Source organism: Martelella sp. FLE1502, from assembly GCF_053484255.1.
In genome coordinates this window covers 1-113,965 of the sequence record NZ_JBAKFQ010000011.1, presented here as the reverse complement: position 1 = coordinate 113,965, position 113,965 = coordinate 1, and the positions used below count along the sequence as shown (strand labels likewise).

Annotated in this window: 102 protein-coding genes, 3 tRNA genes and 1 riboswitch (1 of these 106 cut by a window edge); of the genes, 43 read left to right on the top strand and 62 right to left on the bottom strand. The window is 62.6% G+C overall.

All coding sequences use genetic code 11. The features are described 5' to 3' along the window. The 5 genes in view from V6767_RS11720 to hemP are tightly spaced (at most 8 nt apart) and all read right to left on the bottom strand, a layout consistent with a single transcriptional unit that may run on beyond the window. Window positions 1-241: the 5' end (the start) of a heme ABC transporter ATP-binding protein gene (locus tag V6767_RS11720; protein ID WP_448473664.1), read on the bottom strand. Its footprint begins 542 nt before the window's first position; the window shows 241 of its 783 coding nt (coding positions 1-241); its start codon is at window positions 239-241; the stop codon falls past the left edge of the window. A gap of 2 nt (window positions 242-243) precedes the next feature. Further along, entirely contained in the window at window positions 244-1,329 is a 1,086-nt protein-coding gene (locus V6767_RS11715; protein WP_448473663.1) for a FecCD family ABC transporter permease, read from the bottom strand. Window positions 1,330-1,335: 6 nt separating this feature from the next. Further along, a complete protein-coding gene (locus V6767_RS11710) occupies window positions 1,336-2,208 on the bottom strand; it encodes a heme/hemin ABC transporter substrate-binding protein (RefSeq protein WP_448473662.1) in 873 nt (290 codons plus the stop codon). An 8-nt stretch (window positions 2,209-2,216) separates the two neighbouring features. After that, the gene (locus tag V6767_RS11705; protein ID WP_448473661.1) at window positions 2,217-3,287 is read right to left on the bottom strand and encodes a hemin-degrading factor; all 1,071 of its coding nucleotides are present in this window, start codon (window positions 3,285-3,287) and stop codon (window positions 2,217-2,219) included. 2 nt (window positions 3,288-3,289) lie between these two features. Beyond that, entirely contained in the window at window positions 3,290-3,463 is a 174-nt protein-coding gene (gene hemP / locus V6767_RS11700) for a hemin uptake protein HemP (protein WP_448473660.1), read from the bottom strand. 175 nt (window positions 3,464-3,638) lie between these two features. Here hemP and V6767_RS11695 point away from each other — a divergent pair, with 175 nt between their 5' ends. Continuing rightward, window positions 3,639-4,082 carry a hypothetical protein gene (locus tag V6767_RS11695; protein ID WP_448473659.1) on the top strand — a complete coding sequence of 148 codons (444 nt, stop codon included), beginning with the start codon at window positions 3,639-3,641 and terminating at the stop codon, window positions 4,080-4,082. Window positions 4,083-4,120: 38 nt separating this feature from the next. After that, complete coding sequence (locus tag V6767_RS11690) at window positions 4,121-5,650, top strand: TonB family protein (protein WP_448473658.1); 1,530 nt, start codon at window positions 4,121-4,123, stop codon at window positions 5,648-5,650. Between the two features lie 15 nt (window positions 5,651-5,665). Here the strand turns inward: V6767_RS11690 and V6767_RS11685 are convergent, their stop codons facing one another. Both V6767_RS11685 and rpsU read right to left on the bottom strand, forming a co-directional pair. After that, window positions 5,666-6,541 (bottom strand): tetratricopeptide repeat protein, encoded by an 876-nt coding sequence (locus tag V6767_RS11685; RefSeq protein WP_448473657.1) that lies wholly within the window; start codon window positions 6,539-6,541, stop codon window positions 5,666-5,668. A 176-nt stretch (window positions 6,542-6,717) separates the two neighbouring features. Beyond that, on the bottom strand, window positions 6,718-6,930 hold the full coding sequence (gene rpsU, locus V6767_RS11680; protein ID WP_026173590.1) for a 30S ribosomal protein S21: 213 nt from the start codon (window positions 6,928-6,930) through the stop codon (window positions 6,718-6,720). Window positions 6,931-7,280: 350 nt separating this feature from the next. On the opposite strand from rpsU, the gene V6767_RS11675 reads away from it, so the two are divergent. Genes V6767_RS11675 through V6767_RS11655 form a run of 5 tightly spaced genes read left to right on the top strand, consistent with a single transcriptional unit; the run spans window position 7,281 to window position 13,180 of the window. Further along, window positions 7,281-8,534, top strand: coding sequence for a sarcosine oxidase subunit beta family protein (locus V6767_RS11675; protein ID WP_448473656.1), 1,254 nt, complete (start codon window positions 7,281-7,283; stop codon window positions 8,532-8,534). Window positions 8,535-8,542: 8 nt separating this feature from the next. After that, window positions 8,543-9,379 (top strand): alpha/beta fold hydrolase, encoded by an 837-nt coding sequence (locus V6767_RS11670; protein ID WP_448473655.1) that lies wholly within the window; start codon window positions 8,543-8,545, stop codon window positions 9,377-9,379. Beyond that, window positions 9,380-9,685: a sarcosine oxidase subunit delta gene (locus tag V6767_RS11665; protein ID WP_448473654.1), complete on the top strand. Its 306-nt coding sequence runs from the start codon at window positions 9,380-9,382 to the stop codon at window positions 9,683-9,685. It abuts the gene before it with no gap. After that, window positions 9,682-12,633, top strand: a complete 2,952-nt coding sequence (locus V6767_RS11660; RefSeq protein WP_448473653.1) for a sarcosine oxidase subunit alpha — start codon at window positions 9,682-9,684, stop codon at window positions 12,631-12,633. Before V6767_RS11665 ends, V6767_RS11660 begins: the two co-directional genes overlap by 4 nt. Next, window positions 12,626-13,180 carry a sarcosine oxidase subunit gamma gene (locus V6767_RS11655; RefSeq protein WP_448427502.1) on the top strand — a complete coding sequence of 185 codons (555 nt, stop codon included), beginning with the start codon at window positions 12,626-12,628 and terminating at the stop codon, window positions 13,178-13,180. Before V6767_RS11660 ends, V6767_RS11655 begins: the two co-directional genes overlap by 8 nt. Before the next feature lie 38 nt (window positions 13,181-13,218). Here V6767_RS11655 and V6767_RS11650 read toward each other — a convergent pair whose 3' ends face one another. From V6767_RS11650 to V6767_RS11580, 15 genes are all read right to left on the bottom strand, one after another. Further along, on the bottom strand, window positions 13,219-13,707 hold the full coding sequence (locus V6767_RS11650; protein ID WP_448473652.1) for a MaoC family dehydratase: 489 nt from the start codon (window positions 13,705-13,707) through the stop codon (window positions 13,219-13,221). A gap of 29 nt (window positions 13,708-13,736) precedes the next feature. Continuing rightward, entirely contained in the window at window positions 13,737-15,719 is a 1,983-nt protein-coding gene (glgX, locus tag V6767_RS11645; protein WP_448473651.1) for a glycogen debranching protein GlgX, read from the bottom strand. A gap of 5 nt (window positions 15,720-15,724) precedes the next feature. After that, complete coding sequence (locus tag V6767_RS11640) at window positions 15,725-17,353, bottom strand: alpha-D-glucose phosphate-specific phosphoglucomutase (RefSeq protein WP_448473650.1); 1,629 nt, start codon at window positions 17,351-17,353, stop codon at window positions 15,725-15,727. Further along, window positions 17,350-18,801, bottom strand: coding sequence for a glycogen synthase GlgA (gene glgA, locus V6767_RS11635; protein ID WP_448473649.1), 1,452 nt, complete (start codon window positions 18,799-18,801; stop codon window positions 17,350-17,352). Before glgA ends, V6767_RS11640 begins: the two co-directional genes overlap by 4 nt. A gap of 3 nt (window positions 18,802-18,804) precedes the next feature. Beyond that, on the bottom strand, window positions 18,805-20,067 hold the full coding sequence (gene glgC, locus V6767_RS11630) for a glucose-1-phosphate adenylyltransferase (RefSeq protein ID WP_448473648.1): 1,263 nt from the start codon (window positions 20,065-20,067) through the stop codon (window positions 18,805-18,807). A gap of 17 nt (window positions 20,068-20,084) precedes the next feature. Beyond that, the gene (glgB, locus tag V6767_RS11625) at window positions 20,085-22,298 is read right to left on the bottom strand and encodes a 1,4-alpha-glucan branching protein GlgB (protein ID WP_448473647.1); all 2,214 of its coding nucleotides are present in this window, start codon (window positions 22,296-22,298) and stop codon (window positions 20,085-20,087) included. Continuing rightward, a complete protein-coding gene (locus V6767_RS11620) occupies window positions 22,295-24,757 on the bottom strand; it encodes a glycogen/starch/alpha-glucan phosphorylase (protein ID WP_448473646.1) in 2,463 nt (820 codons plus the stop codon). Before V6767_RS11620 ends, glgB begins: the two co-directional genes overlap by 4 nt. Window positions 24,758-25,040: 283 nt before the next feature. Next, on the bottom strand, window positions 25,041-25,931 hold the full coding sequence (locus V6767_RS11615) for a transglutaminase family protein (RefSeq protein ID WP_448473645.1): 891 nt from the start codon (window positions 25,929-25,931) through the stop codon (window positions 25,041-25,043). 6 nt (window positions 25,932-25,937) lie between these two features. After that, window positions 25,938-28,373 (bottom strand): circularly permuted type 2 ATP-grasp protein, encoded by a 2,436-nt coding sequence (locus V6767_RS11610; protein ID WP_448473644.1) that lies wholly within the window; start codon window positions 28,371-28,373, stop codon window positions 25,938-25,940. A 165-nt stretch (window positions 28,374-28,538) separates the two neighbouring features. Next, window positions 28,539-31,868: a transglutaminase family protein gene (locus tag V6767_RS11605; protein WP_448473643.1), complete on the bottom strand. Its 3,330-nt coding sequence runs from the start codon at window positions 31,866-31,868 to the stop codon at window positions 28,539-28,541. Between the two features lie 143 nt (window positions 31,869-32,011). Continuing rightward, the gene (locus V6767_RS11600) at window positions 32,012-33,157 is read right to left on the bottom strand and encodes an ABC transporter permease (protein WP_448473642.1); all 1,146 of its coding nucleotides are present in this window, start codon (window positions 33,155-33,157) and stop codon (window positions 32,012-32,014) included. After that, on the bottom strand, window positions 33,147-34,082 hold the full coding sequence (locus V6767_RS11595) for an ABC transporter ATP-binding protein (protein ID WP_448473641.1): 936 nt from the start codon (window positions 34,080-34,082) through the stop codon (window positions 33,147-33,149). The genes V6767_RS11600 and V6767_RS11595 overlap by 11 nt, the downstream gene beginning before the upstream one ends. Continuing rightward, window positions 34,079-35,044 (bottom strand): HlyD family secretion protein, encoded by a 966-nt coding sequence (locus V6767_RS11590; protein ID WP_448473640.1) that lies wholly within the window; start codon window positions 35,042-35,044, stop codon window positions 34,079-34,081. The genes V6767_RS11595 and V6767_RS11590 overlap by 4 nt, the downstream gene beginning before the upstream one ends. Beyond that, complete coding sequence (locus V6767_RS11585) at window positions 35,041-35,706, bottom strand: TetR/AcrR family transcriptional regulator (RefSeq protein WP_448473639.1); 666 nt, start codon at window positions 35,704-35,706, stop codon at window positions 35,041-35,043. The genes V6767_RS11590 and V6767_RS11585 overlap by 4 nt, the downstream gene beginning before the upstream one ends. Before the next feature lie 124 nt (window positions 35,707-35,830). Beyond that, on the bottom strand, window positions 35,831-36,445 hold the full coding sequence (locus V6767_RS11580; protein WP_448473638.1) for an adenine deaminase C-terminal domain-containing protein: 615 nt from the start codon (window positions 36,443-36,445) through the stop codon (window positions 35,831-35,833). A gap of 264 nt (window positions 36,446-36,709) precedes the next feature. On the opposite strand from V6767_RS11580, the gene V6767_RS11575 reads away from it, so the two are divergent. The 3 genes from V6767_RS11575 (at window position 36,710) to V6767_RS11565 (ending at window position 40,347) form a co-directional block, all read left to right on the top strand. After that, window positions 36,710-37,816 (top strand): TRAP transporter substrate-binding protein, encoded by a 1,107-nt coding sequence (locus tag V6767_RS11575; RefSeq protein WP_448473637.1) that lies wholly within the window; start codon window positions 36,710-36,712, stop codon window positions 37,814-37,816. A 133-nt stretch (window positions 37,817-37,949) separates the two neighbouring features. Further along, complete coding sequence (locus tag V6767_RS11570) at window positions 37,950-39,170, top strand: NAD(P)/FAD-dependent oxidoreductase (protein ID WP_448473636.1); 1,221 nt, start codon at window positions 37,950-37,952, stop codon at window positions 39,168-39,170. A gap of 190 nt (window positions 39,171-39,360) precedes the next feature. Further along, the gene (locus V6767_RS11565; RefSeq protein WP_448427519.1) at window positions 39,361-40,347 is read left to right on the top strand and encodes a LacI family DNA-binding transcriptional regulator; all 987 of its coding nucleotides are present in this window, start codon (window positions 39,361-39,363) and stop codon (window positions 40,345-40,347) included. Window positions 40,348-40,368: 21 nt separating this feature from the next. On the opposite strand, the gene V6767_RS11560 is transcribed toward V6767_RS11565, so the two are convergent. Beyond that, window positions 40,369-41,130 (bottom strand): phosphoadenylyl-sulfate reductase, encoded by a 762-nt coding sequence (locus tag V6767_RS11560; RefSeq protein WP_448473635.1) that lies wholly within the window; start codon window positions 41,128-41,130, stop codon window positions 40,369-40,371. 99 nt (window positions 41,131-41,229) lie between these two features. Then, the gene (locus tag V6767_RS11555; protein WP_448427521.1) at window positions 41,230-42,642 is read right to left on the bottom strand and encodes a chloride channel protein; all 1,413 of its coding nucleotides are present in this window, start codon (window positions 42,640-42,642) and stop codon (window positions 41,230-41,232) included. A 355-nt stretch (window positions 42,643-42,997) separates the two neighbouring features. Between V6767_RS11555 and V6767_RS11550 the strand changes: the two genes are divergently transcribed. From V6767_RS11550 to V6767_RS11540, 3 genes are read left to right on the top strand one after another with little or no spacing between them, the layout of a single operon-like run. Next, on the top strand, window positions 42,998-43,561 hold the full coding sequence (locus V6767_RS11550) for an HdeD family acid-resistance protein (RefSeq protein ID WP_448427522.1): 564 nt from the start codon (window positions 42,998-43,000) through the stop codon (window positions 43,559-43,561). Continuing rightward, on the top strand, window positions 43,561-44,559 hold the full coding sequence (locus V6767_RS11545) for an NAD(P)H-quinone oxidoreductase (RefSeq protein ID WP_448473634.1): 999 nt from the start codon (window positions 43,561-43,563) through the stop codon (window positions 44,557-44,559). The genes V6767_RS11550 and V6767_RS11545 overlap by 1 nt, the downstream gene beginning before the upstream one ends. A gap of 12 nt (window positions 44,560-44,571) precedes the next feature. Next, window positions 44,572-45,570 (top strand): asparaginase, encoded by a 999-nt coding sequence (locus V6767_RS11540; RefSeq protein WP_448473633.1) that lies wholly within the window; start codon window positions 44,572-44,574, stop codon window positions 45,568-45,570. Here V6767_RS11540 and V6767_RS11535 read toward each other — a convergent pair. Further along, on the bottom strand, window positions 45,567-46,034 hold the full coding sequence (locus tag V6767_RS11535; protein ID WP_448473632.1) for a MarR family winged helix-turn-helix transcriptional regulator: 468 nt from the start codon (window positions 46,032-46,034) through the stop codon (window positions 45,567-45,569). The genes V6767_RS11540 and V6767_RS11535 overlap by 4 nt on opposite strands. A 169-nt stretch (window positions 46,035-46,203) precedes the next feature. Here V6767_RS11535 and V6767_RS11530 point away from each other — a divergent pair, with 169 nt between their 5' ends. From V6767_RS11530 to V6767_RS11520, 3 genes are all read left to right on the top strand, one after another. Further along, a complete protein-coding gene (locus tag V6767_RS11530) occupies window positions 46,204-46,629 on the top strand; it encodes an organic hydroperoxide resistance protein (protein ID WP_292057529.1) in 426 nt (141 codons plus the stop codon). A 177-nt stretch (window positions 46,630-46,806) separates the two neighbouring features. Then, complete coding sequence (locus tag V6767_RS11525; protein ID WP_448473631.1) at window positions 46,807-47,685, top strand: branched-chain amino acid aminotransferase; 879 nt, start codon at window positions 46,807-46,809, stop codon at window positions 47,683-47,685. A 213-nt stretch (window positions 47,686-47,898) separates the two neighbouring features. Beyond that, entirely contained in the window at window positions 47,899-48,393 is a 495-nt protein-coding gene (locus tag V6767_RS11520; protein WP_448473630.1) for an N-acetyltransferase family protein, read from the top strand. Window positions 48,394-48,459: 66 nt separating this feature from the next. Here the strand turns inward: V6767_RS11520 and V6767_RS11515 are convergent, their stop codons facing one another. From V6767_RS11515 to V6767_RS11485, 7 genes are all read right to left on the bottom strand, one after another. Beyond that, window positions 48,460-49,320 (bottom strand): c-type cytochrome, encoded by an 861-nt coding sequence (locus V6767_RS11515; RefSeq protein WP_448473682.1) that lies wholly within the window; start codon window positions 49,318-49,320, stop codon window positions 48,460-48,462. A gap of 146 nt (window positions 49,321-49,466) precedes the next feature. Continuing rightward, the gene (locus tag V6767_RS11510) at window positions 49,467-49,910 is read right to left on the bottom strand and encodes a c-type cytochrome (protein ID WP_448473629.1); all 444 of its coding nucleotides are present in this window, start codon (window positions 49,908-49,910) and stop codon (window positions 49,467-49,469) included. Window positions 49,911-50,021: 111 nt separating this feature from the next. After that, window positions 50,022-50,837, bottom strand: a complete 816-nt coding sequence (thiD, locus tag V6767_RS11505) for a bifunctional hydroxymethylpyrimidine kinase/phosphomethylpyrimidine kinase (RefSeq protein WP_448473628.1) — start codon at window positions 50,835-50,837, stop codon at window positions 50,022-50,024. After that, a complete protein-coding gene (thiE, locus tag V6767_RS11500; RefSeq protein ID WP_448473627.1) occupies window positions 50,834-51,472 on the bottom strand; it encodes a thiamine phosphate synthase in 639 nt (212 codons plus the stop codon). The genes thiD and thiE overlap by 4 nt, the downstream gene beginning before the upstream one ends. Next, entirely contained in the window at window positions 51,463-52,257 is a 795-nt protein-coding gene (thiM, locus tag V6767_RS11495) for a hydroxyethylthiazole kinase (protein WP_448473626.1), read from the bottom strand. Before thiM ends, thiE begins: the two co-directional genes overlap by 10 nt. A gap of 42 nt (window positions 52,258-52,299) precedes the next feature. Beyond that, a riboswitch (TPP riboswitch) is annotated at window positions 52,300-52,394 on the bottom strand. Window positions 52,395-52,532: 138 nt separating this feature from the next. Further along, on the bottom strand, window positions 52,533-53,312 hold the full coding sequence (locus V6767_RS11490) for a hypothetical protein (protein WP_448473625.1): 780 nt from the start codon (window positions 53,310-53,312) through the stop codon (window positions 52,533-52,535). Window positions 53,313-53,446: 134 nt separating this feature from the next. Beyond that, window positions 53,447-54,943, bottom strand: a complete 1,497-nt coding sequence (locus tag V6767_RS11485) for a CoA-acylating methylmalonate-semialdehyde dehydrogenase (protein ID WP_448473624.1) — start codon at window positions 54,941-54,943, stop codon at window positions 53,447-53,449. Between the two features lie 394 nt (window positions 54,944-55,337). On the opposite strand from V6767_RS11485, the gene V6767_RS11480 reads away from it, so the two are divergent. Further along, the gene (locus V6767_RS11480) at window positions 55,338-56,222 is read left to right on the top strand and encodes a LysR family transcriptional regulator (protein ID WP_448473623.1); all 885 of its coding nucleotides are present in this window, start codon (window positions 55,338-55,340) and stop codon (window positions 56,220-56,222) included. Window positions 56,223-56,228: 6 nt separating this feature from the next. Here V6767_RS11480 and V6767_RS11475 read toward each other — a convergent pair whose 3' ends face one another. Further along, the gene (locus V6767_RS11475; protein WP_448473622.1) at window positions 56,229-56,795 is read right to left on the bottom strand and encodes a tyrosine-protein phosphatase; all 567 of its coding nucleotides are present in this window, start codon (window positions 56,793-56,795) and stop codon (window positions 56,229-56,231) included. Window positions 56,796-57,042: 247 nt separating this feature from the next. On the opposite strand from V6767_RS11475, the gene V6767_RS11470 reads away from it, so the two are divergent. After that, complete coding sequence (locus V6767_RS11470; protein ID WP_448473621.1) at window positions 57,043-59,250, top strand: TonB-dependent hemoglobin/transferrin/lactoferrin family receptor; 2,208 nt, start codon at window positions 57,043-57,045, stop codon at window positions 59,248-59,250. 326 nt (window positions 59,251-59,576) lie between these two features. Here V6767_RS11470 and V6767_RS11465 read toward each other — a convergent pair whose 3' ends face one another. Together V6767_RS11465 and V6767_RS11460 are read right to left on the bottom strand one after the other, a co-directional pair. Beyond that, window positions 59,577-60,773: a phosphoglycerate kinase gene (locus V6767_RS11465; protein WP_448473620.1), complete on the bottom strand. Its 1,197-nt coding sequence runs from the start codon at window positions 60,771-60,773 to the stop codon at window positions 59,577-59,579. A gap of 151 nt (window positions 60,774-60,924) precedes the next feature. Then, window positions 60,925-62,715: a potassium/proton antiporter gene (locus tag V6767_RS11460; RefSeq protein WP_448473619.1), complete on the bottom strand. Its 1,791-nt coding sequence runs from the start codon at window positions 62,713-62,715 to the stop codon at window positions 60,925-60,927. A gap of 487 nt (window positions 62,716-63,202) precedes the next feature. Between V6767_RS11460 and V6767_RS11455 the strand changes: the two genes are divergently transcribed. Continuing rightward, entirely contained in the window at window positions 63,203-64,681 is a 1,479-nt protein-coding gene (locus tag V6767_RS11455; protein WP_448473618.1) for an MFS transporter, read from the top strand. A 45-nt stretch (window positions 64,682-64,726) separates the two neighbouring features. Here the strand turns inward: V6767_RS11455 and argB are convergent, their stop codons facing one another. After that, window positions 64,727-65,614 carry an acetylglutamate kinase gene (gene argB, locus V6767_RS11450; RefSeq protein ID WP_448473617.1) on the bottom strand — a complete coding sequence of 296 codons (888 nt, stop codon included), beginning with the start codon at window positions 65,612-65,614 and terminating at the stop codon, window positions 64,727-64,729. A 169-nt stretch (window positions 65,615-65,783) separates the two neighbouring features. Here argB and V6767_RS11445 point away from each other — a divergent pair, with 169 nt between their 5' ends. The 3 genes from V6767_RS11445 to V6767_RS11435 all read left to right on the top strand — a co-directional run bounded on the left by V6767_RS11445 (window position 65,784) and on the right by V6767_RS11435 (window position 67,727). Next, window positions 65,784-66,323: a sigma-70 family RNA polymerase sigma factor gene (locus tag V6767_RS11445; RefSeq protein ID WP_448473616.1), complete on the top strand. Its 540-nt coding sequence runs from the start codon at window positions 65,784-65,786 to the stop codon at window positions 66,321-66,323. After that, window positions 66,320-67,030, top strand: a complete 711-nt coding sequence (locus V6767_RS11440) for an anti-sigma factor (protein ID WP_448473615.1) — start codon at window positions 66,320-66,322, stop codon at window positions 67,028-67,030. The genes V6767_RS11445 and V6767_RS11440 overlap by 4 nt, the downstream gene beginning before the upstream one ends. A 139-nt stretch (window positions 67,031-67,169) precedes the next feature. Next, the gene (locus V6767_RS11435) at window positions 67,170-67,727 is read left to right on the top strand and encodes a fasciclin domain-containing protein (RefSeq protein ID WP_448427544.1); all 558 of its coding nucleotides are present in this window, start codon (window positions 67,170-67,172) and stop codon (window positions 67,725-67,727) included. 373 nt (window positions 67,728-68,100) lie between these two features. Here the strand turns inward: V6767_RS11435 and yihA are convergent, their stop codons facing one another. The 4 genes from yihA to rpmH form a co-directional block, all read right to left on the bottom strand. Then, complete coding sequence (yihA, locus tag V6767_RS11430) at window positions 68,101-68,751, bottom strand: ribosome biogenesis GTP-binding protein YihA/YsxC (RefSeq protein ID WP_448473614.1); 651 nt, start codon at window positions 68,749-68,751, stop codon at window positions 68,101-68,103. Window positions 68,752-68,859: 108 nt separating this feature from the next. Continuing rightward, window positions 68,860-70,659, bottom strand: coding sequence for a membrane protein insertase YidC (gene yidC / locus V6767_RS11425; protein WP_448473613.1), 1,800 nt, complete (start codon window positions 70,657-70,659; stop codon window positions 68,860-68,862). Continuing rightward, complete coding sequence (gene rnpA, locus V6767_RS11420; protein WP_448464052.1) at window positions 70,649-71,050, bottom strand: ribonuclease P protein component; 402 nt, start codon at window positions 71,048-71,050, stop codon at window positions 70,649-70,651. The genes yidC and rnpA overlap by 11 nt, the downstream gene beginning before the upstream one ends. A 15-nt stretch (window positions 71,051-71,065) precedes the next feature. Then, entirely contained in the window at window positions 71,066-71,206 is a 141-nt protein-coding gene (gene rpmH, locus V6767_RS11415; RefSeq protein WP_079920770.1) for a 50S ribosomal protein L34, read from the bottom strand. Between the two features lie 238 nt (window positions 71,207-71,444). Between rpmH and V6767_RS11410 the strand changes: the two genes are divergently transcribed. Both V6767_RS11410 and V6767_RS11405 read left to right on the top strand, forming a co-directional pair. Further along, window positions 71,445-72,950: a sensor histidine kinase gene (locus tag V6767_RS11410; protein WP_448473612.1), complete on the top strand. Its 1,506-nt coding sequence runs from the start codon at window positions 71,445-71,447 to the stop codon at window positions 72,948-72,950. 137 nt (window positions 72,951-73,087) lie between these two features. Further along, window positions 73,088-73,164: transfer RNA gene (locus tag V6767_RS11405), tRNA-Arg, on the top strand. A 91-nt stretch (window positions 73,165-73,255) separates the two neighbouring features. Here the strand turns inward: V6767_RS11405 and V6767_RS11400 are convergent. The 5 genes from V6767_RS11400 to V6767_RS11380 form a co-directional block, all read right to left on the bottom strand. Beyond that, entirely contained in the window at window positions 73,256-73,681 is a 426-nt protein-coding gene (locus V6767_RS11400) for a PACE efflux transporter (RefSeq protein WP_448463928.1), read from the bottom strand. A 174-nt stretch (window positions 73,682-73,855) separates the two neighbouring features. Continuing rightward, a complete protein-coding gene (locus V6767_RS11395) occupies window positions 73,856-75,016 on the bottom strand; it encodes a GGDEF domain-containing protein (protein WP_448473611.1) in 1,161 nt (386 codons plus the stop codon). Window positions 75,017-75,452: 436 nt separating this feature from the next. Further along, complete coding sequence (locus tag V6767_RS11390; RefSeq protein ID WP_448473610.1) at window positions 75,453-76,673, bottom strand: glycosyl transferase; 1,221 nt, start codon at window positions 76,671-76,673, stop codon at window positions 75,453-75,455. A 182-nt stretch (window positions 76,674-76,855) separates the two neighbouring features. Beyond that, window positions 76,856-77,623, bottom strand: coding sequence for an HAD-IIB family hydrolase (locus V6767_RS11385; RefSeq protein ID WP_448473609.1), 768 nt, complete (start codon window positions 77,621-77,623; stop codon window positions 76,856-76,858). A 13-nt stretch (window positions 77,624-77,636) separates the two neighbouring features. Further along, a complete protein-coding gene (locus tag V6767_RS11380) occupies window positions 77,637-78,515 on the bottom strand; it encodes a TrmH family RNA methyltransferase (protein WP_448473608.1) in 879 nt (292 codons plus the stop codon). A 222-nt stretch (window positions 78,516-78,737) separates the two neighbouring features. Between V6767_RS11380 and V6767_RS11375 the strand changes: the two genes are divergently transcribed. The 4 genes from V6767_RS11375 to tuf all read left to right on the top strand — a co-directional run bounded on the left by V6767_RS11375 (window position 78,738) and on the right by tuf (window position 81,863). After that, window positions 78,738-78,822 (top strand) — tRNA-Tyr (locus tag V6767_RS11375). Window positions 78,823-78,934: 112 nt separating this feature from the next. Beyond that, a tRNA-Gly gene (locus V6767_RS11370) sits at window positions 78,935-79,008 on the top strand. Between the two features lie 372 nt (window positions 79,009-79,380). Next, the gene (locus tag V6767_RS11365) at window positions 79,381-80,571 is read left to right on the top strand and encodes a diguanylate cyclase (protein ID WP_448473607.1); all 1,191 of its coding nucleotides are present in this window, start codon (window positions 79,381-79,383) and stop codon (window positions 80,569-80,571) included. 116 nt (window positions 80,572-80,687) lie between these two features. Continuing rightward, window positions 80,688-81,863, top strand: coding sequence for an elongation factor Tu (gene tuf / locus V6767_RS11360; protein ID WP_448427397.1), 1,176 nt, complete (start codon window positions 80,688-80,690; stop codon window positions 81,861-81,863). A 524-nt stretch (window positions 81,864-82,387) separates the two neighbouring features. Here the strand turns inward: tuf and V6767_RS11355 are convergent. Further along, complete coding sequence (locus V6767_RS11355) at window positions 82,388-83,314, bottom strand: AEC family transporter (protein WP_448473606.1); 927 nt, start codon at window positions 83,312-83,314, stop codon at window positions 82,388-82,390. Window positions 83,315-83,419: 105 nt separating this feature from the next. Between V6767_RS11355 and V6767_RS11350 the strand changes: the two genes are divergently transcribed. Beyond that, entirely contained in the window at window positions 83,420-83,593 is a 174-nt protein-coding gene (locus V6767_RS11350) for a hypothetical protein (RefSeq protein ID WP_448473605.1), read from the top strand. 4 nt (window positions 83,594-83,597) lie between these two features. Here V6767_RS11350 and ruvX read toward each other — a convergent pair whose 3' ends face one another. Next, a complete protein-coding gene (ruvX, locus tag V6767_RS11345) occupies window positions 83,598-84,074 on the bottom strand; it encodes a Holliday junction resolvase RuvX (RefSeq protein ID WP_448473604.1) in 477 nt (158 codons plus the stop codon). A gap of 112 nt (window positions 84,075-84,186) precedes the next feature. On the opposite strand from ruvX, the gene V6767_RS11340 reads away from it, so the two are divergent. From V6767_RS11340 to V6767_RS11325, 4 genes are all read left to right on the top strand, one after another. Continuing rightward, entirely contained in the window at window positions 84,187-84,891 is a 705-nt protein-coding gene (locus V6767_RS11340; RefSeq protein WP_448473603.1) for a metal-dependent hydrolase, read from the top strand. Window positions 84,892-84,963: 72 nt separating this feature from the next. Further along, entirely contained in the window at window positions 84,964-85,251 is a 288-nt protein-coding gene (gene gatC / locus V6767_RS11335) for an Asp-tRNA(Asn)/Glu-tRNA(Gln) amidotransferase subunit GatC (protein WP_448427572.1), read from the top strand. 42 nt (window positions 85,252-85,293) lie between these two features. After that, window positions 85,294-86,775, top strand: a complete 1,482-nt coding sequence (gatA, locus tag V6767_RS11330; protein ID WP_448473602.1) for an Asp-tRNA(Asn)/Glu-tRNA(Gln) amidotransferase subunit GatA — start codon at window positions 85,294-85,296, stop codon at window positions 86,773-86,775. Window positions 86,776-86,791: 16 nt separating this feature from the next. Further along, entirely contained in the window at window positions 86,792-87,163 is a 372-nt protein-coding gene (locus V6767_RS11325; RefSeq protein WP_448473601.1) for a hypothetical protein, read from the top strand. A 21-nt stretch (window positions 87,164-87,184) separates the two neighbouring features. Here the strand turns inward: V6767_RS11325 and V6767_RS11320 are convergent, their stop codons facing one another. Together V6767_RS11320 and V6767_RS11315 are read right to left on the bottom strand one after the other, a co-directional pair. Beyond that, a complete protein-coding gene (locus V6767_RS11320; protein ID WP_448473600.1) occupies window positions 87,185-87,433 on the bottom strand; it encodes a BrnA antitoxin family protein in 249 nt (82 codons plus the stop codon). Next, window positions 87,408-87,791 (bottom strand): BrnT family toxin, encoded by a 384-nt coding sequence (locus tag V6767_RS11315; RefSeq protein WP_448473599.1) that lies wholly within the window; start codon window positions 87,789-87,791, stop codon window positions 87,408-87,410. Before V6767_RS11315 ends, V6767_RS11320 begins: the two co-directional genes overlap by 26 nt. A 45-nt stretch (window positions 87,792-87,836) precedes the next feature. Here V6767_RS11315 and V6767_RS11310 point away from each other — a divergent pair, with 45 nt between their 5' ends. Continuing rightward, on the top strand, window positions 87,837-88,631 hold the full coding sequence (locus V6767_RS11310; protein ID WP_448473598.1) for a M23 family metallopeptidase: 795 nt from the start codon (window positions 87,837-87,839) through the stop codon (window positions 88,629-88,631). Between the two features lie 54 nt (window positions 88,632-88,685). Here V6767_RS11310 and V6767_RS11305 read toward each other — a convergent pair whose 3' ends face one another. The 4 genes from V6767_RS11305 to V6767_RS11290 form a co-directional block, all read right to left on the bottom strand. Beyond that, the gene (locus V6767_RS11305; RefSeq protein ID WP_448473597.1) at window positions 88,686-89,459 is read right to left on the bottom strand and encodes an IclR family transcriptional regulator; all 774 of its coding nucleotides are present in this window, start codon (window positions 89,457-89,459) and stop codon (window positions 88,686-88,688) included. A 66-nt stretch (window positions 89,460-89,525) separates the two neighbouring features. After that, window positions 89,526-90,887 carry a TRAP transporter large permease gene (locus tag V6767_RS11300; RefSeq protein WP_448473596.1) on the bottom strand — a complete coding sequence of 454 codons (1,362 nt, stop codon included), beginning with the start codon at window positions 90,885-90,887 and terminating at the stop codon, window positions 89,526-89,528. 10 nt (window positions 90,888-90,897) lie between these two features. After that, on the bottom strand, window positions 90,898-91,572 hold the full coding sequence (locus V6767_RS11295) for a TRAP transporter small permease (protein ID WP_448473595.1): 675 nt from the start codon (window positions 91,570-91,572) through the stop codon (window positions 90,898-90,900). An 85-nt stretch (window positions 91,573-91,657) separates the two neighbouring features. Beyond that, on the bottom strand, window positions 91,658-92,893 hold the full coding sequence (locus tag V6767_RS11290) for a TRAP transporter substrate-binding protein (RefSeq protein WP_448473594.1): 1,236 nt from the start codon (window positions 92,891-92,893) through the stop codon (window positions 91,658-91,660). A gap of 117 nt (window positions 92,894-93,010) precedes the next feature. Here V6767_RS11290 and V6767_RS11285 point away from each other — a divergent pair, with 117 nt between their 5' ends. The 4 genes from V6767_RS11285 (at window position 93,011) to V6767_RS11270 (ending at window position 98,401) form a co-directional block, all read left to right on the top strand. Continuing rightward, window positions 93,011-94,627 carry a GMC family oxidoreductase gene (locus tag V6767_RS11285; RefSeq protein WP_448473593.1) on the top strand — a complete coding sequence of 539 codons (1,617 nt, stop codon included), beginning with the start codon at window positions 93,011-93,013 and terminating at the stop codon, window positions 94,625-94,627. Between the two features lie 32 nt (window positions 94,628-94,659). Next, a complete protein-coding gene (gene xsc, locus V6767_RS11280; RefSeq protein ID WP_448473592.1) occupies window positions 94,660-96,435 on the top strand; it encodes a sulfoacetaldehyde acetyltransferase in 1,776 nt (591 codons plus the stop codon). A gap of 146 nt (window positions 96,436-96,581) precedes the next feature. Further along, on the top strand, window positions 96,582-97,586 hold the full coding sequence (gene pta, locus V6767_RS11275; RefSeq protein WP_448473591.1) for a phosphate acetyltransferase: 1,005 nt from the start codon (window positions 96,582-96,584) through the stop codon (window positions 97,584-97,586). A gap of 53 nt (window positions 97,587-97,639) precedes the next feature. After that, window positions 97,640-98,401 (top strand): sulfite exporter TauE/SafE family protein, encoded by a 762-nt coding sequence (locus V6767_RS11270; RefSeq protein ID WP_448473590.1) that lies wholly within the window; start codon window positions 97,640-97,642, stop codon window positions 98,399-98,401. Window positions 98,402-98,426: 25 nt separating this feature from the next. Here V6767_RS11270 and V6767_RS11265 read toward each other — a convergent pair whose 3' ends face one another. The 4 genes from V6767_RS11265 to V6767_RS11250 form a co-directional block, all read right to left on the bottom strand. Then, complete coding sequence (locus tag V6767_RS11265; protein ID WP_448473589.1) at window positions 98,427-99,098, bottom strand: hypothetical protein; 672 nt, start codon at window positions 99,096-99,098, stop codon at window positions 98,427-98,429. Between the two features lie 279 nt (window positions 99,099-99,377). Beyond that, the gene (greA, locus tag V6767_RS11260; protein ID WP_448473588.1) at window positions 99,378-99,854 is read right to left on the bottom strand and encodes a transcription elongation factor GreA; all 477 of its coding nucleotides are present in this window, start codon (window positions 99,852-99,854) and stop codon (window positions 99,378-99,380) included. 278 nt (window positions 99,855-100,132) lie between these two features. Next, window positions 100,133-101,656, bottom strand: coding sequence for an MFS transporter (locus tag V6767_RS11255; protein ID WP_448473587.1), 1,524 nt, complete (start codon window positions 101,654-101,656; stop codon window positions 100,133-100,135). A 180-nt stretch (window positions 101,657-101,836) separates the two neighbouring features. Further along, window positions 101,837-102,613, bottom strand: coding sequence for a VOC family protein (locus V6767_RS11250; RefSeq protein WP_448473586.1), 777 nt, complete (start codon window positions 102,611-102,613; stop codon window positions 101,837-101,839). A gap of 342 nt (window positions 102,614-102,955) precedes the next feature. On the opposite strand from V6767_RS11250, the gene V6767_RS11245 reads away from it, so the two are divergent. Then, complete coding sequence (locus V6767_RS11245) at window positions 102,956-104,176, top strand: aminopeptidase P family protein (protein WP_448473585.1); 1,221 nt, start codon at window positions 102,956-102,958, stop codon at window positions 104,174-104,176. A 15-nt stretch (window positions 104,177-104,191) separates the two neighbouring features. Here the strand turns inward: V6767_RS11245 and V6767_RS11240 are convergent, their stop codons facing one another. From V6767_RS11240 to carB, 4 genes are all read right to left on the bottom strand, one after another. Further along, window positions 104,192-104,656 carry an SRPBCC family protein gene (locus V6767_RS11240; RefSeq protein ID WP_448473584.1) on the bottom strand — a complete coding sequence of 155 codons (465 nt, stop codon included), beginning with the start codon at window positions 104,654-104,656 and terminating at the stop codon, window positions 104,192-104,194. Then, entirely contained in the window at window positions 104,646-105,107 is a 462-nt protein-coding gene (locus V6767_RS11235; RefSeq protein WP_448473583.1) for an SRPBCC domain-containing protein, read from the bottom strand. The genes V6767_RS11240 and V6767_RS11235 overlap by 11 nt, the downstream gene beginning before the upstream one ends. Next, the gene (locus V6767_RS11230) at window positions 105,104-105,439 is read right to left on the bottom strand and encodes an ArsR/SmtB family transcription factor (RefSeq protein WP_448473582.1); all 336 of its coding nucleotides are present in this window, start codon (window positions 105,437-105,439) and stop codon (window positions 105,104-105,106) included. Before V6767_RS11230 ends, V6767_RS11235 begins: the two co-directional genes overlap by 4 nt. Before the next feature lie 124 nt (window positions 105,440-105,563). Further along, window positions 105,564-109,046: a carbamoyl-phosphate synthase large subunit gene (gene carB / locus V6767_RS11225; protein ID WP_448473581.1), complete on the bottom strand. Its 3,483-nt coding sequence runs from the start codon at window positions 109,044-109,046 to the stop codon at window positions 105,564-105,566. A gap of 243 nt (window positions 109,047-109,289) precedes the next feature. Here carB and V6767_RS11220 point away from each other — a divergent pair, with 243 nt between their 5' ends. Further along, entirely contained in the window at window positions 109,290-109,457 is a 168-nt protein-coding gene (locus tag V6767_RS11220; RefSeq protein ID WP_448428100.1) for a hypothetical protein, read from the top strand. Between the two features lie 34 nt (window positions 109,458-109,491). Here V6767_RS11220 and V6767_RS11215 read toward each other — a convergent pair whose 3' ends face one another. Next, the gene (locus V6767_RS11215) at window positions 109,492-110,316 is read right to left on the bottom strand and encodes an isocitrate lyase/PEP mutase family protein (protein WP_448473580.1); all 825 of its coding nucleotides are present in this window, start codon (window positions 110,314-110,316) and stop codon (window positions 109,492-109,494) included. 143 nt (window positions 110,317-110,459) lie between these two features. Between V6767_RS11215 and V6767_RS11210 the strand changes: the two genes are divergently transcribed. From V6767_RS11210 to V6767_RS11200, 3 genes are all read left to right on the top strand, one after another. After that, the gene (locus tag V6767_RS11210; protein ID WP_448473579.1) at window positions 110,460-111,488 is read left to right on the top strand and encodes a sodium:calcium antiporter; all 1,029 of its coding nucleotides are present in this window, start codon (window positions 110,460-110,462) and stop codon (window positions 111,486-111,488) included. Window positions 111,489-111,566: 78 nt separating this feature from the next. Beyond that, complete coding sequence (locus tag V6767_RS11205) at window positions 111,567-112,244, top strand: glutathione S-transferase (protein WP_448473578.1); 678 nt, start codon at window positions 111,567-111,569, stop codon at window positions 112,242-112,244. Between the two features lie 239 nt (window positions 112,245-112,483). Beyond that, window positions 112,484-113,872, top strand: a complete 1,389-nt coding sequence (locus tag V6767_RS11200) for an MATE family efflux transporter (RefSeq protein WP_448473577.1) — start codon at window positions 112,484-112,486, stop codon at window positions 113,870-113,872. Window positions 113,873-113,965 lie beyond the last annotated feature (93 nt).

The window sequence follows — 113,965 nt, the reverse complement described above, 5'->3', positions numbered from 1 at the left end:
GCAAGACGCCGCGCATCTGCGCCAGTCGCCAGGGCGCAAGCTCTGCCACCGTTTCGCCGTTGATTTCAACCACGCCCTGATCGGGCGCGAGGTCGCCGGCGATCGCCTTCAGCGTTGTCGTCTTGCCGCAGCCGTTCGGGCCGCAGATCGCGGTAAGCGCGCCGGGAACGGCCTGCAGCGCGATATCCTTCAGCACCGGGCGGCCTGAAAGCGTGACGCTCATATTCCGGATTTCGATCATGGTTACAAATTGAGCCGCGAGCGGTTTTTCAGGAGGATCCACAGGAAGAACGGCCCGCCGGCAATTGCCGTGATGATGCCGATCGGCAGTTCCGCGGGGGCGACAACGGTGCGGGCGAAGAGATCGGCGAGCACCAGCAGCGCGCCGCCGAGCAGGGCCGAGGCCGGCAGCAGATAGCGGTGGTCGGGGCCGATGACCAGCCGCAAGAGATGCGGCACGACGATGCCGACGAAGCCGATCCCGCCGGAGACCGCGACGCCCGCGCCGGTCGCGGCGGCGACGGCGATGATGGTGATGTTCTTCAGCCGCTGCACCGGGATGCCGATGTGATAGGCCGTCGCCTCGCCGAGCGTGATGGCGTTCAGCCCCTTGGCCATGAACGGAAGCACGGCGAAGGCCGCCAGCATGATCGGGCTGATCGCCGCAAGCTTCGTCCATGTCGCGCCGGCAAGGGAGCCCATCGACCAGAAGGTGAGGTCGCGCAATTGCTGGTCATTGGCGAGATAGACCAGAAAGCCGGTGGCCGCGCCCGCCAGCGCCGACAGCGCGATGCCGGCAAGCAGCATGGTCGCGACGGAGGTCTGGCCGTGGCTCGTGGAAATCCGGTAGAGCAGAAGCGTGGTGACGAGCCCGCCGAGAAAGGCTGCGGCGGGCAGGGCATAGAAGCCGAGCAGGCCGTAGACCGGAGCGGCGATGGTGCTTCCGAGCACGATCATGATCACCGCGCCAAGCCCCGCGCCCGCCGAAACGCCGACCAAGCCGGGATCCGCCAGCGGATTGCGGAACAAGCCCTGCATCGCCGCGCCGCAAACGGCCAGCGATGCGCCCACCAGAAAGCCCATGATCGCGCGCGGCAGGCGGATGTCGAAGATGATGATCCTGTCGCGCGCCGCGAGCGCTGCGCTGTCGCCTGTGGCGATGGCGCGCGCGACATCGAAGAGCGAGGCGTCCGATGCGCCGTTGGCGACCGAGATCAGGATCGCCAGCCCGGAGGCGACGACGAGCGCCGCGATCATGACTACGGCGAGATCGGAGCGGTCTCCGCTATCGCGCCAGCGCGCGCCCGACAAGGCTTCGATCACCGTCATGGCCGCCTAGTCTCCGTAGATTTCCGCGGTCAGCGCGGCGAGATTTTCTGCAAAGCGCGGACCGAAATTCAGCATGCCGACCGGATCGATCCGGTAGATCGCCATGGCCTCGCCGGCCGGCGTCAGCGACAGGGCCGGGATCGCTGCGATATCATCATTGGTCGGCGCGCGGCTGCCGGCGCTCTCGTCCATCATGATGATGACATCAGGCGCCGCCTTGATGATCGCCTCGTCTGACAACGCCTTGTAGCCCGGAAAATCGTCGACGGCGTTGTCCAGACCGGCGGCCTCTATCATGCCGTTGGCGGCCGTGCCGGTGCCCGACGCCATGACCTTGCCGCCGTTGAGGCTGAGGATGAACAGCGCGCTCTTGCGCTCCTCTTCAGGGCGGGCGTCGTTTGCCGCCAGAAGCGGATCGAGGTTGGCCTTGATATCGGTCGCCAGCGCTTCCGCCTCGGCCTCTTTACCGATCAGCGCGCCCACCATCTCGACCTTCTCGATGATACCGTCGCGGCTGTAATCCTCCGGCACCACCGCCATTTCGACGTCGGCCTGTTTCAGCACATCCATCGTTTCCGGCGGTCCCGCGCCCTCGATGGTGATGATGGCGCTGGGGTCGATCGACAGCACGCCTTCTGGCGACAACTGCCGCATATAGCCGATATCGGGCTTCGCGGCCGCTTCAGGCGGATAGGTGCTGGTAGTGTCGCGACCGACGATCTCGTTGCCGGCGCCAAGCGCGTAGACGATCTCCGTTATCGAGCCGCCAATGGTGACGAGGCGCGAGGGATCCGCAAGCGGCTCGGCTGCGCCGGCGGACGTTGCGCCGGCGATAAGCAGGAGGGCGGCCAGCGGCCGGGTCAGAAAAGCTCTGGTCATCGGTTCCCTCATGCCGCTGCCGTTTCCGCATGGCGCGGCAGGCCTTCGGCGAGCGCGCGCCAGACCGGACGCTCTGCATAGCCTTCCAGCCGTTTGCCGAAGAACTGGATGATCAGCTCTCCATCCGCATTGAAGGCCTCGACCGAAGTCACATGGCCGTCGCTGGTGGGCTTGCGCACCAGCCAGGTCTCGGCGATCTGGTCGCGGCGCAGATGCAGGTGGAAGGTCGGGTCCATCACGTTGATCCAGGGACCCATCTCAATGATGTTGGAGACAGGGCCGGAGTGGATCTGCACGATGCCGTTGTTTGCGACGAACACCATCAGCGGCAGGTCGGGCGTCTCGGCCGCGGCATGGAACATGGTCGCGACGGCGTCATCGGCAAGGCGGTAGGCATAGTCATCGCCCACGGTCGCGATCGCGGTCTGGCGGTGGACCTTCAGATCGTTCAGCATGCCGAAGAACTGGTGCGTGTCGGTCAGCGCCGTCCAGCGGTCACGCAAGAGCTCGACATCGACGGCATTGGCATCGCGGGCGTGGTCGGCGTCATGCGGCGCGAAGGCCTCCGTCAGGACGGTCTGGCTCTGGTCTTCCAGCCGGTATTTCTCGACGAAATCGCGATAGGCCTCGACATTGGAGGCGGGCCGCAGGTGCAGCTTGAACACCGCAGTGCCGGTCATGTCGAAATATTGCAGGCTCAGCTTTTCCGCGCCGTTGTCATCCGTCTTGGTCACGGCGAAAGCGTGGACCCAGCGGCTGGGGAAAATCCTGAGATCGATGTTTTCGCCAAGAACGATCGCGGCCTTCTTGCCGTTCTTGATATTCTCGAAGACGCCGATCTTCTCGTGAACCGCGCTTTCATTGCGCGACAGCGCCATGATTTCCCCGAAGCTCTCGGCGTGGTCGAGCAGGTGGGACGGCTCCGGCGCGATCCGGGTCGCGGTCAGGCCGACTTCTGCGGCCACAAGCGCCGCTTCGCTGATACCAAGTCGGGTCGCGATATCGCGCTCGCGCATTTTCGGGTTCTGGCTGCGGAATTCACGAATCTGTTCTGGTGTCGTCTCAGTCATGTCTCTCATGCCTACTTGTTCAGAATGAGTTTGCCTTGGCGGGTGATCTTCATGCGGTACTCGGCGCCCTGATGGCGGATGACGATCTCGTTTTGCCCCTGAAAGAGCGTCTCGCTTTCCAGAATCGGCAAGCCGCGCACTCCGGCTTTCGTGCCGGTCTTTGCTGGTTCCTTGTCGTGATTCATTGGTAAGCTGCCTGCGTCCGTCTATACTTGATTCTGAAAATCATGTTTTATAAGTTGACTCTATTAATCACCTTTGTCTATCCACGCAATAGACGTTTTGCCTGTTGAGGGATAGGATTGTGGCCGATCGCGATATGCCCCTGAGGGCCTTTTCAAATTCCGGAGATTCCTGACGATGAGATTATCGATTTGCGCAACCGCCCTCGTTTTCGCCCTGTCGCAGCCGGTCCTGGCGCAGGAAGCGGCCAGTGACGCGCCGGCGAGCGAACCGGCCGAAGCGACGGGACTTTCGATTTCGCTGAATACGCTCGAGACCACCGACAATGGCTGCAAGCTGACATTCCTGGTGGAAAACGACTTGCCCGAGACGATCGAAAGCCTTCAGGCCGAGGTCGCGCTGTTCGACAGCGAAGGCATCGTCGACCGGCTGACCATGCTCGATTTCCTGACCCTTCCGGCTGGCAAGAAGCGCGTGCGCCAGTTCGAGTTGCCCGGCGAAAGCTGTGACGCGCTCGGCGGCCTGCTGTTGAACGACATCAAGGTCTGCGATGCCGAGGGCGTGGATTGCATGGGCGCGCTCGAAACCGGTTCGAAGGCGGGTATTCCCTTCGACGGCTGAGGCCGGCCAGCGCATAATTGAGTGGACAATAGCTCCCGATGATGAATGACCAGGCCATGTTTGCGATGGGCTTGCCGGGCGGCACGCGCGAGCGTCTTGACGATGACGCGCTCGATGATGCTGTCGTGCGGGAAGATAGCCCCTTTGGCGCGGCGGCACCTGAGATCGCCCCCGAAATCGGCATTGCGCCTGCGTCGGACGTCGACCTTGACAAGGTGGTGTTCGAACTGAAGGCGGCGGCAAGCGCGGTCGGTTACGCACGGAAAGTGGAGTCCGCCGACGGGTCTGGCGAGACCGATGCCGTAGAATTGCCCCTGGAAGATGCCGAGCTCGGCGTTGTTCCTCAGGCAGGGTTTCTCGACAGGGGCACTGTGCGGGCGGGCAAGCGCCTTTCCGCTGCAACGCTGGCGTCTCTGTTAATCCATTCCGCCGCCTTTGCGTTCGCGCTGCATGTTGCCCGCGTCCTGCCGGAAGCGCCCATGGAAGAAGGCAGCACCGTCGTCAGCGTGATCATGGTCGGGAACGGCGATGTGGATGCCGCTGCAAGCGGCGCGGAGCCGACGATGGTTGAGGCCGAACCGGTGCCGGTGGAAACCGCGACGGCGGTCGAGGCCGAGCCGCTGGAGACCACTGCGGCCGAGCCGCTTGTGCCGCAGCCACCCGCCCCCGTTGAACAGGCCGCGCCGACGCCCGTCGAGACGCTGGCACCGCCGCAGACCGAGACCGCAGCGCCGGTGATCGCCGAACCGGTCGTCGCCCAACCAAGCACCCCGGCGGTGCTCGCCGCAGCGCCAAGCACGGCGCTTGCGCCCTCGACGGATCCGCCCGCGCCGCCGGTTGTCGAACAGGCGGTCTCACCCGCAGCAACGCCCGCGACCGCGCCCGTCGTCGCCGAAGCCCTGCCGCCGCAGGAGACGCCGGCCAACCCGCCGGCTGAAACGGCCGAGCCGCTGACGGCGCAAAGCGAACCGGTCGAAACCATCAAGGCGCAGGAGGACGATCCGGAGCTGGCCTACGATATCGATGCGCCCGTTCCCGCGCCGTCGCCGTGGAAGACGGAGCCGGTGCCCGCAGATCAGGTGGCCACCCGCAAGGCTGAGGAGCGCGCCAAACCGAAGCCCGTTGAACAGCGGCAGGTCGTCAAGCGGTCTTCGACCGGTTCCTCCGGCCAGTCAAACCGCGATGCGCGCAAGGGCGTCGCTTCGGGCACGGCCAACACCGGCGCGAGCCAGGCGGCCAAGGCGCGGGCTGGCAACAGCGGAAACGGCGAGGCGGAGATGGCCAATTATGCCGGCAGACTCAGGGCGAAGCTGCGCCGCTCCGTGGCCTCGGAACGCTATTATCGCGGCGTGGGAAGGCTGCAGTCGACCGTTGTCGTCAATGTGAGATTGAACCGCTCCGGCGCCATTGCCGGATTGTCTCTGGGCAAGTCATCCGGCAACAGCAAGGTCGATGCGATCGTGCTGCAGCGCGCCCGCGCCGCCGGTCCCTTCGGCGCGTTCCCGGCGAGCTATCGCGGCGCAAGCCACAATTTCTCCCTGCCGATTCAGCTCAATCTCGGCCGCTGAGGCAAGGATACCGTCTTACGATCCGATGGTGCGCTGAAGGCCCTGGATGGCCGGCTGGTAAGTGGGGTCGAGCTGCTTGGCCTTCTGATAGTAGGAGGCCGCCTTGGTGAAATCGCCCTGGCGTTCCAGTACAAGCCCGATATTGGCCCAGCTTTCGGCGACCGATTGATCCAGCGCCAGCGCCTTGTCGAAATCGGCGCGGGCGTTCTGGTCGTCGTTCAGCGCCAGATAGGAGACGCCGCGGCCATTATAGGGCTGCGGCGATTTCGGCGACAGCGAGATCGCCTTGGAGAAGTCGGCGATCGCCAGTTCCTGCTGACCGCGCTTCTGGTAGATCAGGCCGCGACTGTGATAGGCGCGCGGATCGGTGGTGTTGAGCTGGATGGCGCGGGTGTAATCGTTGAACGCGTCGTCAAGCTGGCCCGATTCGCGGTAGAGATTGCCGCGGCCGATATAGGCGACATCGTAATTGCTGTTGATCTGCAGCGCGCGGTTATAGTCGTTGAGCGCGTCCATCTGCCGGCCGAGGCTGCGTTCGATCAGCGCGCGGTTGGCATAGGCCTGGTAATAATTCGGATTGAGCGCGATCGCCTGGTTGAAATCCTCGATCGCCTTCCGGTCGTCGCCGGCGCGGCCATAGGCGGCGCCGCGCACATTGTAGGCGCCGGGATCGTTGGGGTTGGATGCGATCACGTTCGAAAGCGAGGCGATGTTCTGCTCGGAGCCCTGCGCGGCATCGATGGCGAGCACGTTCTGGTTCATGACCTGGCCGGTCTGGCAACCGGCGAGCAGGCCCACCGTGCCTGCCAACACGATATACCGGGCAAATCGCAGCTTGCCTGCCGTGAACGAGCCGCCCGAAAGCGCGCTGGTGATCTTCGTCATATCCATCCCCAATAATTGCATGCCTTTTGCGACAACAGCCGGCGGGAAGTTTTTGTTCCCCCTCCGGTTTCGAAAGAGGCTCCCCACAATCTACATGATCGAGGTTAAAATTCTGCCAAATAAAAAGGCGGGAACATGTGCTCCCGCCCTAAGAACGCATCAATGTGCTGAAAAAGCGACAATCAGCGAGAAACCAGACCTTCGCGAACGGCGCGCTTGCGAGCCAGCTTGCGAACGCGGCGGATGGCTTCCGCCTTTTCGCGCGCACGCTTCTGCGAGGGCTTTTCGTAATGGTCGCGCATCTTCATTTCGCGGAAGATGCCTTCGCGCTGCATTTTCTTCTTCAGAGCGCGGAGGGCCTGGTCAACATTGTTGTCGCGGACAAGTACTTGCACGTGTATCCCGTTCCTTGGTCGTTGGTGTCTGAGCCTGGCAAATACTTGCACGTTCAGGCATTGATTGGTCTTAAGGCGGTACAATCCGCCCATATCTGGCGTCGCGATTAACAGATCGCGGCCGATAAGTCCAGCCCTTACCGTAAGACAAGGGCTGGCAGAGCGAAAAATCCGGGCTTCGATTGACAGGATTCGCCGCCAAAGGCAATCCTTTTTGAAAGACCACGCCACGGAAATCGCGATGTCGAAGGCGGATCGAAAAAGCGTCGCAAAAAGGACGTTGCCTCGTATTCCGATTTGCGATTGGTATAGTGGCAACGACGCCGGCGAACCCCCGATGGAGCCCCATTATGCGCAAATATTCCGTTTTCGCTCTCGCGCGCGAGGCCATGCGCCATCACAAGGGCTGGGAGAAGCACTGGACCTCGCCGGAGCCGAAAAGCGAGTATGATGTCATCATCATCGGCGGCGGCGGCCATGGCATGGGCGCGGCCTACTACCTCGCCAAGGAACACGGCATCACCAATATCGCCGTGATCGAAAAGGGCTGGGTCGGCGGCGGCAATACCGGCCGCAACACCACGATCGTGCGGTCCAACTATCTCTATGACGAGAGCATGGATATCTACGAGCATTCGCTCAAGATGTGGGAGGGCCTGTCGCTCGATCTGAACTACAACGTCATGTTCTCGCCGCGCGGCGTAATGATGCTGTCGCATAATGAACATGACCGCCAGTCGTTCAAGCGTCATGTCCACGCCAATCGGCTCTACGGCATCGACAATGAATGGCTGACGCCGGTGCAGGCCAAGGACTACTGCCCGCCGCTCGATATCTCGGCCTCCGCACGCTATCCGGTCAACGGCGCCGCCCTGCAGCGCCGCGCCGGCACGGCCCGCCATGATGCGGTGGTCTGGGGCTATGGCCGCGCGGCGTCGGATCGCGGCGTCCACATCATCCAGAACTGCGAGGTCAAGGCGATCCGAAGGGGCGCGGATGGCGCGGTGACGGGGGTGGAGACTAATCGCGGCTTCATCGGCGCGAAGAAGATCGGCGTCTCCGCCTCGGGCCACAATTCGGTGGTGATGGCGATGGCGGATGTCCGCCTGCCGCTCGAAAGCCAGCCGCTGCAGGCGCTGGTTTCGGAACCGCTGAAGCCGATCTTCCCCTGCGTGGTGATGTCGAATTCGGTCCACGCCTATATCTCCCAGTCCGACAAGGGCGAACTTGTGATCGGTGCGGGCACCGACCAGTATAATTCCTATTCCCAGACCGGGGGGCTGCAGATCATCACCCATACGCTCGACGCCATCTGCGAGCTGTTTCCGATCTTTCGCCGGGTCAAGATGATGCGCCAGTGGGGCGGCATCACCGACAACACCCCGGACCGCTCGCCGATCCAGAGCGTGACACCGGTGCCGAACCTGTTCGTCAATTGCGGCTGGGGCACGGGCGGCTTCAAGGCAACGCCCGGTTCGGCGCATCTCTTCGCCCATCTCATCGCCAAGGGCGAGCCGCACAGGCTTGCCGCCGGCCTCACGCTCGAGCGCTACAATACCGGCCGGCTGATCGATGAAGCCGCCGCCGCCGCCGTTGCGCACTAGGAAAAGCCATGCTCTGGAACGTCAACAGGAAATGCGAGACCAGCGCCGGCATGGTGGCCTGGGGCAGCGCCGGCAAGGGGCCGCCGCTGGTGCTTGCCCATGGCTGGCCGTGGTCGTCGTTTTCCTGGCACCGCATTCTGCTGACGCTGTCGCATGCCTATACCGTCTACTGGTACGACATGCCCGGCTTCGGCCGCTCCGCCAAGGAGGCCGGGCAGGCGACGGGGCTTGATGTTCAGGGCCGGGTGTTCAAGGAGATGGTTCACTACTGGATGCTCGATGCGCCGCATGTTCTGGCCCATGATTTCGGCGGCGCCGTGACGCTGCGCGCGCATCTGCTCCACGATGTTCGCTATTCCAGCCTTACCTTGATGAATGTCGTTGCGCTGAGCCCATGGGGCTCCGAATTCTTCGATCATGTCGGCCGTCACGTCGATGCCTTCCAGCCGCTGCCGCCGCACATTCACGCGGCAATCGTCGAGGCCTATATCAAGGGTGCGCTGGTCAACGAGATCGATGCCACCGACCTGCGCGAACTGGTCAGCCCTTGGCTCACGCCCGAAGGCCACCAGAGCTTCTACCGTCAGTTCGCCCAGGCCGACGACGCCTTTACCGATGAATTCGCCGAGAAGCTGAAGCAGATCGCCTGCCCGGTCACCATCATCTGGGGCGAACGCGATCCCTGGATCCCGATCGAGCGCGGCCATCTTCTGGCGGGCCGGATCGGCGTGCCGCTTCATCCGCTTGCGGGCGCAGGGCACCTGCCGCAGCTGGAAGTCCCGCGCGGTCTCATCGACCTGATTATCTCTATTCCCGACGCCTTGCCCGAACTGGAGGGAAACTGAATGTTGCTGATTTACTGTCCCTATTGCGAGGAAGCGCGCAGCGAACTGGAGTTTACCGGCGCGGGCGAGGCGCATATCGCCCGGCCTGAAAACATGGTCGAACTCTCCGACGCGGACTTCGCCAATTATTTCTTCATGCGCACCAATCCCAAGGGGCTGCATTTCGAGCGCTGGCGCCATTCCCATGGCTGCGGCCGGTTCTTCAACGCCGCCCGCGACACCGTTTCCGACCGGTTCCTGAAAACCTACAAGACCGGCGAGCCGAAACCCGATCCGGCCGAGCTCGGCATGGGAGACGGCCAATGAGCGGCGCATTCCGGATTGCCGACAAGGGCCGGCTGACGCCCGCGAAAACCGTACGCTTCACTTTCGACGGCAAGACCTACACGGCGCTGGAGGGCGATACGCTGGCCTCGGCGCTGCTGGCCCACGGCGTCCATCTGGTGGGACGGTCGTACAAATACCACCGTCCGCGCGGCTTCCTGACGGCGGGTTCCGAGGAGCCCAACGCGCTGTTCGATATCGCCCGCGACAGCGCCCGCCGCCAGCCCAATGTGCGTGGGCCGGTGCAGGAAGTGTTCGACGGCATGAAAGCGGGCTCGCAGAACCGCTGGCCGTCGCTTTCCTTCGATGTCGGCGCGATCAACGATCTCGTCTCGCCGATGCTGATCGCCGGCTTCTACTACAAGACCTTCATGTGGCCGTTCAGCGCCTGGCACAAGGTCTATGAGCCTGCGATCCGCAAGGCCGCCGGCCTCGGCGTGGCACCGACGGAAGAAGATCCCGACAGCTATGCCAGCCGCTACGTTCATTGCGACGTTCTTGTGGTCGGCGCGGGGCTTGCCGGGCTTACGGCGGCGCTTTCGGCCGCGCGGGCCGGCAAAGACGTCATCATCTGCGACGAGAAGCCGGAGCCCGGCGGCGCGCTGCAATATGAGAGCGGCACCAAAATCGATGGCAAATCGGGCTATGACTGGGCGGTTGAAACCGCTGCCGAGCTCGCTGCCATGGACAATGTCCGCTACCTGCCGCGCACCACGGCTTTCGGCTACTACAACCATAATTTCCTCGGCCTGTGCGAGCGACTGACCGATCACCTGCCGAATGCGAAGGCCGACGGCCCGCGCGAGCGGCTGTGGCAGGTGCGGGCGGAAAAGGTGGTGCTGGCCACCGGTGCGATCGAACGCCCGATGGTGTTTCCCGACAATGACCGTCCGGGCATCATGCTGGCTTCGGCCGCGCGCAGCTATCTCAATCATTACGGCGTCGCGGTCGGCTCCAAGATCGGGGTCCACTGCGCCCATGATTCGGCCTATGAGGCCGCCTTTGATCTCGCCCGCGCGGGCGTGAAGGTGGTTGCCATCATCGATAGCCGCGCCGAGCCCGGCCCAGGCCTTGCCGAGGAGGCGAAGGCGCTCGGGATCACGCTCCATACCGGCCACAGGGTGGTCGGCACCAAGGGCCGGCTCAGGGTCAAATCCATGCGGGTCAAGGGCGGCGGCAAGCCGCGGGACTACGATATCGACGCGCTGATCACATCGGCAGGCTGGACGCCGTCCGTGCATCTGTTCTCACAATCGCGCGGCAAGCTCGCCTTCGATGCGGAAAACGAACGGTTCCTGCCGAGCGTCTATGCCCAGAACGCGGTCTCGGTCGGCGCCTGCAATGGCACCGATGCCGTGGCCGATCTGGTTGCGGAGGCTGCAGCGGCGGGCGGCGGCTTTGCCGAAATCGCGGCTGCGACCGAACACGCATGGACCGGCGGCATGCTGGGCGAATGCGATGATGCCGAGCCCTACGCCAAGGCTTTCATCGATTATCAGCACGATGTCTGCGCCAAGGATATCCGTCAGGCCGTGCATGAGGGCATGGCCTCGATCGAGCATATCAAGCGCTTCACTACCAACGGCATGGCGTCCGACCAGGGCAAGCTTTCCAACATGCACGGGCTGGCGATCGCCGCCGAAATGCTGGATCGGCCGATCCCGCAGGTGGGGCTCACCACCTTCCGCCAGCCGTTCACGCCGGTCACCTTCGGCACCCTGATCAACCATTCGCGCGACGCCCTGTTCGATCCGGCGCGCAAGACGCCGATCAACGCCTGGGCGGAGGCTGAGGGCGCGCCGTTCGAGGATGTCGGCAACTGGAAGCGCGCCTGGTATTTCCCGCACGCGGGCGAAACCATGCATGACGCGGTCAACCGCGAATGCCGCACGGTGCGGGAGGCGGCGGGCGTTTTCGATGCCTCCACCCTCGGCAAGATCGAGGTTGTCGGCCCGGATGCCGAAGCCTTCATGAACCTGATGTATTCCAATGCCTGGTCGACGCTGAAGCCCGGCAAATGCCGCTACGGTCTGATGCTGCGCGAGGATGGCTATATCTACGATGACGGCGTCGTCGGCAGGCTGGCCCACGACCGCTTCCACGTGACCACCACGACCGGGGGCGCGCCGCGGGTGCTGAACCTGATGGAGGATTATCTTCAGACCGAGTTCCCGCATCTGAAGGTCTGGCTCACCTCCACCACCGAACAATGGGCGGTGATCGCGGTGCAGGGGCCGAAGGCGCGCGAGATCATCGCGCCATTCGTTGAGGGTGTGGATATTTCCAACGAGGCCTTTCCGCATATGAGCCTTGCCGAATGCACGGTCTGCGGCGTTCCCGCGCGGCTGTTCCGGGTGTCGTTTACCGGCGAGCTTGGCTACGAGATCAACGTGCCCGCCGATTTCGGGCTCAAGGTCTGGGAAGCGGTGTTTGAACGTGCTGAAACCTTCGGGGCCTGCGCTTATGGCACCGAGACCATGCATGTGCTGCGCGCCGAGAAGGGCTATATCGTCGTCGGTCAGGATACCGACGGCACGGTGACGCCCTATGATGTCGGCATGGGCTGGGCGGTTTCGAAGAAGAAACCGGATTTCGTCGGCATGCGCGGCCTCAAACGGCCGGATCTCGTTGCCCAGGGGCGCAAGCAGCTCGTCGGCCTGATGGTCAAGAACAATCCCCGGCTGGTGCTGGAGGAGGGCGCGCATGTGGTGGCCGATCCTAATGCCGCAAAGCCGGTGCCGATGCTTGGCCATGTCACCTCGGCCTACTGGTCGGAGGCGCTGCAGAGTGGCATCGCCATGGCCGTGGTCAAGAACGGCCACGCCCTGAAGGGCCAGACGCTCTACGTGCCGATGCCGGAGCGCACGATCGCCGTCGAGGTGGTCGACACAGTTTTCTATGATCCTGAAGGAGCGCGCATCAATGGCTGAGCAATTCACAGCGGAACGCGACCTGCCGCTTGCCGGCGCCTATGGCGGCTCGGGCCTTGCCCGGCTGGTGGTGGCGCGCCCTGCCACCCGGCTTTCGCTCAGGGCCGGCGAGGACGCAATCCCCGGCCTCAACGGCATGCTGGAACTCGATCTGCCGGTGAAGCCGCTGACCTCCTCGGGCGGGGAGGGGCGCTATGCCTTCTGGCTTGGGCCCGACGAGTGGCTGGTGATTGACGAATACGAGGACGACCTCGCCGGTCGGCTCGGCCCGGCGGCAGGGCCCTATTCGGCGGTCGATGTCTCGCACCGCAATATCGCGATCATGGTCGACGGACCGGGCGCTGCCGCAACGCTGAACGCGGCCTGCCCGCTTGATCTGAGGCTCGAAAGCTTCCCGGTCGGAAAGGTCGCGCGCACGGTGCTCGGCAAGGCGGAGATCATCCTCTATCGCAAGGAAGAACAGACCTTCCGCGTCGAATGCTGGCGCTCGTTCGCGCCTTACGTCTTCGGTCTGCTCGATCAGGGGGCGAAGGACGCGGCCTATTGAGATCGCCTTTCAGCGATTAAAAGGCGCGCCGACATCGCTCACACCGTTTCCGGCCGATCCGCGGCGGCGAACTGGACCAGCGTGATCCATTCGGCCGACAGCGCCGGCTTGCGTTCGCCCTCGATCTCGACGGTGACGGCGTAGTTGATTGCGAGCAGTTCCGCGCCCCGGAAACGGGCATCCTTCAGCACGAACCGGCCGCGGACCTTTGCGCCGCTTTTCACCGGGGCCATGAAGCGCACCTTGTCGAAGCCGAAATTGATGCCCATGGTCTGCTCGCGAATGCGCGGGGCGCAATCGTAATTCATGGCGGAAAGCAGCGACAGCGTCAGAAATCCGTGCGCGATCGTGCCGCCGAAGGCAGTCTCCTTGCGAGCCCGTTCGGGGTCGGTATGGATGAACTGGTGGTCGAGCGTTGCATCGGCGAAGGTGTCGATCATCGATTGATCGACCGTGAACCAGCGCGACAGGCCGACTTCCTGTCCGATCAGTCCCTTGACGTCACCCAGAGAAATTTCGAGAACCATCGGGCCTTCTTTCGTCGCCTGAGGAGCGGTCAATGCGTCTCTCCTTCGTTAAGTCTCTCGGCATAGAGCGATACCGAGCGGGGTGCAAGCGCGATCTCGACGGCGCCTTCGCTTTGGCCGGCAAGGCTGTGCCAGCCGTCTTCGTGGGTCTCGGGCAGCAGGAACACGGCTTCCTCATGGCCACGATTGATGAGCACGGCAAGGCGCGTGGGATGGCCGGTCGTGGTCTCGGTGGTTGAAAGCACCATGCTGAGGCACTGGCATTCCGGGCACTCCCAGTCGGCCACATCCATGACCTTGCCATCGGGCCTGAGCCACAAAACGTCGTCGTCTGTGAAGAAATCCGTTTGCGAGAACACGGCGAAGCGCTTGCGCAACGCTGAGAGCTCGGCGGTGTGGGCCACCAGTTTCTCGTCCATATGCGCCCAGTCGATCCAGGTGATCTCGTTGTCCTGGCAATAGGCGTTGTTGTTGCCCTTCTGGCTGCAGCCACCCTCATCGCCGGCCTTCAGCATGATCGCGCCGCGGCTGACGAACAGCGTGGCGAGAAGGGCGCGCAGGTCCTGCCGGCGCCGGTTGTTGACCAGTTCGTTGTCGGTCTCGCCCTCGACGCCGTTGTTCCAGGAATAGTTCTCGTCGTGACCATCGCGGTTGTGCTCGCCGTTTTCGGCATTGTGCTTGTGCACATAGGCCGTCAGGTCATAAAGCGAGAAGCCGTCATGGGCGGCGATGAAATTCACCGAGCGCGTGCTGTTCTGGCCGTTTGTCGAAAAGATGTGCGAGGAGCCGGACAGTGCGTCGGCGAGCAGGCCGGTCATGGATGGATCGCCACGCCAGAATTTGCGGATGTCGTCGCGCGTGTTGTCGTTCCATTCCAGAAAGGGCGGCGGAAACTTGCCGAGCTGGTAGCCGCCGGGGCCGATATCCCAGGGCTCCGCGATCATCGTCCGGTCTTTCAGGACCGGGTCGTTGAGGATGGCGTGAAGCGTCTCGGAATCGGTATCGAAGCCCTCATACCGGCGGCCCAGCACCGGCGCCAGATCGAAGCGGAAGCCGTCGATCCCGGCCTGGGTCACGAAATGGCGCAGACTGTCGACGATATACTGGCGCACCATCGGATGGTCGCAGGCAATGGTATTGCCACAGCCGGTGTCGTTGATCAGCACGGAAGGGTCGTCATGGGCGAGACGGTAGTAGGTCGCGTTGTCGAGCCCGCGAAAGCTCACAATCCCACCGAATGGGTCGCTTTCGCCGCTGTGGTTGAAGACCAGATCGAGAATGACGCCGATGCCGGCCTGATGGAGGGCCTTCACCGCTTCCCGGAGTTCCGCGATGCCGCCCGGGCAGATGCGCGGCTCCAGCGCCATGAAGGTGACGGGATTGTAGCCCCAGGCATTGGTGAGGCCGAGCGGCTGCAGGTGGCGCTCGTCCATCCAGGCTGTCACCGGCAGAAGCTCGATCGCGTCGACGCCGAGTTTCTTCAGGTGATCGATTACGGCCGGGTGGCCAAGCGCTGCCACCGTGCCCCGTATTGGCTTCGGCACGTCGGGATGGAGCATGGTGAGCGCGCGCACGCCCGCCTCGTAGATCAGTCCGCCATCGGGAAAATCGACATGACCGATCTCCTCCGCGCTGTCGGCGACGACGATGCTCTTCGGCACCATGTCGGCGGTGTCGACGCCGAATTCGCTGAGATCGGGATCGAACCGGTAGGACCGGTCGACCTCGCGGGCATAGGGGTCGGTGAGCAATTTCGACGGGTCGGACCACAGCCCGTTCATCGGATCCCATTCGCCGAAAGCGCGGTAGCCGTAGCGCTGTCCGGGTTTGATCCCGTCCACCATCAGGCGGAACAGATTGCCGCCGGCATGCGCCATCGGCAGCTTCGCGGTTTGAGCGCCGGCCTTGTCGAACAGGCATAATTCCATGCCGGTGGCGGCTTCCGAATAGACGGAAAATTCCACGCCCCGGTCCAGAATGCGGACGCCGGGCTTTTTCGAAGGCTCGGACATCGCGCTCAGGTAATCACGGTCGGGGCGGTGCGGCCCGTTCGCTTGGCAATCTCGGCGACATGCTCGGCATAGGCGATCAGGTCGGCAAGCGTTTCCTGGGTGTCCTGTTCATGCTTGGCCGGGTCGGGCTCGTAGTGTTCGAGATAGACCCTGAGCGTGGCGCCGGAAGTGCCGGTGCCGGAGAGGCGGAAGACCACGCGCGAGCCGTTTTCGAACAGGATGCGGATGCCCTGGTGCCGGCTGACGGAGCCATCAACCGGGTCGTGATAGGCAAAGTCGTCGGCTTCAGTCACGGTGAGGTCGCGGAATGTGGTGCCGGCAAGCGTATCGAGCCGGGCCCTAAGCGTATCCATCAGCCCGTTGGCCGCTTCGGTTTCGATGCCCTCGTAGTCGTGGCGGGAATAATAGTTGCGGCCATATTCCGCCCAGTGCTTCTTGACCACATCGAGCGCGGGCTCGCCGCGCACCGCCAGAATATTGAGCCACAGCAGCACCGCCCAGAGCCCGTCCTTCTCGCGCACATGGTTGGAGCCGGTGCCGAAGCTCTCCTCGCCGCACAGCGTCGCCTTGCCGGCGTCGAGCAGGTTGCCGAAGAATTTCCAGCCGGTCGGGGTCTCGTAGCAGCCGATGCCGAGTTTTTCCGCCACGCGGTCGGCGGCCTGGCTGGTCGGCATCGAACGGGCGATGCCGGCGAGGCCGCCCTTGTAGGCCGGGGCCAGATGGGCATTGGCCGCGAGGATCGCGAGACTGTCGGAGGGCGTGATAAACACGCCGTGGCCGACCACCATGTTGCGATCGCCATCGCCATCCGATGCCGCGCCGAAATCCGGCCCGCCTTCGCCCATCACGGCGTCATAAAGCGCCTTGGCGTGGACAAGATTGGGATCGGGATGGTGGCCGCCGAAATCTTCTTTCGGCTCGAAATTCATCACCGAGCCTTCCGGCGCGCCGAGGCGGTTTTCCAGGATTTCCTTGGCATAGGGGCCGGTCACGGCGCTCATTGCATCAAACGAAATCCGGAAGCCCGCGGCGATATGAGAGCGGATCGCATCGAAATCGAAAAGCTGTTCCATCAGTTCGGCATAGTCGGTGACGGGATCGAAAACCTCGACCTCCATGTCATCGACCTTCGAGGTGCCGATCGCGTCGAGCGAAACGTCGGGAGCCTCGGAAATCCGGTAGCGGTCGATCAGCTTGGTGCGTTCATAGATCGCGTCGGTGATCTTTTCCGGCGCGGGGCCGCCATTGGCGGTGTTGTACTTGATGCCGAAATCCTCGTTCGGCCCGCCGGGATTGTGGCTCGCCGAAAGAATGATGCCGCCGAAGGCCTGATATTTGCGGATCATGTTGGAAGCCGCCGGCGTCGACAGGATGCCGCCTTGGCCGACCATCACCTTGCCGAAGCCGTTGGCGGCGGCCATCTTGATCGCGGTCTGGATCACTTCGCGGTTGAGATAACGTCCGTCGCCGCCGATCACCAGGGTCTTGCCCTTGAAGTCGCCGATGGAATCGAAGATCGCCTGAATGAAGTTCTCGGCGTAATGCGGCTGGGAGAAGACCGGCACCTTTTTCCGAAGGCCGGATGTGCCGGGCTTCTGGTCGGTGAAGGGTGTAGTCGGAATTGTCACGCTCATGGTTTCGACACCATCAAATCGAGTTGCTTGTAAAGATCGGCGTAGAGACCGGCGCTGGCCTTCCACGACACGTCGCTCTTCATGCCCTGCTTTTGCATGGTGAGCCAGGTTTTCTTGTCGTTATAGAGGCCGATCGTGCGGCGTATGGCGTGCGACAGCGACCACGGTTCGACCGGCGAGAACTGGACGCCGGTGGCGGCGTTGACGGCAAGGGCGGCCGGGTTGGCGTCGATCACGGTATCGGCAAGGCCACCGGTGCGCGCAACAACGGGAATGCAGCCATAGCGCAGCGCATAGAGCTGGGTCAGGCCGCAGGGCTCGAACCGCGAGGGCACGAGAATGGCGTCGGCGCCGGCCTGCACCATATGCGACAGCTTCTCGTCATAGCCGATAATGGTGCCGACCCGGCCTGGGTAATAGCGCGCGGCATTGCGGAAGGCTTCCTCAAGCCCCGGTTCGCCGGAGCCGAGCACGGCGAGCTTTCCGCCCATGGCCACCAGATCGCCGACGACGGAGGCGAGGATATCCATGCCCTTTTGCCATGTCAGGCGCGATACGACGGAGAAGATCGGGGAATCGTCATTGTCGAGGCCGAAGGTCTCGCTCACGGCCTCGCGGTTGGCAAGCCGCCCCCTGGGCTTGTGGGCGGAATAGCGACTTGCAATGGTGTCGTCGCTCGCCGGGTCCCAGACATCGGTGTCGATGCCGTTGACGATGCCGTGCACGGTATGGGCGCGGGCCGAGATCAGTCCTTCCAGACCCATGCCATATTGCGGGGTCTGGATCTCGCGGGCATAAGTGGGACTGACGGTGGTCACCATCCAGGCGGTCTGCAAGCCGCCCTTCAGGTAGCTCACCCTGCCGTAATATTCGACGCCGTCAACGGCCAGAGCGTGGTCGGGAAGGCCGAGCCAGGGGAAGATGCCGGTATCAAAATTTCCCTGGAAGGCGATGTTGTGAATGGTCAGCATCGAAGGCTTTTCCGGCGTCGGGCCGAACCGCATATAGACCGGCGTCATGGCCGCCTGCCAGTCATGAGCATGCACCAGATCGGGCTCCCAGCCGGGTATGGCGCCGGCGGCGATATCGGCCGCGGCCTTGGAAAGCGCGCCGAAGCGCCGCCAGTTGTCGGAATAGCCCTCGCCATGGGGCGCGTTGTAGGGATTGCCGAAACGGCTGAACAGGGCAGGGGCGTCGAGGATGAGAAGGTCCAGGCCGTCATGGCGGGCTTCAAGCACGTTCGCCTGCTCGCCGAACAGATCATAGAGCGTGATCACCTTTTCGGCCTTGTCGCCGACCGCCTTCATCACCGCCGGATAGCCCGGGATCAGCGTGCGGGTGTGGATCCCGTAGGAGGCCAGCGCAAGCGGCAGCGCGCCCGCGACATCTGCAAGCCCTCCCGTCTTGATCAGCGGGTAGATTTCCGAGGCGACGGAAAGAACCTTCATGTTTTATGTGTCCAGTTTATCAATCATTGACTGCGTAATGAGGCAGATGCCGCTTTCGGTGCGGCGGAAACGACGGGCGTCGAGCTCGGGATCTTCGCCGACGATGAGGCCTTCGGGAATATGAACGCCGTGGTCGATGATCACGTTCCTGAGCTGGGCATAGCGGCCGACGTGAACCCGAGGCAGAACGACCGCGCCTTCGAGGCGGGAATAGGAATTGGCGCGCACGCCGGTGAAAAGCAGGCTCTTGTAGAGCTGCGAACCGGAAATGATGCAATCGCCGGACACCACCGACGAGATCGCCGACCCGCGGCGGTTCTCATCGTCATGCACGAATTTCGCCGGCGGGGTGACCTCGGAATAGGACCAGATCGGCCAGGACTTGTCGTAGATATCGAGTTCGGGCACCACGCCGGTCAGGTCGATATTGGCCTGCCAGTAGGCGTCGAGCGTTCCGACATCGCGCCAATAGGCCTGCTCCTCGTAGCTGGAGCGGATGCAGCTCTTCGAGAAGCGATGCGCCAGCGCCTTGCCGTTCTTTACGATGTAGGGGACGATATCCTTGCCGAAATCGCGGCTGGAGGTCGGGTCAGCGGCATCGCGGTAGAGGCAATCGAACAGAAACTTGGTCTTGAAGACGTAAATGCCCATCGAGGCGAGCGCCATCGTCTCATTGCCGGGAATGCCGGGCGGATTGGCGGGCTTTTCGACGAAATCGACGATCCGGTCGTTCTCATCGACATGCATGACGCCGAAGCCCTTGGCCTCCTCCACCGGCACTTCCAGGCAGCCGATCGTGATGTCGGCGCCGTCGTTGACGTGCTGGCGCAGCATCATCTCATAGTCCATTTTGTAAATATGGTCGCCGGCCAGAATGATCATGTATTCCGGACCGTAGGAATCGATGATGTCGATGTTCTGGTAGACCGCGTCGGCGGTGCCCTCATACCACTGCGTTTCGGAAACGCGCTGGGAGGCGGGGAGCACGTCGAAGCTCTCGTTCCTTTCCGGGCGGAAGAAGTTCCAGCCCTGATGAAGATGGCGGATGAGCGAGTGGGCCTTGTACTGGGTCGCGACCCCGATGCGGCGGATGCCGGAATTGAGCGCATTCGACAGCGCGAAATCGATGATCCGGGTCTTGCCGCCGAAATAGACGGCGGGCTTGGCGCGGGTATCCGTCAGCTCTTTCAGCCGGCTCCCTCGACCGCCGGCCAGAACATAGGCCATGGCGTCACGCGCCAGCGGCTGTCCCATGCGATTGTTCATCCTTCCCTCCCCAAAAATTACTCTTCCGGTTCCAGCATGATCGTGGCGAGCGGCGGCAGCATCAGGCCGGCGGAGATGCCGCCATTGGCGTGGCTTTCGGCGCGCACGCGCCCGCCATTGCCCAGCCCGCTGCCGCCGTAGATTTCAGCGTCTGTATTCAGGATTTCCCGCCAGATGCCTGCCTTGGGCAGCGGCACGTGATAGCCGTCGCGCGGCACGGGGGTCAGGTTGCTGACGACCACGATCGGCTTTTCGCCGGGCGCCTTGCGCTGCCAGGCGAAGACGGAGTTGTCGTGATCGTCGACGATGGTCCACTCGAAGCCTTCCGGCTCGCAGTCGCGGGCGTGAAGCGCGGGTTTGGCGCGGTAGGTGAAGTTCAGATCGCGCACCAGCCGGCGCACACCCTCATGGGTATTGTAGTCGAGAAGGTTCCAGTCGAGCGCGCGCGCCTCGCTCCACTCGCTCCACTGCGCGAATTCCTGGCCCATGAACAAGAGTTTCTTGCCGGGATAGGCCCACATGAAGGCGTAGTAGGCGCGCAGATTAGCGAATTTCTGCCAGTCGTCGCCGGACATCTTGGCGATCAGCGATCCCTTGCCGTGCACCACTTCGTCATGGGAGAGCGGCAGCACGAAGTTTTCGGTAAAGGCATAGGTCAGGCCGAAGGTGATTTCCTGGTGGTGGTGCTTGCGGTGCACGGGCTCGCGGCCGAAATAGGTCAGCGTGTCGTGCATGAAGCCCATATTCCACTTGAAGCCGAAGCCAAGGCCGCCCTCATGGACCGGCTGCGAGACTTTCGGCCATGTGGTCGATTCCTCGGCGATGGTCATCATCTCGGGATGCTGCCCGTAAACCGCCTTGTTGGTCTCCTGGATGAACCGCACCGCGCCGAGATTGGCGTTGCCGCCATATTCATTCGGGATCCATTCGCCGTAGTTGCGGGAGTAATCGAGATAGAGCATCGACGCCACCGCATCGACGCGCAGACCGTCGACATGGAACTTCTCGCCCCAGTAAAGCGCGTTGTTGAGCAGATAGGACGCCACCTCGGTGCGATCGAAATTGTAGATCGCGGTGTTCCAGTCGGGATGAAAGCCCTTGCGCGGGTCGGCATGTTCGTAAAGCGCCGTGCCGTCAAAATTGCGCAGACCATGCTCGTCGGTCGGAAAATGCGCCGGGACCCAGTCGAGCAGCACGCCGATGCCGACCTTGTGGCAGCCATTGACGAAGCGGGCGAAGCCCTCCGGCTCGCCGAAGCGGGCGGTCGGCGCGTAAAGCCCGGTGGTCTGGTAGCCCCAGGACGGGTCGAAGGGATATTCGGACACTGGAAGGAATTCGATATGGGTGAAGCCCATGTCGGCGCAATAGGGGATCAGCCGGTCGGCGAGTTCGTCCCACGACAGAAACGACCCGTCATCCCGACGCTGCCATGAACCCGGATGGACCTCGTAGATCGAGATCGGTTCGCGGCGCTTGTCGCTTGAGGTCCAGTGTTCGCGATGCTCCTCGTCGTCCCATTCCTGCTCAAGTTCGGCCGCCGTCAGCGATGCCGTCTGCGGGCGCAATTCGCTGCGGCGGGCAAAGGGATCGGCCTTCAGCGGCAGGAGAGTGCCGTTGGAGCCGATGATTTCGTATTTATAAGGCGTGCCGGGCTCGACTTCGGGCGCGAAGATTTCCCACACGCCGGAATCGGAACGGAACCGCATCATGTGGCGCCGGCCATCCCAGTTGTTGAAGCTGCCGACCACGGAGACGCGGCGCGCATTCGGCGCCCACACGGCAAAATGAAAGCCCTTCACCCCCTGATGGGTCATGGGATGGGCGCCGAGCTTGTCGAACAGGCGGAGATGGGAGCCCTCGCGGACGAAATAATCGTCCATCGGCCCCAGAACCGGCCAGAAACTGTAGGGATCGGTTACCGTCCACGTCACGTCGCCGCGCCTTGCGCGATAACGGATCGGGACGAAGCTTGTGAGCGCCAGTTTCCCTGAGAAGAAGCCGGATGGATCCACCTGCGTCAACACGCCGAGAGGCTCGCCCTCAAGGTCGAAGGCCTCGACGCTCTCCGCCCCCGGCAGGAAACACCGGGCGACGAGATGACCGTTGATTTTCTGAATGCCAAGCACGGAAAACGCGTTCCCATGCGTGGCGTTCAAAATGGCTTCGATATCTCCTCTCGGCGGGGCGAAATCCCCGCCTTTATCCGGATCGACTGGCTCCGGTTGTCTCATAAGGCACCCCAAATGTCGCGAGCATACTCCCTGATGGTTCTGTCGGAGGAGAACCACCCCATTCGCGCAGTATTCCTTATTGCTTTAACGTTCCATGACGTCCGATCGTTCCATATCGCGTCGACTTCACGCTGAGCGGCGGCGTAGGCGTCGAAATCGGCGGCGACCATGAACCAGTCATGATCGTAGATGCCGCCGATGAGATCGGCATAGCGGCCGGGATCGTCGTGGGAGAACACGCCGGACGAGATCGCCGACAGCGCCTGCGACAGCTCCTTGGAGCCCTCGATCAGCTCGCGCGGATTATAGCCGTCGGCGCGGGTCGCCTCGACCTCCTCGGCGGTCATGCCGAAGATCACCATGTTCTCCGCGCCGATCCAGTCGCGCATTTCGACGTTTGCGCCGTCCAGCGTGCCGATCGTCAGCGCGCCGTTGATCGCGAACTTCATGTTGCCGGTGCCCGACGCTTCCATGCCGGCCGTCGAGATCTGCTCGGAAAGGTCGGCTGCCGGGATCATCACCTCGGCGGTGGAGACGTTGTAGTTCGGGATGAACACGATCTTCAGCAGGCCGCGCACCGCCGGGTCGTTGTTGATCACACGGGCGACGTCGTTGGCGAGCTTGATGATCAGCTTGGCGTTGTGATAGCTCGGCGCCGCCTTGCCGGCGAACAGCTTCACGCGTGGCACCCAGTCCATTTCCGGATGCGAGCGGATCTGGTCGTAGAGCGCCACTGCCTCGATGATGTTGAGAAGCTGGCGCTTATATTCATGGATGCGCTTGATCTGGATATCGAACATCGCCGACGGGTCGATGCGGGTGCCGAGCCGTTCGCCGATCAGGTTCGAAAGCCGAACCTTGTTCTCGCGCTTGACCGCGTCGAATTTCTCCTGAAAGGCGGCATCCTCGGCGAAGGCGTCGAGCGCCTTCAGCTTTTCGGCATCGTCGAGGAACTCGTCGCCGATGGAATCGCGGATCAGCCGGGTGAGCTTCGGGTTGCATTCCTTCAGCCAGCGTCGTGGCGTGATGCCATTGGTCTTGTTGTTGATCCTGTCGGGGTGGAGACGGTGGAGATTGTAGAACACCGTTTCCTTCATCAGCTCTGTATGAAGCGCCGAGACGCCGTTGATCGAATGCGAGCCGAGGAAGGCGATATTGCCCATGCGCACGCGGCGTTCGCCGCCCTCGTCAATCAGCGAGATCTGGCGGATTGCATCGTCGCTGGCGCCCTTCTGCTTGCGGGCATCAATGAGAACCTTGGCGTTGATCTGGTAGATCAGCTGCATGTGGCGCGGGAACAGCCGCTCGAACAGCGGAACCGGCCAGCTTTCCAGCGCTTCGGGCAGCAGCGTGTGGTTGGTGTAGGCGAAGGTCTTGACCGTGATGTCCCAGGCATCGTCGAACGCCATGTCGTGAATGTCGATCAGAAGCCGCATCATCTCGATCACGGCAATTGCCGGATGCGTGTCGTTGAGATGGATCGCGACCTTGTCGGGAAGGTTGGTGAACTCTCCGAACTGCTGCTTGTGTCGGCGCAGAATGTCCTGCAGCGATGCGGAGGAGAAGAAATATTCCTGCCGCAGCCTGAGCTCCTGTCCCGCCGGGTTGGCGTCGGCGGGGTAGAGAACACGGGTGAGCGTCTCCGCCTTGGTGCTTTCCTGCAGCGCGCCGATATGGTCGCCGGCATTGAACTTGTCGAGCAGGATCGGGTCGATCGCATCCGCCGACCACAGCCGGAGCGTGTTGACGCGCTTGGCGCGCCAGCCGACGACCGGGGTGTCGTAGGCCTCGGCCATCATCCGCTCGGCCGGCTTCCAGACATAGCGCGGCTCTGCGCCGCCTTCCTCGATGATGTCGACCTTGCCGCCGAAATTGATCTCGTAGGTGCTTTCGCGGCGATGGAATTCCCAGGGGTTGCCGTGGGCGAGCCAGGTTTCCGGCAGTTCCACCTGCCAGCCATCGGCGATCTCCTGGCGGAACAGGCCGTTGACGTAGCGGATGCCGTAGCCATAGGCCGGCACGTCGACGGTCGCCATGGATTCCATGAAGCAGGCCGCAAGCCGCCCGAGGCCGCCATTGCCGAGTGCCGCGTCCGGCTCAAGCCCGGCGATCTCCACCAGATCCACGTCGAGCTTGGCAAGCGCCTGGTTGACGGCGTCGATCATCTCCAGATTGGATATTGCATCGCGCAAAAGCCGGCCGATCAGGAATTCCAGCGACAGGTAGTAGACCCGTTTGGAGCCGGCGGCATAGGTCTGCCTCGTGGATTCCATCCATTCGTCGGTAATCCGGTCGCGGATCGCCAGAATGACGGCGCGCAGCCAGTCATGCGGCTTGGCGACGATTGTGTCCTTGCCGACCTGATAGATCAGCTTTTCCAGGATGCTGGCGGCCAGTTCGTCAGCATCGTGAGAGCGCGGGGTGGGCAGCGGGAGATCGGAGGTGGTCACTTTGTTCATCGTTTTTTCCGTCAATAAAAGGCTGGAAAATTGGGAGCTTCGACCGTCTGAAATTTGGACCCTCCAGCTCTGAAGAACCTGATGGGCATATTCTTTCGTGCAATTTATGCACTGATATGACGCACTTGCAACAAAGCGATAGCGGCAGGCGGGTTTTTCTTTCAGAGCTTGAAGACGCCGCCCTTCAGCTTGTCCCGCAAAGCGGCAGGAAAATGGCCTGGGCGCATTTCGGGCACAGGCGGGTCACCGGCCCCTTGCGTTCTCCGGTGCGGACCTGGTCGGTTCAGCGCACCGTCTCGGGCACCGGCACGACGTCGACCGCCTGGGTCGCCTTGTGCTCGCCATAGGTCTTCATGACGCCGAGAACCGGCACGACATCGGCATAATCGCGGCCATAGGCGACCACGATATGATCCGAGCCCGCCTCGATATTGTTTGTCGGGTCAAGCTCGATCCAGCCAAGCGCGCCGCCGCACCAGACCCGGACCCATGCATGCATCGCATCCGCGCCTTCGAGCCGCGGCTTGCCGGGCGGGGGAATGGTGCGCAGATAACCGCTGACATAGCCGGCCGGAATGCCGATCGCGCGCAGCGCCGAAATCATCACATGCGAGAAGTCCTGGCAGACGCCGCGGCGGAGGTGAAAGGCCTCCATCGGCGTGCTGTCGACCGTCGTCGCCTCGCCGTCATAGGCGAAATCGTCATGAATGCGCGCGCAGATCGCCTTGGCGATCTGGTGAACGCTCATGCCGGCTCCCGCACTTTCCCGGCCATAGGCGCCGATAGCGGGGTCGTGGGGAATGCGCGGGCTGGCGCTCAGGAAATGATGCGGGGAATCCCGGCCGAGATCGAGAATGCGGGCATATTCTTCGCGAAGGCGCGGCAGTTCCGGCGAAAAGGCGAGCGTGGTGCGAGGCGGCTCGACATTGACGCGCGCCTTCATCGTGACCGCGAAGCTCTGATGCGGCGGGTCGATCAGCGTCGCGATTGCCGGATGACCGAAGAAATCGGTGAAGCCGCGCTGCTCGCTCGGCGGTGGGTCAAACTTCACGTGACCGGCAATCAGGCGCTGGCTCTGTGTGGAGGCCAGCGGCAGCACGCGGGTGATGTGACGCGCGAGTGAGGCGGGCGTGTCGTAGTGATATTCCATCTTCAGCGAGAGATCGTAGAGCATCATCCCTCACAGATAGCTTTGGGCGAGACAGTCGGAGAGCGTCTCGAAATCGCGCTCCAGCGTCGCATAATAATCGATCGAGATGGAATTGGCGGTCATCACCGCAAGGCCGGACTGGACGCGCATGGTTTCGCGGTGAAGCGGGGACATCTGGGTCATGTGGCCCTGGCTCGGCAGTTTCTCCACTTCGGCCAGCATCTGATTGAGCTGGAACAGCACCGAGCGCGGGTTCTGCGGGTCGAGCGCCAGGAGGTCGGTGATCGTCAGCCGGTCGGTGTTGACGTTGTAGTGACGCCGGTGGGTCATGACGTTGTCGCCGATCTCCAGCAGGATATCAAAGGCGCCGTCGGGCGCGTCCTCGCCGGAAAGCTCGCCCAGAAGCCGGGTCATATGCAGGCCGCGTTCTAGATAGCGGCCGATCGACAGGAACCGCCACCCGGTGGAACGATACATGTTTTCGTGGACGAGACCGGCAAAGCCCGCGAGCTTGCGCAGCAGGATCGTGATCGCGTGGGCGGCGTCATCGCCGGGATTGACCCGGTCCACGAAGCGGCCGGCGGTCTTGGAAAGGTCGTTCAGCGCCAGCCAGCCATCGGGCGAGAACCGGTCGCGGATATTGCCGGCCGAATAGACCGCGCTGTCGATATCGCGCATCAGGCTCTTGGGCAGCGCGGCCTCCGTCAGATCGATGCCCGCATGGTCGAGATAGGCTTCCACCCGCGTCAGCAGCGCCTGACCGCGGTCGTCGACCTCGGCGAAGCGGCCGTGCCAGGCCCTGAGAATGCGCAGATTGCCTTCGGCGCGCTCAATGTAGCGACCGAGCCAGAACAGATTGTCGGCGGCGCGGCTCGGCAGGTTTGCAGGATGGTTGCGCGGCACCCTGCTTTCGCGGGTCAGAAGCGTCGGACGGGCGACCGGAGTCTTGCTTACTACCCAGACGTCGGCGGCCCTGCCGCCGGCCTGCATGGCGATCGCGGCGACATCGTCGGAGGAGCCGATGCGGGCGAAACCGCCCGGCATCAGCTTCCAGCCGTCATCGGTGCGGGCGGCGAAGACGCGCAGCGAGAACGGGTGCGGCTCCAGCTTGCCGTTGATGAAGGCGGGCGCGGTCGAGAGCTTCACCGCTTCCTGACCGACAAGCCAAGGCCCGCGTTTTTCAAGCCAGCGCGACACCGCGCCCGGCCGCCGTTCGCCAAGCCGCCTGCCGGAAAACGACAGGCCGGAATCGTCAAAGAAAGGCTGGCGGGAATAGGCGGGGCCGATCAACATCTGATCGAGATTGGCGGCGACATGGGCGCGCTCGTTCTCCTGGCCGCACCACCATGTCGCAATCGACGGGATCTTCAGATCCTCGTTCAGAAGCCGCCGCGACAGGGCCGGCAGGAAGGCGAGCAGCGCGCGGGTTTCGACGATGCCCGACCCCAGCGCATTGACCATGGTGAGGTTGCCGGCGCGGATGGCGCTGACCATGCCGGGCGTGCCGATGCGCGACTGCTGGTTAAGCTCCAGCGGGTCGGTGAAATCGGCATCGAGACGCCGCCAGAGCACGCTGACCGGCATCGGCCCGGCGACGGTGCGCACCATCAGCCGGTCGTTGACGACGATCAGGTCCTCGCCCTCCAGCAGCGAAATGCCGAGATAGCGGGCGATATAGGCGTGTTCGTAATAGGTCTCGTTGGCGGGGCCGGGGGTCAGCACGCCGAAACGGCCTTCGCCGCCATAGGTTCCCGATTGCAGCGCATCGCGAAACGCGCCGAAGAAGGAGGCGACGCGGCGCACATGCATGTCGCCGTAAATGCCGGAAAAGGCGCGCGAGGCGGCGACCCGGTTTTCAAGCGCGAAGCCCGCGCCGGAGGGGGCTTGAGCCCGGTCGGACAGCACCCACCATTTGCCTTCGGGGCCGCGACCCACTTCGAAGGAAATGAAATGCAGGAAGTGGCCGCCGGCGGGCGTGACGCCGACGAGCGGGCGCAGGAATTCGCTGTTGGAGGCAACGAGCGCCGGCGGAATGAAGCCTTCCGCGACCAGCCGGTTGTCGCCGTAAAAATCGGCCATCATCGCTTCCAGCAGATCGGCGCGCTGCTTCAGGCCCTCGGCCAGCTCCTGCCATTCATCGTCGTCGATGATGACGGGGATGTGGGAGAACGGCCATGCACGGGCGTCGTCCTGGCCGTCATAGGCGCGGTAGAACACGCCGGCGTCGCGCAGATAGCGGTCGGCGCGCGAGAACCGCTCGGCGAGTTCGTCGGTGGTCATGCCGGAGAGCGCGTTGACGAAGGGCTGCCAGACCGGGCGCACCTTTCCCTCGGCGTCGACCATCTCGTCGGGAATGCCGGGGAGGGGGGCATAATTGCCGGCGTTCCAGGCGATCGCGGGCTCTGCCTCGCTATCCTGTTCGACCCTGTGCCGTTCAGCGGAATTCTCCGCTTTCGCCTCTGCCATCTGGCGCGTCCCTGCCGCCCACGATTAAAAAGCCGCTTCCCGCTACCGGGAATGTTCAGCCGCGTTGATACTATCGAAGCGGCGGGAGTGCTCAGACTTCCGCCGTTTTGCCGGACCGCTGCCCGGTCCAGTGGCGCATCGCAGGCGAGGCGCGGCCTGGAAATGTCACAATCCGGCCGGCCGTCTGAGATCGAGCGTCAGCGGAAATTCCGGCGACGGCGCCTCGTTGAAAACGGCGTAGCCGCCAGCCGTATGGCCCGAGGGCTCGAACCGCGCCAGACGGCGCGCTTCCGCCTCGTTTCCGTTGACCGGGAACGTCTCATAATTCCGCCCGCCGGGATGCGCAACATGATATATGCACCCGCCCACCGATCTTGCGGACCATGTGTCGTAAATGTCAAATGTCAGCGGCGTGTTGACCGGCAGGACCGGATGGAGGCCGGAGGCCGGCTGCCACGCCTTGAACCGCACGCCGGCCACGGAAACGCCGGACTTTTCCGTGGGTTTCAGCGGCACCTTGCGGCCGTTGCAGGTGACGATGTAGCGCTCCGGGGCGTTGCTTTCGAGCAGAACCTGAAGCCGCTCCACCGACGAATCGACATAGCGCACCGTGCCGCCGGCGGCACCCTGTTCGCCCATGACGTTCCACTGTTCCAACGCCTGTCTCAGTTCCAGCCGGTTGCCCTCATACTCGACCTCACCGAAGAAGGGGAAACGGAACTGCAATTGCGCCTCGAACCATTCCGGGCGCAGTTCGAGGCCGTTTTCCTTAAGGTCCTGCAGCACATCCATGAAATCCTGCCAGATGTAGTGCGACAGCATGAAGCGGTCGGAAAGGGCGGTGCCCCAGCGCACGAACTTGCCCTCGATCGGGTTCTTCCAGAACCGCGCCAGAAGCGCGCGCACGAGCAATTGTTGCGCAAGGTTCATGCGCGCATTCGGCGGCATTTCGAAACCGCGGAATTCGACAAGGCCAAGCCTGCCGGTCGGGCCGTCCGGCGAAAACAGCTTGTCGATGCAGATCTCGGCGCGGTGGGTGTTGCCGGTGACGTCGATCAGCAGATTGCGGAACAGCCGGTCCACCAGCCAGGGCAGGGGCGGCATGACGCCGGCCTGCGGATGGGGGATTTGCGCCATCGCGATTTCGAGTTCGTAGAGCGAGTCGTGGCGCGCCTCGTCGATGCGCGGGGCCTGCGAGGTCGGGCCGATGAACAGGCTCGAGAACATGTAGGAAAGCGATGGGTGGCGCTGCCAGTGCAGGACCACGCTCTTCAACAGGTCCGGTCGCCGCAGGAACGGGCTGTCGCCCGGATTGGCACCACCGACCACAACATGGTTGCCGCCGCCGGTGCCGGTGTGGCGGCCGTCGATCATGAACTTGTCGGCGCCGAGCCGCGTCATCCGCGCTTCTTCATAGATCGCGGTCGTGGTCTCCACGCATTCCTTCCAGTTGGCGGCCGGATGGATGTTGACCTCGATGACGCCCGGATCGGGCGCGACCCGGATGACGTTGATGCGCTCGTCATGCGGCGGCGGATAGCCCTCGATATGGATCAGCAGACCAAGCTTTTCGGCGGCCCGCTCGGCGGAGGCGATCAGATCGAGATACTCCTCCAGCGATGTGGTCGGCGGCATGAACACGCACAAGCGGCCATCGCGCGGCTCGACGGACAGCGCGGTGCGCACATAACCGCCGATCGACGGCCCGGCTCCGGCGCGCGCCGGCTGCGGATTGTCCTCGAACGGCGTGAAGCTTGCTTGCGGCAGCGGCCGGCCCTCGTCCAGACGGTAGTCGGGCAGGGGCTCGCGCCGGACGGAGGGGTCAAGCGGATTGGTGAAGGGGTATTGCGATTGCGGGATCCAGGCCAGCGCATCGAGCGGCAGGCGGAAGCCGACAGGACTGTCGCCGGGGATCAGGAAAATGCGGCCGCGCCGCGTGGTCCATTTTTCCGAAACCCATTTGAGGCCTGACGCGCGGCCCTGCCAGGCCTGCACCGGCAGCACATAGCCGGTCGGGCGCGTCAGGCCACGCTCGAACACCTTGGTGATACGGGCGCGGTCTTCCGGGTTCTTGAGTTTGGAATTGGACGGATCGACATTTTCCGGCAGGTTGCCTTCCCGGATCAGCCATTCCGCCGGGTCCTCGAAGGCCGGTTCAACCATTTCCGGGTCGATGTCGAGTTCACCGGCGATCGCCTGCAGCAGCCGTCCGGCGTCGTTCTCATCAACTTCGGTGTCGCGCTTTTCATCGGCGATCAGGCTCTGGTTGTTCCAGATCGGGATGCCGTCCTTGCGCCAGTAGAGCGAGAAGGTCCAGCGCGGCAGGCTTTCGCCGGGATACCATTTGCCCTGGCCGTAATGCAGGAAGCCGCCGGGGGCGAAGCGCTCGCGCAGGCGGCGGATCAGCTCGTCGGCGAGCCCGCGCTTGGTGGGGCCGACAGCGCCGGTGTTCCACTCGTCGGATTCGAAATCGTCGATCGAAACGAAGGTCGGCTCGCCGCCCATGGTGAGGCGCATGTCGGTTTCCTCGAGCAGTCTGTCGACCTTTTCGCCGAGCGCGTTCAGCGCCTCCCAGCTTTCATCGGAAAACGGCTTGGTGATGCGCGGGTGTTCGGCCACCCGCGAGATCGTCATGTCGAAATCGAAGCTGGTTTCTGCCTCGCCGTAATAGCCGCCGGTGATCGGCGCGGCATTGCGGAAATGCGGCGTGGCGGCGAGCGGAATATGGCTTTCGCCGGTCAGAAGCCCCGAGGTCGCGTCAAGGCCGATCCAGCCGGCGCCCGGCAGGAATACCTCCGCCCAGGCATGGAGATCGGTGAAATCGTGATCCGTGCCGGACGGGCCGTCGATTGCCTTCAGGTCGGGCTCGAGCTGGATCAGATAGCCGGAGACGAAACGGGCGGCGAGGCCCATATTGCGCAGGATCTGCACCAGAAGCCAGGCCGAGTCGCGGCACGAGCCGGACTTCCGCTCCAGCGTTTCCTCGGTCGTCTGCACGCCGGGCTCCATGCGGATGATGTAGTCGACATCGTGCTGGAGATTGGCGTTGATGCCGACGATCATGTCGACTGTACCCTGGCCGGGCGTGAGGTCGAGTTTTTCCATATAGGCTTTCAGGCGCGGTCCCATTGGCTCCGGGGTGCGGTAGATCGACAGGTCTTCGCGGATCGCCTCGTCATAGGCGAACGGGTATTTGGTCGCCTGTTCCTCGACGAAGAAGTCGAACGGATTGTAGACCGACATGTCGGCGACAAGATCGACCTCGATCTTGAACTCCGTCACCGGCTCGGGAAACACGAAACGGGCCTGGTAATTGCCGTAGGGGTCCTGCTGCAGATTGACGAAGTGATTGTCCGGCTTGACCTTCAGCGAATGGCTGATCACCTTGGTCTTGGAATGCGAGGCAGGCTTCAGCCGGATGATCTGCGGGCCGAGATTGACCGGCTTGTCATATTTGTAATGGGTGAGATGGTAGATCGCTGCTTTGATTGACATATGCGTCCTTGCCTGCCTCAGGGCGCGCGACTGCATCCGCCCTTCAGTATTCCCCTGTTCTTGTCAGTGAGTGTGGGCAAAGCACAGCGATAAAGCAAGGCAGTTTACCGGAGGCGCCCGAAAATCGCGGCCGGCCGCCCGCCTCAGTCCAGCGTGGTGTTGAAGCGGGTGACCGCGACGGTGATGGCGACAAGGGCGATGGCGGCGAGCATGGCGCTGTCGAAGCCGAGTATAGTGATATCGGCGCCCTTCAGCATGATCGCGCGCACGATCCGCAGATAGTGCGTCAGAGGCAGGCATTCGCCGAGATACTGCGCCCATTTCGGCATGCCGTCGAAGGGGAACATGAAGCCGGACAGAAGAATGCTCGGCAGGAAGAACATCATCGACATCTGCACCGCCTGCAACTGGTTCTTCGCGATCGTCGAGAAGGTGTAGCCGATCGACAGGTTGGTGACGACGAAGAGCAGGGTCAAGAGCGCCAGCGACCACGGATCGCCGAGGATTGGGACGTCGAAGATGAACAGGCCGGAGATGATGATCAGAGCGGCCTGGAAGGCGCCGACGACGACATAGGGCATGATCTTGCCCATCATGATCTCGATCGGCCGGATCGGCATGGCGAGCAGGTTCTCCATCGTCCCGCGCTCGATCTCGCGGGTGACGGCGAGCGCGGTGAAGATCAACAGCGTCATCGTCAGGATGGTGCCGAGCAGGCCGGGCACGATGTTGAGCGTCGATTTGCCGGCGGGATTGTAGCGGCGGTGCTGGATGATGGTGTAGGGCGGGTCCTGCGGCGCGTCGACGCGGATATGCCTGAGGCCCGCAAGCGAAGTGTTGATGACGCCCGACAGCGCGCCGAGCGCGGATGACGCGGCGACCGGGTCGGTGGCGTCGGCTGCGACCAGCAGCGATGGCGACAGGCCGCGGCGCAGGTCGCGCTCGAAATTCGGCGGGATTTCCACCACGAACAGCACCTCGCCGGATTCCAGCATCCGGTCCATCGCATCGGGCGTGGACGCCACGCCGGTAATGTCGAAGAAGTCGGTGTTCTGAAGGGAGGCCAGGATGGCGCGCGAGGCGTCGGTGCTTTCGCCCATCATCACAACGGTCGGCAGATGGTGCGGGGTCGTGTTGATGGCGAAGCCGAACAGCAGAAGCTGCATGATCGGCAGCGTGACCATCATGCCCATGGTCAGCCGATCACGGGTCATCTGGATGAATTCCTTGATCGTCATCGCCCAGAAACGCCTGAGCGGCGCGAAGCCTGATATCCGTTCAACCGTCATCGAAATTATCCTTCGATGAACCCATGAGATAGATGAAGGCGTCCTCCAGCGTCGTCTCGCCCGGCTTGCAATGCGTATCCGGCCGGTCGCGATAGGGCTGCAATGCCCGCTCCAGCGCATCGCGGTCGCGGCCGCAGACATGGAGCGAGGCGCCGAACGGGGCGACCAGGTCGACGCCGTCGGCCTTTTCCAGCTCCGCCTGAAGCTCATGCACATCGGCGCCGGTGATCAGGTAGCTCTTGAGGTTGGCCGAGGCGACCACCTCGTCCACGGTGCCGGTCACCATCAGTTTGCCATAGGCCATATAGGCGATCTCGTGGCAGCGCTCGGCCTCGTCCATGTAGTGGGTGGAGACCAGCACCGACAGGCCATCGGCGGCCAGCGCGTGGATCTCGGTCCAGAACTCGCGCCGCGCCTTGGGGTCGACCCCGGCGGTCGGCTCGTCGAGCAGCAGCAGGTCCGGATCGGGCAGGGTGCAGGCACCAAGCGCAAGACGCTGCTTCCAGCCGCCGGAAAGATTGCCGGCAAGTTGCTTCTCGCGTCCTCCGAGCCCGAGCCGCTCGATCGCCTCGGAGACCCGCTTCCTCGGATTGTCGAGCCCGTGGATGCGGGCGACGAAATCGAGGTTCTCGCGGATGGTGAGGTCCTGGTAGAGCGAGAACCGCTGGGTCATGTACCCGACGCGGCGGCGCAGCTTCTCGCCGTCGCGGGTGATATCGAAGCCCAGGCAGGTGCCGGAGCCGCTGTCGGGCGTCAGCAGCCCGCAGAGCATGCGGATGGTCGTGGTCTTGCCGGAGCCGTTCGGGCCCAGAAAGCCGTGGATCGCGCCCTTCTTCACGCTCATCGTCAGATGATCGACCACGGTGCGGCCGCTGAAGCTCTTGGTGAGGTTCTCGACCGAGATGACGTTTTCTGCGGCGTTCATGACCGACCTTCCAGCGTGACTTCCACAGGCAGGCCGACCGGCAGCGTTGCAGGATCGGCCGGACGGGCTCGGACCCGGTAGACCATCTTCGCGCGCTCCTCCCGCGAGAAGATTTCCGGCGGCGTGTATTCGGCATCCTCGGCGATAAAGCTGACGGTCGCTTCCCCCGCCTTGCAGCCGTCGCAGGTGAAGCTGATCCGGTCGCCGGTCGCGATCGCCGCGCGGCTCTGCTCCGGCACGAAGAATTCGATGTTGACGTTTTCCGGCGGCAGCAGCGAGATCACCGGCCGCCCGGCGGGCGCCACCTCGCCGACGCGGTAATAGACCTGCTGAACCTTGCCGCTGGCCGGCGAGGCCACGGTCTTCAGCGCAAGCGTGGCCCTGGCATTGGCGAGATCGCCTTCAGCCGCCGCGACTTGTTGCTCGGCCTGCGCGATCTGCTGGTCGCGTTGCGGCAATTGACCGAGCGCGATCTGGGCGTTGATCTTGTCGAGCGCGGCCTTGGCCTTTGCATAGTTGCTGACCGCGTCATCAAGATTGGCTTCGGTGCCGCTTTGCTGCTTGACGAGGGCCCGGGCGCGGGTGAGGGCCTTCTGGGCGTAGTCGAAGGTAGCTTCCGCTTCGGCGCGCGAGGCTTCGAGCGCTTCAAGCTCCTGCTCCCGGTCCATCGGCGCCCTTGCTAGAGACAGCGCCGCCTTCGCCTTTTCCAGATTGGCGCTGGCGGTTTCCACGGCGGCCCGCTCGCTGTCGGCCTGCAGCGTGAACAGGGTCTGGCCCGCCGCCGCCTGCTCGCCTTCGGAAACGGTGAGTTCGGTCAGTCGCGCGGTCGAGGTGGCGCCGACATAGACCATGTCCGCCTCCACCCAGCCGAGCCAGCCCTGATGGGCGTCCGGGCGGAAAAACACAAAGCCGGCGGTTGTCGCAAGCGCGAGCGCGACAAGAATGATGACGATTTTTTTCATGACGTTGCCCCTTCCGGTGACGTGAACAGGCTGTCGAGGCTGACTTCGAAGGCGGCGCGCCGGTCGAATGCGCCGAAGGGGGAAAACAGCATCCCCCAGATCGCCGATATCAGGATCGGCGCCACCACCATCTGCGGAACCTGAAGCACTTTGGCGGAGCGCAACTCGCCACGATCATGCGCGATTGTCAGCAGTTTTTGAACCAGTTGCATACCGGGGCGGATCAGGTTGGCGTGGTAATAGGCGGCGACGTCGGGAAAGTTCGGCATTTCGGTGATCATCAGGCGCAACAGGTCGGCGCGTTGCGTATCCAGAACCTCGGATTCGACGAGTGCATAAAAGGCCGAGAGGGCCTTGCGCGGAGACTGCGGCGAGGCTTCCAGGATACCGGCGCCGTGCGCGATCAGCGGGGCGAGATTGTCGCCGATCAGCGATTTGAACAGGCTCTCCTTGTCGGGAAAGTAGAGATAGACCGTGCCCTTGCCGACCCCCGCGGCCTTGGCGATGTCCTCGATGCGCGCGTTGGCGAAACCCTTCGCGGCGAAGGTCGCAAGCGCGGCGTCGAGGATAATCCGCCGCCGTTCCTCCTGGCTTGTGCGCCGCGCAGCGCCCTGATAATCGACCATTTTCTGCCCTTTAAATGTGACTGACCAGTCAGTCATAACAAGGGTCCGATGATTTTGCAATCGGGGAAATTGTGCCGGGGAGGGGCCTTGAGGCGATCCCGGAATTGCGCATCTTTGCCGGTGCGCGTTCCACTTTTCGTCGGATGAGGCGGCCGGAAGACTATTCCGCGGCCGCCAGCGGATCGTCACCATCGGCGCCGAAACCGGCGGCAGGGCCGCCTTTGGCTGGCGGCGCGAGGGTGCCGTCCAGCAGTTTCTTCAATAGAAAGGACGGTTTTCGGTCGACGAGCACAGCGAGCGCATTGCCGACGCTTGCGATCTCACGTTCGGTTTCGACGGGATCGGCTCTCTGGCCGCGGGCGGGCAGGCGGATCAGGGCATTGATCCAGTCTCCTTCCGCGACCGCAAGGCCGCCGCCGGCCTTGATGACGGCATTGGCGGCCACCGCCATATCTTGCCCGCTTCTGCCGAACACCGTCATGCCGCCGTTTTCGTGGGCAATGGCGAGCGCGCCGCGCCAGCGACCAAGGCCGGAAGCGCCGCAAAGTTCAACAAGCGTGCGGTCATCAGCTATCCTTGCCATCAGCGTCAGGCCCTCGGGCAGCGCTGCCGGCGCGCCGGAAAGGGCAAGGGCATCGCGGCGTATGGCGCGCGGACCGCTGAAATCGATCACAGAGAGCGGCCGGCCGGACGGAACCGCAAACAGGCTCTCATCGATGAAACGCAGGGCCGCCGGCGTTTTGATGCTCTGGCTTCGAAAGCGATAGACATGCATTGGGATCTGTCCCGGTGAGTTCGAAGGTCCGCACAGAACTTTTCGAAGGCCGAAAGGTTCCGCGACTCATCTTCTGTTTCGTCAGCGCTATAGCGCGGCCCAATGTCAAACGCACGACGGGAAACCGCGAAGCCCGCTGCCGGCCTCTCCAGGCTTGCAAGCCGGTGCAAAAGGGTCTAGGCCCCATCCGTATCGATCGAAGCCCTGCGGGTGCGCTTTGCAGGAGCGTCGACAAGCAAGAAAATTCTAGCAGGAAATACCCTCATGGATCGCCGTACATTCTTCAAGAAGGCGGGTGTCGCTTCGGCCGGCGCCCTTGCCCCGGCAGCGCTCGCCGCTCCCGCAATCGCCCAGGAAAACCCGAAGCTGAGCTGGCGCCTGTCGTCGGCTTTTCCGAAATCGCTCGACATTCTCTATTCCGGCGCGACCGGCATCGCCGAACGCGTCAGCGCGGCGACCGACGGCAATTTCGAGATCCAGGTCTATGCCGGCGGCGAGATCGTTCCCCCGCTGCAGGTGCTCGATGCCGTGCGCGACGGCACCATCGAAATGTGCCACACGCCGTCCTATTACTATATCGGCCAGGACATGACCTATGGTCTCGGGACGGCTGTGCCCTTCGGCATGAATGCGCGCCTGAAGAATGCCTGGCTCTATCAGGGCGGCGGCAACGAACTGTTCAACGACTTCTTCGCCGAAAAGGGCGTCTGGGGCCATCCGGCGGGCAATACCGGCGCGCAGATGGGCGGCTGGTTCTCCAAGGAGATCAATTCGGTCGAGGACCTCAAGGGCCTCAAGATGCGCATTGCCGGCCTCGCGGGCCAGGTCATGGCCAAGCTTGGCGTCACCCCGCAGCAGATCGCCGCCGGCGATGTCTATTCGGCGCTGGAGCGCGGCACGATCGACGCCAGCGAATTCGTCGGCCCCTACGACGATCTGGCGCTCGGCCTCGTCAAGGTCGCGAAATACTACTACTACCCGGCTTGGTGGGAAGGCGGCCCGGTCATCCACGCCTTCTCCAATCTCGACAAGTTCAACGAACTGCCGGCAAACTACCAGCAGATTCTGACGGATGCCTGCGACGCGGTGAATCTCGATATGCTGGCCCGCTATGATGCCGGTAACCCGAAGGCGCTGCGCCAGCTCGTCGCCGATGGCGCCGTGCTGAAGCCGTTCAGCGAGGAAATCCTCGACGCCTGCTACGCGGCCTCGCAGGAAACCTTCGCCGAGATTTCCGCCGAGAATGAATGGTTCAAGACCATTTACGACAGCCAGCAGGAGTTCAAGAAGGACGCCTATCTCTGGATGCAGCTCGCCGAATTCTCGTTCGACAAGTACATGATGGTCCAGCAGCGCAAGGGCAATCTCTAAAGATTGCCGCATCTGGAGACCCAATTCCGAACGGCCCGGGAGCAATCCCGGGCCTTTTTGCATGCGATTGACGATGCATGGCTGAGGTCGTAAGTCCTTTGTCGCAGTGCAAAAAAGAAAGGTCTTGGGAACAGTGACGGATCGGATTGTAATTGTCGGCGGCGGCCAGGGCGGCTTCGCGGTTGCCGCGAAATTGCGGGCGCTGAAGGATGAACGGGACATCACGATCGTCGGCGCGGAGCAGGTGCCGCCCTATCAACGACCGCCGCTTTCCAAGAAATACCTCCTCGGCGAGATGGCCTTCGACCGGCTGCTGTTTCGCCCCGAAAGCTGGTACGGCGAAAACGCGATCGACCTGCGGCTCGCAAGCTTCGTGGAGCGCGTTGACCGCGACGCCAGGAAGGTGGTGCTGCAGGATGGTTCGACGATCGAATACGGCACGCTGGTGCTGGCAACCGGAGCGACGCCGCGCACGCTGCCGAAGGCGATCGGCGGCGATCTCGACGGCGTCTATGTGATGCGCGACAAGCGCGATGCAGATCTGTTAGCCGAGGCGATGCGGCCGGGTGCGAGGCTTCTGGTCGTCGGCGGCGGCTATGTCGGGCTTGAGGCCGCGGCCGTCGCCCGCAAATTCGATGTCGATGTCACCGTGATCGAGATGGCGGACCGGATATTGAAGCGGGTGGCCGCGCCCGAAACCGCCGATATCATGCGCGCCGTCCATCAGGCGCACGGGGTCCATATTCGCGAGAATTGCGGCCTGACCCGCCTTGAGGGTGACGGCGACCACGTCGTCCGCGCGGTGCTTGCGGATGGCGCCACGCTGGATGTCGACATGGTCGTCGTCGGCATCGGCGTTGCGCCGAACGATCAACTGGCCAAGGATGCCGGTCTTGTGGTCGGAAACGGCATCGTCGTCGACGAATTCGGCCGGACCTCCGACCCGGCAATCTTCGCTGTCGGCGATTGCACCGAATTACCCTATAAGGGCGGATGCATCCGGCTCGAATCCGTTCCCAACGCCGTCGATCAGGGTGAGGCGGTGGCCGCCGTGATCGCGGGGTCGGAGCAGCCCTACGCGCCGGAACCCTGGTTCTGGTCCGATCAATATGATGTCAAGCTGCAGATTGCAGGCTATAATGGCGGTTATGACCATATTGTGGTGCGCACGGGCGCGCGGGAGGGCGCGGCGTCGGTCTGGTATTTTCGGGGGGACACGCTTCTGGCGGTGGATGCCATCAATGATGCACGGGCCTATGTCTGCGCCAAGAAACTGCTGGCGGCCGGCATCAATCCGTCACCGGACGTCATCGCCGATCCCGCAACCGATCTGAAGGCGCTTGCCGCGCAGTGAACGGCTTCAGGCCGACCGGCGAAACCTCGTCATATTACGTATTTGTATTTGCTGAAATCATGTGCAAAGTAAAATTAGTGGTTCGTAAAATGCAACCTGATAACAATAACAATAGGATGCTTTCGCGATAGAGCAGGGGAACGGGGAATTGTCTTTACGGGTAAGAGGCGGACCGAGAGCGCGCACGACCTTGAGTGACGTAGCGCGGATAGCGGGCGTAAGCCCGATCACGGTGTCGCGTGCGCTGAGAGAGCCGCACAAGGTTAGCGACAAGCTGCGCGAACAGATCCTCGAAGTTATCGAGGATATCGGCTATGTGCCGAATTTCGCGGCGCGCGCGCTGGCGAGCCGCCACAGCGGAACGGTCGCCGTTCTGGCGCCGATCCTGGAAATGAGCGGATTTTTCCATGCCGCCCACGGGATCGAGGACAGGTTCCATTCAAGCGACGTCACCACGCAGTTTGCCAATATCGGCCTTGATGCCGCCGAGGAAGCCAAGCTGATAAATCTCTTCGTCGCGCAGAATCCGGCGGGCATCATCCTCGAAAGCGTTGCCGAATTTCCGGTCAACAAGCCGCTTATCACCGAGCTCGGCTGCCCGGTCGTGCAGATGATGGATACAAGCATCACGCCGCTGGACATGGGCGTGGGGATTCGCAATCGCGCGGCCGCGAAGGCGGCGGTCGAGCATCTTCTTTCCAAGGGCTATCGCCGGATCGCCCTTCTGGGCGGCGGCAAGGATATCCGCTCGCGCCGCCGGTTCGAGGGCTATCAGGATGCGCTGGCCGAGGCCGGGCTCTACGATCCGGACTATGTTTTCGAGGCGAGCGGCAGCAGTCCGCTGGAGCAGGGCATGAAGCTCGTTTTCGATCTCGGCAAGCGCCTGCCGCAGATTGACGCGGTGTTCTGCCACAATGACCGGCTGGCGCTGGGGGTCTATTTCGGCGCGCAGCAGGTCGGCCTCAAGGTGCCGGAGGATCTCGGCATTTGCGGCTACAACGGCGTCGACTTCGCCGATGTGGAAGAGTCGCCGCTGACCTCCGTCTACGTGCCCCTCTACGACATGGGCTACAAGGCCGCCGAGATGATCATGCGCTACCTGAGCGAGGGCGAGCGCCCGAAGAAGGCGGTCGAACTGCCGTTCGAGATCATCGAGGGTGCTTCGACGCGGCGATAGAGCGCCAGCATTTCTCGGGAGCTAGCTCGCCGCCTTGGCGACATGCAGGCCGCATTCGCGCTTGGCGTCGTTTTCCCACCACCACCGTCCGGCACGCTCCGGTTCGCCCGGCTTGATCGCGCGGGTGCAGGGTTCGCACCCGATCGAAGGATAGCCGCGGGCGTGAAGCGGATTGATCGGGATGGCGTGCCGCTCGACATGGGCGCGGATATCCTCAAGGCTCCAGTCGGCCAGCGGATTAACCTTGATGAGGCTGCGGGCGGCATCCGCCTCGGCATAGGGCGTGGTCGCGCGGTTGCCGGACTGGCCACGCCGCAGGCCGGTGATCCAGTAGGCAGCGCCATCCAGCGCCCGGGCCAGCGGCTCGAGCTTTCGCACCTGACAGCAGGCATGGCGGGCCTCGACGCTTTCGTAAAACCCGTTGCGGCCATAATTCTTGACATAGTCATCGACCGCAGCGGTCTCGGGCCGAAAACGCTCGATGCGGATTCCGTAGCGCGTTTCTGTCTCGGTGATCAGCGCTTCGGTTTCGGGAAAAAGCCGGCCGGTATCGAGCGTGACGATCCGGATATCGAGGTCGCCGGCGGCGATTGCAGCGGTGATCACCTGGTCCTCGATGCCGAGGCTGGTCGTGAAAACCGCCGGTCTGCCGCTGTCGGCGATCAGCCGTAAACGCCCGGCCAGGTCGACCGTCCCGAGTGTCTTGTCCAATTCCGCGACTGTATTGCTGTTTGTCATAACGCTCGCCTCTTCGAATTTCCGGCGCAGTGTGACGGCTATCATTGCACGGTACGAGGAACCCGATTTCCGAAATGCCGGCAGGGGAGACAAAAGCTTCGCGCTTGAGCCGGACTTGTTAGAACGCCCGCGCTTCTGCCCTCGTCAGACGCCGCCCTTTTCGTCGTAGCGGCGGGTTTCCTCGCGCATTTCGCCGATCGAGGCGCGGTCATACTCGTCAACCTCGCGATTGCGGGCGCGCTGGAACTTGATGGCGTCGGCGAGATAGGCGCGTGACAGGCCGTGATAGAGCGGCTCGCGCGAGATCAGCCGCGAGGCGATATAGCCCAGCATCGAGGTCGCCATCAGCGTGATGATGCCGTCGTGATTGTCGGTCATTTCCAGAATGATGACGAAGGCCGTCATCGGCGACTGCACCACGCCCGCGAAATAGCCCGCCATGCCGAGGATCGCGCCGAGCCCGATGCTGACGCCCAGCACATCGGCAATGGTGGAGCCGAAGGCCGCGCCCACCGACAGCGACGGCGCGAACAGGCCGCCCGGAATGCCGGACGCCATAGACAGGAAGGTGGCGGCCAGCTTGCCGATGAAGAAGACGGGGCTGATCGAGCCGCCCTCGATCACGGTCCGCGCCTGCTCGTAGCCCGTGCCGAAGGTCGCGCCGCCAAAGACGATGCCGATGAGGGCCACAGCAAGGCCGCAGGCGCCTGCGAACAGCGCCATGCGCTTGATCGGCGCCGCCTGCGCCCAGCGCTTGATCCGCCGCGCGGCCTTCAGCGAGTAAAGCGAGAACAGCGCGCCCAGAAGGCCGCCGCCAATGCCGCAGACGAACACGGCAACCCATTCCTCCGGCTTGACGGCGATGGCAGAGGCGTGGCCGAAATAGGTATAATTGCCGGCAAGCCCGATCGCGGCGAGGCCGGACAGGATGATGGCGGAGACCACCAGCCCGTTGGCGCGCGATTCATAGGCGCGGCTCATCTCCTCGATGGCGAACACAATGCCGGCGAGCGGCGTGTTGAACGCCGCCGAAATGCCGGCGGCCGAGCCCGCGACGATCAGGCCGCGGGTCTGGATCATCTTTCCCCAGCGCGCGGTCTGGATCATGATCGAGGCGCCGACCTGCGCGGTCGGTCCCTCGCGGCCGATCGAAGCGCCGCAGAACAGACCGATGATCGTGATCAGCACCTTGCCGGTGGCGACCCTGAGATTGAGCAGCCTGTGCTGGCTTTCGACGTCATGCAGATGGCGCGCGGCGATCGCCTGCGGAATGCCGGAGCCCTGCGTGTTCGGGAACCAGCGCGTCGAAAGATAGGAGCACAGCATGAAGCCGAGCGGGGTGAGCACCAGTGGCAGAAACGGCGACCATGCGCTCGACTGCCGCATCGTCTCGAACAAGTGATAGGCATGGTCGGAAGCGCGCGCGAAGCCGACGCTCACCACCCCGATCATCACCGCGCCGATCCAGAACACCAGCCGCGGCTGCCAGATCCGCCATGATCCCCACATCACCCGTGTGCGGCGGACCATCTTGACGTTCTTGTAATAGGGGCGCATGGCTCGGCTTTCGCGGCAATGTCAGTGTTTCGGCAGTCCGCGGCCCGGCGGCATAAGGCATCAGGATACGGGGTGAAGCTGCCCCGTTATCCTCTTGAGCTTGAAGGATTTCAAGGCTCTTTCCGGCAAAAAGAATTGATCATTCGCACTTTATGTTACGGCGCGTCCGAAGCGTGATCGGGTTACGCTCGGCCCGGCGGATTGCGGGCAAACATGGCGCGTCGCCGAGCCGCCTTGATTGCGCGACCGGCAGTCGTCCGGCGTGCCGCGCTCTGCTGAGCGAAGAACAGTTGCTTATCATATCCTTCCTCACTATCGTCTCGACAATATTTGTAATTTTGGAAGGGGATGTCCAATGACGATTCTTGAGCAGCAGGAGCAGAACGCCGACAAGGTGCGGGGACGCTGGGGATGGGTGCTGGCCTTCGGCGTGTTGCTGATCGTGCTGAGCCTCATCCTGCTTGGCAATCTGGTGGTCGCCACCGTGGCGTCGGTGGTGTTCTTCGGGGCGATGCTGATCGTTGCCGGCGTCATCCACCTGTCGCAGCTTTTCTACAATCGGCGGACAGGGCATGTTGCGTTCTGGCTGATCTCCGGCCTGCTTTACGTGCTGGCCGGTATCTTCGTGATGCGTAACCCGATGCTGGCCTCCGGCGTGTTCACCATCATGGTCGGCATTTCGCTGGCGATTGCCGGCGGTTTCCGCATCTATCTCGGCATGACGATGCGCCCGGTAAAGGGCTGGGGCTGGATGATCTTTTCGGGCCTGGTGCTGATCCTCGCCGCGGTGTTGATCGCCTCCAACTTCCCGCAGAACAGCCTGTGGCTGCTTGGCCTGTTCGTGGCCGCCGACTTCCTGGTCTACGGCTTCTCTCTCGTGGTGTTCGCGCTGGCGCTGAAGCCGCGCAAGGAAGCCTGATGGCTTCCGACGGCAGCATGCGCCACGTCGCGCTCAGCGGTTTCGGCGCGCCTGATGTGATGTCGATCGCGGCCGGTCCGCGACCGACGCCGGGTCCCGGCGAAGTGCTGGTCAAGGTCACGGCGGCGGGCGTTAACCGCCCGGATGTCGCCCAGCGGCAGGGCAACTATCCCCCGCCGCCGGGCGCGAGCCCCATTCTTGGCCTTGAGGTCGCGGGAACGGTGGCGGCGCTTGGCGAAGGCGTGACCGGGTTTGCGGTCGGCGACCGGGTCTGCGGGCTTGCCAATGGCGGCGGCTATGCCGAATTCTGCATCCTGCCGGAAGGCCAGGTTCTGCCCGTGCCGGACGGCATGGACGATATCAGCGCGGCGGGGCTTCCCGAGACTTTCTTCACCGTCTGGGCAAACCTGTTCATGATGGCGGGTCTCGAGAAGGGCAAGAGCGTCCTGATCCACGGCGGCACCAGCGGGATCGGCACGACGGCGATCCAGCTCGCGAAGGCCTTTGGGGCCTCGACGATCTTCACCACCGCGGGGTCTGCCGATAAATGCGCGGCGGCGGAGCGGCTGGGCGCCGATGTCGCGATCAATTACCGCGAGCAGGATTTCTCCGAGGTGATCAAGGAGAAGACCGGCGGTGTCGATATCATCCTCGACATGATCGGCGGGGCCTATTTCCAGCGCAATCTTTCGGCGCTCGCCAAGGATGGCTGTCTTTCGATCATCGCCTTTCTCGGCGGCCCCAAGGTGGAAAACGCCAATCTCCTGCCGATCATGGTCAAGCGCCTCAAGGTTACGGGATCGACCATGCGTCCGCGCACCGATGCGGAGAAGCGCGAGATCCGCGACGAGCTGCTGGAAAAGGTCTGGCCGCTCATTGCCGCGGGCAAGGTCAAGCCGGTCATCGATCGGGTGTTCGCCTTCGAGGATGTGGTGGAAGCCCATCGCCGGATGGAGGGTGGCGACCATATCGGCAAGATCGTTCTCACATTCGACTGACGGGATAGAGGCATGACCAACCCGGTTCTGGTGGACGTCACCCGAGGCGATGTCGTTGAAAGCCGCCATCGCGGCATGATCGCCGTGGTCGATGGCGCGGGCGCGGTTGCCTATGCGGCCGGCGATATCGAGGCGGCGGTGTTTCCTCGCTCCGCCTGCAAGGCGATCCAGGCGCTGCCCTTTGTGGAAAGCGGGGCGGCGGATGCCTTCGGTTTCGGCGACCGGGAGATCGCGTTTTCTGCCTCGTCTCATTCTGGCGAGGATGGCCACGCCGAACTGGCGCGCCAGATGCTCGCAAAGGCCGGACGCGGCATCGACGATCTTGAATGCGGGGCGCATTGGTCGTTCCAGCAGAAGGTGCTGATCCATCAGGCGCGCACCCGCGACAGGCCGGATGCGCTCTGCAATAATTGCTCGGGCAAGCATTCCGGCTTCATCTGCGCCTGCGTGCATCAGGGCATCGACCCCAGGGGCTATTCCGGCTACGACCATCCGCTGCAGGCCGAAATCCGCGCGGCGATGGAAGATGTCACCGGCGCGCCGGTGGACCGCGATCTCTGCGGCATCGACGGCTGCAATATTCCGACCTATGCGGTGCCGCTGAAGGCGCTGGCGCAAGGCTTTGCGAAGCTTGCGACCGGGGAGGGGCTATCGCCCGCGCGTACGAAGGCGGGACGCCGCATCCTGTCGGCCTGCATGGCCGAGCCCTGGTATGTGGCCGGCACCAAACGGGCCTGTACCGAACTGATGTCGCTCGCGCCCGGAAAAATTTTCGCCAAGACCGGCGCGGAGGGCGTGTTCTGCGCGTCGCTGCCGGAGAAAGGCCTCGGCATCGCGCTCAAATGCGAGGACGGGACGACGCGCGCCGCCGAAGCGATGGTGGCGGCCGTGCTCGCGCGGTTCATCGACGATGATGCGATTGCGGCGAAGCTGTCGGACATGGCCACGACGACGCTGAGGAACTGGAACGGAACCGAGGTCGGCGCGGTTCGCGCGGTTCTACCGGCTTAGCCTCCGTCTGCTGGAGCAAGCAGCCGCTTGCGCAATGCGTTCAACTCGGAAAGCAGCGACTGCGCCTGATCAAGGCTGCATCCGGTCTTCAGCGCGATTGACGCGGCGACATTGCGGGCCTTTCCACGCGCGGTGCGACCTTTCTCCGTCAGCGCCACTTCGACGCGCCGTTCATCCTCGCGTCCGCGTTTGCGCATGATGTAACCGGCGGTCTCGAGCCTTTTCAGAAGCGGCGACAATGTCCCGGAATCGAGCCCCAGCCGTCTTCCCAGCTCGTTGACGGTGACCGGCCTGCCCTCCCACAGCACCATCATCGCCAGATATTGCGGATAGGTCAGGCCGAGCTCGGCAAGCAGCGGCTTGTAGGCGCGCTGGAAGGCGTGCTCGGTCGCATAGACGGCAAAACAGAGCTGGTTGTCGAGATTGAGCAGCGGCTCGCGGGCGTCGTTTTCAAGGTGTTCCATGCTGGGAATATAGCGAGTAAACGACGCTTTTGTAAATATATATTGCGCACAATATAATTGTGCACTATGTATATATTCGTGTGATGAACGCGGAACCGAAACCCGCGCTCGCGCGTCGTTTCGATAGGTTCCACTGAATGCGCCATCGGCGCGAAGGAGAACGAAGATGATCAAGACACTGTACACCACGAAGGCCACCTCCACCGGCGGCCGCGAAGGCACCGCCCGCACCGAGGATGGCTCGTTCGAGGTCAAGCTCACCCCGCCGAAGGAAATGGGTGGCCCGGGCGGCGAGGGGACCAATCCCGAGCAGCTTTTCGCCGCCGGCTATTCGGCCTGCTTCACCTCCGCGCTGTTCAATGTCGCCGGCAAGAAAAAGGTCAAGCTGCCATCCGAAACGCGGGTGACCGCCACCGTCGGCGTTGGCCCGCGCGATGATGGCGAAGGCTTCGGCATCGAGGTTTCGCTTTCGGTTGCCATCCCCGGCATGGATCGCGCCGAGGCCGAAGAACTGGTTCACGCCGCCCACATCGTCTGCCCCTATAGCCATGCGCTGCGGGTCAACTACGAAGTGCCGGTTTCGGTTACGGAATAAGGCGGCTTTACCGCAAACAGGGGCGGTGGGCGATAGCACGCCCGGCGCCTTTTTGTTTGTTTGCACGGCGGCCCGGCGGGGAAATTCTGCTTGACCTTGACCTTCCGTCCGTCTTGATTGTCGCCACACGATCCGCCGCCCGAAAAGGTGTGATGCGGATGGCCGAAGGAGAATGACATGGCAGGCGTCGACACCACACCCGCTTTTGAAACCTGGACCTATGTCGATGGCGAATGGCTTCCCGGCAATCCGCCTCTGATCGGCCCGACCTCCCATGCGATGTGGCTCGGCTCTACCGTCTTCGACGGCGCGCGCTATTTCGAGGGTATGGCGCCGGATCTGGACGAGCATTGCAAGCGCATCAACCGCTCCGCCCGCGCGCTCGGTCTGCAGCCGACCAAGACGTCGGAGGAGATCGAGGGGCTGGTCTGGGAAGGGCTGAAGAACTTCAAGGGCGCGGAAGCGGTCTATATCAAGCCGATGTACTGGGCCGAGCACGGCCTCGACGGACTCGTGCCCGCCGACCCGGCCTCCACCCGGTTCGCGCTCTGCCTGTTCGAAACGCCGATGCGTTCCACAGAGCCGGTGCGGCTGACGGTCTCGCCCTACCGCCGCCCGTCGCCGGAAGTGGCGATGACCCATGCCAAGACCGGCAGTCTCTACCCCAATTCCGGCCGGATGATGCTGGAGGCGCGCGCCCGCGGCTTCGACAATGCGCTGGCGCTCGACATGCTCGGCAATGTCGCCGAGACGGCGTCGGCCAATATCTTCCTCGTCAAGGACGGCATTCCGATGACGCCGGCGGATAATGGCTGTTTCCTCGCAGGCATCACCCGCAAGCGAATCCTCAAGCTGTTCCGCGACAACGGCATTGCCGCCAAGGAGAAGACGCTGACGGTGAAGAACTTCCTCGAGGCCGACGAACTGTTCCTCACCGGCAATTACAACAAGGTCGTGCCGGTGATCAAACTCGACGACCGCGATTTCGAACCGGGGCCGATGGCGAAACAGGCGATGAAACTCTACATGGACTGGGCGCGCTCGACCTGCAAATAGCGCGCGGCCCGCGTTTTTGAATTGACAAGATGCGCGATTGAGCGCATTGGATTTTTCATGATCAAGACCGTGACCCACAATCATATGTATTTTTGGCTGTTCCAATAGGAGCGGCCTGTTGATCATGTTCATCACCGGCCGCCTGGGGGCGGCAAGGTGTTGAAAGAAAACGTCCCCCACGGCGGCAGAATTCGAAGGCCAAGGGACGATAAAATGACTGACGATCAAGACAAAATCGCACTGGAACGACCTGCCCTGATGACCATCAGGAAGGCGGTCGAGCCCGATATTCCGCAACTGCTCGAGATGATCGGGTTGCTTGCCGCCTTTCACGAGGATCCGTCGGAAATGACGGCGGAGAGCCTGAGGCGCGACCTGTTCGGGCCGACGCCGTGGGTGACCGCGCTGGTCGCCGATGCCGGCGCGCAGCTTCTCGGCTACGCGCTTTTGACGCCGCTCTACCGGGCGCAGCAGGGACGGCGCGGCATGGATCTCCACCATCTTTTCGTGCGCGACGGCCACCGCAACCACGGCGTCGGCCAGCATTTGATCGCCCGCGCGCGTGATTTCGCGAAGGCAGCCGGCTGCTCCTACATGTCGGTCAGCGCCGCCACCGGCAATTTCGGCGCCCACCGGTTCTACCAGCAGATGGATTTCGTCGCGCGGCCGGTGACCGGCATGCGCTATATGCAGACGCTCGCCGATTGATCCCGCTATCTGTTCTGGCGCGTCGGGTCTGTCGAAAAACCGGATTCCACTTTTTCGCCCGACGCACTACTGCGCGGGCACGGCCTTCAGATAGGCGGCGATGGCTTCGAGGTCGGAGCGCGGCAGATGCGACAGGTTCTGCTGCACATCGACCATAGAGCCGCCGGCGGTATCGAAGTCCGGCGTGAAGCCCGTTTCGAGATAGTCGGCGATTTCCGCCGCCGTCCAGTTGCCGATGCTTTCGGAGCCCGGGGTGATGTCCGGGATCGTCCCTTCGCCGTCGGGGTTTGGCCCGCCGGCGAGCCATTTGTCATATTCGAGCCCGCCAAGCGCATTGCGCGGCGTGTGGCATTCGCCGCAATGGCCCGGCCCCTCGACCAGATACTGCCCGCGCATGATTTCGGGCGAGGCGTCGGCGAGTTGCACCCGCGGTTCGTTTTTGAAAAACAGCTGCTTCCAGAATGACAGCCCCAGCCGGATATTGAACGGGAAGTCGACATCGTGCGGCTTGCTGGGCGTATCGCTCGGCGGCAGCGTCATGATGTAGCCGTGAAGGTCCTTCACGTCCTGATCCTTCATCCGCACATAGGAGGTGTAGGGCAGGGAGGGGTAGAGGTTGCGCCCATGCGGGCCGACGCCCTTCTTCACCGCGTTGGCGAAGTCCATGAGCGACCAGTCCCCGATGCCTTCCTGCTTGTCGGGAGAGATATTGGGCGCATAGAAGGTTCCGAAATCGCTCTCGATCGGGTGTCCGCCGGACAGGACGAGCTTTTCTTCGCCGGTCGTGCCCGGTGCTGCATGGCAGCCGGCGCACTGGCCGGCCCAGAACATTTTCGCGCCATTATGCGGATCGGCGGCCTGCAAATCCTGATAGTCCGCCGGGTCGAGCTTCGGCGGGGTGAAGGCAACCACGAACGCCGCCCCCATGAACAGAGCGGCGACAGCCAGTACGATGATCGTCAGCTTTTTCACGCCGGGTCTCCCTGTTCCCGCATTTCAACAAAAAACAGCAGTTCCGGGCAAACGGGGAACCGCTCCAACGCCCGGAACTGCGACAAGATAATGAGAGGGCTCTATTTGTCGACGCGGTAGAGCTTGTGGCAGGCCGCGCAATTGGCCCCCAGCGTCTTCATCGCGGCTCCGACGGCGGCCTGATCGGCCGGCAGGTCGGCCAGCAGGGCATCGGCATCATCGGCGAGCTTTTTCGCATGGGCCTCGAAGTCGTCCATGTTTTCCCAGATCGCCGGGCTCGCCTCGGTGTCGTTGCCGGTTTTCGAATCAGGCGGGAAATGGGTCGTGAAATCGGTGATGTTGGTGGAGATATCGGAAAGCGCGCCCTGAACCACGATCGGGTCGTAGGCGTTTTCGCCCTTGGCGATCGCGCCGAGCTGGCCCATGGCCTTGCCGATCGCCTTCATGTCGTCCTGGCGCAGCATTTGCGGTCCATCCTCTGCAACCGCAAAACCCGCGCTGAGACAGAGCGCGACAGCGCCGGCGATCATAAATCCGTTTTTCATCCAAAGCCTCCTTCGTTGCTCAGGCAGCAGTATACGCAGCCTCTGTTTGGAAGCTAGGGGCAGGATTAGCGTAGAAAAGATGAACGGCGGCTGACTGCGGGGCCGACGGCATCACGTTTTGGTGACTTCGCCCCACAGCGCATGGAAATGATGGGTCGGCCCATGTCCGGAGCCGACATGCAGGCTGTCGGCCGCGGCAATCGCGCCGGCGACATAGCGCTTGGCGCTTGCGACCGCTTCCGAAAGAGGCGCGCCCTTGCCGATCTCGGCCGCGATCGCGCTTGAAAGCGTGCAGCCCGTGCCATGAGTGCTCGCGGTATCGATGCGCGCGCCCTCCAGCCATTCCTCGCCGGTGGCTGTCACTAGCAGATCCGGGCTTTCCGCGCCCTCCAGATGACCGCCCTTCAGCAGCACCGCCTGCGCACCGAGGCCTCTCAACGCGGTTGCCTGCTCGATCATCTCATCGCGGGTGGCGGCGGTCTCGACGCCGAGCAGGGCGGCGGCTTCCGGCAGGTTGGGCGTCAGCACGGCGGCAAGCGGTATAACATGATCCTTCAGCGCCTCGATGGCGTCTTCCGGCAGCAGCCGGTGGCCGCCCTTGGCGACCATGACCGGATCGAGCACGACCGGCACCTCCACATGGTGGCGCAGGCTGTCGGCGATGGTGACGGCGATATTGGCATTGACGACCATGCCGATCTTGATAGCGTCGACCTTCACGTCATCGAAGATCGCGGCGATCTGCTCGGCGACGAAGGCCGAGGGAACCTCGTGCACGCCGGTGACGCCGCGGGTGTTCTGCGCCGTCAGGCCCGTCATCGCCGCCATGCCGTATGTTCCGAGTGCCGAAAAGGTCTTGATGTCGGCCTGAATGCCGGCGCCGCCCGAGGGATCGGAACCGGCGATCGAGAGGATGTTTGCGATCATTGCTTCGCCTTCCGGATGGCTTCGGCAAGATCCGCCGTCGCCTGATATGGATCGGGCTGGCCGCAAATGGCCGAAACGACGGCGATCCCGTCGGCCCCATGCCTGAATGTGGATTCCACATGCTCCCCTTTCAACCCGCCGATCGCAACGGCCGGCAGTCCACAAAGCGCGATCATCGAGGAAAGGCCGGCAAAGCCGACGGGCAGCGCGTGATCGGACTTGGTGCTGGTGGCGAAGACCGGACCGGCGCCAACATAGTCGATGCCGGCTGGATCAAAGGCGCGCGCGACGTCGAGGCCGTTGACGGAAACGCCGAGAATCTTGTCATCGCCGATCAGGTCCCGGACATCTTTCGGGCGGGCATCCTCCTGGCCGACATGAACGCCGTCGGCATCGATCGCGATGGCGGCCTCGACGTCGTCATTGACAATCAGCCGGACCGGCGTGCCGGCTGTCACCTGTTTAAGCGCAAGCCCCATGTCGATGCGTTCGCGCGTCGAGGCGCGTTTCATGCGGAGCTGCACGATTGTCGCGCCGCCGGCGACGGCATCGCGCGTGGTGGCGACCATGCCGTAATCGCCGCAGAGATCGGGATCGAGAACGAGGTAGAGGGAAAGGTCGAATTTCATAGCCATTCGATCTCCGCCTCAAGGCCAAGTGCTTCGGGCGTGACGGCGGCGAGCGCATCGAGGAAATGGACCTGGAACGAGCCGGGGCCCTCGGCCTTTCGATGCGCGCGGCTGCCGGCCACTGCGTAATGGGCAAGTGCCGCGACCGTTGCCTCGAAGGCATCGTCACGCCATGCTCCGGCATAGCCGCCGACAAGCGCCGTCAGCGCGCAGCCGAGCGCCGTGACCCGGGGCATCAGCGGCGAGCCGCCACCGATGTGGGCAATGCGGCTTCCGTCGGTCACAAAATCGCGTTCGCCGGTGACCGCCACCACCATGTTGCGCTCGCGGGCAAGCGCCTTCGCCGTCTCTTCGGCGGCGGTGACGCTGTCGCCGGCATCGACGCCCTTGCCGGCGCTGGTGGCGCCGGAGAAGGCGAGAATTTCGGAGGCATTGCCGCGCAGGATCGTGGGCCCGAGGTCGAGGATTTCGCGCGCGGCCCTGGCGCGGAAGCCGGTGGCAAAATGGGCGACGGGGTCGAATACCCAAGGCGTTCGCTTGCCGTTGGCCGTCTCGATCGCGGCCTTCATGCCGGTAAGCCAGTCGGGGGATAACGTGCCGATATTGATGGTGACGGCGGAGACGATGCCGGCAAACTCGCCGGCCTCTTCCTTGGCGTGGACCATGGCCGGAGAAGCGCCGGCGGCGAGCAGAACATTCGCGGCGATATTCATCGCCACGTAATTGGTGATGCATTGGGTAAGCGGCGCGTCCGCGCGCATCTTCTCAAGTATGGGGGCGATATCGGCCATCGGCGTCCTCCTTGTTTGTCGCGGAGGAACTCGGGCGCCGAAGCAAAGACCCGAGTGACTCCCTCCGCCGGCATGATCCGGATCAGGTTCCAAGGGTACATCTCAGCCCGCTCTCACGGACGCCCCTGTCGCTCGAGAGCATTTCCGGTGAAAACCCGAAATGCTCTATCTATTTGTTTTTGCGCGCGTCCGGACGGAAAACCGGTATCCACTTTTCCTGGACGCGCTCCAGTGGCTCGTTATACCAGAAAAAGCCGCTTCGGAAAGAGGTGGTGTTACTCAGGCGAAGGGGCTCGCCACGCCGTTTCGCGACAGGGGCCGGTGGTCGCCAGAACGGATGCGAGATCGCGATCCTTGGCCGCCTGCTCGACGAAATGCTGCCGCTCGGGCGAAAGCTGGTCGGCTAGATTGTCCTGGTTCCAGGCGCGATGCCGGAAAATGAATTCGTCATCGAAGAGGTGCTGTTCCTCGGCCGTCCGCGTGCCCTTCAGACTTGCATGGAGATAGTAGAGGACGTCCGGGTTCAAAGGAGTCAGGCCCTCGCCGTCGTCGGTGATGAGAAATGAGAGAAGGGCCGCCTCGCTGCCTCTTTTCGCCGCGTCTTGCAGGCGCTCCATCAGTCCAGCGAATTCGACTTCGCCCTCCGTCTCCGGGTTACGGGAAAAACGGCCGCAATAGATAAGGTCGCTGTCAATGCGTAGCTTGCCTGCCAGCTGGAACATAGCCATGACATATGGCAGGGTCATGCAGGTATTGAGGTCGTCGAAAGCACTGTCTGTCTGGATGTATTCGCGCCAGAGTTGATAGCGTGCCTCTTCTGTTCCCTCGTCTGCGAATGCCGGATAGCGCTTTTCATAGATTTCGTAGTGCCCGCGCAGATAATCACCGCAATCGGGAATGCGGGGATTGTAGTCGAGTTCGGAGGTCGCGAATTCCCATTCCTCGAACGTCATTTCCGGTCTTGTCGGCTGCGGATGCGTTTCGAACGACCATGCAGAGGCTTCACAGGCGAATACGCTGCAGGCCGCGAAGGCCATCAACAATCGAATCATCATACCCACCGGTTCCTACGAGACACCCGTAAAAGTAGTGACAGGTTAGCACTGGTAACCGGTTGTAGAAAGACGTGGAGCAACCAAAGAAACACGTGACCTCCGCGCACTCAGGACGCGGAGGTCACGTTTATACATTACTTCATCGTCGGCATCGAGAATTCGGCGCCGGCGCGGATGCCCTTGGGCCAGCGCTGGGTGATGGTCTTCAGGCGGGTGTAGAAGCGGACGCCCTCCGGGCCATGCATGTGGTGATCGCCGAACAGCGAGGCCTTCCAGCCGCCGAAGGAGTGGAATGCCATCGGAACCGGGATCGGCACGTTGACGCCGACCATGCCGACCTTGATCTTGTGGGCGAATTCGCGGGCGGCGTCACCGTCGCGGGTGAAGATCGCCGTGCCGTTGCCGAATTCGTGGTCGTTGATCCATTGGGCGGCCTCGTCATAGCTCTTTGCGCGGGCGACGGAGAGGACCGGGCCGAAAATCTCTTCCTTGTAGATCTTCATGTCGGTAGTGACCTTGTCGAACAGGGTCGCGCCGACGAAATAGCCGTTCTCGTAGCCCTGCAGCTTCAGGCCGCGGCCATCAACCACCAGTTCCGCGCCTTCTTCCACGCCCGAATCGATGTAGCCGGTCACGCGTTCAAGCGCTGCCGCCGTCACCACCGGGCCCATATCGGCTTCCGGATCGGTGCCGGGGCCGACCTTGAGGGCGGCAATGCGGGGCTTCAGCTTGTCGATCAGCTTGTCCGCCGTCTCGTCGCCCACGGGCACGGCAACGGAGATCGCCATGCAGCGCTCGCCGGCGGAGCCGAAGGCGGCGCCCATCAGCGCATCGGCGGCCTGGTCCATGTCGGCGTCGGGCATCACGATCATGTGGTTCTTGGCCCCGCCCAGCGCCTGGCAGCGTTTGCCGTTGGCGGTTGCGGTTGTGTAGATGTAGCGCGCGATCGGGGTGGAGCCGACGAAGGAGACGGCCTCGATATCCGGGTCGTTCAGAAGCGCGTCGACGGCTTCCTTGTCGCCCTGCACCACGTTGAACACGCCATCGGGCAGGCCCGCTTCCTTCAGCCATGCGGCGATCAGCAGCGAGGCGGACGGGTCGCGTTCGGACGGCTTCAGCACGAAGCAGTTGCCGGCGGCAAGCGCGATCGGGAACATCCACATCGGCACCATGGCCGGGAAGTTGAACGGCGTGATGCCGGCAACGACGCCGAGCGGCTGGCGGATCGCGTAGCTGTCGACCCCGGTGCCGACATTTTCGGTATATTCGCTTTTCAGAAGCTGCGGGGCGCCGGTCGCGAATTCGACCACTTCCATGCCGCGCTGGATTTCGCCGAGCGCATCGGAATGGACCTTGCCGTGTTCGGCGGTGATCACGGCCGCCATTTCGTCGATCCGGTCTTCCAGGATCGACAGGAACTTGTTCAGGATACGGGCGCGGCGCAGCGGCGTGGTCGCCGACCAGTCTGGGAACGCCGCCTTGGCGGCCTCGACGGCGGCGCGCACATCGGCGTTGCTGGCAAGCGAAAGCTCGCCGCTCTGCTCGCCGGTTGCGGGATTATAGGTCGGCACGGTGCGGGTGCTGGTTCCCGCAAACGGCTTGCCGCCGACAAAATGCTGAATGGATTTCATGGGTATTCCTCCGGTGTTGCTGCCAATGAGGCTCTTGGATTGTGAAGCCATCAATCTTCCCGCTTGAGGGCAAGGCTGTCGTTCATGGCCCTTCCGCATAGCCCCCCAATCTTCTCGCCCCGGAGGGGAGATGTCGCGACAGCGACAGTGAGGGGGGAGATTATCCCCACGAACGCCCTCACGAGACGAGATGCCGCGCCACCCTCACGGCCCCTTTCGGGACATCTCTCCCGCCAGCGGGAGAGAGTATTGGGAGCAAGCCGCAAGGCCATATTCAATTCCCCTGCCTTCCAGGGAAAGATCGATGCTGTGTGCCGACACTATCGCCTATTAATTTCTGCAAAGAAACACGATAATTCTAAAATCCATTGTGCAAAAATTATAGGGCAGTCGTATGGATTGGGATCATCTGCGGGTCTTTCTGGCGGTGGCGCGGCGGGGGCAGATTCTTGCTGCGGCGCAGGCGCTTGGGCTCAATCATGCGACGGTTGCCCGGCGGCTGAACGCGCTGGAGGAGGCGCTCGGCGAACCGCTGTTCGAGCGCCGCCCCTCCGGCTCGACGCTGACGGAGGCGGGCGAGCGGCTCCTGGCGGTGGCCGAGCGGGTGGAGACCGAAATTCTGGGCATTACGGAGGATACGAGAGCGCGCGGCGCCAGCCTTTCCGGCACGGTGCGGGTTGGCGCGCCGGACGGGCTCGGCACCTATTTCCTTGCCGCCGAACTCGGACGCCTGCAGGAGGAGCATCCGGGCCTGATCGTCGAGCTGGTGCCCCTGCCGCGCACATTCTCGCTGTCGAAGCGCGAGGCGGATCTCGCGATCACCCTCGATCCGCCGGCGGAGGGCAGGCTGGTGGTTTCCAAGCTGACGGACTACACGCTCGGCGTTTATGCCGCTTCATCCTATCTCCGCCGGCACGGCACGCCCGAAAGCGAGGAGGCGCTTGCAGCCCACGTCGTCGTCACCGGGGTGGAGGACTATGCCTATGCCTCGTCGCTGAATTATGCGGGGCATCTTGCGCGCTTTGCCGGCCGTCAATTCCGCTGCGCTGGCGTTGCCGGGCAAATGGAGGCGGTGAGGGCGGGAATTGGCATCGGCATCCTGCACGATTTCGTCGCCCGCGACTGCGAGGGTCTGGAACGCATCCTGCCGTCCGTCGGCTTCCGCCGGGCGTATCATCTTCTCTCCCACCCCGACACCGGCAGCCTCGCGCGAATCGCGCTCATCCGCGCGTTTCTGGCGCGTCGGTTCAAGGAGGAGCGGTCGCGGTTTGCGCCGTAGGGGCCTTCAGCTATCGAGGCCGAGAACTTTCTCGAGGTCTTCCCAACTCGTATCCATGGCATAAGGTCCGATGCCGGGCAGGGCGACGTGGCCGTAAAGTGGGGAAAGCTGCCACTCGGCGGTTTCCTCGTCGATGCCGCCCAATTGCTGGAGATACATCACGGAGGCAAGCCCGGTGCGATCGGCGCCCGCCTTGCAGTGGACCAGGATCGGTTTCGGCGCATCGCGCATCAGCGCCAGCAGTTCCATGCTGCGCTCCGGCGACAAGATGGTCCGGTCCGACATCGGGAAATCGATATGTTCGACGCCCTTTTGTGCGCTCACCCTGATCTCGTCGTCATACCACGCCCGACCGGGGCTTGCGCCGCGCAGGTTGATAACGGTCCTGATGCCGTGCCGGTCGATATAGAGCGAAAGCGCGTCACCGCTGGGCTGCGCCGAGCGATAGAACTCGCCCGCCTTGACCTCGTGAAAATTGCCGCTTGCCTGCAGGCCGCCAAGATAAATGCCGCTGCCCAAGACCAGAATGCCGACAGCGGCCGCAACCCGGCGCGCTAGACGCTTTTTGTTCATCCGGTAGTCCTCTTTACCCGTGGCTCACCATAGCCGGGTTTTTGCCCGCGCGACAGCGGTGATGACGCATATCCGGCACAGGCGGTGCAAATGTGTCAAAAGCCGGGCAATTTATCTTGACACTTATACTCGTGTTTTATAGCGGATAGTCCAACACCGGCTGACCGCCGGAAAATGCCCAGCCAGCCAGTACGCCATGCCGTTCGCAAGCCAGCCAGGTTCTTCAGTGAAAAAGAAGGATTCGGTGATGCGTATTTCGCGGATTTTGGCATCGTGCACGGCTCTGGCCACCCTTATCAGCGCCACGGCCTCTTTGGCTCAGGACAGCACCCAGACGACCGTGCTTTCCCCCGTCAGCGTGACGACAACGGGCGGCAAGGAGGGGATCACCGATACCCCGCTTGCCACCCAGTCGACGCGCGAGGATCTCGACCAGAACATCGTCACCGATTTTGACGATTACACCCGCATTCTGGAACCGGGGGTGACCTTTGTCGGCGATGATGCCGGCTCGGTCAACATTCGCGGCATGCAGGGCCCGCGCGTTTCGACCGTTATCGACGGCATCCAGATTCCCTATCTCGATGACACTGCGCGTTCGGACGCCAGCGGCGGCGGGGATGCCTTCTCGTTCGATTCGATCGCGACGATCGACATCGTGCGCGGCGCCGACAGCTCGCGCTCTGGCAGCGGCTCGCTCGGCGGCACGGTGGTGCTCAGAACGCTTGAGCCCGAAGACCTGATCGATCCCGACAAGGGTTATGGTGGCCGCATCGGTTTCACCTATGACAGCGCCGATAACAGCATGGACGGCGAGGGCGCGTTCGCGATCCAGTCGGGCGGTACCGCGCTTCTGTTCCAGGGCGATATTGCCACGGGTGATGAAATGAAGAACCAGGGCGATGTCGGCGGCTATGGCGCGACCCGCAGCGAGCCGAACCCGGCGACCTTCGACGAGAACAACCTTCTGTTCAAGATCCGCCAGAACATCATGGAGGCGCACACGATCGGCCTGACGGTCGAGCGCTATGACCGCAACAAGGATATCGAGCTGCTGACCGATCAGGGGTCGACCTATGCGCTGGACAACTGGAACGGCACCGAAGACAAGCATCGCGACCGCGTCTCGATCGACTACAATTACAACGCCATCGCCGATGATGGTCTGATCGACCAGGCCTTCAGCACCTTCTACTGGCTGAAGAGCGAGCGCGAAAGCGGCACGTCCGGCATCCGCCTGCCCTCGCGCGGCGCACCGCCCTACGGCGAATATTCGCGTACATCCAAGACCGACGAGGAACGCTACGGCTGGTCGGGCTGGGCCGAGAAGAGCGTGGAGACGGGTTCGCTGTTCCACACCTTCACGCTCGGTGGCGACTTCTATTATTCGCAGACCAGCCAGTATTCGAGCGGCGTCGACAATTGCGGTCCCGGGCCGTTCCGCCCGTTCAGCACCTGCAGCTTCCTGCACACCAATCAGGCCGACACGCCTGATGTGGACGGCTATGTGCTGGGCCTCTACGCCCATGACGAGATCGTGTTCGGCGACAGCGGTTTCGCGCTGACCCCCGGCGTGCGTTTCGACTGGTATCAGTACGATCCGCAGGAAACCGCCGCCTACCGCAACAACCCGAACTATAACGGCCTGCCGGAAGGCCAGAGCGACTGGCACATTTCGCCGAAGCTGCTAGCCACCTACGAGCTCAACGACTTCACCCAACTCTACGGCCAGATTTCGACCGCCTTCCGCGCGCCGACGCCGGGCGAGCTCTACGTCGACTACGGCGCGCCGGGCAGCTATCTCAGGATCGGCAATCCCGATCTCGAGCCGGAAACGAGCTGGGGCGTCGAGCTCGGCGCGAACTTCGGCGATGATGACGATGGCGGCCGGGTCTCGGCCTTCTACAGCCGCTACAAGGACTTCATTGACACGCAGTCCGTCGAACCGGCCGATCTCGGCTTTGCCGCCGGCCTCTACCCGCTCGGCATCACTCAGACCGTCAACATCGACAATGTCGAGATCGCCGGTATCGAGGCGAGCTACCAGAAGACGTTCCTCAATGACTGGGACATGCACGCCTCGCTCGCCTTCGCGCGCGGCTGGAACATGGATACAAACGAGATTCTCGGCTCGGTCGCGCCGCTGAAGGCGGTGATCGGCGGCGGCTACAATGTCGAGACTTGGGGCGCGAACGCCAACTGGATCCTTTCGGCCAAGGTGCCGGATGGCTCCACCGCCGAGTTCAAGGCGCCGGGCTATGGCATCGTCGACGTCACCGCATGGTGGTCGCCGGAGCAGTTCGAGGGTCTCCTGGTCCAGGCCGGCGTCTACAACCTGTTCGACCAGACCTACTACAACGCACTGGACCTGCAGGACACCGACATGACCCAGCCGGAGCGCTTCTATTCCGAGCCCGGCCGGACATTCAAGGTATCGGTGACGCAGACGTTCTGAGTCACCTCAAGTGATCATAGGAAAAGCCGGGTCCTGAGGGGCCCGGCTTCAGTTTGTAGACAAAGCCTTTCCCTTATCCGCAGCGTCATCCTCGGGCTTGTCCCGAGGATCTAACCACCGTTCCACACGAGCGGAGCCGGCGTTTCTGAAGGGACTGAATTTAAATACATTTTTTGTCCGAGACGCTTGTCGTCTTGAGACGTGCTTAGACCCTCGGGACAAGCCCGAGGGTGACGAAGGAGAGTGGGGCGGGCTTTGTCCACAAGCTACAGCCGATCCTGCGGGACATGGCTTCTCTATTGCAAGGTTGAGCCGGGTTTCAGCAACTACTTCTTCAAAATCTCAACGCCCGGCAAAACCTTGCCTTCCATCCATTCCAGGAACGCGCCGCCAGCCGTGGAGACATAGCTGAAATCATCCTTGACGCCGGCGTGGTTGAGGGCGGAGACGGTGTCGCCGCCGCCGGCGACCGAGGTCAGCTTGCCGTCTTTGGTGCGTTCGGCCGCGAACTTTGCCGCCGCGACGGTGGCCGCGTCGAAGGGCTCGATCTCGAACGCGCCGAGCGGGCCGTTCCAGACCAAGGTTTTGGCCTTCTCGATCCATTCATTGATGGCCGTGACGGATTGCGGGCCGACATCGAGCATCATCTTGTCGGCCGGGATCGCATCGATCGCGACGGTTTCATTTTCCGCATTGGCCTTGAACTCGCCCGCGACCACGCCGTCGACCGGCAGCACGATCGCGCAGCCGGTCTTTTCCGCTTTCGCCATGATGGTCCGGGCGGTCTCGGCCAGATCGTGCTCGCACAGCGACTTGCCCACATCGATGCCCTTGGCTGCGACGAAGGTATTGGCCATGCCGCCGCCGATCACCAGCGCGTCGACCTTGTCGATCAGGTTTTTCAGAAGGTCGATCTTGGTGGACACCTTGGCGCCGCCGACGATCGCCACCACCGGATGCTTCGGATTGCCGAGACCGCTTTCCAGCGCCTCCAGCTCGGCCTGCATCGTGCGACCGGCATAGGCCGGCATGTGGTGGCCGAGGCCTTCGGTCGAGGCATGGGCGCGGTGGGCAGCGGAAAACGCGTCGTTGATATAGACATCGCCGTTCGCGGCAAGGGCCGCGACGAAATCGGGATCGTTCTTTTCCTCGCCCTTGTGGAAGCGGGTATTTTCGAGAAGCAGGATATCGCCGGCGCGCATCGCCGCGATCGCCTTTTCGGCGGGCTCGCCAACGCAGTCATCGGCAAAGGCAACGGCGTGATCGAGCACTTCCTCGACGGCATGCACGATCGGCTTCAGCGACATGTCCGGCACGACCTGGCCCTTGGGGCGGCCGAAATGGGCCATCAGGATAACCTTGGCGCCCTTGCCGGAAAGCTCGGTGATCGTCGGCGTGACGCGCTCGATCCGGGTCGTGTCGGTCACCCGGCCGTCGCTGAAGGGCACGTTCAGATCGACGCGCACAAGGACGCGCTTGCCGTTGATGTCGGGCAGATCGTCGAGGGTCTTGAAGGCGGGCATGGGTCGTCCTCTTGCGTGTTGCGGCGCCCCGGGAAGGGCGCGGGTTTGGCTGTGGCGCGTCTCGATATCCGTTGAAGCGCAGCCACTGAAATCAACGAATGGAGTCCTATTCAAAATCCGCCCGTTCGGCAATGTCGCCGCGATCAAAAGCCTATCGCCGCGCCCGGCGTCGCAGACGGGCCGCAAACCGGGTCAGGGAGCGGAGAGGGCTTGCAGGGCGTTCGCTGGCGCCATCGCGCCAGACCCCGATCGAGGTAATGTTGTGCTCGGCATCGGCATCGCGCACGATCAGCGCCAGCGGACCGAGATGCAGGCGGTCGGCGATGATCGGCTTGCCGCCGAGTTCCTGTTTCATGTAGTCGGCGAGCCGCATATCCTCGATCCCCGGCGGTATCGCGACCGTTGGGTCGATCGCGCGCAGCTCCTTTACGGGGCGGTCGGGCAGAAGCACCTGTGTGCCCAGCAGCGGTTCCTCTCCCGCCTTCGCCGCAAGTTTCGGATCGGCGAAAAGCTGGTCGAGCAGATAGGACATGCCGGGAATGACGAACAAATAGAGGTAGTCGCCGGCCTTCAGGTTGCCGGCGTAGAAATAGCGCATGGAAAGCCCGTCGCGCACCACCAGCGAGGGGATAGCCCAGCGCGGTATCGACGCGCCGTCGAGCACCGGCGCGCCCTCGGCAAGGCGATAGACCAGCAATTCGTGATTGGCCTTTTCGTGGAGGTCGATGTCGACGATCTCCAGCGCCCCGGTTGCCCGCGGCTGAACCAGCTTCAGGAAGCGGGCAAGCGGGGCCAGCGTCCAGCCCTGCAGGATCAGCGAGACCAGCACCATGACGAAGACGATGTTGAAGATACGCCCGGCATTCTCCAGCCCGTAAAGGCTTGGCAGGATGGCGAGCAGGATGGAGGCCGCGCCGCGCAGGCCGATCCAGGCGATGAAATTGGTCTCGCGCGGTCGGTAGTTGAATTTCCACAGGCAGAGCCAGACGGCGGTGGGGCGGGCGACGAAAACCAGAAACAGCGCCAGCGCGAAGGCCGGGAGGAAAATCTCGGGGAAGTTCCGGGGTGTCGCCAGCAACCCAAGCAGCAGGAACATGATGATCTGCGCCAGCCACGTCATGCCCTCCTGAAACCGCCTGATGGAGCCGACATAGCGGACATGGCGGTTGCCGGCGATAAGGCCCGCGACATAGACCGCCATGAACCCGCTGCCGCCGGCCGCACCGGTGGCCGAGAAGATCAGCAGCGCCGCCGTCAGCACCAGGATCGGCGCCAGTCCGCGATTGAGGCTGAACCTGTTGGCGATCAGCACGGTCAGCCCGCCGCCGACCACCCCGAACAGCAGGCCGAAGCCGATCTCCTGCACGAAATGAAGCAGCATCGGCAGAATTTCCTGAACGCCGGTTTCATTCATCGAGAGAATGGACACCAGCGTCATTGTCAGGAAGATCGCCATCGGGTCATTGATGCCGGATTCGACCTCCAGAGTTGCGCTCACCCGGTCCATCACCCTGATGCCGCCGATGCGCATCAGGAAGAACACGGCGGCCGCATCCGTCGAAGCGACGATCGCGCCCAGCAGAAAGCCCTCGAGCAGGGTGAATCCGAGGATCACGGCAGCCGCCAACGCCACCAGCCCGGCCGTCGCCACCACGCCCGCCGTTGCAAGCAATAGCGCGGGCGCTGCGCTCGTTTTGAAGGTCTTGAACGATGTGCCGAAGCCGGAATCGAAAAGGATCACGGCAAGCGCCAGCGAGCCGACATAGAAGGTCAGCGCGTCATTGTCGAACTCGATCCCGAAGCCATCGGTCCCCGCCAGCAGTCCCACGCCCAGGAACAAGAGCAGCAGGGGCGCGCCGAAACGGAAGGCGAGCGCGCTGGAAAGCGCGGCAAGAAGAACGAGGCCGGAAAACACCAGCACCGCTAGATAAAACGTCGTCAAATTGTGTCCTTCCGGCAGAGCGGCGCGAGGGCGTGGAAACGTGGTTTGGCAAAACCTGCTTTTTTCAACAAAATAGGCTATTTGCGGCATTTTTTAAAGCGTTGCCCTTATCGCCGAAATTGAGTGCCTGTTCAGGGCAACAACAAACCGCTTTTTGGTTGCAAAGCCGGGTTTGTTCACAAAGCCTAACTAACCCTCCGGCGTCATCCTCGGGACAAGCCCGAGGATGACGTCCGTTAAAAGGAAAGGTTTGCTAGGAGTCGGCGTCTTCAGTTTCAAAGCAGTGTCTGTGTAACGAGTGGTTTCGGGAGAACGTAGGGCGTTTCTTTCAATCTTATGAAGCCCCGACACAGAAACTTTTGTCGGCATCATCATTGCCACGCTTGACGCTTGTGGTAACCAAGAGGCCAATGTTGATATCCGGCGCAATGGCGGTTTCCTCAAAGCCGTCCGATCCGTGCTCGCTTCGCCCAGAAGGAGGATTTTCGTGAATTCCAGTCTGACTGAAGCCCAGGCCGAGCCGCATCCGGGCCGGTGGGTGGCGCTGGCCGTGCTGCTTTGCGCCGTGTTCATGAACATGCTCGACGTCACGATCGTCAATGTCGCGCTGCCCTCGATCCAGAAGGGGCTCGAGGCCTCCAATTCCGATATCGAATGGGTGGTCGCGGGTTATGTGCTGGTGTTCGCGCTTGCGCTGCTGCCGTTTGGCAGGCTCGGCGATATCGTCGGCAAGAAGCGGATGTTCATGGTCGGCGTTCTCAGCTTCACCGTCGGTTCGGCGCTTTGCGGGTTGTCGCACGAAATCGGCATGCTGGTTGCGGCGCGCCTGTTCCAGGGCTTCTCGGCCGCGATGATGACGCCGCAGGTGCTGGCGCTGGCGCAGGTGATGTTTCCGCCGCATGAACGCGCGCGCGCCTTTTCGTTCTTCGGCATGATGGCGGGCATCGCGACCGTCAGCGGCCCGATCATTGGCGGGCTGCTGATCGATCACGATCTCTTCGGCCTCGGCTGGCGCGCGATTTTCCTGATCAACCTGCCGATCGGCGTGTTTGCTGTTCTGGCGGGCTGGAAGCTCGTCCCCCATACGGAGAGCCACCCCGGCGGACGCAACGACTATGCGGGCATCGCGCTGATTGCGGCGGCGATGTTCATGCTGATCTTTCCTCTGGTCGAGGGTCGCAATTTCGGCTGGCCGGTCTGGTGCTTCGCGATGATGGCGGCCGCCATACCGGTGCTGGCGGCGTTCGTGTTGTGGGAGCGTCGTCAGAACCGACGCAACCGGCCGCAGCTTCTGGCCTTCGCGCTGATCGCGAACCGCAATTTCATGGTCGGCAGCGTTATGGCGCTGGTGTTTTTCTCCACCATGCCGGGCTTCTTCCTCTGCCTTGCGATTTTCCTGCAGGTCGGCTTCGATTTCGATCCGCTGAAATCGGGGCTCACCACGGTGCCGTTTTCGGTTGGCGTGTTCCTGGCCTCGGTTGCCAATGGCCGCTTCGGCAGCGTGGCGCTGAAATTCAGGATGATCTGCGGGCTGGCGCTGCTTTTCGTCGGCATTTTCTGGCTGCGCTCTTATGTGCTGACCATCACCGATACGATTTCGCACTGGGACGTACTCGGTCCGCTGCTGACGGCGGGGCTGGGACTTGGCATGTCGATCGCCTCGATCTTCCAGCTCGTGCTGGCCGGCGTGCCGGCGCGCGAGGCGGGCTCGGCCTCCGGCGCGCTGCAGGCCGTTCAGCAACTCGGCGGCGCGTTCGGCATCGCGATCATCAGCGGGATTTTCTTTTCCAGACTGGCGAGCCTGCTTCCGGCTGGCGGCGACCAGCACCCGGCCTATGTCCAGGCCTTTGCCGGCGCGGTTGTCTTCAATCTGGTTGCCTATGTGATCGTGGCCGTGCTCGCGACGATGCTGCCGGCCCACAAAGGCGCAAGCGGCCCGGGCAAGGCCGAGCCGCATATCGCCTGATGACTTTATGGCGACGGGCGAACCTCGCCGGTTCGCCCGGCTAGCTCAGGGCACGATCAGCGTGCCCGCGCCGCCCTTGGTGAGGATTTCGAGCAGGACCGAGTGTTTGACCTTGCCGTTCAGGATGACGACGCCCTCGACGCCGGCCTCGATCGCCTCGATACAGGTCTCGACCTTGGGGATCATGCCGCCCGAGACCGTGCCGTCGAGGATCAGGTTGCGGGCCTCTGCGACCGACAATTCCTTGATCAGCTCGCCATTTTTGTCGAGCACGCCCGGCACATCGGTGAGGAACAGCAGGCGCGTGGCGCGCAGCGCGCCGGCAATCGCGCCGGCGAAGGTATCGGCGTTGATGTTGTAGGTCTCGCCGGCGCGGCCTGGCGCCACCGGCGCGATCACCGGGATCATCTCGGATTTCGCCAGCAGGTCGAGCAGCGTGGTGTCCACGGTCACGACCTCGCCGACAAAGCCGAGATCGAGCGCCCGTTCGATGTTGGAATCGGGATCGATCACGGTCTTTTTGGCCTTTTCGGCAAACACCATGTTGCCGTCCTTGCCGCAGAGCCCGATTGCCCATTCGCCGGTCTGGTTGATCAGCGCGACGATCTCCTTGTTGATCGAACCCGCCAGCACCATTTCGACAATCTCGACGGTCGCCTGATCGGTGACCCGCAGCCCGCCCTCGAACTTCGATTCAATGCCCATGCGCTTCAGCATGCCGCCGATCTGCGGCCCGCCGCCATGAACCACGATCGGATTGACGCCCGATTGCTTCAGTAGCGCGATATCGCTGGCGAAGGCCTGGCCAAGTTCGTTGTCGCCCATGGCATGGCCGCCATATTTCACGACGATCGTCTTGTTCTCGTATTTCTGCATATAGGGCAGGGCCTGGACCAGGAGCCGCGCCTGCTGTTCGCTTTCCGACAGTGACATGAAGTTTCCCGCTGCAATTTGCTCAGCGGCCTTTTAGCGCAAACTCGCGGTCTGGGAAACTCCTGTCCGGCGTTAACCGAAAGATGAGCTTGCGCCGGCAAACTTGATGTTTATCATCTGGGAGCGCGCATGAGGGAGGAACGGAACGCAATGGCAGGGCAGGGCTTTCATGGCGGGTGAAGACCTCGGCGTTCTGATCTCCCGGATTTCGATGCGCGATCGAAGCGCGTTCGAACTGCTTTATGAGCAGTCGAGTCCGAAACTTTTTGCGATCTGTCTTCGTATACTGGGCGAACGCGGCGAGGCGGAGGACGCCTTGCAGGATATCTTCGTGCGGATATGGCAGCGCGCCGGCACGTTCTCGACCGATGGACGCTCGCCGATGGGGTGGCTCGCCACCATCGCCCGAAACCATGCAATCGACCGGCTCCGGCAGAAAAAGCCCGCGACGCGCGATATAGATGACGTCTACGATCTCGCCGATGGCGCCAGAACGCCGGAAGAAGACGCTCACCTGAAAAGCGAGGGGCGCAGAATCGACCACTGCATGCAGCGTCTTGAGCCCGATTGGGCCTCGGCCGTGAAGGATGCCTATGTGCAGGGGCTGAGCTACAATGAACTGGCGGAGCAGTACAAGGTTCCGCTCAATACAATGCGAACCCGGCTGCGGCGCAGCCTGATCAAACTGAAAGAGTGCCTGGAAGCATGACGACGCCGGAAGACACATCAGGCGACAAGCCCTACGACAGCGTCGTTGCCGGCGAATATGTGCTGGGCACCCTGTCGCGGGATGCGCGGCAGTCCGCCGAGGCGCGCATGCGTTCCGATCCGGCCTTCGCCGCGCTGATGCACGCCTGGCAGGCCAGGCTCGAGCCGCTCGACGAGGAATATGGCGAGGTGACGCCGCCGGCCTATATGCGCGGCGCCATCGAAACCCGGCTGTTCGGCACGGGCAAGGAGAAACAGGGCTTCATTGGCCGCGCCTGGGATTCCGTCGCGCTGTGGCGCGGCGTCGCGGCGGTCGCCATCATCTTCGCCGTCGCCTTTCTTGCAAGCGAGCGCTTCCTGTCCGAGGCCCAGCCGACCCTGCTTGCCGAACTCAGCGGGCCGGACAATGCCGTCAATCTGGTGGCGCGCTACAATGCCCGCAACGGCATCGTAACGTTCACGCCGGTTGCCGCCGGCGCGGCGGATGAGCGTTCGCTCGAGCTCTGGCTGATCGCGGGCGATGATGCGCCGCTGTCGCTCGGCGTATTGCCGCAGACCGGCGAAGGCGAAATCGCGGTGCCGCGCACTGTCGCCGGCCGCATCGATGCCGGCGCTTCCTTCGCGGTCACGATCGAGCCGTTCGGCGGCTCGCCGTCGGGCGCGCCGACCGGGCCGGTGATTGCCGCCGGGGAGCTGAGATCGCTCTGAGTTCAAGAAAATATCTTTGTAAAACAGTCCTCTAAAAGAAAATCGAAGAAAACTGAAACTTCTCTGTCCGGGCTTTCGTCCTTTGTTTCATAGCCAGCCATGAGGACTGGCGGAACACGAAAAGTTTGAGGAGAAATTCATGTTTGCACTTCTGAAGAAAACCGCCGTCGCCGCCGCGCTTGTTTCGGGCACCGCGATCGCGGCCTTCGCCGCCAATCCGATGGTCGGCGGCGCCGAGATGTATCCGGACAAGAATATCGTCGAAAACGCCATGAATTCCGCCGACCACACCACGCTGGTCGCCGCCGTGAAGGCCGCCGGTCTTGTCGAAACGCTACAGGGCGACGGTCCCTTCACCGTCTTCGCGCCGACCAATGAAGCCTTCGCGGCGCTGCCGGACGGCACGGTCGACACGCTTCTGATGCCTGAAAACAAGGATGCGCTGGCCAAGATTCTGACCTGCCACGTCGTCGCCGCGGATGCGATGTCGTCCGCGATCGAAAAGATGATTGCCGATGATGGCGGCGAGCATGATGTGCCGACCGTCGGTGGCTGCGTGCTGAAGGCGAAGGAAATGAACGGCACCATCACGCTGACCGATGAGAACGGCGGCGTGGCCGAGGTGACGATCGCCGATGTCGAGCAGTCGAATGGCGTCATCCACGTCATCGACAAGGTTCTGCTGCCGGCCAGCTGAGGCTTCGCGGCCGGAAGCCAGCTCCAGCTTCCGGCCGGTCAAGGAACCTCAATAACTGGCTGAACAGGGGCGGCAGCTCCCGGGGAGGGATGGTTCACGCCGTCCCTCTTCCTCCCCCCGGGCGGGTTCATCGTCTTGGTCCCGGCGATGCGGTTTTCTTCGGAATACCTGTTTTCCGCCGCGAATAGGACACGCAATGGAGGAATGATGTGGCGAAGCAACCAAAGGGTGAGCCGACCCAGGGTGATAGCGTCAGGAGCGGCTTCACCCCTTATTGCTCGATACCGACCGGATACATGATGAGAAGACCCGGCGGGAAACACCCACCCCGGTGTAATCTTGGCCGCCCTTCGGGGCGGCCTTTTTCGCGCAATCACATGTTGATCGTGTCGATGATCGCCTGGCGCAGGTCATCGAGGCCGTCATGTTTTTCCGAGGATGTCGCGAGAATCGCGGGGAAGGCGGCCGGGCGCTTGCGGATCTTTTCCGCGGTGGCGGCCAGGAGTTTGGCGACCGCCGGCGGCTTGATCTTGTCGCTCTTGGTCAGCACGATCTGGTAGGAGACGGCGGCCTTGTCGAGCAGGTCGAGCACGTCCTCGTCATTCTTCTTGATGCCGTGGCGGGCGTCGATCAGCACATAGACCCGCTTCAGCGTGGCGCGGCCGCGCAGATAATCGAATACTAGCTTGGTCCATTGCTCCACCTGCTGCTTCGGCGCCTGGGCATAGCCGTAGCCGGGCATATCCACCAGCGCCATCGGCGGCAGGTCTTCTCCTTCACCCGAATAGCCATCCGGCACGAAATAGTTGAGCTCCTGGGTGCGGCCCGGCGTGTTGGAGGTGCGCGCCAGCCCCTTCTGGGTCAAAAGCGCATTGATCAGCGAGGACTTGCCGACATTGGAGCGCCCCGCAAAGGCGACCTCCGCCGGGCCTTCCGGCGGCAGAAACTTCATCGATGGCACGCCGCGGATGAAAATCCACGGGCGGGCAAAAAGCGCTGCATCCTGGGCGATCTGCTGGGTCATATCCCGATCCTTACCATGAAGAAAACGCCCGGCAAGGGTGCCGGGCGTGTTTTCCTTGAGGCGTTTGCCGCCATTTGAGCCTCTCCGAGTAGGGCGAGCTCGCCAGACCTATTCCGAAGCCGGCTTCTTCTTGCGGAAGATGCCCTTCAGATTGTCGAACAGCTCGATCTTGACGCCGTGGCGCTTCATGATGATCGACTGCTGCAGGATCGAGAGCGTGTTGTTCCAGGCATAGTAGATCACCAGACCGGCCGGGAATTTCGCCAGCATGAAGGTGAACACGACCGGCATCCAGTTGAAGATCATCGCCTGGGTCTTGTCGGGCGGCGTCGGGTTCATGCGCATCTGCATCCACATGGTGATGCCCATGATGATCGGCCATGCGCCAATCATCAGAACGGCGGGGACCGCGAAGGGCAGGAGGCCGAACAGGTTGAAGATGCTGGTCGGATCAGGCGCGGAAAGGTCCTGAATCCAGCCGAAGAACGGCGCGTGACGCATTTCGATGGTGACGTAGAGCACCTTGTAGAGCGCGAAGAAGATCGGGATCTGGATCAGCATCGGCCAGCAGCCGGCGACCGGATTGATCTTCTCCTTCTTGTAGAGCTCCATCATCGCCTTTTGCAGGCCCATGCGGTCGTCGCCGTACTGCTCCTTCAGCTCGGTCATCTTCGGCTGCACGCGCTTCATGTTGGCCATGGAGGCGTACTGCTTGGAGGCGAGCGGGAAGAAGATCAGCTTGATGATCACGGTCGTGATCAGGATCGCGACGCCGAAATTGCCGACCTGGTGATAGATGAAGTCCATCAGTTGGAACAGCGGCTTGGTGATGAACCACAGCCAGCCCCAGTCGATCATGCGGTCGAAGAGGCGGATGTTGAACTGGTTCTCGTAGGCCGTCAGCGTATTGGTTTCCTTCGCGCCGGCAAACACCATGGTCTTCAGGTCGGCCGACTGTCCGGGCGCAATCGTCAGCGCGGCGTTGTCGGAATAATCCGCCTGATAACGCGCGCGGCCATCGGTGAAATGCGAGAAGCGGGCGTCGTAATTGACGTTGGCCTGCGGAATGACGGCGGTGCCCCAATATTTGTCGGTTACGCCGAACCAGCCGCCGGTCGCGCCGTCGAAGCTCTGGTTTTCCTTGTCGACCGATTTGTAGGTTTCCAGCGTCACGCCGGCATCGGCGCCGAACACGCCGAGGAAACCTTCGTGCAGAACCCATGCGGACGGCTCGTCGGGCAGGCTGAAACGGGTGATGCGGCCATAGGGCGTCACCGAGGCCTGTTTTTCGGAATTGTTGGTGACCTTGTCGTCGACGGTGATCATGTATTTGTCGTCGATCGAGAAGGTCCGGGTGAACTTGATGCCGGCATCATTGGTGTAGGAAATCACCACCGGGGTCGACGGCGTCAGTTCGGTGCCCTTTTCGAGCGTCCAGACCGTCTGCGGGCCCGGAACCGTGCCGGAATTGTCGCCCTGCACGAAGCCGAGTTCGGCGAAATAGCCGTTCTGGGTGTCGGCCGGCGAAAACAGCGTCACGATCGGGCTCGTGGGGTCAACCGTGACGTGGTAATCCTTGAGCTTGATATCGTCGATCCTGGCGCCGGCCAGATTGATCGAGCCCTCGAGCGAAGGCGTTTCGATCTTGACGCGCGGCGCGGAGGCCTGCTGCGCGCCGGACTGGGAAAATACCGCATCGCCGTTTGCCCCGGCCTGACCGGAGACGGCGGGCGTCGTGGTCGCGCCGTCCGGCGTGACGGTCTGTTCCTGCGTCTGCTGCTGCAGGGCGGCCTGTTCCTGGGCCTGACGCTGCGCCTCCATGCGCGGGCCCATGAAAAAGAACTGCCAGGCGAGGACGATCAGGACCGTCAGGCCGATCGCGATCATAGAATTGCGGTTATTTTCCATCTTTAGTTCCTGGTGCGGAAGCCTTTCGGCTCCGTCGGATTTGAGGCGGGTTCGAGATCCGCGATTCCAGCGTATCGACAAGCCGCGCAAATGGCGCATCAAGCACCTCGCTGCGGCCCACGATGACATAATCGCAACCGGGCTGCATTGCAAACGCTGCCTTGAGGCGAACCGCCTCTTTCAGGCGGCGGCGGATGCGGTTGCGCGCGACGGCATTGCCCTGCCGTTTTGTAACAGTAAAACCGACGCGAGGCCCCGTTTGGGGTTCGCGTCGGTCGAGAACTTCAAGCAGAAAAAGGGGCCCCTTGCGCCGCTCGCCCTTTTGTACGGCGAGAAACTGTGGACGGGTCTTCAGCCGTCCGACTTCGGCCTTTTTATCGGGCCCGGACATAAGGGCGAAACGCCCTTACGCCGAAAGACGCTTGCGACCGCGGGCGCGGCGTGCATTGAGGACCTTGCGGCCGCCCTTTGTTGCCATGCGCGAGCGGAAGCCGTGGCGGCGCTTGCGAACGAGTTTGGAAGGCTGATAGGTACGCTTGGTAGACATTTGTTTTAATACCGCGGTGTGCGGCCCTTCTTGAAAACCGGACGAAACCGGTTAAGCGTGTGGTTGATGTTCGTTCGCTCCGCAAAAATCCGGGTGCAGAGCCGAAACTGCGCGGCTTATAAGGGAAAGCGCCGCGAATTGTCAATCACGCGGCTGAGAAGTCGCCGGCGGCCCGGTCCGGTTTTGCATTTGCGGCGTTCGGGCATAGTATGGCTTCAGGTTGAATCGGAGAAAGCGGATGCGGTCTGAAAACCGCCCTCGGGGCACGGAACGTGCATCTCCACGCGTCAGCGCCGATGGCGTCGCGATGCCGCGTTTTCTCTCCGGCCTGTCCGGGCGCATCCTGCTGCTGACGGTCGCCATCATCATGTTTGCCGAAATCGTGTTCTTCGTGCCGGCGGTCGCCACCATGCGCCTGCGCTGGCTTGACGACCGGCTGAACACCGCCGCCGCCGCGGTCACCGTCATCGACGGGCTGCAGCCGCTGTCGCTGCCGCGCGCGCTTCAGGACGAGACGCTGATGGCGACGGGCACCAAGGCGATCGTGCTCAGGAAGGACGGCATGTCGCAACTGCTGGCAGTAACCGACATGCCGCCCGAAATCAGCCGCAGCTACGATCTGACCGATGTCGGCCCGGTGGAGGCGGTGGTCGATGCCTTTGACGAGCTTCTGTTCGGCGGTGACCGGGCGATCCGCATTCTCGGCAATATCGGCGACAGCGACGCGATCATCGAACTGGTGATCTCCGACGATGAATTGCGCCATGCGCTGCTGATCTATGCGCGCAATATCTTCGCGCTCAGTATCCTGTTGTCCTCCGTCACCGCGATGCTGATCTTCTTCCGCCTGAATTCGATGCTGGTGCGCCCGCTCAGGCGTCAGATCGCCAATATGCAGGCGTTTTCCGAACATCCCGAACTGCCGGAGAGCGTGTTCCGCCCGAGCGCGGAACCCGATGAGCTTGGCATTGCCGGCCGTCATCTCGCCACCATGCAGAGCGAATTGCAGAAGACCTTGCGCCAGCAGAAGCGGCTTGCAGAACTCGGTCTGGCCGTGTCGAAGATCAACCACGACATGCGCAATATCCTGTCCGCCGCCCAATTGATGTCTGACCGCATTGCCGGGATCGATGATCCGGTCGTCAAGCGCGTGGCCCCGAAACTCTTGCGCGCGATCGATCGGGCCGCCCTCTACTCGCGATCGGTGCTGAGCTATGGTCAGGTTTCCGAGGCGGAGCCGAAGCGCCGGATGATAGACGTCCAGTCGCTGGTCAACGACGTTCACGACTATCTCGAACTCTCAGCCGATCCGTCGATCGAATGGATCAACCGGGTGCCGGAAGGGCTGAAGATCGACGCTGACCCCGAGCAGCTGTTTCGGGTGATCTTCAATCTCTGTCGCAACAGCGTCGAGGCGCTCGGCCAGCAGGCCAAGGCCGAATCGGTCAACTGTCTGACGGTTTCCGCCCAGCGCCATGGCAGCGTGGTGTCGCTGACGATCGACGATACCGGGCCCGGCATGCCGCAGAAGGCACGCGAGAACCTGTTCGCCGCTTTCCGCGGCTCCGCCCGCAGCGGCGGCACGGGGCTTGGCCTTGCGATTGCCCGCGAACTGGTGCTCGCCCATGGCGGCACGATCGGCCTTGTGGAAAAGGCAGGCCAGGGCACCCTGTTCCGCATCGAAATCCCCGACCGCCCGGTGATGCTGGAAAGCTGGCGCGAGGAGAGCGAGGCCGGCAGCTAAGGGCTTCGCGCCCGCCGCCTGTTTTGATGTTTCAGGAAAATGACAACAATTTTCCGAAATCCGCTTGCATTCCAAATCGCAAGGTTCTAGAAGCCGTTTCGCACGCCGCAGACAGACGCGGCGACCGCAAAAGGCAAGCGCTCGTAGCTCAGCTGGATAGAGCACCAGACTACGAATCTGGGGGTCGGGAGTTCGAATCTTCCCGAGCGCGCCATTTCTTCACCAAGACAAATTCGGAATGTCCTCTCGCCTCTTGAGGCAGGCCGACATCTGGTTGCTTTCCGCACGCTTCGGCGCGTTTGACGCTATTCCTCCGCCCATTCCGGCAGCGGAAACACCATGTCATAGGCCCAGTTGAAGGCGAGCGCGTAGACCATGTAGAACAGCGCGAAGGATATATCCATCACCAGCGCCTGCCACAGCGATATGCCGAGATACCAGGCGATGAAGGGCATCAGCACGATCAGCAGGCCGGTTTCGAACAGGACCGCATGGACCACGCGCGACGGAAATGCCTTCTCCGTGGTGGCGAACAGGCGCTGCATGATGTGGTCGAATATATAATTGTAGACCATGTTCCAGAGGGCGGCGAGCGTGGCGCTGACGACGCCCACCACGCCGATGTCGTGCATGGGCATGCCGAAGACGAAGGCGCCGAGCGGAACGACCAGAAGCAGGCCGATAACCTCGAAACTCAGTGCATGGCGAAGGCGATCGAGAGGGGAGCGCATGGGCAACCTCAAATGAGATGCCGGGTCGTCCCGGCTGTTGTCCAATTCGGGGAGGTCGTCCTCACAGCGACGGAGGTAGCGTCCGCCATGCCCCGTTTCAAGTGCCGGCACAGTTTGGTGCGAAAAAGATTGCTTCGTGCATTCTGAAAGAACGAGACCCGCGGGACGCGCCGGTCACGGCAGCGCGTTATCCTGGTTCACGACGCGATTGCGGCCGCCTCGCTTGGCGACATAAAGACGCGTGTCGGCGTTCTTGAACAGGGCGTTCCAGCTTTCGGATGGTTCGCGCGTCGCGACGCCGAAGCTCGCGGTGACGCCAGTTGCGCCATCCGGCAAGCCGTAGTGATGCGCTTCGACGGCGGCCCGCAGGCGTTCGGCGAACTGGAGTGCCGCCTCGCTGTCGGTATCCGGCATCAGGATCGCGAATTCCTCGCCGCCCAGCCGCCCGATGATGTCGTGCTTGCGGGCATTCTGGCGCAGGACCTTGCCCACTTCCCTGAGGACCGCATCGCCCTGATCGTGACCATAAAGATCGTTTATGCTCTTGAAGTGATCGATGTCGCAAAGAACGAGGGACACCGGATTGCCAATGACCGGCAATTCCATGTCGATCCGGTCGCCGAAGCCGCGCCTGTTCAACACCCCGGTCAGGGCGTCATAGTCCCGCTCGCGTCGCAAATCGTGCAACACATCGGAAAAAGCCGCAAACAGCAGCGTAAGCGCCAGCGCCGCCGCAAGAAGACCGACGGAGAAGAGCATGGCCTGCCAGAACATCGAATTTGCGAAAGCGGCCACGCCGGGAGCGATCCAGCTGCCCGTGGTCAGCAGGGTTCTTGGAAAGAAGTGAAGGGCGAAAAGCAGCAGGACCCAGAAGAGAACGCGATCGACAGGACGTGGCGCCGGACGTTTCGCAAGGGGAACTGTTGCCGACAGCATGATCAGGCCGTAGCCAAAATGCTGTACGTAAATGCGGGCCGTCAGATTCCGGTCGATATAGAAGAAATACCAGAGCAGCGCCATGATGACCGCGAATACGGCCAGGCAAAGCCACCAGTCGAATGGCTTTCCGGCGCGCAGGAGTATGCCCTGCACGGTCAGCAAGACCGCAAGCGTGTAGAAAGCGCCGGAAACAAGGGCATTCGCCCCAACGCCCGGAGGCCAGCCGAGGATTTGCGAGAGCGAGCCCAGCGTGAACAACAGACACGATAGCGCCAGCACCGGCAAATAACGCAGCCGCCTTTCGATCAGCCAGAAGACCGCGAAGGCGAGGCTGAATGTCAGAACGATGCCCGGACCCGTCAATGAAAGGATTGTTCGCGCTACCACAGTATCCATTGGAGCTCAGGTTTTTGAAGTAAACAGCGAAATGAAATCAAAATCGGAGAGGGCTGTGATCTCTCCGGATTATCGTCGGCTACTCGTATAGATTGTTTTCGGCTTAAAAGTAAGCTTCCGGTTCTATCATATTTCGATGACGACGCGTTTGCGGTGCGGGCGGAAAGAAATTTTGAGGTCAATTAGACCAGTTCTGCTTGAAAGGAAAGCATTTATGTTTGTCTGGACTAACCGTTACATGCGCGTCTGATCCGGAATCCAGAGTCTGTTGTTGTTTGGAAAAAGTGCCAATAAGCACAGCGGTTTACGCTGGCGGGCTTCGGCTCTTGTGGAGGGAAGCAGTGCGGTTTTCAGGTCCCGCTTGCCTCAACAAAATGACCCGTCGCGGATGGCCGCGACGGGTCATTTTGGGAAAGTCGTTTTTTTTGCAGAGGGGTCAGCCGTATTCCGCCATATCGGCCGCCACCGCGGCCTGCATCTCGTCCAGCACATCGGGAAGCGCGCTCAGGACCCGGTTCCAGCGCGGCATCAGCGGGGTTGCGTCCGGGGTTTCGAGGAAGGCGTTGCCGGCTTCCGTCAGGTTGGTCGCAAACAGCTCGACCGCCTGTTCCTCCTTGTGCCGGTCGGTGGAAAGCCCGTTCATGCGGGCATCGTTGTGGTAGGTTTCCACCAGATCGAGCGCTGTACGGAAATAGGCGGCCTTCACGGTTCTGAGCGTCTCCTGCGAGAAGGTCACGCCGTCGGTCGCAAGCTTGCGGAACACGGTCTTGCAGATGTCGGTGGACATGCGCGACAGGCCCTGCCGGGCATCCTCCGGCGAGAGCGGCTGGTGCTTGTGGTCGTAGGCGTCGGAGATATCCACCTGGCAGATGGCGTTGTTGGAATAGTTGCGCCACAGCTCCGACAGCACGCCGATCTCGAGGCCCCAGTCCCACGGAATGCGGATATCGGGCAGGATATGGGTGCGCATCGCGAATTCGCCGGCGAGCGGATAGCGGAACCCTTTCAGGTAATCGAGATAGGGTTGATGGCCGATGGTCTTTTCCAGCGCCAGCAGAAGCGGCGTCACCAGAAGCCGCGTCACGCGTCCGTTGAGCGATCCGTCGGCGATGCGCGGGTAATAGCCCTTGGCAAACACATAGGGGAAGGCCGGGTTGGTGACCGGATAGACCAGCCGGGCCAACATCTCGCGCGAATAGGTCACGATGTCGCAATCATGCAGCGCCACCACGGAGGAGTTGCGCGCGCCGAGAACATAGCCGATGCAGTACCAGACATTGCGGCCCTTGCCGGGTTCTGCCGGCGCCAGCGACGCTTCGCCCAGCCGGTTGTGGACGGCCTGCATGCGCGGGCCATCGTTCCACAGCACCGCGTGATGCTGGGGCAGGCGGCTGAAATATTTCAGCGCGTAGCGATACTGTTCCTCATCGGCGCGGTCGAGACCGATGACGATGTTGGAAATATAGGGTACCTCGGTCAGGTGTTTGACAATGTTGTCGAGCGCCTCTGCCTCGAGCTCGGAAAACAGCGAGGGCAGGATCAGCGTGATCGGTCGGGTCGCCGAGAAGCTCGAAAGCTCGCGCTCCACGCGATGCAGCGAGCGTTCGCGCAGGTTGTGAAGCGTCGCGACGACGCCGTTTTGATGAAAGTCAGCCATGGCGACGCTCCTGATTTTTGTGCTTGCGGCAGCGCAGGAAAATGGCTGCCGAGTGGAATATGTATCAGAGCGGGCGGCTTTCAACGCTGCGAGGCCGCTCGATCGTCATTGTTAAGCGGCAACTCCACGAGTAACGGGTGGTTCCGTCCGGGTGCGAGCCGCTCATCTATTTACCAACTATATTATGCCAATAATTGCAATATCATGTCATTCCAGCCGTAAGGGCCCGGACGCTCGGACCGGGTGATGAAACCCGCGCGCTCGCGATCCGAAACCGGCATTTCGGCATGGGCGGGATTGGCGATGATGACGCCCCGGTCGGCGGCCTCCAGCATGGCCGCATCATTGGGCGCATCGCCCAGCGCCACGGTGAAGATCGGCTCATGCGAGGTTTCGGCATAGTGGCGGGCAATCTTCGCCATCGCCTCGGCTTTCGAGGTTTTCGGCATCAGCGTGAAGAACCGGCCGCCCTGGACCGCCTGAAACCCATGCGCGTCAAGGATTGCCGCAAAGGCAGCGCGCTCGTCTTCGCTGCCGGACCACAGGCCCGGTTCGGAAAAGCGGCGCTTGCGGGCAAGCCGGGCGTTTTCCAGCGTCATGCCGGTTTTCTCCGCGACCTCCGCATCGCTCCAGTCGCCGAAACCCTGGTAGTGGCGGCGCAAATCCGGGTCCATGGACGACAGCACCGCGCGCAGCCTGTCATAAACGCCGGCTTGCTCCGCTTCGCCGCCCGGCCAGTTGACGATGCCGGCGCCGTTTTCCACGATCATCGGATGGTCGATGCCGATCGCGGCCGCGATCGGTCGCATCTCGGCTTCGGTCTTGGAGCTTGCGAGGATGAGCGGGATGCCGCGCGCCTTCAGAAGCTCCAGCGCCGGGCGGGCCGGTTCGAAGGAATAGGTCTCGTGGTCGAGCAGCGTGCCGTCGAGATCGGTGAAGACGATTTGCATCGGCTGGCCTCGATCAGCCACGGTTTCGGGCAAGAAACTGCCGCGCCGCGTAAAGCGAAATCGCCGAGGCATTGGAAACATTGAGCGATTTGATCTCGCCGGGCATGTCGAGTCGTGCCAGTGTGGTGACGGTTTCGCGCGTCTTCTGGCGCAGGCCCTTCCCCTCCGCGCCCAGCACCAGCGCGATTTTGTCGCCGCGAAGGCTCTCCTCCAGCACGGCGGGCCCCTCCGAATCGAGCCCGACGGTCGTAAAGCCCATGGCGTGGAGTTCATCCAGCGCCTTGGCCAGATTGGTGATCTGGATATAGGGGATATATTCCAGCGCGCCCGAGGCGGACTTGGCGAGCACGCCCGATTCGGCCGGGCTGTGGCGCATGGTGGTGATCACCGCGCCGGCGGCAAACGCGACGGCGGAGCGCAGGATCGCGCCGACATTGTGCGGGTCCGTGACCTGATCGAGCACCAGCAGCAGCGGGCTGTCCTGCAGCGCATCCAGCTTGCGGACCGGCAGCGTACGCGCCTTCAGCATCACGCCCTGGTGGATCGCGTCCTCGCCGAGAATGTCATCGATCTCCTTAGGGCGCACGATCTTCACGGGAAGTTTCGGCGGCAGCTCCAGCCCGTCGGTCAGGCGGGCAAGCGCGTTCTGGGTGATCTTGAGCGCGATCAGCGTGCGCTCCTTGTTCTCGATCGCCGCGCGCACGGTGTGCAGCCCATAGAGCAGCACCTCGTCATCGGCCACCGGCAGCGGGCCGGCCGGTCCGCGCTTGCCCTGTCGGGCCGGGGCAGGGGGCAGATCGCCGCGCGCGCGCTTGTTATCGCGGTGGGCGCGTCGGAGCTTGGCGTAATGGCTGTCTTTGGCGGAGCCGTCGCGGTCGTGTTTCTTGTTCATGGGTTTTTTATAGAGCGGCGGGCCGCTTCCGGCTAGACGGTTGGCGACGGTTTTGCACTGCGGCGCGCCTGCATTGCTGGCCAGATGATTTTTCGGCGGATTTTGTGAAGCGCCGTGTTGACAGAGCGTCATCAGCCGGTCATATACGCGGCGCAGATCGAAGCGAGCCGGCGTGCCGGCGCGGTATCGATCGGCGGCATGGCCGCCATCCAGTCTGGTACTGGAGGAGTGCGTGAGTGGTTAAAACGGACGGACTGTAAATCCGTTGACTTAGTCTACGTTGGTTCGAATCCAACCTCCTCCACCACCGGACCTGGGACCTGATCCGAGCGGAGCGAGGACCGGCGGATCATGCAGGCAAGTTGCAGGTTGGAACGCCGATCCGAGTGTATCGAACCGAAACGCTCTTCTGAAGTTCCGCGGGTATAGCTCAATGGTAGAGCAGCAGCCTTCCAAGCTGAATACGCGGGTTCGATTCCCGCTACCCGCTCCAATCCATCTCTCTTTCACAGCGCAAGCATTGTTTCATCGCCCTGACGGCGGCGGCGATTATGTTGCGCCATGCCATTGCACTCCTCGATGAAATCTCGTAAAGGTTGTATTTTGTTGTGGCGCGTTGTTTCGAAGTTGCATTATGGGAGCATGAACCGGGCAGGCGTGGAGCGAAAGCGCCTGCGGGGATTGACTTGAACGACCGTTTCTTTTGAATAGACCGGAGTTCAACCTGTTCCAGGTTTATGCCGACCGATTGGAGTGGACCGACTGCGCCGTCGCCGCTCCTGCAGTCCCTGACGCATAAAGGTTTCGGTCGTCGCGGTTGCAGCAGCGTGATGAATTTGATGGGGTTCTCCGGCCGGTGGATATCATGCAGTCATTGATCGTGACGGGTGGGTTGGCGATCCTGGCAGCCAGTTTCGTCCTTGCCTGGTTTACCGGCGGCAGGCCGCGTTATCTGATGCTGTTCGCGCTGGCGCTGTTGCTGGTGGACGTCGCCTTCATAGGCATGTTTCTCCGTCCTTTGCTGCCGGACAATATTGCTCTGCCCTTCAGCAACATGGCTTTCATCGCCACGCAGATCATTTTCGGGGAATCCCTGCTGCAGCGGCGGGGCAAGTCGTTCGGGCGGACGTTCATAATCGGCATGTTCGTCCTGCTCAGCGCAGTCTATGTCACGCTCTATTTCACATCGACGCTGGAGATCCGCACCGCCGGCATCAATATCGGCCTGATCGTTGTCTTCGCCGTCACGCTCAAGCATATCTGGATCCGTCGCGACGACACCATTCACGACAAGCTGATCTTCTGGACCTTCATCACCCTTGGTCTGATGCACACCATCCGCACGGCCGGCGTGTTCTTCAATCAGGACATCGCCAATCCGCAGTCGGTCTTCTGGGGCTTTCTGCAGCTCTATATCCTGCTTCTGGCGATGATCCTGACGCTTGAGATACTGGCCTCCCATTTCGTGGAGCGCCTTGAGACGGCGAACACGCTGCGGGATCGCGATCATCTCACCGGCGTGCTCAACCGCGCCGGTTTCGAGCGCGCGGTGGGCGCCATCTATGCCGGGCGAACGCGGGTGATGGTGAGCCTGGTGCTGATCGACATCGACGAGTTCAAGGCGATCAATGACGCGCTCGGCCATCCGGTGGGCGATGCTGTGCTCCGGCGCGTCGGCGCGGTGCTGATCGATCAGTCGCGCGCCGGCGACATCGTCGGGCGCATTGGCGGTGACGAGTTCGCGATCCTTGCCGTCGATCTCGGGGCGGAAGGGGCTGGGGCGCTTGGCGAGCGCATTCGCCGGCGGCTCGACGAGGATGCCGCTTCCGGAAAGGACCGGCAGCTTGCCGCCCGCTGCAGCGTGGGCGCTGCGACCATCAACATCGAACGCGGCTACGAAACCCTCTATGAAGCCGCCGATGCCGCGCTTTACGAGGCCAAAAGGCTGGGCCGCAACCGCGTGGTGAGCGGTTCCCCCGACATTGGCCGGGAGGCAGAGCAGGGCGGCGCGCGCGTGGTGCCGTTCGTATCCGAGCGGCGGCGCACGGACATCTGACCCGCTTTCGGGCGCTTCCCAGATTTTGTCTTGCTTATTGCTTCCGAAAGCCTTAAACGGCGGCACTAAACCGGTTCGCCGGGGCATCCGTGTTACCAGTTACAGGAAGCATTCACATGGCAAAAGCAAAGTTTGAGCGGAGCAAGCCGCACGTAAACATCGGCACGATCGGCCACGTTGACCATGGCAAGACGTCGCTGACGGCAGCGATCACGAAGTTCTTCGGCGATTTTCGCGCGTATGACCAGATCGACGCGGCTCCGGAAGAAAAGGCCCGCGGCATCACCATCTCGACCGCGCACGTCGAGTATGAGACCGACAAGCGTCACTACGCCCACGTCGACTGCCCCGGCCACGCCGACTATGTGAAGAACATGATCACCGGTGCTGCCCAGATGGACGGCGCGATCCTGGTCGTTTCGGCCGCCGACGGCCCGATGCCGCAGACCCGCGAGCACATCCTGCTTGCCCGTCAGGTTGGCGTTCCGGCGATCGTCGTGTTCCTGAACAAGGTTGACCAGGTCGACGACGAAGAGCTGCTCGAGCTCGTCGAAATGGAAGTCCGCGAACTGCTCGACTCTTACGAGTTCCCCGGCGACGAAATCCCGATCATCAAGGGTTCGGCTCTGGCTGCTCTCGAAGATTCGGACAAGAAGATCGGCGAAGACGCCGTTCGCGAACTGATGGCTGCCGTTGACGACTACATCCCGACGCCCGAGCGTCCGGTTGACCAGCCCTTCCTGATGCCGATCGAAGACGTGTTCTCGATCTCCGGCCGCGGCACGGTCGTGACCGGTCGCGTCGAGCGCGGCATCATCAAGGTTGGCGAGGAAGTCGAGATCGTCGGCATCAAGGACACGCAGAAGACCACGGTTACCGGCGTTGAAATGTTCCGCAAGCTGCTCGACCAGGGCCAGGCCGGCGACAACATCGGCGCGCTTATCCGCGGCGTTCAGCGCGATCAGGTCGAGCGCGGCCAGATTCTGTGCAAGCCCGGTTCGGTTACCCCGCACACCGTGTTCAAGGCAGAAGCCTACATCCTGACGAAGGACGAAGGCGGCCGTCATACGCCGTTCTTCACCAACTATCGTCCGCAGTTCTACTTCCGCACCACGGACGTGACCGGTGTTGTCACGCTGCCGGAAGGCACGGAAATGGTGATGCCGGGCGACAACGTCACGGTTGACGTCGAGCTGATCGTTCCGATCGCGATGGAAGAAAAGCTGCGCTTCGCCATCCGCGAAGGCGGCCGCACGGTTGGTGCAGGGATTGTTGCTTCAATCATCAAGTGATTGAAGTACAAGCCCGTAGCAACCAACCGGCATGCCATGAATGAAAACGCGCTTTAGGCGCGTTTTCGGCGGCGCCGGCATCGTCGCCTCGATCATCAAGTAAGGCTTGATCGAACGAAATTGAAAAGCCCCGCCGGAGCGATCCGGCGGGGCTTTTCAGTTTGGTGACAGACCTCGCCACCCATACTGGCGTCATCCTCGGGCTTGTCCCGAGGATCTAATCACCCCTCCCTGCGCGCGGAGGGAGCGATTGATAACGTTCTGTCTTAAAATGGATTTTGGTCCGATACGCCTGTTGTGCGGAAACGTGCTTAGATGCTCGGGACAGGCCCGAGCATGACGAGGATGAGAGGGATTACCTTATCAGCGGCCTGTGTCCTTCGGAGCGTTTCGGCGTTTTTTCGGCGTATTCGCCGCCAGCAAGACTATCACATCGGCTCGCCCACCTCGACAATGTGTCCGTCCGGGTCAAAACGTCGGAAACGAAAACAAGCGTATTGATGAAGACCGGCCTTGCCATGGCCTCAGCCGCCGCCCACGAGCAGCAGGGCGATCGGCAGCGTGATGATCGATACCACTGTCTGCACGGTGACGACCGCAGAATAGAGCCGGGCGTCGCCGCCGAGCTGGCGGGCGAGCACGTAGCCGTTCATGGCGGTGGGAACGCTGGCGCCGAGCACCATGACAGTGAGCGTCATGCCGGTGATGCCGAAGGCCGTGGCAAGGGCGTAGGTGACCAGCGGAAACAGGATCAGCTTCAGCGCCACCGGCAGCAGGACCATCGGCTTTGGCCTCAGCGCGTCGGCAATCACCAGCCCCGCGCCGACCAGTAGCAGGCCCATGCCGAGCGCCGCGCGGGCGAGCAGATCGAGGGCGGCATAAAGCGGGTCGTAGATAGGTATGCCCAGAACGTTGATGATGATCGAGACGAGGGCGGCGATAATCATCGGGTTGGTGACGACATTGCGCACCATCACCCTGATGTCGGTCTTTTCCTCCGAAAACGAGACCAGCACGAGAACATTGATGATGTTGAGCGGCACGATCGTCGCCGTCATCATCAGCGAGATCACCGCCATGCCCTCAAGGCCGGCAAACTTGTCGGCGATCGCGAGCGCCACGAAGGCATTCCAGCGGGTTGTCGTCTGGAATACGGAGGTGAAGGCCGGTCGGCTGAGGCCTGTGCGCTTCAGGATGGGCCAGAGCGCGATTGAAAGCGTGGTTATCGCAGCGACGGCCAGAAGCGCGACCCAGCCGATGCTGCCGGCGTCGAGCGAGGAGAAATCCGCGCGCGCCAGCGTGGTGACCAGAAGTGCCGGAAACAGCACATAGTAGCCGAGCTGGTTGAGGCCGGACCAGAACGCCTCGCTGAACAGCGGAACGCGCTTCAACACCGCGCCGAAGGCGATGATGAGGAAGATCGGCAGGACACTTTCAAAGATGAGGAGCATGCGGTTTTCCGGCTGTGAATTGCGCTGCGGTTAACTTTGGCGAGGATCATTGCTTGCCAGATGGCTGCGGTTTCTGCCAGAGATAAGACGCAAAGGATAAAACAAATGCAGGAAGTCCGCTTGCGGCGTTATCAGGTGGCGATACTGGGCGTGTGTCTCGCATGCCTGCCGGTGGAGCTCGCCGTCAGCGGCGCGATCCTGCTGGCGATCGCTTTCGTGGATTACATGTTCGACCCCAACCGCATGATGCGCGGCGATCTGGAACCGATGCAGGAATAGCCCGTCATTGCTGCCGGGCGATGGCCGCCATGCGGTCGAGCGCGCCTTGCAGGATAAACGAGGCGGCCGCCGAATCGATCCGCCCGGCGCGTTTCTGGCGCGAGACATCCATCTCCAGCAGCGCGCGCTCCGCCGCCACCGTCGACAACCTCTCATCCCAGAAGCAGAACGGTAGGTCGGTCTTCTGCTCCATGCTGCGCACGAAGGCCCGGGTGGCCTGCACGCGCGGCCCGGCGCTGCCATCCATGTTCATCGGCAGGCCGATGATGAAGCCGGCGATCCGCTCCTTTTCTGCGAATGCCAGCAGCGTTTCGGCATCACGGGTGAACTTGGTCCGCTTCAGCACCGGGCGCGGCGTGGCAAACCGTCGCGACAGGTCGGAAACGGCAAGGCCGATGGTCTTGGTGCCGAGATCGAGCCCGGCAATGGCTGTGGCGGGGCCAAGCGCTGCGGCCAGCTCTTCAATGGTTTGCACTGTCATCGAATTTTCTTGGGTTTTTCTTCGCGCCTTTTGCCACGCTTTGATGGAAAATGGCGCGCTATCGCATTAGGTGTTGGAAGAACACTTAACGCCAGCAAGGAGGAAAAGCAAAATGAAGCTGACCTGGCTCGGGCATTCCGCGTTTCGTCTGGAAACCGCGAAGGCAACCATTCTCATTGACCCGTTCCTGAGCGGCAACCCGTCGTTCAAGGGCCTTGATCGCGAGGCTGCGGTCAAGGGCGTCACCCATATCCTGCTGACCCACGGCCATGGCGACCACCTTGGCGATACGGTGCCGATCGCCAAGGAGACGGGCGCGACCGTGCTTGCGAATGCGGACCTTGCCGCCTGGCTCGGCAAGCAGGGCGTGGAAAAGCTGGAGGCCGGCAATACCGGCGGCACGATCGATTTCGGAAGCTTCACCGTCACCTTCACCAACGCGCTGCATTCCTCCGCCTTTATCACCGAGGATGGCGTTTCCCACGCGCTCGGCAATCCCAACGGGCTGATGCTGCATATCGATGACGAGCCGACGACCTATCACATGGGCGATACCGATATCTTCGCCGACATGGCGCTGATCAACGAGCTGCACGCCCCGCAGGTGGGGCTGGTGCCGGTCGGCGATCGCTTCACCATGGGCGGCGCGGTGGCGGCGCTTGCCTGCCAGCGCTATTTCAACTTCGAGACGGTGCTGCCGATCCACTACGGCACATTCCCGATCATCGACCAGACGCCGGAGTCCTTCGTGACCGGCATGGCCTCGGGGCCGACGGAAGTGCTGACGCCGAAACCGGGCGAAACGGTCGAGATCTGATCGATTGCCCCGTTGCGAAGGGCGGTCCCGCCCTTTATAGCGTCAGGGACAGATTAGAACCGGAGAGCTTTCATGTCCGTAGACACCGCGACCGTAAAACGTGTTGCCAAGCTGGCCCGCATCGCCGTTGATGACGAGGCGGCCGAGCGCATGACCGGCGAGCTGAACGCGATCCTCGGTTTCGTCGAGCAGCTTGGCGAGGTCAATGTCGATGGCGTCGAGCCGATGACCTCGGTCATGCCGATGGCGATGAAGAAGCGCGAGGACGCCGTCACCGATGGCGACAAGGCCGACGATATCGTCGCCAACGCGCCCGAAACGGAACGCAATTTCTTCCTGGTGCCCAAGGTCGTCGAATAGACGCCCGAAGCCTCTCCCAGCGACCGCAACAAAGTGACGCACATGACCGAACTGACCAGCCTGACCATTGCCGAGGCCCGCGACAAGCTCAAGGGCAAGGAAATCACCGCGACCGAGTTGACGGCCGCCTATCTGAAGGCGATCGACGAGCACAATAGCGCGTTCAACGCCTATGTCGCGGTCACCCATGACCAGGCGACGGCGATGGCCAAGGCCTCCGACCTGAAGCTGTCGCAGGGCACCGCGGGCGCACTGGAAGGCATTCCGCTCGGCGTCAAGGATCTGTTTGGCACACGCGATGTGCACACCCAGGCGGCATCGCACATTCTCGACGGCTTCAAGCCGAAATATGAATCGACCGTGACCCAGAACCTCTGGGATGACGGCGCTGTGATGCTCGGCAAGCTGAACATGGACGAGTTCGCCATGGGCTCCTCCAACGAGACCTCTCATTACGGGCCGGTGATCAACCCGTGGAAGGCCAAGGGTTCGAATATGGATCTGGTGCCTGGCGGCTCGTCCGGCGGCTCGGCGGCGGCCGTCGCGGCGCATCTTTGCGCGGGGGCTACCGCGACCGATACCGGCGGCTCGATCCGCCAGCCAGCGGCGTTCACCGGCACGGTCGGCATCAAGCCCACCTATGGCCGCTGCTCGCGTTGGGGCGTGGTCGCCTTTGCCTCGTCGCTCGATCAGGCCGGCCCGATCGCGCGCGATGTGCGCGATGCGGCGATCCTGCTGAAATCCATGGCGAGCGTCGATGCCAAGGACACGACCTCGGTCGACCTGCCTGTTCCGGATTACGAGGCCGCCATCGGCCAGTCGGTGAAGGGCATGAAGATCGGCATCCCGAGGGAATACCGCGTCGACGGCATGCCGGAGGAAATCGAGAAGCTCTGGCAGCAGGGCATCGCCATCCTGAAGGATGCCGGCGCCGAGATCGTCGATATCTCGCTGCCGCACACCAAATACGCGCTGCCGGCTTACTACATCGTTGCCCCCGCCGAGGCCTCCTCCAACCTCGCCCGCTATGACGGCGTCCGCTACGGGTTGCGCGTGGACGGCAAGGACATTGCCGACATGTATGAAAAGACCCGCGCCGAAGGCTTCGGCAAGGAAGTGCAGCGCCGCATCATGATCGGCACCTATGTGCTTTCCGCCGGCTATTACGATGCCTATTACCTGAAGGCGCAGAAGGTGCGCACGCTGATCAAGCGCGACTTCGAAAACGTGTTCGCAGAAGGCGTCGACACCATCCTGACGCCGGCCACGCCATCGGCTGCCTTCGGCATCGCCGATCAGGACATGGCAAACGATCCGGTGAAGATGTATCTGAACGACATCTTCACGGTGACGGTCAACATGGCCGGCCTTCCCGGCATCTCCGTGCCCGCCGGCCTCAACCCCAAGGGCCTCCCGCTCGGCCTCCAGCTCATCGGCAAGCCTTTCGAGGAAGAGACGCTCTTCCGCACCGCCGCCGTGATGGAACAGGCTGTGGGCAGGTTCACGCCGGAGAAGTGGTGGTAGGAGAAGGGAGTCGGGAATGGAAGCTGACTACAACGAGATCATCGAACGTATTCGCCAGCTTCCGCCCGGAACTGTCATTCCAAAGCCTGAGGCGCGCGGCCCGTTCACGGTTAAAGGAATAGGAACGCGAAGAGGCGAGGACGCCCTCGTGTACTATATTCCAAATACCAAAGGCGGGCGTCCTCACCAGAAGGGCGTAACCTTCACGGAGTTTTCTAAGGCATTTGCCGAACTCACCCGCAGTGGAATGCTAACCCATGCTTGGGCCAACGCACACATACCTGAATGCGTCAGCAACGACTCTTGTAATTTCACTACGATCGGTGGCATTTTCTCGCTACTCGGCCACGCCCGATACGATCGGCGGGGTGTTTACGTGACAACGTGATGAGAGCCGTACTACGGCCGGCTACTTCTCCTGCGTCCTCATATAGGCCTTCAAAACCGCGTTGATGCGGGTCTGATAGCCTTTCCCCTGTGACCTGAACCACTCCAGAACATCGCTGTCGAGACGCATGGTGATCTGGGTCTTGGCGACGGGGTCGACCAGCTTTGCTTCGCGGAAGAACGCCTCGTCCAGTTCCGGAATGTCGCTGTAGTCGATATCGTCGTCTCGACGCTCGGCAAGGGTCTTAAGTTTTGCGTTTGATAGCGTCATTGAACAGAGCCCTTTCTCTTCTGTTGGCGCGCCGCGCTGAAATCAGACGGGTGCGGCCGTTCCGGTCCGTGTGCACCACCACGATAATCAGCAGGTTTTCGATCGAGCCTATGCTGGTGAAGCGGGCTTCTCCGTATTCGAAGCGGTCGTCGCGTTTCGTCAGCACCGGCCCTTCGAATATCCGGCAGGCGTCTTCGAAGCTGATACCGTGTTTTTCCAGATTTCTTTGGCTTTTGGCGCGGTCCCATTCAAATTCCATACGCCAAGTGTAGTTACAATTGTATTGCCCATCAATGGCGAATTCGTGACATTCCTGCGGCATCATTTTCCTGCCGGAACCGCGTGTCAATTCGGCCATATTCCAAGGGCTCTTGCCGGCCAAAACTGATTTGGAAGGCAAGGTTTGAAAACGTTTCCTCTGGTGATGCTGGCGGCCGTTGTGGCGCTGTCGGCCTGTACGCCCGCGCTCTCGCCGCAAAACGAGACCGCCGCGATCGATCATTTCGTAAGTCCGCTGGAGGGCAAGTCGGAGGCCGACGGGGCTGCCGGTCCCGATGACCGACTGCGACTGTCCTATGCTGCGGACAAGCCTACCCAGACATTGACGGCGGCCTCGAAGGCGCTGGACATGGTGCTGCAGCTTGGCAGCAACAAGATCAGCGTTTATCGCTACCGAGACCCGGAAAGCGGCAAGGCCGGCTATTTCGATGGCGACGGCAACAGGCTCGGCCAGTATCTGCTGCGCAATCCCGTGCCTGATGGTCGGGCGACATCGGGCTTCGGTCCGCGCCATCATCCCGTGCTTGGCTATTCGCGCATGCATTCGGGTGCGGACTGGGCCGCCCCTGTCGGCACGCCGATCTATGCCGCGGCCGACGGCACGGTGACCTTTGCAGGCTCCCATGGCGGCGACGGCAAGATGATCGAGATCGATCACGGGCACGGCTACAAGACCAGCTACAGCCACCAGAGCAAGTTCGCCGCAGGCGTGGCGGCGGGCAGCCATGTGGAGCAGGGGCAGCTGATCGGCTATGTCGGCAAGACCGGTCTCGTCACCGGCGCGCATCTGCACTACGAAGTCTCGATCAATGGCCGCAAGGTCGATCCGCGAAAGGTGCATTTCATCCGCGAGGGCAGGCTTGAGGGCACGGCGCTGGCCAAATTCAAGGACTATGTGAACGGAGACGACGACGCCTGACGACCCTTCGGGGTGTCGACGGAGGCCTGCACGCGTGAACGTCCTGCCTCGGGCTCACTCTGCCGGGCCGGTGATCAGCGCCGAGAGTTTGGCCGAGGCTTCGTTCAAAAGGCCGACATGGCCGATCGCCTCTTCCAGCGACAGCCGCTGCAAGGGAGCGTGGAAGGAAAGCGAGGAGACGAGGCGGCCGAAGGCATCGCGGATCGGCACGGCGACCGCGATCATGCCGTCCATGAATTCCTCATTGTCGGTGGAATAGCCGTTTTCGCGGATGCGTGCGATCTCCGCCATGACCGCCTCGGGCGTCGTCATGGTGTTGGCCGCGCGCGGCGTCAGCTCGGCGGCGTTCAGATAGCCTTTCAGATGCTTGTCATCGAGCGAGCTCAGATAGATCTTGCCGGCGGAGGTGCAGTAGAACGGCACCCGCGAGCCCACGGGGAGCTGGATCCTCAGCGGCCACTTGGTCTCCACACGCTCCAGATAGATCATCGCGTCGCGATCGGGCAGCGAGATGTTGCAGGTCTCGTTGATCTGTTCGGCCAGCGCCGTCAGGATCGCCTGACGGGCGGTGCGGATCCTCAGCGACGACATGATGCCCGCCGACATGATCCGGAGCCGGCTGCCGGGCGAATAGCCGCGGCCATCGATCTCGCGCTGGATGAAGCCCTCAGCCTCGAGCGTGGAGAACAGCCGGTGGATCGTCGGCTTGGGCAGGCCCAGCGCCTGGTTGACTTCCGTCGGCGTGACCGGCGCGCCCGCTTCGGCGAGCGCCTCCAGCACCATCAGCAGGCGAAGGTTGGTCGGTATCTGGCCGGTTTGATCGTCCACGGATTGCCACCGTTCACATTGGTCATTTCGGTTTGTCCGGGAACGGCATCGCCACTCCCGGCGGCATTATCTGTTCGGCAGTAGCATTGTCGAAAGCGAGGGCACAAGCGCCACCAGTATCCACACGGCGATAAGCGCCAGGATATAGGGATAGATATAGCGCAATATCCTGAAATAGGAGACGCCGGTCACGCCCGATGCCACGTAGAGGTTCAGCCCATAGGGCGGGGTGATGAAGCCGATCGAGGCGCCGACCAGGAAGATGACCGCGAACTGGATCGGGTCGACTCCGATCGAGGCTGCGATCGGCGCCAGGATCGGGGCCATGATGATCGTGGTCGGCAGGCTTTCGAGCACCATGCCGGTGATGAAGACGATCGCCATTGCCGTAAACAGCACCGGATAATAACCGCCCATGGAGCGCACGAAGCCGCCGATCGCCTCTTCCGCGCCCATGACCGAAAGGATCTGCTGCATGACCACCGAGATTGCGATCAGCGGGGCCAGAATGCCGGTGATCTGGGCCGAGCGCAGCGTGATCTTCGGAATATCGAGCGGGCTGAAGCCGCGCACCACCAGCATTTCGCCGTAGCTGCGTTCGCTCGGCGGGCGGTCCTCGCTCGGCGAACCCATCATCTTGTGCAGCGGCAGGCTGACGAAGCCGACGACGACGCAGAACGCGACCGTGACGGCGGCGGCCTCCGTCGGCGAGAACTTGCCGGTATAGATGCCCCACAGCACGATGCCGATGGCGAAGAAGCCGAGCCAGGAGCCGAGGCCGGTCTTGAAGACCCGGGACGGCTGCAGCCGGATCAAATGGCCCCAGCCATTGATCGTGCAGATGACCCAGCAGAACGCCATCATCGCGAGGCCCATCAATATGCCGGGAATGATGCCGGCGACGAACAGTTCGGAGATCGGCAGGTTCATCAGGAAGCCGTAGACGATGAAGATGATCGACGGCGGAATGATGATGCCCAGCGTGCCGCCGGCCGCGGCCGTCGCCGCCGAGAACCGCTCGTCATAGCCGCCCTTCTTCATTTCCGGATGCAGCATCGAGCCGATCGTGGCGGTGGTCGCGGAGTTGGAGCCGGAGATCGCCGCAAACAGCCCGCAGGCGCCGATCGCGGCCATGGCGAGCCCGCCGCGCAGCCAGCCGAGGCAGGAATAGGCGAAATCCGACATGCGCCGGGCGATGCCCGACTGGTTGATCAGGTCGCCGGTGAGGATGAACAGCGGCATGGCAAGCAGCGCAAAGCCATCGGTGAAGACATCGGACAGCGCGGAGCCGAGATTGTCGAGCGGCAGGCCGAGCAGCAGGCTCATGCCGATGACCCACACGCCGATGACCAGCAGCACCGGAACGCCGAGCAGGAAGACGCCGGTTGCGCCGAGCGAGATAAGGGTGATCCAGAGAGAATCGGACATCTAATGCTCCTCAGTCGCCGAATTGGGTCGTGGCGGAAATCAGCGGCGCGCCGTCCCGGTAGTTCTGGTAGTCGATCGCCAGATTTTCGAAGGCGCGGCCGGCCATCAGCAGAAAGCTGACCGGAACGGAGGTGAGAAGCCACCATTGCAGCACATTGTCGGTGCCGAGCAGGATCTGGAAATTGGCGGCGGAGTTGAAGACCACCCGCGTCGAGGTGACGATGACCACCCAGGAGAATACCAGCCAGAGTGCCGCGTCCAGCACGAGGCAGGCGAACTGCCCGGCGCGCGGCATCATGGCCCGGAACTCGGCGAAACTCAGATGGTTGCGGAACTTCATGTTATAGGCGCAGCCCGCCCAGGTCATGAACAGGAAAAGGAACGGGGGCAGGGTGGTCGACCACGGTTCCTGAACGGAAAAGACGAAGCGGCGGAAGACTTCCACCGAGAGAATGGTGGCGATCAGGAGGTAGGACCAGATCATGACCGTCTTTTCGAGATGTCTTTCGAGGAAGGGCAGGCGGGCGTAGATGAACGCCACCAGCAGACCACCCACAATCGTCACAACCAGACCAACGAGCCATGCGCCATCGGAGCGCATCGCCTCGCTGATCGTCCAAGAATCCCAGCTTCCGATCGCCGTGACGATCGACCAGGCTCCGCCAAACAACGAATCCAAGGTCATTCTCCTCCCAAAATGCGGGCATGATTACCGGCAGCCGGCATTCCTCCCCGAAATGCCGGCCGCCATCTTTTTCTACCGGTTCAGGTCAGCTCTTCCACCAGCGGCGCGGCTCGACGTTTTCCGGCTTCATATCGGCCGGAACCTGCCGCGCGATGGCGCTGATCTCGGTATAGGTGTCGATGCCGCCCGCCCAGTTATTGAGGCGCTCGCGCCACTGTTCCCACGGTTCCGGATTGTATTCCGGCGAGCACATTTCTTCCGCCATCTTGATCTGGTCGTCGGCAAGGAAGGCCGGGCGGACATTGTTGTCGGCAAACACCGTATTGGGAAGCTGCGGATCGGAGAAGCCGACCGTCTTCACAAGTGCGGCTTCGTTCGCGCCCTGGATCACGGCCTGGGTGAAGTAAGAGGACTCCATCACCGCATCCTGCACTTCGGGCTCGAAACTGTCGAAAACCTTGGCGTTCATCGAGGTGTGCTCGGTGCCGCAGAAGAATTTCAGGTCCACCGACTGCGAGACCACCGGCGCCATATTGGCGTAGGCCACTGCAGACGCCCAGGTTTCGGCGCCGTCGATCAGCCCCTGCTTCAGGCCGTCCAGCGTTTCCTCCCAGGCGATCGGAACCGGGTTGAGGTTCAGAAGCTGCATGGCGATGCGGCCGAGCTGGGTGCCGGTCACGCGGTTCTTGGTGCCGAATAGTTCCTCGAGCTTGGTGATGGTTGGCTTGTCGGAATATTTGAGCCCGAGCTGGATGCCGCGCAGTTCGCAATGGGTGAACAGGAATTTCAGCCCGTGGCGCTTTTCCAGCGGGTCGCGCAGGATGCGCTGCGATTCCGGGCTGTAGAAGAAGTGATACTGCGATGCGCGGCCCGGGAACATGTAGGCATAGTCGAGCACGTTCAGATAAGGCGCGCCGCCGGCCGAATTCTGGGTCGAGGCGGTGTATATATCGACAATGCCGAGCTGGGTCTTTTCGACGCAGTTGAGCTGGCCGCAGATCTGGTTGTCCCCGATGAACTCGACGCGGACCAGCCCGTTGGTGCGTTCTTCCAGGTCGCGGGCAAATTCCAGGCAGCCGACGCGTTCGATCAGCGTGTTCTGGGCGTTGAAGCCGGCCGCGCCATATTTCAGCGTGTATTTCGGCTCGTTGCCGAAGCGTTTTTCGTATGTGGATTCAACGGCTTTCGCCAGCCTCGGCAGCGTGACCACGCCCGCCATGGAGCTTGCCGCCAACAGCGTCGAGCTCAACCCGAAACGTCCCGATAATTTGAAAAGATCGCGGCGCGATATGTTGCGCAGCTTCTCGTCCAGTCCCGACATTTTCTTCCCTCCCTATGAAAAAATGAGACTTGCGGTATCGAAATCAATCATATATCGAATGCCCTTGCAAGATACTTTCGTCGCTTCGGCGGCAAATTCAGGGCTTGAGGGGGGCTCATGGAGCGGCTGGAAGCAGATTATGTGATCGTCGGCGCGGGCTCCGCCGGCTGCGTCATCGCCAACCGGCTGAGCGCCGATCCGAATGTCAGCGTCGTGCTGCTGGAGGCGGGGCCGGCGGATCGCAATCCGTGGATTCACATTCCGGTCGGCTACTTCAAGACCATGCACAATCCGACGGTTGACTGGTGCTACAAGACCGAACCGGACCCCGGCCTTAATGGCCGTTCGCTCGACTGGCCGCGCGGCAAGGTGCTCGGCGGCTCCTCCTCCCTCAACGGGCTGCTTTACGTGCGCGGCCAGTCGAGCGACTACGACCGCTGGGCCCAAATGGGCAATCGCGGCTGGAGCTGGGAGGACGTGCTGCCGCTGTTCAAGCGCTCGGAAAACCAGGAGCGCGGCGCGGACGAATTTCATGGCGCCGAGGGCGAGCTCTCGGTCTCCAATATGCGGCTGCAGCGCCCGATCTGCGATGCCTGGGTGGCGGCCGCCACTGCGGCGGGCTACCCGTTCAATCCGGATTATAATGGCGAGACCCAGGAGGGCGTCGGCTACTTTCAGCTCACCGCCCGCAAGGGCCGGCGCTGCAGCGCCGCCGTCGCCTTCCTCAACCCGGTCAAGAACCGCCCCAACCTGAAGATCGTCACCGGCGCGCTGGTGAAAAAGGTCGAGATCGAGAACGGCCGCGCCACCGGCGTCAGCTATCTGGCGCATGGCAGAAGCGATGCGCTGGTGGCCTGCCGGCGCGAGGTGATCCTGTCGTCGGGCACGATCAACTCGCCGCAACTGCTGATGCTATCGGGCATCGGCGACGGCGCGAAGCTCAAGGACAACGGCATCGAGGTCATCCGTCACGCGCCGGATGTCGGGCGCAACCTGCAGGACCATCTCCAGGCCCGCCTCGTGTTCAAATGCAACGAGCCGACGCTGAACGACGAGGTCCGCTCGCTTTTCAATCAGGCCCGGATCGCGCTGAAATACGCAATGTTCCGCGCGGGTCCCATGGCGATGGCGGCGAGCCTTGCCACCGGCTTCATGCGCACCGGCGACCATGTGGAAACGCCGGATATCCAGTTCCATGTCCAGCCATGGTCGGCCGATAATCCCGGCGAGGGCGTGCATCCGTTTTCCGCCTTCACCATGTCGGTCTGCCAGTTGCGGCCCGAAAGTCGCGGCGAGATCGTGCTCAACGGCCCGGATCCGCGCACCTATCCCAAGATCTTCCCGCATTATCTTTCGACCGAGACCGACCGGCGCACCATTGTCGAGGGCGTGAAGATCGCCCGCAGGATCGCCCGCCACGCGCCGCTGAAGTCGAAGATCGCCGAGGAATTCAGGCCTACCGCCGATCTTGCTATGGACGATTACGAGGGCACGCTCGACTGGGCGCGCAACTATACCGCCTCGATCTATCATCCGACCGGCACATGCCGCATGGGCCAGGACGAGCGCGCGGTCGTCGACGAGCGTCTAAGGGTTCGCGGCGTCGCCGGGCTTCGCGTCGCCGATTGTTCGATCATGCCGGAGATCGTTTCCGGCAACACCAATGCGCCGGCGATCATGATCGGCGAGAAATGCAGCGATCTCGTGCGCGAGGACAACCGGCAGATCGCCTGACACCCTATATAATTTCCTAGAGGAGACTACCCATGAAAATGACCACCGAAGAAGCCTTCGTCAAAGTCCTTCAGATGCATGGCATCGAGCACGCCTTCGGGATCATCGGCTCGGCCATGATGCCGATTTCCGACCTGTTTCCGCAGGCCGGCATCGAATTCTGGGACTGTGCCCATGAATGCAATGCCGGAATGATGGCCGACGGCTACAGCCGCGCTTCCGGAAAGATGTCGATGGTCGTTGCCCAGAACGGGCCGGGCATCACCTCGCTGGTCACGCCCGTCAAGACCGCCTACTGGAACCACACGCCGCTTCTGGTCGTCACCCCGCAGGCCGCCAACAAGACCATGGGGCAGGGCGGCTTCCAGGAAGTGGAGCAGATGGCGCTGTTCAAGGACATGGTCGCCTATCAGGAAGAAGTGCGCGACGCCTCGCGCATCGCCGAGGTGCTGAACCGCGTGATCCTTAAGGCCAAGCGCGCCTGTGGCCCGGCGCAGATCAACATTCCGCGCGATTTCTGGACCCAGGTCATCGATATCGAACTGCCGGCGATCGTCGAGTTCGAACGTCCCTCCGGCGGCGAACAGGCGATCGACCGCGCCGCGAAATTGCTCAGCGAAGCCAAATTTCCGGTGATCCTGAACGGCGCCGGCGTCGTTCTCGGCGGCGCGATTGAAGCCTCGAAGGCGCTTGCCGAACGGCTCGATGCGCCGGTCTGCGTCGGCTATCAGCATAATGATGCCTTCCCGGGCAACCATCCGCTGTTTGCCGGCCCGCTCGGCTATAACGGCTCCAAGGCCGCGATGGAACTGATCGCCAAGGCCGATGTGGTGCTGGCGCTCGGCACCCGGCTTAACCCGTTCTCGACGCTGCCGGGCTACGGCATCGACTACTGGCCCAAGGATGCTGCGATCATTCAGGTCGACATCAATCCGGACCGCATCGGCCTCACCAAGCCGGTCACCGTCGGCATTGTCGGCGATTCGAAGAAGGTCGCGACCGGCATTCTCGACAGGCTTGCCGGCAATGCCGGCGATATCGACCGCGACGACCGCAAGGCGCTGATCGCCAAGACCAAATCGGCCTGGGCGCAGGAACTGACCTCGCTCGACCACGAGGAAGACGATGAGGGCACTACCTGGAACGAACGCGCCCGCGCCCGCGAGCCGGAGCGGATGAGCCCGCGCATGGCATGGCGCGCGATCCAGCAGACTCTGCCTAAGAATGCGATCATTACCTCCGATATCGGCAATAACTGCGCGATCGGCAACGCCTATCCGACCTTTGAGGAGGGCCGCAAATATCTGGCGCCCGGCCTGTTCGGCCCCTGCGGCTACGGCTTCCCGGCGATCGTCGGCGCCAAGATCGGCCAGCCGGATACCCCGGTTGTCGGTTTTGCGGGTGATGGCGCGTTCGGCATTTCCATGAACGAGATGGTATCGCTGAAGCGGGACAACTGGCCGGCGATCACCATGGTGATCTTCCGCAACTACCAGTGGGGCGCGGAAAAGCGCAACACCACGCTGTGGTTCGACGACAATTTCGTAGGCACCGAACTTTCGCTCGATGTTCGCTACGCCGATATCGCCAAGGCCTGCGGCGTCGAGGGCGTGCAGGTGACCTCGATGGAGCAGCTTTCCACGGAACTCGACAAGGCCGTCGAGCGCCAGATGAAGGAAAGGAAGACGACCTTCATCGAAGTGGTGCTGAACCAGGAGCTGGGCGAGCCCTTCCGCCGGGATGCGATGAAGAAGCCGGTCTCGGTCGCCGGCATCAACCGGGCGGACATGCGCAAGCAGGCCGTTTGAGACCTTGAACGAGGCAATGGCGGGGCAAGCCTTCCCGCCATTGCCTATTGAAAATCAGGCGGCGGGCGACCTTGCCAATCACCCCTGAAATGCTTTTTATGGGCCCGTCGTCCCGATCAGCGCAATCAGACCCGCAGGGTGAGAACATGAACCAGCTAGAAAAGATTTTCGCCAACGCAAAGCGGCTGGAGAAGACGATCATTCTGCCCGAATCGAATGACCGGCGCGTGCTGGAGGCAGCCTGCAAGGCAGCCGAAATGGGCGTCGCCCGCATCATTCTGGTCGGCGTAAAGAGCGATATCGACAAGCTCTGCGCCGAGATCGGCATAACCTGCCCCGAAGCCATAGAGGTGGTTGCCCCGGAAAGCTCAACCCTCCTGCCCGAGCTCTCCAGGCTCTATTTCACGCTGCGCAAGCATAAGGGCGTCACCGAGGAGGATGCCGACAAGGCCGCGCGCAATCCTTATGTTTTCGCGGCCCTGATGGTGAAGGCCGGGCATGCGGACGGCACGGTCTCGGGCGCGGCCTGTTCGACCGCCGATGTGGTTCGCACCGCGATCCAGGTGATCGGGGCTGCCCCCGGCACCCGACTTGTCTCCAGCTTCTTCCTGATGATGCTGGAGGCCGACCACCATCCCAAGAAGGGCGCCTTCCTGTTTTCCGATTGCGGGCTGGTGATCGATCCGGATGCGGCGGAGCTCAGCAAGATAGCGATCGCGGCGGCCGGCTCCTACACCATGCTCACCGGGGATACGCCGCGCGTGGCTATGCTGTCCTTCGCCACCCGCGGCAGCGCCTCACACCCCATGGTCGACAAGGTCGAGCAGGCGGTGAAGCTGGTGCGGCTCAACCGGCCGGATCTCGCGGTCGATGGCGCGCTGCAGTTCGATGCCGCCTTCGTTCCCGCAATCGCCAAATCCAAGGGGGCCGGCGAACCGCTCGGCGGGGAAGCCAATATCTTCATCTTTCCCGATCTGCAGGCCGGCAATATCGGCTACAAGATCGCCCAGCGCATCGGCGGCGCGTCGGCCATCGGGCCGGTGCTGCAGGGGCTCGACAAGCCGGCCAATGATCTCTCGCGCGGCTGCTCGGCTGAGGACGTGCTCGATATGATCGCGGTGACCGCCTGTCAGGCGGGTGCGCCGAAATGAGACAATCGCGCGGAAAACGGGTCGCCCTTCATCCCCTCATGAGGTGAGGGCGCATGCCCGACCTTGCCATTTCCTTTCCGGTGTTCGCCGGCTTCGCGGCCTGTCTGGCTGTGGGCGCTTTCCTGCGCGGTCTGGCCGGCTTCGGCATGGCGCTGGTCGCGATGCCATTTCTGGTGCTGTTGGTGCCGCCGGCCGATGCCGTGCTTGCCGTGCTGGTGGTGCAGATCACGCTGACCCTGATCGACCTTCCGGAATGCATCGGCCATGCCGATCGCCGTGCCGTCGGCCTGCTGACGCTCGCCGCCATCTTCGGAACGCCGGTCGGGCTGCTGTTCATCTCCGTCGTGCCGCTCTGGCTGGCGCAGATCGTCATCGGCTCGATCACGGCCGGGGCGGCGGCGGCGCTGTTCTTCAGATTCTCGCTTGGACCCCGGCCGGGTGCAGTCTCCACCACTGCGGTCGGGTTTTTCGCCGGCCTGTTCAGCGGTCTTGCCGCGGCCCCCGGCCCGCCGGTCGTGGCCTATTTTCTGGCGCGCGAGGTGCCGGCGCGCACCAAGCGCGCCTCGATGATCATCCTGTTTGCGATCCTTGCCGTGTTCGCGCTGGCGACGGCGGCTTTCAAAGGCGCGCTTCACCTCCACGTCGTCCTGCTCGGACTGTTCTCCGCGCCGCTATGCGCCGGCGGCTCCGCGCTCGGCGCCTACTTCTTCCGGCGCGGCTCGGAGACCAGCTACCGCAATGTGGCGCTTCTGGCGATGGTATGCTCGGCGCTGTTTGCAATCGTTCTTGGATTGGACGGCATTTTACGCGGATAGGCGATATCTGTTGGTCAAGCAGCCATCAGAGCGCTGTTTTCTCGTCGCTGGCAGGCCGTTCAAGCCTGTCATGTTCGAACAGTCCCGGATACGCCACGCCAACTTTCGCCTGGAGGCCGCACCACCAGTGTCGGTTGGCTGGGCAGTTGATCGGATGTTCCAGATCAGGCATGCCGTTTACCCGCTTCTTGCCCGGGTTCTGACGCGCGAATGTTATGAGCGGTCCGAGAAAGAAGGAGCGCGTTGTCAGGAATGGGCGGTTGGACCAGCTGACGCAATCGGAATGCGTGAGGTAAAATTCGTCTTCCAGTTTTTGAATGAAGCGGTTGCCGTTCGCGATTGTGCCGGGCATAGCAAGGGACTCATGAACGCGCAATCGCGCGGCCCGCGGACGCAGATAAGCGCGGAGCTTCTTTCGCAGCGGCTCCTCGCTTTTCCAATAGCGCAGAAAACGTTTCGACACTCTGTCGGGGCGGCCGGACACTTGGAAGACATCCATCTCGTGCTGGTCGAACAGGATGATCGCGCGTCTTAGTAGGGCCGGAGCCTTCTCCTTGTCGACGAAGACATTGTCGCTCTCCACGATCAGGATGCGCTCAGTTTCAAGGCTTTCCGCGCAGCGCGCCAGCCCTTCCTGAATGCCAAGATTGCTCTCCGTCGCGACCGGAACGAACCCGAACTTGCGGGCGATATCCATTTCCTCCGGACTGCCTTCCTGACAGATCACCTTGCGCTCTGAAAACAGGTCGCTGACCGGCGCCAGGGAATGCAGGGTTCGTTCCAGCGTTCTCGGAGACTTCCACGTCAGGACGGAAAGCCCAACTTCCGGGAGGTCGCTTCTGGATGTGTCCGAATGAGACGACATTAATATAGCTCTCGGTGAGGAGCGTTTGACCCGGGGCAGGTCGACCAAAAATCAGGACATTGTACGCAGACGGTCTGCGTACAATGCCTTTCTGCTAATAACCCAAGGGCTTCAGCGCCAAAGAACTTCCAGAATCTCATAGGCGCGGGCGCCGCCCGGCGCGTTCACTTCGATCGAATCGCCAACTTCCTTGCCGATCAGGGCGCGCGAGATCGGAGACGAAATCGAGATGCGGCCTTCCTTCACATCGGCTTCGAGATCGCCGACGATCTGGTACACCTTTTCTTCCTCGGTGTCCTCGTCCACGAGCTTGACCGTCGCGCCGAAACGGACCTTGTCGCCCGACATCTTGGCGGGATCGAAGATCTCCGCGCGGGTGGTCACGTCCTCGAGCTCGCTGATGCGGCCCTCATTGTAGCTCTGGGCTTCCTTGGCGGCATGGTATTCGGCGTTTTCGGAAAGGTCGCCATGGGCGCGCGCTTCCGCGATTGCCTGGATGATCCGGGGACGTTCCTCCTGCTGGCGCCAGCGCAGCTCTTCGCTGAGCTTGGCAGCCCCGACCTTCGTCATCGGTACTTTTTCGACCATATTACTGTCCTTTGGTCTGTCGTTCGACGCGGCAGAGACGGGCTCCGTCGCGTCCGTGCATGTTCTTCGTTTTCGTGGGGCGAACAGCCGTTCACTTGGGAAGTTCCCGGCCGATTTGCAACACAAAAAGAAACAGGTTCCGAAGCGTGACCCCGGAACCAGTTTCATAGCTAACGGGCCTTATAACAGATGCGGCGGCGCGAATTCCAGACAAATCGTCTCACCCATCCAGCCACGGTGATCAGGAGCGGCGCGGCCGGGGCTGTGGCAGAGGCGCTTCAGTGCCCTTCCACAGGTCGAGGTGGCTCCCGCCGGTAAACCCTGTTTGCGGAAAATGACAGGGCGAGCAGGGCGAGCAGGGCAACGAGCGCGCAAGCGGTGAAACTTGCACAGTAAGCGTCGCGCGCAGCAGTAAGCCAGGGGGCGTGGCTGATGCCGAGCTCGCGAGCGCTGTCCACCGCGCCGGCGAGCGTCTGTTCGGCGTCAAAGGCGGCGGATGGCGGCAGGGCGGATAGATCGACCGGCTGCATGGCAAAGCGGTAGATCACGGTCGCGAGGCTTCCCAGAAGGCCGACGCCGAGCGCGCCGCCGAACTCGGCGCAGGTCTCCGACATCGCCGAGGCGACCCCGCCGCGCTCCGGCGGCGCCGAGCCGATGATCAGCCCGGTCGTGGTCAGGATGGCGGGAATGAAGCCGAGACCCAGAATGACATTGGCGATCAGCATGCCGGCAAGGCTCTGATACCATGCGGCAAGACCGATGGCAGCGGCGCCGACCGCGTTGATCGCAAGGCCCGTGACGACCGTCGGGATCGGCCCGAGGCGGTTGGTCACCCGCCACGCCTGCAGCGACATCACGGTGAAGAATACGCCGGGCAGGGCGCTCCAGAGTGCTGCCTCCAGCGGACTCATGCCCAGCACGAGCTGGAAGAACTGGGCCTGCAGCAGGAAGATCGAGAACATGAAGAACACGACCGCCATATTGACCAGCATCGAGACCGTAAAGGCCGGACGGCGGAACAGCCTGAGGTCGATCAGCGGCTCGGCAATCCGGTTCTGACGCCGGACGAACAGAACGCCGAAGGCAATTCCCGCGGCCACCGGCAGCAGATCGGTCGCATGAAAGCCATGGGCCGCGATCTGCTTGAAGCCGTAGATCACCGGCAGCACGGTTGCCAGCGACAGGAAAACGCTCGTCAGATCGAGCCGGGGGCTCTCGCCTGAACGGTATTCCGGCAGTAGAAAGGGACCGCTTGCCAGAAGCGCCAGCATGATCGGCACGTTGACCAGGAACACCGAGCCCCAGTGAAAGAAGTGGAGCAGCACCCCGCCGATCAGCGGGCCGACGAGGCCGCCGAGCGCGAAGGCCGTGCCCCACACGCCGATCGCGCGGTTGCGTTCGCTCTCGTCGCGAAACATGTTCATGATCAAGGACAGCGTCGAGGGCGCGACCGTGGCGCCGGCAATGCCGAGCAGCGCGCGGGCGAAGATCAGCATGCCCGCCGTCTGCGCCATGGCGGCGAGGATCGAGGTCAGTGCGAAGGCGGCCGCGCCGATCAGGAGCAGCTTGCGCCGGCCGATCCGGTCGCCGAGCGCGCCCATGGTCACCAGGAAGCCCGCGACCATGAAGCCGTAGATATCGTTCATCCACAGAAGCTGCGGCGCGGATGGCTCCAGTTCGCGCACGATCGAGGGGATGGCGAGGAACAGCACCGAAAGGTCCATGGAATAGACCAGACAGGCGACAGAGAGGACCACGAGGCCCACCCATTCGCGGCGGGTCGCCTTGACGGTTTCGGTCATGGGGTATGCTCCGGATTCGGCATCAAGTTAGCAAAGTGCTGCACGCGTTACCCCAAAACGCGGACGCATCCCAGCATTTTGCGATTCGCGCACCCAATTGGGAGCCGATCCCACTAGATCGGCTATAATGAAAAATGCGCCGCTCGACCGGCGCATTTGAGGTCGGAATGGCGTTGGTCCTCAGCGTTTCATCGACACGAGGCAGAAATATGCGCCCTGCGGATCGAGAAACTGGGCGACGACCGCGCCGTCCGGCACATCCATCGGACCGTTGAGCAACTGCCCGCCGCCGGCCTTCACCCGCTCGATCGCGGCATTCAGGCCATCGACCTGGAAGTAATAGCTCCAGGCCGGCGTGGGCATGCCGTCGGGCATCCGCATCATCCCGCCGAGATCGTCGCCATCGCCGGCGAAGAGGTGGTACTTGCCCATCGGCCCCATATCGACCTCCTGCGACGGCTTCCAGCCGAACATCTTGCCGTAGAAGGTGACGGCGGCTTGGGGGTCGCTCGTGTAGAGCTCGCGCCAAGCAGCGGTGCCGGGCGTGCCGCGCGGCGGAAATTCCGGCATGCCGCCTTCCGGCGGGATCGGCGTGAAGACGCTGATCGCCGATCCCTGCGGATCGCTCACCACCGCAAACCGGCCGACCCCCTGAATGTCATGCGGCTCCATCAGCACATTGCCGCCAGCGGCCTTGAACTCGGCTGCCTTGGCGTCGACATCCTCGACATCGACATAGCCCATCCAGTGCGGCGGAATGTTCTGCGCGCACATGTCCTCGGTCAGCTGAATCAGGCCGCAGACATGGCTCTCATAGCCTTCGATGCCGAGCAGCGTGTAGGCTACGTCGGGATGGCCTGCATCCTGAGCCTTCCAGCCGACCACATCCTGATAGAAGGCCTTCGCGGCCTCGGCATCCGTCGTCATCAGATCGTACCAGATAAATTCGCTCGCCATGTGCTGTTCTCCCTGTTGCTGGAAACCGGTGCTGTGTGGTCTGTTATTTAAGTTGATATCAACCTATAATCTCGCGGTCAAGCCTGTATCAGCATAGCGATCTTAGCCGTCGATCATGACAAGAGCAGGACTGGAGGCAAACGGCCTCAACCGGCATTGCCAAGTTTTGAGGCGAGCGCTAGACTTTCCTCAGCGGACCTTCGCGCCGATGGCGTCGTGCGCAGGGGAAGGCCGCGATCACCATGATGATGGTCCTGCACGCCCGGACGTTTGAGCGCTTGTGAAGAGCGCTTCGAACCGGGCAGGGGCAATCCGTCCGGTTCAGCGGATGAGGATTGACCCATGAACGAACTGGCCACCCGCCCCGAGAATTTCATTTGCGAGAATGGCGACAAGGCGCCGCTGCCCTTCAGCCAAGCGGAATATGACCGCCGGCTCGCGCTTCTGCGCGCGGGGATGGAGGCACGCGGCGTCACCGCCGCGCTGTTCACCTCCATGCACAACATCGCCTATTATTCCGGCTTTCTGTACTGCGCCTTCGGAAGGCCCTTCGGCTGCGTGGTGACCGCCGACCGCTGCACCACGATCTCGGCCAATATCGATGCCGGCCAGCCCTGGCGGCGCAGCCACGGCGACAATGTCATCTACACTGACTGGAAGCGCGACAACTTCTGGCGCACGGCCGCCGGCCTTCTCAAGGGTCATGATCGGATCGGCATTGAGGGCGATCACATGACGCTCGCCGCCCGCTCCGCGCTTGAAACCGCGATCGGCGCTGCGGAAATCGTCGATATCGCAGCCGACGTCATGGCGCTGCGCATGATCAAGTCTGCGGAGGAGATCGCGCTGATCCGCGAAGGGGCGCGGATCGCCGATATCGGCGGCGGGGCGATCCATGCGGCGATTGAAGAGGGCGTGCGCGAGATCGATGTGGCGATGGCCGGGCGCGATGCGATGGAGCTTGCCATTGCCGAGGCCTTTCCGGATGCGGAATATCGCGATACCTGGGTCTGGTTCCAGTCGGGGCTGAACACCGACGGCGCGCACAACCCGGTGACCGCGCGGTGTCTTCGGCAGGGCGATATTCTCAGCCTCAACGCCTTCCCGATGATCTCCGGCTATTATACCGGGCTGGAACGCACGCTGTTTCTCGGGGAGCCGGATGCAGCATCGCTGAAGCTCTGGGAGACGAATGTCGCCGCCCATGAGCTCGGCATGTCGCTGATCCGCCCCGGCATCTCGTGCGCCGCGATCTGCGCCGAAGTCAATCGCTTCTTCGCCGAGGCCGGCGTGCTGCAATACCGCTCCTTCGGCTACGGCCATTCCTTCGGCCTGCTCAGCCATTATTACGGCCGCGAGGCGGGGCTCGAGCTGCGCGAGGATATCGAGACCGTGCTTGCGCCCGGCATGGTGATCTCGATGGAACCGATGTTGTTCGTGCCGGAGGGCACGCCGGGCGCCGGCGGTTACCGCGAGCACGACATTCTGGTCGTGGGCGAAGACGGCGCCGAAGACATCACCGGCTTCCCCTATGGCCCGGCGCACAACATCATTGCTGGTTAGAGCAAACGCACCGATTTAGCCGTGCAGGCGGCTGGCATAGGCATCGAGCTTTGCCAGCGTCTGCCGGCCACCATCGACGGCGCCGAACTCGACGGTCGCATCGCGGGCCTCGGCCGTCTCGAAGATCAGGATCAGCGAAACGCGGGTTTTTCCGCCTTCGTCCTCGAGCAGGATCAGGCCGCGAAAATGGGCGGGCTCGCCGAGCTCGCCGCCATGGTCGTAGGCAATGCGGGCCGGAGGAGTGATCTCCGTGTAGCGGATCCAGTTGGGCCAGTCCTTGCCGTCGGGGCCGTGCATCGTGTAGTGCCACAGCCCGCCGACGGAGAAGTCCATCGCGTGGGTCTCGTTGACGAACCCTTCCGGTCCCCACCATTGGTCCAGATGCTTCTCATCGGAAAGCGCCTTGAACACCAGTTCGCGCGGGGCGTCCATGATGCGCTCCAGGCGGATGATTTTTGAAGGATCAAGTTCAGCGGTCATCGTTTTCTCCCTTTAGAAACTGTGCGAGACGGTCGAGATTCTGGTCGTTGGCGGCCTTGAGGAAGCGGGCCATTGCCCGGTTTTCCTCGGTCGGCTCGAATTCCATTACCCAGACAAGGCGGCTTCCCCCTGCGTGGTCCTCGAACCGCATTTCCAGCACGAAATCATGCACCGGCAGATGATGGCGGGTGCGGATAAGCTGCCCTTCTTCAATCTCCAGAAACGTCCAGTGATTGTCGAATTCATTGCCGTCCGAGGCGGTCATGACGATCCGCCACTGGCCGCCCGGGCGGAAATCGAAGGCAGTGATCTCGTTTTCGAAACCGTGCGGTCCCCACCATCGGGTGAGCTTTGCCGGATCGGCTACCGCTGAAAACAGCGTGGCGCGGTCCTGCGGAAAGCTCCTTTCGTTCTCGATCTTGAGGCTTGCGTTGGGCTTCTTCTCGCTCATGGCGTTTCCTCGTTCTGAATTTTAGCAAGATGGGCTTCCAGCCGGTCGAGCCGCTGCTCCCACAGCGCCCGGTAGTCCGAAAGCCAGCCATCCACCGCCTTCAGCGTCTCCGGCTCTATCCGGCAGGGCCGGGTCTGCGCCTCGCGGCCGCGGGAGATCAGCCCGGCGCGCTCAAGCACCTTCAGATGCTTGGACACCGCCGGCAGCGACATGTTGAATGGCTCGGCCAGTTCATTCACCGTCGCTTCACCCTTGGACAGCCGGGCGAGGATCGCGCGGCGGGTGGGATCGGCGAGCGCGGAGAGCGTCTGGGTCAGCGGATCGGACATCATGTATTTATCCTATCGGTTAATTAACCTGATGGATAAATAAAGGAGGTAAGCCTTTGCGTCAAGCCCAAAGAAAAGGGCAGGCGCCGGGCCTGCCCTTCATAGGCGTCTGAGACTGATGCGAGGTTCAGGCGTAGCTTTGCAGCGGCCGCACTTCGAGCTGGCCCTGTTTCAGCGCCTTGATCGCCTGGGCGGCGGCCATGGCGCCGGCCATGGTGGTGTAATAGGGCACCTTCTGGGTGAGTGCTGCGCGGCGGAGCGACTTCGAATCCGAGATCGTCTTGTCGTTGCTGGTGGTGTTGAACACCAGCTGGACCTGACGGTTGCGGATCGCGTCCTCGATATGCGGACGGCCCTCGCGCACCTTGTTGATCTTGGTCGCGGCGATGCCGTTTTCCTCCAGGAAGTCGCGGGTGCCGCCGGTCGCCATCACGGTGAAGCCCTGTTCGACCAGCAGCCGGACGGCGGGGAGCACGCGCTCCTTGTCTTCCGACTTGACCGAAACGAAGACGCAGCCATCGCGCGGCAGGTCGACGCTGGCGCCGAGCTGTGACTTGGCGAAGGCGATCGCGAAATCCTTGTCGAGGCCGATGACCTCGCCGGTGGAGCGCATTTCGGGCCCAAGCAGCGTGTCGACGCCCGGGAACTTGGCGAAGGGGAAGACGGCTTCCTTGACCGCGATATGGTTCAGCTTGCGCGGATTGGGGCGCTCTCCATAGGAGTCGATCACATCGAAAAGCTTCTCGCCGGCCATCACGCGCGCGGCGATCTTGGCGATCGGCGCGCCGATGGTCTTGGCGACGAAGGGCACGGTGCGCGAAGCGCGCGGGTTCACTTCGAGGATATAGACCGTGCCGTCCTTGATGGCGAACTGCACGTTCATCAGGCCCTTGACGTTCAGCGCCAGCGCCAGGGCGCGGGACTGCTCCTCGAGTTCATCCAGCACCTCCGGCGAGAGCGAATGCGGCGGCAGCGCGCAGGCGCTGTCGCCCGAGTGGATGCCGGCCTCCTCGATATGCTCCATGATGCCGGCGATGAAGACATCCTGACCGTCACAGAGGCAATCGACGTCGACCTCGGTGGCGTTGGTCAGATAGCTGTCGAACAGAAGCGGGTTCTTGCCGAGCATGGTGTTGATCTGCCCGGTCTTGTCGTTCGGGTAGCGCTGCTTGATATCCTCGGTGACGAGTTCCGGCACCACTTCCAGGAGGTAATGCGACAATCCCGCTTCGTTATGGACGATCTCCATGGCGCGGCCGCCGAGAACATAAGACGGGCGGACCACCAACGGATAGCCGATCTCGGCCGCCACCAGGCGGGCCTGCTCGACCGAATAGGCGATGCCGTTATTCGGCTGATTGAGATCGAGCTTGATCAGGAGCTTCTGGAACCGGTCGCGGTCTTCGGCGAGGTCGATCATGTCGGGGGCGGTGCCGAGGATCGGGATGCCGTTCTTTTCCAGCGCTTCGGCAAGCTTCAGCGGCGTCTGGCCGCCGAACTGCACGATCACGCCGGCAAGCGTGCCCTTTTCCTGTTCCGCGCGCATGATCTCGATGACGTCTTCCGCGGTCAGCGGCTCGAAATAAAGGCGGTCGGAGGTGTCGTAGTCGGTCGAAACCGTTTCCGGGTTGCAGTTGACCATGATCGACTCGTAACCCGCATCCTTCAGCGCGAAGGCGGCATGGCAGCAGCAATAGTCGAATTCAATGCCCTGGCCGATCCGGTTCGGGCCACCGCCGAGGATGACGACCTTCTTCGCATCCGAAATGCCGGCCTCGGAGCGCGTGGCGCCATCGAAGGGCGTCTCGTAGGTCGAATACATGTAGGCCGTCGGCGAGGCGAATTCGGCGGCGCAGGTGTCGATGCGCTTGTAAACCGGGCGAACGCCGAGCTTGTTGCGAAGCTGGGCGACTTCCTTCGGCCGGCCATGGGTGAGGCTTGCCAGACGCTGGTCGGAAAAGCCCATGGCCTTCAGCATGCGCAGGTTTTCGGCATCCTGCGGCAGGCCGTGTTCGCGCACCCGCTCTTCCATTTCAACGATCGCGCGCAACTGATCGAGGAACCAGGGATCGATCTTGGAATGCTCGTGGATCTCGCTCTGGCTGACGCCAAGCCGCATCGCCTGGGCGACCATGCGCAGGCGATCCGGCGTGCCGGTGCCGATCGCGGCGCGGATGGCGTTGCTCGGCTCGCCGTTCTCGATGCCCGGAATTTCGATCTCGTCAAGGCCGGTGAGGCCGCGTTCGAGGCCGCGCAGCGCCTTCTGCAGCGATTCCGGGAAGGTGCGGCCAATGGCCATGACTTCACCAACGGACTTCATCGCCGTGGTCAGGGTGTTTTCCGCGCCCGGGAACTTTTCGAAGGCAAAGCGCGGGATCTTGGTGACGACGTAGTCGATCGAGGGTTCGAACGAGGCGGGCGTCGCGCCGCCGGTAATGTCGTTCTCGAGTTCGTCCAGCGTGTAGCCGATGGCGAGCTTGGCGGCGACCTTGGCGATCGGGAAGCCGGTGGCCTTCGAAGCCAGCGCCGAGGAGCGCGACACGCGCGGGTTCATCTCGATGACGACGAGGCGGCCATCGGCGGGGTTGACGGCGAACTGCACGTTCGAGCCGCCGGTCTCCACACCGATCTCGCGCAGAACCGCCAGCGAGGCGTTGCGCATGATCTGGTATTCCTTGTCCGTCAGCGTGAGGGCAGGGGCGACGGTGATCGAATCGCCGGTATGCACGCCCATCGGATCGACGTTTTCGATGGAGCAGATGATGATGCAGTTGTCCGCCTTGTCGCGGACCACTTCCATCTCGTATTCCTTCCAGCCGAGCACGGATTCCTCGATCAGCACTTCGGTGGTCGGCGAGGCATCGAGACCACGTTCCACGATCTCGAAGAATTCGGAGCGGTTATAGGCAATGCCGCCGCCCGTGCCGCCAAGCGTAAAGGACGGGCGGATGATCGCCGGCAGGCCGATGGTGTCGAGCGCCTGGGCGGCGATCGCCATCGCATGCGCCATGTAGCGCTGCTTGCGGTCTGTGTTGCCGAGGTTCCACTGGTTCTCGAGCTCGTCGAGCGCGGCGTCCAGCGCATCTCCGGACAGCGTCTTTTTCAGTTCGGCGCGCTTGGCTTCGTGCTCCTGGCGATGCTGGTCCTTGATCTCGGTGGCGTTCGCCAGCATGGATTTCGGGGTTTCCAGCCCGATCTTGGCCATCGCCTCGCGAAACAGCGCGCGGTCCTCGGCCTTGTCGATCGCATCCGGCTTTGCGCCGATCATCTCGACATTGTAGCGCTCCAGCACGCCCATGCGGCGGAGCGACAGCGCGGTGTTGAGCGCGGTCTGGCCGCCCATGGTCGGCAGCAGCGCGTCCGGGCGTTCCTTGGCGATGATCTTGGCGACGACTTCCGGGGTGATCGGCTCGACATAGGTGGCGTCGGCAAGCTCCGGGTCGGTCATGATCGTGGCCGGGTTGGAGTTGACCAGAATGACCCGGTAGCCTTCCTCCTTCAACGCCTTGCACGCTTGCGCGCCGGAATAGTCGAACTCGCAGGCCTGGCCGATGACGATCGGCCCCGCGCCGATGATGAGGATGGATTTGAGGTCTTGGCGCTTGGGCATGGGCGGTATCCGTCGTTTCTTTTTATCATCCCTGCATCAAAAACCGGCACGGTGGACCGGGCCGGGTACGGGACGTGAAATCATGTAGGCTAGGTGGGCCTTATAGGGAAATTGCCATGGCAACGGAACCCCGAAAATGCACCGCGTGAACCGCAATCAACCAAGTTTTTCGCGCTTCGATGCACTTAAGTGTGAACTTTTCGTTTACATGCTGCGTTATTACTCCAAACCGGAGACAAAACCATGTTTGAATATCTGCCTCTTATCGCATTCCAGATCGTGTTCGCGGCTGCAGGACTTGCTATTCTTTACCGGATCGTCGGCGGCAGGATTTTCGGCGCGGATGATGCCCAGCGCAAGGCAGGCCATGGCGAGATCTTTCGCAGGGCCTCCAAGACCTCGCATGCTTGAGTTTGAGCCCGCTACCCGGTGACGCCGGCAGGCGTCACCGCTTCGGCGGCGCGGTGAGCCTTTCCGCCTCGCTGCCTTCTATCCTCTCGTAATTGAATGTTCCCTCCGTCAGCACCTCTTCCGCCGCCTGTTTCAGGCCGGCGAGCGCGGCCCGGGCAAACGAGCCGCCGACGCTGATGCGCCTGACGCCGGCGCGTTCCAGCGCGGCCACGGAATAGTTCTCGCCCTGAAGCCCCATCACCACGTTGACCGGCTTGTCGACGGCGCGGCAGACCGTGGCGATCGCCTTGATATCCGGCAATCCGGGTGCGTAGAGCACGTCCGCCCCGGCCTCGGAAAAGGCCTGGAGACGCCGGATCGTGTCAGCGAGATCGGGGCGGCCCCACAGGAAATTTTCAGAGCGCGCGGTGAGAATGAACGGCTTTCCGGCCCGGGCTTCCGCCGCCGCGCGCACGCGCTCGACAGCCGCGTCGAAATCATAGATCGGATCGTCGGGCCGACCCGTGGCATCCTCGATCGAGCCGCCGACGAGGCCGGTGTCGATGGCAAGCCGGATCGTCAGCGCGCAGTCCTCGGGCAAATCCCCGAAGCCGTTTTCAAGGTCGGCGGAAACCGGCAGGTCGGTGGCCTCCACGATTGCCTTGGCGTTGGCAAAAATGTCCTCGCGCGACAGGTCCGCAGCCGAATCGCGGCGGCCGAGCGAAAAGGCAAGCCCCGCGCTGGTGGTCGCAAGCGCCTCGAAGCCGAGATGGGCCAGCAGGCGCGCCGAGCCGGCATCCCATGGATTGGGCATGACAAAGGCACGTTCGCGCGCATGCAGCGTCATGAACCGGTGATATTTTTCTTCCTGCGTCGCCATAAGCTGTCCCCTCCAGTCATGCTCATGAGGAACGTATAGGGAACATCTTCAACTGTAAAGAGATCAGACCGGGTTTGCGCGCTGCCAGCGCGGGTTGAACAAAGGGGAGGGTGGCGCGTTAGCTTTTCAAACCGGAGACATTTATGAATTTTGAAAACCTGACTTTGATCTGGCTGATCGTTCTCTTTGCGATGGCCGGTGCGGTCATTCTCGGTTGCGGCGTCAGGATCACCGACGTGGCCGACAGGATTGCCGACCGCACCGGGCTCGGCGAGGCGCTGATCGGCGGCCTGCTGCTCGGCGCGGCGACCTCGCTCTCGGGCACGGTCGTGTCGGTGACCTCGGCGCTCGATGGCCGGGCCTCGCTCAGCTTCTCCAACGCCGTCGGCGGCATTGCCGCGCAGACGGCGTTTCTGGCGCTTGCGGACATGATCTACCGCCGGGTCAATCTCGAACATGCGGCGGCCGATCTTTCCAACCTGTTTCAGGGCGCGCTGCTGGTGCTGCTGCTCAGCATGCCGCTTCTGGCCTATACCTCGCCGGAAATCACGCTGTTTGCCGTCAGCCCGATGTCGCTTGCCATTTTCGGCGTCTACATCGCCGGCGTGGTCGCCTCCAAGCGCGTGCGCGACGAGCCGATGTGGAAGCCTGTCGGCACGCATGAGACGCGCACGGACCAGCCCGAGGAAGAGCAAAGCGATGCCCGCGGCAATGTCAGCATCTTCGCGGTGTTCATCGCTCTGATGCTGCTGATGGGCATTGCCGGCTATGTGATCTCAGAGATCGCGGCCGTGATCACCGACCGCTACGGCCTTTCCGCCTCGCTTGTCGGCGCGCTGATGACGGCGGTGGTGACATCGCTGCCGGAACTGGTGACGACGCTTGCGGCCGTCAGGCGCGGCGCGCTCCAGCTTGCCGTCGGCGGCATTATCGGCGGCAACACGTTTGATACGCTGTTCTTGACGCTTTCGGACCTCGCCTATCGCGACGGCTCGCTCTATCACGCGATCGGCAAGGACGACCTGATCTGGCTTGCCGTCGGCCTGTCGGCAACGGCGATCCTGCTGCTCGGCCTGATCGTGCGCCAGAAGGCGGGCCCCGGGCGCATCGGGTTCGAGAGCGCGGGCATCCTCTTTCTTTATTTCGGCGCAATCGCGATCACGGCAATCTGACCGGGCTTGTCAACACGTATAAAGGAGTGCATATCTAAATCGAACCGTTCGGTTCGATAAACATTCGAAGGTGGTTTCATGCTCGTTCACTATCTGGAAGACTCCCGCGCCCATCGCATTCTCTGGCTTCTGGAGGAACTCGGGGTCGACTATGAGATCAAGCGCTACAAGCGCGGCGAGAATATGAGCGCGCCCCGTGAATTGAAGCAGATCCACCCACTCGGCAAGTCGCCGATTATCGAAGACGAAGGCCGGGTCATCGCCGAAAGCGGCGCGATCGTCGAATATCTGATCGACCGCTACGGCGAAGGCAAGGGCCTCAGGCCGGAGCCGGGCACGGATGAGGCGCTGCGCTATCGCTACTGGCTGCATTATTCCGAAGGCTCGGCCATGCCGCTTCTGGTGATGAAGCTGGTATTTCAGAAAATCCCGGAGCAGGGGCCCCGCCTGATGAAGCCGCTGATGAACATGATTTCCAAGGTGGTGACAACGAAGCTCACCGACCCGCAGCTGAAGACCCACGGAGCCTTCTGGGACGAGGAGCTGAAGCGCGACGGCTGGTTCGCTGGCGCTGATTTCACCGCCGCCGATATCATGATGAGCTTCCCGGTCGAGGTCGGCATGGACCGGATTGCCTTCGGCGAGCGCCCGCAGGCCGTTCTGGACTATCTGGTCAAGATCCACGCCCGTCCGGCCTATCGCCACGCCCTGCAACGCGGCGGCGCCTATCGCTATGGCGGCAACCCGATTTCGTGATCGGATTGGATCGCCGACAAACCTCCGCTTTTTACGGTCGTAATCCTTGGATGGGGCCCGTGCAGGATGCGGGCGGGCAGGGCAGGCACTATCACCAATCTGACACGATCTCTTGATCGGGCTCCGCCATCATGGACTGCCCATAAGGGTGGCAATTGCCGAAAAAAGAAGCTAAGGAATTTTCGCCGCCGGGGCCCCGATATTGCATGGCCCCGGCGCGTCAGCTTCTGGTGAATTTCATGTCTGTCACAATGCCTACTGCGCAAGCAGCCGGCCATTCGTGGTTCTCCCACCTCAAGGAAACCCTTACCCTCGGCATCCCCCTCATCGGCGCGCAACTGGCCCAGCAGGGAATCAATGCCACCGATATCTTCATTCTCGGGCAATTGAGCGCGCTGGATCTGGCGGCCGCGGTTCTCGCCACGCAGTATTATTTCACGATCTTCATCTTCGGCATGGGGCTTGCCATTGCGGTGATGCCCATGGTCGCGCAGGCCTATGGCCGCGGCGACGAGGTTGCCGTGCGCCGATCCATGCGCATGGGCATGTGGGCCTCGATCATCTATGGCGCGCTGGCTCTGCCATTGTTCTTCTGGTCCGAGCCGATCCTTCTGGCGCTTGGGCAGGAACCGGATGTCGCGTTCAAGGCGGCGCAATATCTTCACGTCGTCGGCTTCGCGCTGTTCCCGGCGCTGTTGTTCCAGGTCCTGCGTTCGCTGGTCAGCGCCACGGGGCGGGCGCGGGTGGTTCTGTGGGTTTCGCTGCTGACGCTGGTCGTTAACGCCGTGGTCGCCTACGCGTTGGTGCTCGGCGGTTTCGGGATGCCGCAAGTCGGCATTCGCGGCGCGGCGATCGCCACCTTTGTCGGCCAGGCCTTCGGCTTCTTCTATCTGGTTGCCTATATCGGCCGCGATGCGATGCTGGCCCGCTACGAGCTGTTCGTCCGCTTCTGGAAGCCGGACTGGCAGGCGCTGAAAGAGGTCGTTCTGCTCGGCCTGCCGATCGGGATTTCCGTTCTGGCCGAAGTGTCGATGTTCACCGTGTCCTCGGTGTTGATGGGGCAGATCGGGGCGATCCCGCTCGCTGCCCACGGCATCGTGCTGCAACTGGCCTCGATCGCCTTCATGGTGCCGCTTGGCCTTTCCCAGGCGGGGACGGTCCGCGTCGGCATGTTCCACGGGGCCGGCGACAGGGCCAATGTCATCCGGGCATCGATAACGGTGATGGCGATCGCGATCTGCTTTGCCGTCGCCAGCGGCCTGACCTTCGCGCTCGCGCCCGAGCCGCTCGTCTCGCTGTTCATGGATACCGGCCTCCCGAATGCGCCGGAAGTGCTTGCCTATGCGGTGCCGCTGGTGTTCGTCGCGGCGCTGTTTCAATTGCTCGACGGCGGGCAGGCGACAATCAACGGCCTGCTACGCGGCCTCAAGGATACGCGGGTGCCGATGTTTCTGGTGCTGATCGCCTACTGGGTCGTCGGCTTGCCGCTTGCATGGCTGCTGGCGTTTCCCTTCGGTCTCGAAGGCGTCGGCATCTGGGTCGGCTTCATGCTGGGGCTGGGGGCTGCGGCGGTGCTGCTGGCGTTGCGTTTCCGCCATCTGCTGCGCGCCGGAGCGGCGTCAGTGTAAAAAAGAGCGGCCGGGCAGGCCGGCCGCTCTCAGGTTGTTGACAAACGTCTCCCATATTCCGGGTCATCCTCGGGCTTGACCCGAGGATCCAGG

Bases quoted from the DNA above. Each gene is read 5' to 3' on its own strand.
- V6767_RS11470 (WP_448473621.1), top strand. From the start codon at position 57,043: ATGCGTATTTCGCGGATTTTGGCATCGTGCACGGCTCTGGCCACCCTT.
- V6767_RS11200 (WP_448473577.1), top strand. From the start codon at position 112,484: ATGTCTGTCACAATGCCTACTGCGCAAGCAGCCGGCCATTCGTGGTTC.
- V6767_RS11525 (WP_448473631.1), top strand. From the start codon at position 46,807: ATGGCAGGCGTCGACACCACACCCGCTTTTGAAACCTGGACCTATGTC.
- V6767_RS11580 (WP_448473638.1), bottom strand. From the start codon at position 36,445: ATGCATGTCTATCGCTTTCGAAGCCAGAGCATCAAAACGCCGGCGGCC.
- V6767_RS11350 (WP_448473605.1), top strand. From the start codon at position 83,420: ATGCAGGAAGTCCGCTTGCGGCGTTATCAGGTGGCGATACTGGGCGTG.
- V6767_RS11510 (WP_448473629.1), bottom strand. From the start codon at position 49,910: ATGAAAAACGGATTTATGATCGCCGGCGCTGTCGCGCTCTGTCTCAGC.
- V6767_RS11620 (WP_448473646.1), bottom strand. From the start codon at position 24,757: ATGAACAAAGTGACCACCTCCGATCTCCCGCTGCCCACCCCGCGCTCT.
- V6767_RS11240 (WP_448473584.1), bottom strand. From the start codon at position 104,656: ATGACCGCTGAACTTGATCCTTCAAAAATCATCCGCCTGGAGCGCATC.
- V6767_RS11220 (WP_448428100.1), top strand. From the start codon at position 109,290: ATGTTTGAATATCTGCCTCTTATCGCATTCCAGATCGTGTTCGCGGCT.
- gatA (WP_448473602.1), top strand. From the start codon at position 85,294: ATGACCGAACTGACCAGCCTGACCATTGCCGAGGCCCGCGACAAGCTC.
- thiE (WP_448473627.1), bottom strand. From the start codon at position 51,472: ATGGCTATGAAATTCGACCTTTCCCTCTACCTCGTTCTCGATCCCGAT.
- V6767_RS11315 (WP_448473599.1), bottom strand. From the start codon at position 87,791: ATGGCCGAATTGACACGCGGTTCCGGCAGGAAAATGATGCCGCAGGAA.
- hemP (WP_448473660.1), bottom strand. From the start codon at position 3,463: ATGAATCACGACAAGGAACCAGCAAAGACCGGCACGAAAGCCGGAGTG.
- V6767_RS11650 (WP_448473652.1), bottom strand. From the start codon at position 13,707: ATGGTTCTCGAAATTTCTCTGGGTGACGTCAAGGGACTGATCGGACAG.
- V6767_RS11410 (WP_448473612.1), top strand. From the start codon at position 71,445: ATGCGGTCTGAAAACCGCCCTCGGGGCACGGAACGTGCATCTCCACGC.
- V6767_RS11595 (WP_448473641.1), bottom strand. From the start codon at position 34,082: ATGAACGCCGCAGAAAACGTCATCTCGGTCGAGAACCTCACCAAGAGC.
- V6767_RS11440 (WP_448473615.1), top strand. From the start codon at position 66,320: ATGACGACGCCGGAAGACACATCAGGCGACAAGCCCTACGACAGCGTC.
- V6767_RS11560 (WP_448473635.1), bottom strand. From the start codon at position 41,130: ATGATAGCCGTCACACTGCGCCGGAAATTCGAAGAGGCGAGCGTTATG.
- V6767_RS11705 (WP_448473661.1), bottom strand. From the start codon at position 3,287: ATGAGAGACATGACTGAGACGACACCAGAACAGATTCGTGAATTCCGC.
- V6767_RS11380 (WP_448473608.1), bottom strand. From the start codon at position 78,515: ATGAACAAGAAACACGACCGCGACGGCTCCGCCAAAGACAGCCATTAC.
- V6767_RS11610 (WP_448473644.1), bottom strand. From the start codon at position 28,373: ATGGCAGAGGCGAAAGCGGAGAATTCCGCTGAACGGCACAGGGTCGAA.
- V6767_RS11655 (WP_448427502.1), top strand. From the start codon at position 12,626: ATGGCTGAGCAATTCACAGCGGAACGCGACCTGCCGCTTGCCGGCGCC.
- V6767_RS11550 (WP_448427522.1), top strand. From the start codon at position 42,998: ATGACGATTCTTGAGCAGCAGGAGCAGAACGCCGACAAGGTGCGGGGA.
- thiM (WP_448473626.1), bottom strand. From the start codon at position 52,257: ATGGCCGATATCGCCCCCATACTTGAGAAGATGCGCGCGGACGCGCCG.
- V6767_RS11670 (WP_448473655.1), top strand. From the start codon at position 8,543: ATGCTCTGGAACGTCAACAGGAAATGCGAGACCAGCGCCGGCATGGTG.
- V6767_RS11480 (WP_448473623.1), top strand. From the start codon at position 55,338: ATGGATTGGGATCATCTGCGGGTCTTTCTGGCGGTGGCGCGGCGGGGG.
- V6767_RS11535 (WP_448473632.1), bottom strand. From the start codon at position 46,034: ATGGAACACCTTGAAAACGACGCCCGCGAGCCGCTGCTCAATCTCGAC.
- V6767_RS11660 (WP_448473653.1), top strand. From the start codon at position 9,682: ATGAGCGGCGCATTCCGGATTGCCGACAAGGGCCGGCTGACGCCCGCG.
- V6767_RS11485 (WP_448473624.1), bottom strand. From the start codon at position 54,943: ATGAAATCCATTCAGCATTTTGTCGGCGGCAAGCCGTTTGCGGGAACC.
- tuf (WP_448427397.1), top strand. From the start codon at position 80,688: ATGGCAAAAGCAAAGTTTGAGCGGAGCAAGCCGCACGTAAACATCGGC.
- carB (WP_448473581.1), bottom strand. From the start codon at position 109,046: ATGCCCAAGCGCCAAGACCTCAAATCCATCCTCATCATCGGCGCGGGG.
- pta (WP_448473591.1), top strand. From the start codon at position 96,582: ATGAACCAGCTAGAAAAGATTTTCGCCAACGCAAAGCGGCTGGAGAAG.
- V6767_RS11710 (WP_448473662.1), bottom strand. From the start codon at position 2,208: ATGACCAGAGCTTTTCTGACCCGGCCGCTGGCCGCCCTCCTGCTTATC.
- V6767_RS11555 (WP_448427521.1), bottom strand. From the start codon at position 42,642: ATGCGCCCCTATTACAAGAACGTCAAGATGGTCCGCCGCACACGGGTG.
- V6767_RS11540 (WP_448473633.1), top strand. From the start codon at position 44,572: ATGACCAACCCGGTTCTGGTGGACGTCACCCGAGGCGATGTCGTTGAA.
- V6767_RS11205 (WP_448473578.1), top strand. From the start codon at position 111,567: ATGCTCGTTCACTATCTGGAAGACTCCCGCGCCCATCGCATTCTCTGG.
- rnpA (WP_448464052.1), bottom strand. From the start codon at position 71,050: ATGTCCGGGCCCGATAAAAAGGCCGAAGTCGGACGGCTGAAGACCCGT.
- V6767_RS11685 (WP_448473657.1), bottom strand. From the start codon at position 6,541: ATGGATATGACGAAGATCACCAGCGCGCTTTCGGGCGGCTCGTTCACG.
- V6767_RS11445 (WP_448473616.1), top strand. From the start codon at position 65,784: ATGGCGGGTGAAGACCTCGGCGTTCTGATCTCCCGGATTTCGATGCGC.
- V6767_RS11585 (WP_448473639.1), bottom strand. From the start codon at position 35,706: ATGACTGACTGGTCAGTCACATTTAAAGGGCAGAAAATGGTCGATTAT.
- V6767_RS11245 (WP_448473585.1), top strand. From the start codon at position 102,956: ATGAACGAACTGGCCACCCGCCCCGAGAATTTCATTTGCGAGAATGGC.
- glgC (WP_448473648.1), bottom strand. From the start codon at position 20,067: ATGAACAATCGCATGGGACAGCCGCTGGCGCGTGACGCCATGGCCTAT.
- V6767_RS11465 (WP_448473620.1), bottom strand. From the start codon at position 60,773: ATGCCCGCCTTCAAGACCCTCGACGATCTGCCCGACATCAACGGCAAG.
- V6767_RS11600 (WP_448473642.1), bottom strand. From the start codon at position 33,157: ATGACGGTTGAACGGATATCAGGCTTCGCGCCGCTCAGGCGTTTCTGG.
- V6767_RS11265 (WP_448473589.1), bottom strand. From the start codon at position 99,098: ATGGATATCGCCCGCAAGTTCGGGTTCGTTCCGGTCGCGACGGAGAGC.
- V6767_RS11285 (WP_448473593.1), top strand. From the start codon at position 93,011: ATGGAGCGGCTGGAAGCAGATTATGTGATCGTCGGCGCGGGCTCCGCC.
- V6767_RS11230 (WP_448473582.1), bottom strand. From the start codon at position 105,439: ATGATGTCCGATCCGCTGACCCAGACGCTCTCCGCGCTCGCCGATCCC.
- thiD (WP_448473628.1), bottom strand. From the start codon at position 50,837: ATGATCGCAAACATCCTCTCGATCGCCGGTTCCGATCCCTCGGGCGGC.
- V6767_RS11690 (WP_448473658.1), top strand. From the start codon at position 4,121: ATGATGAATGACCAGGCCATGTTTGCGATGGGCTTGCCGGGCGGCACG.
- V6767_RS11615 (WP_448473645.1), bottom strand. From the start codon at position 25,931: ATGCTCTACGATCTCTCGCTGAAGATGGAATATCACTACGACACGCCC.
- V6767_RS11400 (WP_448463928.1), bottom strand. From the start codon at position 73,681: ATGCGCTCCCCTCTCGATCGCCTTCGCCATGCACTGAGTTTCGAGGTT.
- V6767_RS11325 (WP_448473601.1), top strand. From the start codon at position 86,792: ATGGAAGCTGACTACAACGAGATCATCGAACGTATTCGCCAGCTTCCG.
- V6767_RS11235 (WP_448473583.1), bottom strand. From the start codon at position 105,107: ATGAGCGAGAAGAAGCCCAACGCAAGCCTCAAGATCGAGAACGAAAGG.
- V6767_RS11295 (WP_448473595.1), bottom strand. From the start codon at position 91,572: ATGACCTTGGATTCGTTGTTTGGCGGAGCCTGGTCGATCGTCACGGCG.
- gatC (WP_448427572.1), top strand. From the start codon at position 84,964: ATGTCCGTAGACACCGCGACCGTAAAACGTGTTGCCAAGCTGGCCCGC.
- V6767_RS11395 (WP_448473611.1), bottom strand. From the start codon at position 75,016: ATGGATACTGTGGTAGCGCGAACAATCCTTTCATTGACGGGTCCGGGC.
- V6767_RS11590 (WP_448473640.1), bottom strand. From the start codon at position 35,044: ATGAAAAAAATCGTCATCATTCTTGTCGCGCTCGCGCTTGCGACAACC.
- V6767_RS11390 (WP_448473610.1), bottom strand. From the start codon at position 76,673: ATGGCTGACTTTCATCAAAACGGCGTCGTCGCGACGCTTCACAACCTG.
- V6767_RS11340 (WP_448473603.1), top strand. From the start codon at position 84,187: ATGAAGCTGACCTGGCTCGGGCATTCCGCGTTTCGTCTGGAAACCGCG.
- V6767_RS11365 (WP_448473607.1), top strand. From the start codon at position 79,381: ATGCAGTCATTGATCGTGACGGGTGGGTTGGCGATCCTGGCAGCCAGT.
- yihA (WP_448473614.1), bottom strand. From the start codon at position 68,751: ATGACCCAGCAGATCGCCCAGGATGCAGCGCTTTTTGCCCGCCCGTGG.
- rpmH (WP_079920770.1), bottom strand. From the start codon at position 71,206: ATGTCTACCAAGCGTACCTATCAGCCTTCCAAACTCGTTCGCAAGCGC.
- V6767_RS11435 (WP_448427544.1), top strand. From the start codon at position 67,170: ATGTTTGCACTTCTGAAGAAAACCGCCGTCGCCGCCGCGCTTGTTTCG.
- xsc (WP_448473592.1), top strand. From the start codon at position 94,660: ATGAAAATGACCACCGAAGAAGCCTTCGTCAAAGTCCTTCAGATGCAT.
- V6767_RS11475 (WP_448473622.1), bottom strand. From the start codon at position 56,795: ATGAACAAAAAGCGTCTAGCGCGCCGGGTTGCGGCCGCTGTCGGCATT.
- argB (WP_448473617.1), bottom strand. From the start codon at position 65,614: ATGTCACTGTCGGAAAGCGAACAGCAGGCGCGGCTCCTGGTCCAGGCC.
- V6767_RS11270 (WP_448473590.1), top strand. From the start codon at position 97,640: ATGCCCGACCTTGCCATTTCCTTTCCGGTGTTCGCCGGCTTCGCGGCC.
- V6767_RS11665 (WP_448473654.1), top strand. From the start codon at position 9,380: ATGTTGCTGATTTACTGTCCCTATTGCGAGGAAGCGCGCAGCGAACTG.
- greA (WP_448473588.1), bottom strand. From the start codon at position 99,854: ATGGTCGAAAAAGTACCGATGACGAAGGTCGGGGCTGCCAAGCTCAGC.
- V6767_RS11215 (WP_448473580.1), bottom strand. From the start codon at position 110,316: ATGGCGACGCAGGAAGAAAAATATCACCGGTTCATGACGCTGCATGCG.
- V6767_RS11385 (WP_448473609.1), bottom strand. From the start codon at position 77,623: ATGCAAATCGTCTTCACCGATCTCGACGGCACGCTGCTCGACCACGAG.
- V6767_RS11490 (WP_448473625.1), bottom strand. From the start codon at position 53,312: ATGATGATTCGATTGTTGATGGCCTTCGCGGCCTGCAGCGTATTCGCC.
- V6767_RS11210 (WP_448473579.1), top strand. From the start codon at position 110,460: ATGAATTTTGAAAACCTGACTTTGATCTGGCTGATCGTTCTCTTTGCG.
- glgB (WP_448473647.1), bottom strand. From the start codon at position 22,298: ATGAGACAACCGGAGCCAGTCGATCCGGATAAAGGCGGGGATTTCGCC.
- V6767_RS11250 (WP_448473586.1), bottom strand. From the start codon at position 102,613: ATGGCGAGCGAATTTATCTGGTACGATCTGATGACGACGGATGCCGAG.
- V6767_RS11575 (WP_448473637.1), top strand. From the start codon at position 36,710: ATGGATCGCCGTACATTCTTCAAGAAGGCGGGTGTCGCTTCGGCCGGC.
- V6767_RS11515 (WP_448473682.1), bottom strand. From the start codon at position 49,320: ATGGGGGCGGCGTTCGTGGTTGCCTTCACCCCGCCGAAGCTCGACCCG.
- V6767_RS11605 (WP_448473643.1), bottom strand. From the start codon at position 31,868: ATGTCAATCAAAGCAGCGATCTACCATCTCACCCATTACAAATATGAC.
- V6767_RS11640 (WP_448473650.1), bottom strand. From the start codon at position 17,353: ATGAGCGTGACAATTCCGACTACACCCTTCACCGACCAGAAGCCCGGC.
- V6767_RS11545 (WP_448473634.1), top strand. From the start codon at position 43,561: ATGGCTTCCGACGGCAGCATGCGCCACGTCGCGCTCAGCGGTTTCGGC.
- V6767_RS11300 (WP_448473596.1), bottom strand. From the start codon at position 90,887: ATGTCCGATTCTCTCTGGATCACCCTTATCTCGCTCGGCGCAACCGGC.
- glgX (WP_448473651.1), bottom strand. From the start codon at position 15,719: ATGTCCGAGCCTTCGAAAAAGCCCGGCGTCCGCATTCTGGACCGGGGC.
- glgA (WP_448473649.1), bottom strand. From the start codon at position 18,801: ATGAAGGTTCTTTCCGTCGCCTCGGAAATCTACCCGCTGATCAAGACG.
- V6767_RS11695 (WP_448473659.1), top strand. From the start codon at position 3,639: ATGAGATTATCGATTTGCGCAACCGCCCTCGTTTTCGCCCTGTCGCAG.
- V6767_RS11320 (WP_448473600.1), bottom strand. From the start codon at position 87,433: ATGACGCTATCAAACGCAAAACTTAAGACCCTTGCCGAGCGTCGAGAC.
- ruvX (WP_448473604.1), bottom strand. From the start codon at position 84,074: ATGACAGTGCAAACCATTGAAGAGCTGGCCGCAGCGCTTGGCCCCGCC.
- yidC (WP_448473613.1), bottom strand. From the start codon at position 70,659: ATGGAAAATAACCGCAATTCTATGATCGCGATCGGCCTGACGGTCCTG.
- V6767_RS11290 (WP_448473594.1), bottom strand. From the start codon at position 92,893: ATGTCGGGACTGGACGAGAAGCTGCGCAACATATCGCGCCGCGATCTT.
- V6767_RS11355 (WP_448473606.1), bottom strand. From the start codon at position 83,314: ATGCTCCTCATCTTTGAAAGTGTCCTGCCGATCTTCCTCATCATCGCC.
- V6767_RS11715 (WP_448473663.1), bottom strand. From the start codon at position 1,329: ATGACGGTGATCGAAGCCTTGTCGGGCGCGCGCTGGCGCGATAGCGGA.
- V6767_RS11255 (WP_448473587.1), bottom strand. From the start codon at position 101,656: ATGACCGAAACCGTCAAGGCGACCCGCCGCGAATGGGTGGGCCTCGTG.
- V6767_RS11520 (WP_448473630.1), top strand. From the start codon at position 47,899: ATGACTGACGATCAAGACAAAATCGCACTGGAACGACCTGCCCTGATG.
- V6767_RS11675 (WP_448473656.1), top strand. From the start codon at position 7,281: ATGCGCAAATATTCCGTTTTCGCTCTCGCGCGCGAGGCCATGCGCCAT.